This is a genomic window from Alteromonas sp. 5NW40-0090, assembly GCF_057552975.1.
Genome location: NZ_BAAJLT010000003.1, coordinates 57672 through 173014, shown reverse-complemented (window position 1 = coordinate 173014; position 115343 = coordinate 57672). Strand labels below are relative to the sequence as shown.

The window sequence follows — 115343 nt, the reverse complement described above, 5'->3', positions numbered from 1 at the left end:
ACTCTCTTAACGCGGCCCCAAACTCAGATTCCAGACCTTTAACCACAGTATCTACAGCTTGCTGAATTTCAGCTTCTTCCAAGGTTTTATCCGGATCTTGTAAATGAAGTGACAAAGCAAGGCTCTTATAGCCAGGCTCAATTCCCTTGCCTTTGTACTCATCGAACAAGTTTAGAGCAACTAGTTGATTTACGCCAATATTTTCTATGTAAGAAAGTACATTTCCTACACGCACTTCATCTTTAACCGTAATAGCAATATCACGGCGATTCGATGGGAAGCGCGATACTGGTACAGCTGACGGTAACTTGCGATCGGTAATGGCATCTACCACTAGTTCGAACACAAATACGCGGCCGTTAACACCAAGCAATTTAGTAAACTGCGGGTGTATAGCACCAATATAGCCAACTTCTTCATCATTAAGCAAAATTTTTGCCGTCATACCAGGGTGTAACGCACTATGCTGCCCTGTGACGAACTGGAACTCACCGGTTCTGCCTGTAAGTGCCAACAACGCCTCAACGTCTGCTTTCGCATCGAAGAAATCAACCGGGCTGTCGCCCAAGTCCCAATGTTCTTCATTACGACGCCCTGCTACTACACCACCAATTACTTGCTGTTGCAATACACCATTTGGCGCATCTTGTTGAGGAATAAAGCGTAATCCGGTTTCAAACATGCGAACACGTTGTTGCTGACGCTTCTGATTATAAGCAGTAGCACCTAGCAAACCCGGCCATAAACTTACACGCATTACCGACATATCAGATGAAATTGGGTGTGGTAGCACCATACCTTTTACGTCTGGGAATAATGCGTTTTGAATTTTAGGATCAACAAACGAATAAGTAATTGCTTCATTATAGCCTCGGCTTAAAAGCAACGACTTCATGGTGTTTAGAGGCAGCTTGGCTTCTTGCGAAGGTAGCATTGCCAACGTCGCTTTTGGTGCCACGTTTGGAATGTTGTTGTAGCCGTATACGCGCGCAATTTCTTCAATCAAATCTTCTTCAATTGAAATATCGAAACGATAGCTTGGCGCAACCGCTTCCCAGCCGGCTTCGGTTTGCGTTACCTCTAAACCAAGGCGGTTTAGCATTTCCGTTACTTTTGCATCGTCAATGCTAATGCCTAGAACGCGAAACAAACGTTCACGACGAAGCGTAACCGTAGCTTGCTTAGGTAGCTTGTCTTCTGCTACAGCTTCAACGACAGGGCCAGCTTCACCACCGCAAATTTCTAGTACTAGTGCAGTAGCGCGCTCCATGGCTTTACGCTGAAGCTGTGGGTCTACACCACGCTCATAGCGGTGCGACGCATCGGTATGCAAACCGTACTGACGGGCACGGCCCATAATGGCATCGCGGCTAAAGAACGCACTTTCAAGCAAAATATCTTGTGTTTCAGTAGTTACACCAGAGTGTAGGCCGCCGAAAATACCCGCCATTGCTAACGCTTTGTTGTCATCAGCAATAACTAACGTATTGCTTTGTAACTTAGCTTCGGTCTCATCAAGTAACGTAAGCTTTTCGCCATCGTTCGCCATACGCACGTTAATGTTGCCTTCAATGCTGGCAAGGTTAAACGCGTGCATTGGCTGGCCAAGCTCTAGCAATACAAAATTAGTCACGTCTACAATGGGGTCGATGCTGCGAATACCGCAACGACGTAGCTTTTCAACTAACCACAGTGGCGATGCAGCTTTAACGTTAACGCCCTTAACCACACGGCCCAGATAACGTGGGCATGCGTCGTCAGCGCTTAACGTAATTGATAATTTATCATCAATAGTTGCGTTTACCGCAGCTACTTCAGGCTCGCACACGTCAAGGTTATTAAGTACGCCAACTTCACGGGCAATACCGCGAATACCCAAACAGTCTGCGCGGTTTGGTGTTAGGTCTACTTCAATAGCGTTATCATCAAGACCAAGGTAATCGCGAATGTCTGCGCCAATAGGTGCGTCGGCTGGAAGCTCGATAATACCGTCGTGGTCGTCGCTAATACCTAGCTCAGAGAAGCTACATAGCATACCGAATGACGGCTCGCCGCGAAGCTTCGCTTTTTTAATTTTAAAGTCGCCAGGTAATACAGCGCCAACAACAGCAACTGCTACTTTAATGCCCTGACGGCAGTTAGGCGCACCACAAACGATATCAAGTAGCTCTTCGCCACCTACGTTTATTTTAGTTGCGCGCAGTTTGTCGGCGTTCGGGTGCTGACCGCACTCAACGACTTCACCTACTAGCACGCCTTTAAAATCGCCTGCTACTGGCTCAACACCGTCTACTTCTAGGCCAGCCATGCTCAACTGTTCAGACAGCTCATGTGCCGACAGCGACGGGTTAACCCACTCTCTTAACCATTTTTCACTGAATTTCATGTGTACTCTCTGCCTTAGTTGAACTGCTTAAGGAAACGAAGATCGTTTTCAAAGAACGCGCGCAAGTCGTTAACACCATAACGAAGCATAGTTAAGCGCTCTACGCCCATACCAAAGGCAAAACCTGTGTACTCTTCTGGGTCGATACCCACAGCTTTAAGTACATTTGGGTGCACCATGCCGCAGCCCAATACTTCAAGCCACTGACCGTTTTTACCCATAACGTCTACTTCAGCTGAAGGCTCAGTGAACGGGAAGTAAGACGGACGGAAGCGAATTTCTAGTGACTCTTCAAAGAAGTGATGTAGGAAGTCATGCAAAATACCTTTAAGGTCGGTAAAGCTAACGTTCTTATCAACCATCAAACCTTCCACTTGGTGGAACATTGGCGTGTGAGTTTGATCGTAGTCGTTACGATACACGCGCCCTGGCGAGATAATACGCAATGGTGGCTTTTCCGCTTCCATAGTACGAATTTGAACACCAGAGGTTTGCGTACGAAGCATCATGTCTGGGTTGAAATAAAAGGTATCGTGGTCGGCACGCGCTGGGTGATTCGCAGGAATGTTCAGTGCATCGAAGTTGTGAAAACCATCTTCAATTTCAGGGCCAGTCTTAACTGAAAAGCCAAGCTCGCCAAAGAAAGATTCAATACGCGCAATCGTGCGGCTTACCGGATGCAAGTTTCCTGGCTTTTCAGTGCGACCAGGCAAAGTTACATCAATAGCTTCTTCAGCTAGCTTTTTGTTTAGCTCTTCAGTGCGTAAAAACTCACCTTTTGCAGAGATAGCTTGCTGAATAACTTGCTTAGCTTGGTTAATCTTTTGGCCCGCGGCAGGACGTTCTTCGTTCGATAACTTTCCAAGCCCTTTAAGTAAGTCGGTAAGTTTACCTTTCTTACCCATGAATTCGACCCTAACTTGGTCTAATGTGGCTGCATCTTGTGCAGCGTCAATCTGGCTTTGTGCCTGATTGATAATAGCGTCAAGCTCCATGTTTTCCTCAATTTACATGATGACTGCATGGCCAAAGCATAGGAAGAATTATTCTGTGCGCTAAGGCTTGCCTGAAATAAAAGCGGTAGTTTACACGAGTGACTGACATTACCGCTACCCTATATAGCTGATAATGGCGAAAATTTAGAAAACAAAATGCCTTTAACAAACAAAGCAATAAAGATTTATATATTTTAGAATTCAAATTAGCTTGTGAACATCCCCGTAAATAACTAGACTTTTGATGTTGGTTTTCGAAGGCCTTCCGTGACACTCGTCGTATCTCAGCAGCTCTTATAGTAAGCGGTTCGAATCTAGGCTGCTTCTATTTATCATCATCCATACAAGAAAGGAATTTCAAATGAAAGTCCAAATTGTTTTTCTTACTCTATCGAAGCTTTTTTTTTCTCTTTCTGTGTTGGTGTTTCTGGCCTCTTGTAGCAGTTTTACGCAACAGGTCAACCATAGTAAAAGCGAACAAATGGGAGATAGGATCTTATCATCGATAAATACCGATTCTGACGTTAACGAATTACAACTAGCCGAAATTATTTCTAATGTCGCAGAATCAAATAGTACAAGTAAGCTTACAACTACTCAAATAGAAGCATCTATAGCATTGTTTAATGAAGGGCTTCTGTCTGCAGTTAGTAATGAAAACTTTGAACGTCTGTCACTATTAAATGGCGAAAATCAATCGGTAAAAAACCAAAAAGTTCAAACGTTATTCACCCTTTTTCCTGATCACGCTAAATCGATTGCGACTAATCTCACAAAATACGGCGTTTATGATGTAGATGAATTACTCGAGCTTGCTGTAATTAATAATTTGGACCCCTCCACTATTCTGCACGCAACCGCAGCTGGCGAAAATCCGGATATTATGAGGATTGGCTGGGGAGGCAGCGGCGCGTTTAGTAGTGTCGTTGAATATAACGGCGACATATACGCGTCATCCGACGTAACTGGTGTTTGGAGACACGAGCGCCCTCATTGGTACCCTGTTGTTAAAGGGCTTACTAATTACAATATCACAGGCCTTCTTGTTCACAACAATTCTCTCCTTGCTGCAACAAAAAAGCAGATACTAAAGCTCGGTGAGGATAATGTGTGGTCACCTGTAGGTTTAGCGTTAAATACATACCGAAATACGACGCTTCAACTGCATTCAACTTCAGCAAATGGTACTACTTGCTTTGCAGCACTTGAAGCAAGGCTCGGCTGTATAGATGAGCAAGGCAGTGTATCGAGGAAACATCTCTCGTTAAGCAAATTAAAAGGTGTTTACTTCAGTGAAGAAGATAACAACTACATCTATGGTTTTAACGATAATAAACTTTACAGAATAGATATGTTTGATGGTAGCCATACTCTTGAATATACGTTTCCCAAAAACATTTTGCGTATAGCAAAATTAAGTAACGACTCAGAGCCTTTAGTGTTCACTCAAAACGGCATCTACGAATTTGGCTCTTTTGCCAACGTCAATATAGAGCTAAATAATAAAAGCATTGTGAACGTTTTAATAGACTCGAGCCCAACTGGTAAGCACTTTGTAGCACTCGGAGGGCAGTGGAACGCTACTATTCATGAACTAACTGCAGAGCCTTCTGGTTTGTCCATAGGCTCGAAGGTTAATATTGTTTACGACAGGTCACTCCCCTACAGACAATGGCGGAAATCAATGACTAAACCAATTGGTATGCCGCACAATGTAAAAGGTAAAATATGGTTTGGCGATTATTGGGGAATATACGCGTATGATATCAATTCTAATCAGTTTTATGAGAAATCATATGATGCTAGCAATTTTGTAGGTACCGATATTCATATAGCCAACAATACTCTATATATAACCGCTATGGACAACGGCCTAGTATCAATGCCGTTAGATAGGCCGAATAAATTCACGCCCATTTTCCCACGAAAATCATCAGACTGGTTGTTAGCTGGCCATGCATGGTCTGTTGACAGTAACGCAGAAGGTGTTTTTGCCACACTTTCACCATGGAACCTGTCGCAAGACTATCTGCTATCGGCTGATTCAGAGAACAAGTTTCGAAATGTTCAAAAAATTGATGACTCAGAGTCAAGACAAGATACAACTACTTTTTGGGGACAAAGCTACTCAAGAAAGCTTGTGCTAGGCGATGATATTTTTGTATATAAGGACGGATCCGATAACGGCGGACTGTATAAATTAAATTACTCTTCAATTGATAGTGATAATGACATTCAAGAAAGTACTAGCCAAAAACTATTCTCTACAGAAAAAAATCGTGTTTATCGTGCATTCACGGAATATCAAAATTATTTGGTTTCTTTTCACATAGATGAACAAAAGAAACTTTATTTCCATGATATCAACACTGGAACATTGGTCAAAACAATTAATGCTCCAATTGGGTTGTGGGCTTTTGAACTGCAGGTTATAGAGGATACATTGCACTTACTGGGCTCAATGCGAGGAGCTGTAATCTATAGATTTGATGAAACCAATGAATCTTTTACTGAATTGGTTAAAATACCGTCTGCATCAGCCTTCATGACAATTAAAGAAGCTCCCGACCATTCAATCACACTAGCAGGTGCAATTGACTGGAGCGCTGAGCCAAATGGAAAACTACTACTAAAAAAACAAGATGAAGAAGACTGGATTGATATAACTTGCCTGCTATCAAACGAAAGCGGGGCAGTCGATATTGAGTTCACAGAAGGTGGTGAGTACGTATATATTCTTCAGCAGGTTAGTTCGGTAATTAGAATAGAGGTTTCAAAGCTACAGAGTTATCAAGGCTGCGCAAACTGACATATTTTAAAAGTTGAGTTTTGGTAGAAGAATAGTGTTTGAGCTTTGTGGCGAAAAACACCTTCCACTACAGTAAGTAGTTCGATTATGTTAAAAGATAATAGTAAGATATTCAGTACATGAATATCTGTGTAATGAGATGCTATCTAATGAAATGTATTGCCGAAAAAATTAGCCCTACACAAGCAGAAGAGCAAGCATTAAAAGCAGTAGGTCACGAGCTAAAAAACGATAGTGTTAGCGTGATTTCGTTTATTAATGCCCACGCCTATACAATGGCCAATAAAAACAGTAAGTTCAGAGATTGTTTACTAGACGCTAGCATACTGTTCAGAGATGGTATTGGCGCAAAAATACTATTAAAAAAATACGGCAAGCCCGTTGGCTATAACGCTAACGGTACCGATTTAATACCGTTAATCTTAGACCGTTTCAAAGGGAAGTCAGTATGTTTTATCGGAACAGAGTCTCCTTACATAGAGCAAGCTGCATCAATCTATAAATCAAACGGTCACAATGTTAAAGCTTTTATGGATGGCTTTCAAAGTAACGAAAAAATGTTTGAGTTTGTAGAGGCACATCAACCCGAAATATTAATACTGGGCATGGGTATGCCGAAGCAAGAGTACTTTTCAGCATTCCTACAGCACAACTATGAAAATCCATTGGTTGTAGTGAACGGCGGCGCCATATTTGATTTCATTGCAAACCGTTTTACGCGCGCCCCCTCTATTTTTAGAAAACTTAATTTGGAATGGCTTTATCGTTTAATGAATGAGCCAATTAGATTATTTAATAGATATGCTATAGGTATACCGAAGTTTTTCTGGATATTACGGAAAAATATGAAACAAGAAAGATTAGGTTGATATCAACCTAATCATTCATTGTCCCGCTTCGTTCTCACCCAGTTCTTCTCTCGGTTTGAAACAAAAGTGCGATAAACACTGAATTTGCCTAGCACAAAAGGAATCATGCCTTTTAGTTGTGCTGGTGGTAATATTTTTTTCCCATATTTAAACCATACACAGACAATTGCTAAAGCAAAAACAGAGATACACATCCCTATGACTGCAGACCAATAAAAACCGTCGAAAATTGCAGCGATAAACGAGACAACTAAAGTAAGAATTGTGAGTATTATCCACATAATAGTTGGGGGAATTGCTGCATCTAATGCCTGAAAAAACAACCTGAAGTTTAGCTTTTTCAGGCCTTGCAGCATCATACTTGGCATTTTCTTTACAACAGATAGATGGCCATGTTCCCAACGCTTTCGTTGGTTTTCGAGCCCTTCATTATTCTCAGGAAATTCACTCGTCACTAAAGCACGGGGAACAAAAGTCACTTCTTCCCCCCCTCGCACTATGTGCAAACCTAGCTCAAGGTCTTCAACAATACTAGAAGACGCTAAAGAGTATTTATTTAAGACTGTCTTTGGAAAAGCCATACCAGAACCTTGAAGATGGCAGCTGATTCCTAGCCTTTTTTGGCCTAATGGTCTCACCCAATTCTTTATCAGCCAAGTAAACTCACTGATATTGAGCTTTATGTTGTCTTTATTCGGCGATCTCATTAAATAAAGCGCCTGCGCTACGCAATTTTTCGTTTGTGACGCAGTTAGTAACGTATGTAGACTCCTTTCACCAAACAAGCAATCAGCATCCATAACAACAACGGTAGCAAACTCAACATCATTTTTTGTTAAGTAATCGACCCCGTATTGCAATGCATGACCCTTACCTACTAATTCTAAATTAGTACGTTCGATGCAGATAGCTCCAGCATCTCGACTAACAGCAGCCGTACTGTCTGAACAATTATCTGCGACAACCAATATCAAGTCGCCTTCTTTAACCTCTTTTCTTGCAGACATTATTGTCTTTGCAATACCTAACTCCTCATTATGTGCCGGAATTAGGACCACGCATGGCAGAGTATTGTTACTGTTGTTTACTTCAACCGAGTTACTGTTTCGAAGACCTAGAAATAGCTGTAAAGAAAGAAAGGCTGATACAAAAGCCACGATAAAGAAAACAATATCTAGTAGAATCATTTATTCTTTTGCTCCAACCAGCACAGCTAATTTTTCAGCTTCTGTCGTTATATTATGTTCTTTCTTCACCGCTTCGAAAGCTCTTTTTCGAACCGCATCTAACTTACCTTGACTCATTTTGGTAAACGCTACTAATGCGTCTTCGAGTGAAGCAACGGAACCAGGAAACACCAAAAAGCCTGTAACCTTATCGACTACAAGCTCTGGTATGCCTGCAATAGCCGTACTAATGACAGGCACACCTGTAGCCATAGCCTCCATAATAGCCACGGGTAAACCTTCGGCAAAACTAGGTAACAGCATTGCGTCACTTTTACTTAGTAACTCTTTAATTTCGATGCTATCAACCCAACCCGTTATGGTTACATTACCTTGCAGATTGTGCTGCTTAATGAAAGACTCTATTTCTACTCGCATTTCGCCATCACCCGCTAAAGTAAGGTGTGCCTTAAAGCCAGCGTTAATAAAGCGAGAAAATGCCTCTAATAACAGTAGTTGACCTTTTTGTTCGCATAAACGACCTATACATAAAAAACGGTATTCATCCCCTTCCCTTTTCGAGTTTAGAGTTTGCTCGTGAAAAAAGTTTTCTTCAAGACCACAATGGACAATGCCCACTTTCCGCCAATCATCATAATCAGCCCAGCGAAAAAGCTGCGATTTACAATAATTAGTTATCGCTATCACTTTACTAGCGTATTTTATTTTTTGATTTAGATTAAGTGTTAAAGGTTTGTCAAACTCTTCAGGCCCATGAACGGTAAAACTATAAGGTACGCCGCTAATGATGCTTGTGTACATAGCTACTTCGGCCGGATTGGTACCAAAGTGCGCGTGTATGTGGTCTACCTCACTTTCTCTGCAAACTTTCGCAACGTTGCAACTTTCCACCAAATAGATTAAGTGGATTAAAAAACTTTGCTTTGATGCGGAGTGCATTTTGAATAACACTTTTAAAGCTTTAAAAAAACCTTTTGGGTTTTCTGAAATTGCACTAAAAACGTGCTTCAATAATTCAAACTTGGGCTGTTGGAGTACATAATGAGTTTGCTTATACTCTGCGTAGTCAATTTCGCTCATGTCGTTCGGATCATCAGAACGCATAGCAACCCTTAAAACTTCTATACCATTCTCTTCATGCGACATTATTTCTCGTCTAATAAAGGTATGGCTTACTTTAGGGTACTGATTAATAAGATAAAGAATCTTCATTTAAGTAAAGTCCTTTTAACGACTTGAGCTACCTTTCTAAAATGGCCACCCATGAATATTTTATAAAGTTCGGAAATTCTGATATCGGTTTGAGGGTAACCACTATACATAGTAGCTAACAAATGTGACTCTTCAGAGCGAGTTAATGGCTGAAGCTTATTCATCAATCGATTGAATGCGAAACGAATCTTGTCGGCAGGTTTGCCAGTTATTCTCTCGCCTTCGTGGTTCTGAATTTGGATATAAGAACGAGAGTTTACATTCAAGATATCTCCGTATTGATTAGATAACCGCAACCAAGTATCCCAATCTTGTAATGCTGGCATCTGTTCATCAAAGCCTCCTACCGCTTTCAAATAAGAAGTTTTGGTGAACACTTGGTTACCAACTACATTACCTTTTCTCAACTTCTGGTAAGTAGCTACTTTGGTATCATAACACGCTACTGGACCACTTTTTCTATGCTCTACAACACTATCAAACAGGGCAGAAAATACTTTTTTATTTACTGTATATTCTTGCCATTTCTTAATAAATGTTTCTATTCGCCACGGTTCAAAGTAATCGTCGTCATCTAACCCAGATATAAATTCCCCTTTAGCCATCGAAATTGCTTTATTACGACCGTAACACGCTCCTTTTGACTTACCAGATGTGTTGAGGATTGCGGTTAATATACCTTGCTCATGCATTTCCATTAGGTATTCTTGACTGCCGTCTGTTGAGCCATCATCGGCTACTATTAAATGAATTGACAAGTGAGTTTGATTTAAGACTGATTCTATAGCTCTTTCAAGAAGCATTCGCCTATTGTAGGTTGTAATATAAACTGAAACTAACAAGCTTTATCCTTAATTCGAGTTTTGTAGCAAGCAGATTACTAATGAGAATGCTATCAGAATCTGAACCTGTCATTCCTTAATTTATGATAGCTTTCTTTCAATATCAAAAAGGTTTCTGGCTCGGCTTGCTGTTGCTGTATCACTGCGCCCTCTAATATTTTTCGTTAACTTTTCTAAACTTAGAAACACTTAACATGGCTAGCTTTCGATACTTTTAGAATACTATTTTAAATCATCAAGTTTAAGCTAAACTGACGCGAAGCAGATTTGTTTAGAGGCTACATCGCCCCCTGATGATCAAAGAACAGTCGATTGGTCATCCATACGACTTTTTAAAATTCTTTGTTGATTTGCGTTATGTAAGAACGGGGAGTGTAACACTAAAAAAGCCACTCAAAAGCGAGTGGCTTTTCAAAAGCTTGTAATCTTATCTTAACTTAGTGCTTCTTGAACCAAATACTAATGCGAAGGCCATAAGCATGAGAGAAAAAACACCCGGTTCACTCACCTCGACGAAACTTGCATCCGTAGTGGCGATATTGAATGACGACTGTGCGTTTGCACTTGAATTATCAAGATCATTGATGAAAACTAACTGACTAAATGTGCCCGTTAAGAATTTACCAACTTCAACAATAAAAGTCTCTGTGTTCCCAGCAACTTTGTATGTATTATAATCCTGCACACCAAACGTTTGCGATCCAGCAAATTGAAAATAACGATTAGCCCCTTCTATATAATCCTTTTGGTTATCAAACACTGTGTCGTTATCAAAACCAAATCCGTGTAACTCGCCCAATTGACTAGACGAAAAAGTAACCATTAAAATTGTGTCCGCATCTATATTATAAACACCTTCGAAAGCGACCCAGTTATTACCAAGCATATTTAGTGTTTTACCGTCGTTTTGCGCCTCAACGGTTCCCTTCAGAAACTGGTTGCTGTAATTAGTAAACGTGCCACTAAAATCTAATTCAATTATCGCCGCGTTTGCAGTGAAAGCGTATAAGGATAGCAGTACTGCTACAAATTTTTTCATAAGAACAACCTTTCAATATTATAGAATCATAGAATTTGTTAATCTACCTTCAAAAAATTAAGCAAGATATAAGCCAACTAAAATTGCCTTTACTATTCAATTAGTTAGAAAATCCTCGACACAAAAATGTAAAAGAAATTGACACTCGATTAGAGCTCACGTTAGTAGTCAGGTAGCGTAAGTTTATAATTCAATCCTTCGCATTGAGGTAAACTATTCTCACGAAAAGTTACTCATCTGACTAATTCAGTATTAAATCGAGCATATTCAGTACAACTAGCTCTTTTAAATGTTATGGATGCAGTCTCGACGAAAATACAATCTACGGAGTAAGAATGCTAGCGCAATTGCAGCTATAAATTGTAATAGAATGAAAGAAGCAACCCGTAGGAAAGTAATGTTATTATCAAACCAACTGGTAGCATAATATAAGCAACTGACAATCACTATTACTGTTAATATAGGGATAATCACTGAGATAAAGTAACTAGATAAAGATATTGGTAGCAGGCGTGAAACTAGAACCGGCTGAATAACTCCTCTAGAGATTACTAAAGCTATAACAGTTGCATACGCAGAGCCTATTATTCCAATGGCTAAAACCATCGGGTAAATTAAGATGATGACTAAACATATTTCAATTAAGCAAAGGCTCATAATACTATCGCCTTGATTTTTAGAAATCATTAATGGTGTGCATGGCCCCTGCGAGTTAGCGAGTAAAAAGCCTCCGGATAAAATTATTAAAACATCAAGAGTTCCTTCAGGAACTTCGCCGAGCCAAAGGTTTATAAACCAACTACTCAAAAAGTAAATGTTAATAAAAATGAGCGCAGCCATAGATGAAGACGCAAGCAGACTAATTCGAAAACTCTTTCTCAAAGCCTCACTATTGTTAGCGCTAAAAGTACTAAAATAAGGAGTCAACATTGTGATCAGCGCTGCAGAGAGTTGAACATAGATCTCAATAAGCCTCCCAGCGATTCTTAAAGGAACGACGGCAACTGCTCCAAGTACTAAACCACAAACAACTACAGCAGCATTATTTCTTAAGTAGTTATTTATATTTATAAACATAAACCTGCTACCTAACAATTTTATTTGATTCCATGACTCAGCAGAGCACGATGACAAACGAAAATCATTGAACAAACCAATTTTATGAGAAATTAACAACATAGCTGCTAACTGTAAAAATGAAGAGCAAGCAAACGCAATCCCAACGAAAAAAATTCCTAATCCGTAACCTAAACCAATTAAAATTCCGACGGAGCGTACGACAGAAACAACTACCTTTATCGAGTTTAAAACGCCAAGTTTAAACTTACCATTTAAGTAAGCCTGTGCGGCAACGCTTTGAAATGTAAAAACGAAATTTGCACCGATCAAAAAAACAAGTTCTGCTAAAGTAATATTTCCTTCGAATTTTGCAAAGTCAGGAAACAGACTGAATACAAAACTACTAATAGCCAGTATCAAAAAGAAAAAAACACCTATTAATAAAATTGCGAATAGAGCAGTAGAAAATTGAGCTGTATTTATTTCACTTTCTTTTAAAATTGGCGTCAATTTAGACACTATAGATCCTAACCCAAACTCAAAAAGCGTGATTTGAGTCATTACGGCAAAAACAAGCATCCACATCCCAAAATCATGTTCACCAAAATTAATATACATTTCACGGAAAACAAGCATTCCCAAAAAAATTTGGATCATTATATTTAGAATGTTATACGCTGCTCCATTAATAAGATTTCGTGTCATTTATACTCTCTTTTCTCTTTGAAATGATATTGTAGTACATCTAGTTAATTTTTGACCCTCTTTCGAAAATCTCAACAATAGCTTTAAAGCTTTATATAGCATTCCAAATGTTATTGCTTTTTTCCCGTAATAAGAATTTGTAGCGGAAAAGGAAGATAGCTAGAAAATGGTGCTAGTCTGTAAATAATATAAAACCAAAGAGGTGGCACTAAGAAAAAGAACACCAAATATTCTGGTGTGATTTTATCTGCGATTAAGATATTCCATACTCCCCAAAAAAACAAAAATGCTAGGCTATGAGACAAGTAGACTAAAAATGTAATATTTGCAATATTTGTTATCCGTTCGCGCCATATAGAAGACTTTGTTTTAAGCGCGAGAACATAAGAAATATCTATAAAGAGAAGACTCAACCCAGCTCGTTTAAACGTATCGTATAAAAAGAATTCTTCACCTAATATAGAAAACTCTACTGAAACCACTACACCAAGTGCTAATATATAAATTGCTCGAAAACAACTAGATATTTTCAGTTCTCCGACTTTATGTGCAACATAAATTCCTATTGTAAAAGCAACGAGTATTGTACTTCGCATGACTATAGGCTCAAAAGAGTAAAATGTATGAATTGCTAATACTATTAAAATTGCGTAAAAGCCAATTTTTCTAATTACAAATACAAGGCAGTAAGAAAGGAGAGAGCAAACAAAAAGGTCGCGTAAAAAAGCAAGACTTCCTGTTGCAGGTTTATTATTAACCGCTAAGAGCCCGTTAAAGAAAAAATCAAGTAAATCAAATGATGCAATGTACTCCATTCCCGGATAAGAAGAACCTTTGATATAGAACATGCCGGCGCTGAAGATAATCATCAATAGGTTCCAAAACACAAGAGGCAAAACGATACTTTTAAACCTAGTGAAGGCGATGGTACGCCAGCTTTTGTCTATTAACCCAAAGTATATTAAAAAACCACTTACATAACTCAGTGCTGTAACACTACTTCGGCCAAAAATATCGTAAAAAAAGATCTTAATTGGCTCAAAGAAATCCGGAATATATGCTTCTTTCATCCAAGGAGGTATGTGTACAATTATCATGAAATATATGCAAAGAACTCGAATATACTTTATTTGCAATGAAGTTGACTGGCTAAAAGCAAAATTCTTTATCAAGATTAATTCCTTATGAGTGAGCCTTTTTTACATTTTTTAATATCTATCTCATTCTATTCAAACTAATAAATGTAACTTGAAAAACCAAAATAATTTTTTTACGTTCTTTTTCTTAGCAAGTTTAACGACACTGTTCTTATCATTTTTTTTATAAATCCTACTAGATGAAAGGAAAATCCATTTAATGTCCTCATTCTAAATAAAAATTTCACATAAGTAATCAAACCTGACGTTTTGTTTTTTTCATATACTTGGTTACAATAACCAGTAGCGAATTTCTCTAAGTCTAACTGCATCAACCTCTTCACATTCTTTGAAAAAAATATCTTACTGTATTTATTTTCATACATTGTATTTTTCTTACATGAGAAATAGTGACTATAAAAGTATAACTCTTTGTCATCACTTAAATTTTCGCCATGATGGCGCTTCAAAGCAAGCGGTTCGGAAAGAACTGCAACGTCGGTAATACAACCAAGTCTCAAAATAAAGTCAAATTCTTCAGAATGTTTCATCAGGCTATCAAAACCGCCTATTAAGAGTGCGCTATGTCTATTAAACATCATCGTAGTTGCCGTACCTATAAAGTTCTCCCTCAACAAAATTGATTGAAACTCGGTTCCCTTTATCAAACGATCATGTGCTCTTTTCGCATTTATAGAACCATTATGTTTTTTACAAGAATCATCAATATTATCTACATAATAATTGCAACAAATTAAACCTAAATTTCCATCATGTTCTCGTGCAAAGTTTACTTTTGATTCAAGCATGGTAGACAGCCAGATATCGTCTACATCCAAGAATGCTACCCATTCATATGATGCGTTCGCTATTCCAACATTTCTAGCAGACGAAACACCATGATTAGCTTGGCTTATACTTTTAATCTCCACGCGGGATGATTCTTTGAGCCGCTCGATAATATCGCCACTGCTATCAATTGAACCGTCATTTACTATAACTATCTCTTTTGGAAGATAGGTTTGCTGATTGATTGATTCGACCGCGTCTTCTAAAAACTTCTCGCCGTTGTAGCAAGGAATTACAGCGCTAATTTCCATCAAAATTCTCCATATTTTTGATTGAGGACTTTGATAAACGAATTTCTTTCTCACCAAAACCTGTTTGCCAAAAATCTTTACCCGTTGCGTTACCAGTTATCTTATATACTTTAAAACCATATTTATTCGCAAAATTAGATGTTTTCTCGCTATATTCATAAATAATTTGTTTTTTGTTTAGTAACGCACCAATTATCATACAATGAAACCGTGTTGATATAAGCAGCTCTGATTCAGCTATTCTTTTTAAAATATTGTTTTCCTTGTAAGAATCAATTTTAACTTTATTACTATTGACCTTATTTTTTATTGATAGTGCTACTGGAATATCGTTAGAGTCTTCAAAACTCAGTAGATTTACTTGATAACCTTCATTAATAAATCTTTTTGATAAAGCAATTACCTCGTCTTCAAAATCAGTTTGTTTAACGCGTTGGTTTCCATCTTTTTCGACTTTGGTTACCGAAATTGATACTGCCCTATTTTCAGACTTTGTTCTATAGGAGGACATATCCATGGACATGACAACATCTGGTATTACTTCAACATTTTTTATGCCAAGCTCACTCAAGAGGTTTTCTGAATAGTTGTCTCTGACTTGCCAGAAATCTACAAATCCCGCCACATCACTTAGCTTTTTCATATATGCTTCTTTATCACTATACGGTCCTAAATTTGCACCAATTACAAAGTTTCTTCCACCAAATAGTTTGTTGCGTCTGAAAAGTTTTGTTTTCCAATCAAACCTTTTGAGGTTTACATCGTTGTCACCCATAAATAAACTTCCGCCGACAAGAGCAAAATCCGCTTTGAACTTCCATCGTGCTGCTTCTAATCTTCCATTTTTAATAAATTTAACTTGTTTTTCTACAAATTTAGGTTTTACCATCGGGCCATACATAAAATATTCATCATATTTTGTTTGATTAATTATCGAGGCAAACATTAAATCATCGCCTAAGTTAAAGTTATTATAACCAGCGACTATCAGTTTCTTGGACAAAATTAGATTCCTTCTAAATTATTAACTATTTGGGTAAACGATTTTTTCTGGCATGCCTAACCCAGATACTCTGCAATTTTGTTAAACCTACATTGAATATACGAAATGTAACGCCGGTTAAGCTAATCTTCTATAAATGGATATGTCGAAGAGTAAATCTTTAATTTCTCTTTGTAGATACTATTTTTGGGTCTTTGCGGCCGTTGGCTCAAAAACTCCTTCAACCTAGCTTTTCGACTATATGGTTCGATTGACTTTGGAACGGTGGACCTTTCTAACCATTCTACTTCTACTGTTTCCTTATTTTTATAACCTCTAATTTGCAGCCCTATACTGTTTATTTCCTCTTTATAATCACCTATCTCTATTGCGAGTGGGCTGTCTTGTATTAATACTAAATCTTTATCGTCTTTCATTTGTAGTAAAAGTATTAGACTTCGCAGCCCCCAAAGAGAACTAGCAGGTCCTGAGTATTCGTCCAAAAAGCGTAAGTCTTGCTTTAGATATCCTTGAGTAAGAACACCATTTGCTACACCTCCATTAGTAATAATAAACTTCCAAAGCTGGTCGAATATACGCTTTACTGTTCCGGCTTCCGCTGCATTATTGTTTAATAAGATCGAAGCAATTAAGGGAGAGGTTGCTGCAGTTCGATAACAATGACTTCGCCCGAATATAGGAAAACCTTTCAAAGTAAACAGCTTTTGATATGACTGACAAAATTTAAAATTTACATTTGAGATAAATTCGCTGTCATAGTTTTTATCAATTTCAGTTAACCAAAATAATGAATAGTGAAAACCCCAAGCGTTATAAAAGTCAAAGTTCTTTCCAACTCCGTCACTAAACCAACCATCCCCAACATAAAACGACTTAATTCTATCATAACTAGAGGAATCTAAGTCTTCACCTTCATTCAGCTTTGATAGAATTAATAAAATAGTTTGACGGAATAAATGCCAGTTATTATCAACAATTTTTTTCAAAGTACATTGTCGTAACCAATCAAATAAGTTTTGTTTCTGCAGTTTCGATAACCTTTCCATTACTCTATCGCGGGCTATCCACAACGCTAATGCGACATCCGCTCCCTCACAAATTAGCTGGCTATAGTCTTCTACTTTCCCCCAATAGCCCTTTGAGAGAGGATCTGTACCGTTGACTATCGCGCTGATAAACATGTCTTCAAGTGAGCGGCCTTTTTCTTTTTCAATGCTGGGGACATTGAAGTTCGGATTCATAAATACTGAAGCTATAAACGGCAAGAACCTCGTTGTGCCTTCAATAGCATCAATGTCTCTGTCGTTGTAACTAAAGGCCCCTTTAAAATAGGCTCGCGTGCAATCTAAACTTGTGCTTCGAACCCATGAGTCAACAAAATAAGTTATAAGGTGAACAACCCTATCTTCAAATGCTTGGTCCGAACAATACGTAGATTGTAGTTTGAGATCTTTATCTCGCGGAAAAGTTGGTATTCTAGATTTATATACTTGCGCATCGTAAAAGCGCTTGACAGACAACTTCAACCTAGCCACTGTCATAGTGCTTCCTTTAGTACATATGTTACAGTCAATTTTGTTCTATCCATCACTTAATCTTCTAATCATATCTGTCAACTCAGGAATAAAGACATTTACACCTTCATAAGATAAATGAACCTTATCTACGTAGTAACCTTTCTTATCTCCCATGTGTACGCACTTTTCGCTAGGGCAGAACGTTTGATATAGAGATAAATAACCATCCGATACTCCATTAAGCTCTTCTTTGAATTTACTATCCATCTCTTTTCTATTTTTTCGGTTCAGTTTTACAACTAGATCGTGACCAATAACTTCGGAAATCCCCTGTAAAATTGGAACGCTGGTCAGATAGTCCACTGGCGGCCCAATTACGATCACTTTACTCCCTAAAGCTTTAACTTTATTCACTTCTTCTACTAGGTGTTGCAAGTCTCCAGTTTCCCACATGGCAAAGTAAATAACGACTTCTGGTAAAGTTTCTTTTTGCCATATTTCAGACTCTACATACTCGTTCAAAAGCACGGCATTCTCACTCCATTTTTGCGGCCTTCCTGGTTTGTAGTTAACTCCACTTGCTTGCAAAAAATTAAAATCTGGCATCGCCTTGATCAATGAACTCGTAATATTTGCTGACAAGCTATCTCCAGTAACAAGGATGTTCGGGACTTCACTTTTCGAGGTAATACAGTCCGTGTAAGCTGCATCTATCCCTACTTTCTTTGACACAAAGAAGCACTCGTTCAAACGGTACAGCTCTGGTGTTCCTTTCATTGTTAAATAAGTAAATGCCCTAGGATTTTTCAACCAAAAATTGTTAACAGCAATGCTCCAAGCGAGCATTACAAACACGATTAAAACCGCAACGCTCGGCATTGTAAATGCCATAAAAACTGGAGATTTCTCTGATTTGTTTTTTCGAAAATAGTTTAACACTGGAAGCTCAACGAAATAGTAGAGCAAAGCCCCCCCGAAATAACTCGCTACAATTAACAGACCAGCCACTGACAAACTCTCAATCGATAAGAATATACCTGCCAAGCAAATCAGAGGCCAATGCACTAGGTACATTGAATAGGAAATATTCCCAATGTGAGTCATTAACCTTGTGCGCATTAATGAATTAACAAATGTGTCGGTACCTGTCGTTACCAGTAAACACATCGTGCCGATGACAGGTAATAGAGCCCCCGGTCCTGGGAAAATAAAGTTTTTGCTATAGAAAAATATAACGCCGACTAGTGAAATTAAACCAAACCAAGAGAGAAACTTTGCTTTATATTTTGCTCTGCATTGAAAGCCAGACCAAGCAATAAGCGCTCCTCCACTAAATTCCCAAGCGCGATACCATGGTAAATAAAAAGCCGCACTTTGATTAGCAAAGGTTGTAATAATGCTGGCTGTCAAAGATAAAATAAAGACAATACCTAATGTATAAACAGTTTTCTTTCTATAGAAATTAGAAGCTATTAGCAGAAGCGGGAAAAGCAAATAGAACTGTTCTTCCACTCCAAGCGACCATATATGGAGAAGAGGGTTAGAAATACCACTACTAAAATAATCTAGAGTAAAGTAGAAATAAATGTTAGCAACCCCGAATGTTGAAGCTACACTTGATTTCAAAAAGCTCTCGTCAACACTTGAGGGTAGAAAAGGTAAAAATACCAACGTGGTGATTAGAACTGTAGCTAACAAGGCAGGAAATATTCGCCATAACCTACGAACAAAAAAAGTTCTCATTGAGAAATTTTTAGTCAACATTTCTTTTTTGATAATTAGAGTTATCACGAATCCGGAAATTACAAAAAAGATATCTACACCAACAAAGCCGCCAGATAAAAAAGGAAATTGGACGTGAAATAAAATCACAGAAATTACTGCCAGAGCTCTTAACCCTTGTATCTCAGGAATAAAACCATTTTTTTTCAATTTCTTAAAACCTTCTGAGTTTAGCGTACCGACTTTGTCTATAAAGTGTTCTAAAATACTTTTAGCCCAAATTAAAATCTATCAGAAAACATACCTTCGTAATTGAATTAGAGTCAGTATGTTCATTTACTTTTTAGAAACTCAACTACTCCAATACTCTTCGTACTTTCAACTCCAAGAAGGCACAACCGGTGCCCAAAAAAAGCCATAAATACCAGCAATATGAAAGATAACCGAGCATATTGTCAGAATAACAAACCAACATGAATGCAGAGATAGCACCTATTAAAATACTTGTCCCTTTTGGGTCTTTTGAATAGGAGGAGAAAAACTTAATAATAATTCCAATCAGTATTATGAGGAAAGAGCAGAGACCTAAGAACCCCATATCGAACGTTACTTGGACATAAGCGTTGTGCGCATCAAAATCATGCTCACTTTCTAGTGGAAAAAACTGTAGAAAATAGTAAGAAAAAGTATCATAGCCATGTCCAAAAAACAGCCTGTTTTGTATAAACTCCCAGGATGATATCCACACGACTTTTCGCCATGCGTAGGAATTTAGTTTTTCTCCACCCGTTGCTGTTGTTTGGGAGTCAGTTGCTAAATCAGCAATTCTATCTTGAACAAAGGGAAGAAAAAGAGCCAGAACTCCTATAACACAAATCCAGACAACATATTTTCTTTCATATAGCGCTCCGTAAATAAAAAAGACAGCTAAAAATGCTATCCATGCACTCCGTGTCTTAGTAGCTATTAAACAAATGGCACTAACTGTAAGTAGAAAATAACATAGCCGTATGAATCTTTTCGAGAAAAATACTGCTTCTGACTTTATACAGTAAAAAGAAACCGTAGCTATTAGTACCAGATAGAATGCGTAAATATTTGGATGGCTAAAAGTTCCAGATAACCTGAAACCGTCTTTAAACATACTGGTTTCTGGTAATAAAAATTGAAAAGCAGAAACTATAAATGGTAAAAAGCTTGAGTAAATAATTACCTTCATAACAGCTTCCACATCATTTCTTGAACGAATGAATGAGTAAGCTAGAGCGAACAAGCAAAAATAAGTGATAACAGTAATGAAAGAGCGGGTAGAAGAAATGGGTACAGGTGAAATAACGATAGATATTAATCCTAGTACAAGAAACCCTCCCCAAAGCTTTAATGCACTCTCCGATATTTTGCCCTTGCTTTGTAGTAAACCACCGAAAAAAAGTACTATTAAGCAGAGATTTAATAACGCGCCTAAACTGATGCCTCCAAAGTTTGTAAGTTTCAATACAGGATCTAACGAAGCTCTAGTTAGTAGAAGCATGTAGATTATAGGTGAAAAAATATAAAGTGGGCTTTTACGAATTATCATTAGTTAGCACTGTTTGTAATAGTTCCATAGCAGCATTGATAAGCACCTCCATTTAAGCGGTTGCAAAATACAAGGAATGCGAGCGTGATGCAAAACTTTTCTGCAAGTTTCGAGCCGTAGTCGATTGCTGAGCTGCAGAAGTGTGCGTTTAAGAAGCTTCCATTCAATAGTTAACTTTTGTCCACTTTTCGAATGGGACTTACGTCCCGTGTTTAAACGGATGAGAAAAAATGTAACTAATTTTTTTTTTTCAATGCACTTCTTTTTCGTTATCAGTATTATTGACTCAGATAGCGAAGAAAAATCAAGTATTGCACACTTTTGAGGCATTTTTATTAAATTAACTTTGCGTAAGAATCGAGCACTTTCTTGTAAAAGAGGGCTTCTACTATCCCTTCTTTTCGTTTGCGCGCCATTTGCATTAGATCTATTCTGCAAACCGGAATTGGCTGCACAGCAAAGCACTGTATTCACTGAACAAATATACAACAGGATAAGCTCAGCTTACGGTCGTAAAGCTAGCGAAAACGTTGCTAAATGGCGACAATTGGTTAGTGAACTTCAAAGTGAAGACCTAGACGAAAAGCTATACGAAATAAATCGATTTTTTAACCGCTTTGATTTTGTAGACGACCTTGTTCACTGGCAACAAAAAGATTACTGGGCAACGCCAATTGAGTTTATTTCAACCGGTGCAGGCGACTGTGAAGACTATACCATAGCCAAATATTTCTCTTTGCTTGAGCTTGGTATTCCAGAACAACAGTTGCGACTAATGTATGTTACTGCGTTAGAATTGCGCCAACCTCACATGGTATTGGCGTATTATGAAACCCCAACCTCTGTTCCACTTGTTTTGGATAATATAAACAGGCGTATTTTGCCTGCCAATAAAAGAAGAGATTTGTCGCCTATTTATAGCTTTAACGGTAACGGACTGTGGGCTGCTAAAGCTATGGGCACTGGCCGCAAACTTAGGGGAAGCGGCCCAATGAAAATGTGGGACGATATGGTAGAGCGGCTAGACCGCGTTATGTACGGAGATAAACAAGAATAATGAGACTATCTACCCAATTAAGTTCAAGCTTACTCGTTTTTTTAATATTGGTTTTTGCTGGTTCTTTCATAATTAACGTTAAGCTAACCAGAGAATATGTAAACGAGCAGCTTGCTACCCACGCGCAAGATACCGCAACTTCATTAGGGCTTTCTGTTACGCCCTATTTGGGTGACGTAAACGGCCTGATTGTGGCCGAGACCATGGTAAATGCTATTTTCGACAGAGGGTTCTATCAGTATATTACCATTACTGACATGGAGGGGAACCTACTGATTGAAAGACGTAACCCAGATACTGTCGATACGGTTCCTACCTGGTTTACTGATATTGTAGAAGTTACTCCCCCCGTTGAAAAAACAGAATTAAATGATGGTTGGACGATGGCGGGTGAACTCGCGGTTCAAAGTCACCCAGGCCTTGCAAATGAAACTTTGTGGGAAAGCGTAAAGCAAAGTGCATTTATGTTCTTTGCTGCTTTTGTTTTTGCCTATATTGCGCTGCTTTTTATTATTACTGCAATTACAAAGCCGCTTCGCATTGTAGTAAACAAAATTGAAGATATTCAAAACCAAAAGTTTTCCCACATTAACTACAAACCGTTTACCAAAGAACTTTCTTTTATAACCCAGGCAGTAAACAGGCTTTCTACTTCTGTTGAAGTTATGTTTAAAGAACTAACACAAAAAGCCGAACAGTTCAGAATTCAAGCCTTTGAAGACAGCCTTACTGGTGTGCAAAACAGGAACGCTTTCACACGCCATATGAATGCGCTACTTAGTAAAACTGCCACCTCGGATGAAGGCTATGTAATTTTAATACGTCTTGCCCAACTAAACGCTATTAACATGACGTTAGGCGCGCAAGATGGCGATAATTATGTAACTGCGGTAGCTAAAGAGCTAAGGAACTTTACTTCTAGCATTCAGGAAACGGCGTTTCTGTTTAGGGTATCTGGCGCTGATTTTGTATTGGTGACAGAGTCGATGACTAAGCAAGATTGCGAAGCCCACATAAACGTACTCTGTAGTACCCTAGCACACTGCAACCCACTTAAAGATGGCAGTAAAGCAGTATGGATTGGTGCTGCGCAGTTTAATGATGAACAGTCTTTTTCTGAAATTATGGAAAATGCCGACAGCGCACTGATGGCTGCGACCAAACAACCTCACGGCTGGCAGTTCGCCTCTGAGCTTTCTCATATTCACAGTAACACTGCGTGGAAAGAGCGTTTAAACCAAATTTTAGATCAGCAATACGCCGATATACTTATTCAGCCTGTAATGAATGTTGAAAAAAACACACCCGCTTACTGCGAGGCGTTTGCGCGATTTAAAGACAAAGATACTGGCTCCCCTATCCCTATGTCACAATTAATTCCCGCATCTGAGCGTTTGAACTTAATTCCAGAGGTAGATAAGTTGGTGGTAAGCTTAGTGCTTAAAAAACTGGCAAAAGATAAAAGGAATGTTGCAATTAATATTGCAAATGCATCTTTAGCCAGTGGGTCGTTTAGGCAATGGCTGTTAGGTTTGCTGAACCAAAATGAAGCGCTGTGCACTTATTTGATCTTTGAATTAGAAGATTCAGCGTTAATTCACCACAAGAACGATGCAGTATCATTTTGTAAAGCATTAGTTAGTTTAGGCTGCAAGATTACAGTTGAACATTTTGGAGACAATCTTGCATCATTAGCCGGGTTGAGGGCTATTCAGCCTCATTTTGTAAAAATTTCCGGCAAACTTACGAAAGATGTTCACTCAGACAAAGATAGTCAGTTATTTGTAAGTAGTTTATTAAGCATTGCACGCGGGTTAAGCATTAGCATTATTGCTGAACTTGTCGAGAACGAAGCCGAGTCGATTGCACTATCGCAACTACATGTTTCGTATCAGCAGGGCTTTTACTTTGCCAAACCTTCGTTATGGCAGTATTAGTAAGCCTAAAATGAATAAGATGTATAACAAAAACGAGATCTTATACGTTTACTTGTTGTACAATAAAGCCATATGGTGTTAGCAAGAAGCTAACCCGACGTTTTTAATCTAAGGATAAGTTATGCGTAGCAACATTATTTTATCTGTGCTCTTTTGCGTGCTGATTGCTTTTTCAACGGTATCTTTTGCACAAGAAGGCGACGTACCCGGTTTGCAAGTTAGAAACCTACTAGTTTCTGAAATTGAAGAGGGTACAGCAGTTGAGCAAGCTGCAGAGGAAATAAGCCAAACCGTGCTCAATGAAGGTATGTTTTTTGATGCCGCAGGTTTGTCATACTTAAGCGAGAACCAAGCAGCTTATCAGTCGATGGTTGCTCTTCTAAATGACAATGCTACTGGGTTTGAAATTGCTATAGCAGGTTTTGGTGAATTGCCTGAGCAACCGGCGCAGGTCGTTACCATTGCCATTTTGATGTTCCCAGAAGACGCTAACGAAATCTACAATATAGCCCTTCAAATGCAGGTTATTAGCGAAGAAGACGCATTATTAGCGGTTATTAATGCTGGCGTCGATCCTAGCACGTTAACAGCAACTGCTGCAGGTGCTGCAGGCAATACGTTTTCTCCGCTAGGTGTAGGTACAGGTGCTGCAGGCGCAGGCGGTGGCGACACAACCATTTCAGCTAACTAGGTTGCTTTAATTTATATTTAAATTCTTCGTTAGTTAGTTGTAATTGCTTATGTTTAATTTTCAGAAAACCGAAAAGTTTCTTTTCGGTTTTCTTTTGTTTACCTTGTTTTGGCTGCCTTTGTCACTAGGTGCCAATCGCCCGTGGGCGTGGGCACTAATGCAAATGTCGTTTTTCTTCATTGGCGGCGTTTTATTACTCATTAACAACTCTTTACTTTCAAAGCTATACGCACAATACAAGGTGCTTGTTATTGTATGGATGGCATTCTTAGCCTGGCAGCTAGTTAATATAATCCCCCTTCCTTTTTCTTTAGTTGAAGCCCTTCGCCCTGAACGCGTTCACTTTATGATGAACGAAAATATTCAGTACGTGGAAGATATAAGGTCGCAGTGGCTTTCGCTAAGTTTTGATGTTGGGCAGAGCAACGTTACGTTTTTTAAATCGCTTGCCTATTGCTTCTTGTTTTTCATTGCACTTACGCTTATCAACACAGGTAAACGCCTTAGGTACACTTTGATAGTAATTAGCGCTGCTGGTGTGTTTCAAGCTATATATGGTGCATTGGAAGTATTGTCTGGCTTGAAGTACAGCTTAATTTTTAAACTGCCTGTTTCTCATATTGCCACGGGAAGCTTTGTTTATAAAAATCATTATGCCAATTTTCTATTACTTTGCTTGAGTGCCGCTATTGGTTACATGGTAGCTAGCTTGCGTGTTCGAAGCGGTTCAAGCCCAAGAGAACGATTACGTAGAATAGTGCGCTTTTGGTTAAGTAATAAAGTGCTGTTTCGTATTGGTATTATAATAATGGTTATAGCGCTGGTAATGTCCCGTTCTAGAATGGGCAATAGCGCGTTTTTTATCGCCATGACAATTACGGCTACATTAGGCTTAATTTACTTTAAGCCTCGCCAAAAAAGCTATGTGGTGCTGTTCATAAGCATGCTAGTTATAGATGTGCTTATTGTTAGTAGTCTTTTTGGTCTTAAACAGGTGCAGCAGCGCATTGAACAAACCAACTTAACGCAAGAAAGTCGTGATGAAGTGATAACCGATGCCCTGCCCCTTCTTACCCAATACGGGATCATAGGTACAGGCGGAGGCACCTTTTATACGGTATACCCTCAGGTACAAAGTGAATCTATTCAGCACTTTTACGATCATGCTCACAATGAATACCTTCAGTTTGCTATTGAGTTTGGCATAGTAGGCGCAGCCATTATAGCCGTGCTTGTATTGCTGTGCGCGAAAAGTGCCTTAAGCGCAATACGACACCGAAGACATCCGCTGCCAAGGGGAACAGCCTTTGCAACTGTTATGGCAGTTATAGGGATGGCATTACACAGTACGGTAGACTTTCCTCTACAAGCACCAGCAAATACCGCTATATTTATTATACTGTTAGCACTAGGTGCGTTAAGTCGCGATATCCCTATGGGGCGGCGAGATAGATAGCCACAATTAGTTTTATGACACAAGGGGACCTGTGTGGTACTAAAGATAAAGCGACCAATAAAAGAAGAGCCTAACGTTCAGCACATGCTAGAGCGTATGCCCAAAAATGTTGCAGACTCCTTTACCGACGACCAGTTGTTTCATTTAAATACAGCGCTTGCCGGGCGGCGCTGGGGTAGCCACAAGGTAGATGTAAGAGGCACTATTGGTTTACTGAGAAGCCGATATTATTTTGTTTTACTGGCAGGTCGAGACAAGCGCGACCTATCGCGTACCGAAAGCCGCATAGGCAAACTAGTTATGGCAGCGATTGTTGCTTTGTTCTTATGCGTATCTGTAGTACTAGGCTTAGTACTGCTATATATTTTAAAGAGCTGGCTGGGCATAAACCTTTTTGAAGGGTTTTCTTTAGGCCTTTGGGATTGGTTAAAAGAGAATACTTAAAAGTTCAGCTCTTAGTTTTGTGCACAGTTTAATAAGCCTGTGCTAACAGCAAAACTAGATGGTTCAAGCCAACGGCACGCGGATTCATTAAGATTATTTTCGCCCACAAGGCTCAATATTGATTTTCTACTCAATGGGTTTTTTATACCTAAATCTAAGTGATGCCTTAGTTGTTTTAGAATTTTAGCGTAATGTACTGACCTATTAACGTACATTGTAATACCGAACTCTGCTATGAATCTGTGCACTATGGCGTCTTGTGGCCCAACGCTAACAGCGTTATCTAAATATTGATAAAACTCGTCATCCAACTCGCCTAGTTTCCACTTTACAGAGGCTAAGCCTATCCACCCCCCACTCCAGTTAGGTCTTAGTTTTAAGCTTTTTCTATAGCTAAGCATCGCACTGTGAAGTTCATTAGGTCCATTATTCGCTTTGGTTGCTGCTTCTAAGTCACTCGCTAAGACCGTACTGAAATGTAACCATTCGAAAAGCTGTCCTTGCAATTGATAATAAAGCGCATTGTTTGGTGCTTTATCAATCACCTCTTCAATCTTTGTAAGAGCTATTTCAACGTCTTTTTCAGAAACTGAAGAAGGAGCGCTATTCCAACCATCCAAACTATTTTTAACGCTATAATAAGTGTTGCTAACAAAAAACTGATTTGCGCTTCCCAAAAAGCTAAATAAAGCTATGGAAGCAATTAAAAAAGTAAGCGCATGATGCCATTTAAGCTTTTCCTTCCAATGTGCGAACGTAATGTCAACTTGCATGCTTTTTCTCCCGCGCTGTTATTACACTAGGAGTTTCCAGAAAAGTTTTTTTTGCATACGTATAATCATAACTCGCGACTACTTCATAGGCAGCTTCCATATCATTGGGTCGTCTGACTAAATCGTGAGTGTCTGACGCCACTACATGAAATGCTCTTTTTTCTAACAACCTAAATGCAAACTCTTCTACTTTTTCACCAAAGCGACCAACAAAGGCTCCCGCAGTGGCTTGAAACAAGCAACCTTGTCTTTGCAGCCAATTAAATTTGTGATTTTCGGCAATTAATTCTCTATTGCGTTCCGGATGAGCAATAAGTGGTTGAATATTATTGCGCAGTAGCCATTTTATAAGTACATCAAGACCTTGTGGAATATGGCTATGGGGCATTTCAAGAAGTAGTACATTTTTGCCATCGAATTTACCTAGGAAAGGTAATTCACCTTTTTTGTGCCATATAGGAATAAGCTCATTAACGCGAACTTCAGCTGCGAATGAAAGAGAAAGAGGAATTGACTCCCTTTTAACGTGCTTACTAAAAGAGAGAAAGGCGGCTTCTATTGAGCTCAGAGAGTTGTCAAAATACCCCATATGTATATGAGGAGTGCATACCATATGGCTGATACCACAACTTACTGCCTGCTGAGCCATTTCAAGGGCAATGTCTAAAGTCCTGGCACCATCATCGATGCCAGGAAGAATGTGACTATGAAGATCTATCAATAATTTTTTTAGCTGCTTTTCTGACTGGTATATCCGTATTGGTCATAAAAGCCGGCGTACCTTTGTGCTACATCTGATTTGCGCAAGTTTACTTGATTCAGTACCACCCCATCAAGACGGTGGCCCACTTGCAGGAATCGCGATAAGCCATTATTGATTACTTTGTCACTTGTACTGTCAGCTCTAACAACGTAAATAACAGAGTCACAGGAGTTTGCTACGATCATAGAGTCGCTTACAGCCTGCGTAGGTGCCGTATCTACCACCACATACTTATACTCAGACTTAAGCTTAGTAATAAGCTCGTCAAACCCCTTGTCTGCTAATAGCTCCTGCGGGTTTGAAGGGATAGTTCCTGCAGAGAGAATATCAATATTTGATTCTTCATCTCGAACCAAACATTCCTCAAAACTATGCGACTTCAATACAAGATTCGCTACACCAGGTTGATAACTAGGAATATTAAACTGTTTGCCTATGCTTGGTCGACGTAAATCAGCATCAATTAATATAGTCTTATCTAGCTGACCCAAAGCAAAAGCTAAGTTAATAGATACTGTGGTCTTCCCCTCTTTGGGAACACTTGATGTAACCAAAATTGCCTGGTTTTCTTTTTCAATGTTCAACAAAGAAAGACTTGTTCGTAGCGTTCTAACCGCTTCGGCAAACTGATGTTTCTTACCATCAAAAAACGTACGAATAGGTAAGTCCGTCTTTTTCTTGTGGGCAAGCCAAGGGATTAACCCAAGCATACGCTGCCCTAACTTCTTTTCTACATCGTCTACAGACCGAATACCACTATTAAGCGTTTCCATAACAATGGCAAGCGCGATACCAAAACTTAAACTCAGCACGAAAGCTGCTGCAATAAATAGCTTTTTATTGGGTTTAGAAGGTGTATAGCTGGGTAACGCACTGTCGAGAACGCGCGCGTTGGCCGACTCTAGGCCACCAAGCTCATCAGTTTCTTTAAGTCGAGTAAAAAATGAATCGTAAAGCTGCTGGTTAATATCTACTTCTCGCTCTAAAGCCTTACGTTTATTATCCAGTTCAGCCAGTGACCTGAACGCAGCTTTAGACGTTTCAACTTCTTTTTGTAACTGCGCTACTTTTTGTTTCGATGATTCATACTGAGTTGTGATACTGCTTATTAAATCCGTAATTTGGGTATTTAGCGTATCCCTAATTGCTGTCAATTCGGCATTGGCCGCTATCATTTTAGGGTGCTTCGGACCATAGACCTTACTAAGCTCACTGACTCTTGTTAACGCTTTACCTTCGTCTCTTCTGACGTCCCTTACAGCAGGGTGATTCAAGACTTCAGGTATTCTGGCTACATCTTCAATAGCATTACTATCTTTAATCTGGTTAAAAATAACACTGTTTAACTTAAGCTCAACTTCCGCTTCAGAAAGCTGAATATTGAGTCTTTCTAATTCGTCTGACGCAAGCCCTACTACGCCATCAATATTTACAACCTGATTAGTTTCATAAAACCTAACTAAGTTACGCTCTGCTGCATCTAACTTAGTTTTCAAACCGTCAATACTATCGGTAAGAAATGAAGTCGCCTTCGCAGTCATATCTAATTTAGCTTGAAGATAGTTTTCGATATAAACTTCGGCAATGGTGTTTGCTATTAAAGCAGATAAAGAAGGCTCTTCAGTAGTTACTGATATCTCAACTAATTGGGTCCCCTGAATAGACTTTATGTCTGTAGCTTGTGTAAGAAGATATGTCGCTTTTCGCTTTAATTTTTCGATTCGCTGAACTTCGGTCAACTCTAGAGTTTCTTCTTGAGGAAGAAACGGAAAAAACTCTGTAATACTAACTAACAGAGAGCTTTCTGTTTCCTCGGGCATAAAATCAGAATTATTGAATAGCGATAGACTTTCTACTGTTTTTTCTGCAACTTGACGTGATTTAAGCACTTCTAATTGCGTAGCCATATAATCTTTGCTTTTTGTATCTATCCCATAAACTTCTTCAATAGACACTACATTGGCTTTCTCAGCTTCTATTAATAAAGTTGTAGAAGATGTGTAAAGAGGTGTCATCTTCATTACTAAGATAGTAACCAGCCCGGTAAAAGCGATGGCTAATAATATAATTCTTAAGCTATAGCGCTTTATAATTCCCAGATAATGCCCTAAATCAATGAGCTCGTTATTATCTGTATCTTCCGTAATTTTTACTGCCATTTAGTTAGCTCACAAAATAGTTATATTTTAAAAGAAACGCTGGTTTACAGTTACGATGTCACCCGGTTGGATCATATCTGTAACCGAGACACTAAATTCAAACTGTTGCCCATCTGTCTCGCGTACTATAGTAATTTTATCCCTATTAGCACGCTCCGTATAACCACCTGCCAATGCAGCAGCTTTGTTAACAGATAGCCCTGGCTGGTATGGATAACCGCCGGGGCGCTTTACTTCACCGTCTATAAAAAACGGGCGATACTCAACAATTGAAACGGAAACGGACGGGTTTACTAAGTAATCTCCTAATAAGCCTTCATAAATAAGGCTCTCAACTTCCGCTGCGGTCATGCCAACTAGCTTAAGTTCACCAAGGAAGGGGTAATTAATCGTGCCAACATCGGGCAAGCGGATTTCCATCGAAAGATCATCTTGCCCAAAGACGCTAATATTTATTCTGTCGCCAGAGCCAAGCTGGTATTGGCTCATACTCAAGTTCCCTTCTTGAGCCCAAGCACAAACATTCCAAAGTATGGCTAGAGTAAGAAAAGATATTTTTTTTATATTGCTTATCACAACGTAACCTCAGCTGACACACCGACCACACTTTGGTCGAAATTGATTGTTTCTCTGTTACTTTCTCTGTCTTCTATTGCGTAAAACAGTGAAAAGCTTAACCACCTTCTCGCTTTGTAATCCAAAGACGCTGCGTAAATAGATAGTTTGTCATCTCGATTGGTAATGTCTTCATCATCAACAATATATTCATTGTTTTCTCTAGCGTACCGCAAGCTACTACTTAAGCGTTCAAGCCATTGGTGAGTCCAAGATAGCCTGTAGTTTCTGCCACGAATTAAACTCCCCTCACCGTTGGTCTCATTAGTATCGGCGGAGGTAGTGAAATTTACGGTAGAGTACGTGAGTGGTTGCCACTCGATACCTACTTCCCAATCGGTTCCATAAAAATTATCCCGGTTGCTTGCCGCAAAATCTTTTTCTTTATACCCGATTTTTGCATAACCAGAAGTTGCTGCCGTATTTTCCCACGCAATACCAACCAAAAGACGGTTCTCATTACTCTCTAGAGAGTTTTCAAGCAAGTTGTTATCGTAACGTATAAATGAGCGCGTGAAATCGAACACTAATTCAGTAGAGGGGGCAATTTGATAATTGAACTCGGCCCCAATTCTATTGGTCGCCCTGTCTCTAATAAGGTACGCAAATTCATTACGGTCGTAATCTAAAGTGGTTCTGTCTGCTTTAAACACCACTTCACCAGCTGAACTTAAACTTCCGTATGTATATTCAGCGCCATAGTACACGCTTTTATAAGTATCAGGTGTAGTTAAATCACTCCCGCCGCCTAATGAGAACCCTGTACCTCTGTCCTCATGGCCGTCTTCGTATCTTAAGATTGCGTTGATTGCATGGCGACTGTTTAACTCGTAATCGGTAAGTGCTTCAACAAAATGATCAGTATAATCATCTGCGCTGCTTGAAAAGAAAGTGCCGCGTTCCAACCGATAACCAAATTGCACCGGGTTTCCGTCAACCTCTGTAGCTGCAATAATTTCAGGTGATAGAATTGAGCGCCAGCTATATATTTTTGCTTGCCCGTCGGTTGCACGAGCAACATTGTCTACGTAGCTCATGGAAGTGTTAAGAGAAGGTATAATGTCAAATTGCCCTGCTTCAATCCTTCCTTGTTGTTGAGCTGCTACAGAATTGGCAACACAAATAGCAACCATCGATAGCAATAGCTTGTTCTGATATTTCATTTCCTTTCCCTACTTTCACTTTGCTATTCAAAATAGCTTAGATGTTTTAACTGACCGTCGAAAACAGACGACTAGATCCAGATTAAGTACGTTTACAAATGTAAAGATACTGGCAAGAACAAGTTCTGTACTTACAAAAGATATGTGCACTCACTGCTCAAGAGTCTCCCGTTTGATTACGAAACAAGCTAAATTCGTGCCATTAGATAAGCACAATATAACATTAAATTATTTCAACTTTATTTTCTTAAAGTTGGATTATCTCTCCTACCTAATATTCGTGCTAATGATACCAATTTTAAAAAAACCATAAAGCTTATTTTGTAATAAAATTACAACAGAGATACAATATTATATAGTCGTAGTATTAACTTGGGAATTCTGAGGTAGCATTCCTAAATTAAATGTTAAACACTATATGTTCTATACTTTTCTTTACTGGGCACAGTCTTTGCTTAAAAGATTATGCCTAATGTTAGTTTGCAAAATTTTAGCTACTATCGATGGCACTGCTTGTTGAGGGTATATCTAGCAAACCTAACACTTTTTATCTTATCGATTTAGAGACTCTTCCAATGGACAATCAAGTAGAATCTAACAAAGCTTTAAAATCACATCCCGTTGATTCTAGCGCCAGTGACGGCCTTGTAGTGCGAAACAAAAGTGGTTTTTCAACGCTTTATCGACTAATCGACTTATCGTTAGTTACGCTTTTATATTATTCATGTGCAGCATATTTCGAATCTACTATTGACCCAACTAGTCTGATCCTTTTATTCGTCAACGTTATCTGTTTTCAGATATCCGCAGAAGGCGTAGAACTCTATCGCTCTTGGCGTGGGCATCGTACACCTGAAATGCTTAGAGCTGCTGCGATTACGTGGGCTCTTAGTATTCTAGGTACGTTAACGATAGGGTACTTCTTTGTTCAGAACATTAATACACCTCCCCTCATCGTCTTGGCTTGGTTTGCGACGTCATTTGTAGGCTTAATAGCTTGGCGGTTTGTAATGCGTAAATTTCTCTTCCATATCAGAAAAAGTGGAATGAACTCTCGGCGTTCAATTGTTATAGGTGCAACGCAGCTTGGTGCAAACGTAGCCCTTCAGATACAGCAGAATGAACACCTTGGGATTCGCTTTAACGGTTTATTTGATGATAGAGATACTAGTCGCCTTCCCCATGAAATGCAGAACAATGTTTTAGGAAATATTGAGCAAGCCATAGAAATGGCTAAACGAAATGAAGTTGATTACATATATATTGCACTGCCTATGAGCGCAGAAAACAGAATACGCTCAATTTTAGAGCAATGCAGCGATACAACTGCAAACGTTTATGTGGTACCAAACTTCTTTATGTATAATCTTTTGAATGCCCGCTGGCAAACGGTTGGCAACGTACAGGCGCTTAGTGTTTATGACACACCATTCCAAGGTGCTAGTGATATATTAAAACGTTTTGAAGATATTGTTTTAAGCTTGCTCATACTAATGCTGATATCTATACCCATGATTTGCATCGCTGCTGCAGTAAAGCTGACTTCGAAAGGCCCCGTAATTTTCAAACAAAAGCGTTACGGATTAGATGGTAAACAAATCACGGTTTACAAATTCCGTTCTATGACTACCCAAGATAATGGTGCAGTTGTAAAACAAGCAACCAAGAATGATGCGCGTTTAACTAAGATTGGTGGTTTCTTAAGAAGAACATCTTTAGATGAACTTCCACAGTTTATTAATGTTCTGCAAGGCCGTATGTCTATCGTTGGTCCTAGACCACACGCGGTTGCTCACAACGAGCAATATAGAAAGATAATCACAGGTTACATGTTACGCCATAAAGTGAAGCCTGGAATAACTGGTTGGGCCCAGGTTAATGGTTTACGTGGCGAAACCGAGACAGTTAACAAAATGGTTCAGCGTGTAGAATACGACCTAGATTATATTCACAGATGGTCGGTATGGTTTGATATCAAAATCGTATTCATGACGGTGTTTAACGGTTTCATTAATAAGAATGCCTACTAATAACGTTCAGTAAAGTTCAACAAAAGCGGCTGACTGCCGCTTTTTTTATGCCCGTAAATAAAATGATGCTCCACTCAGTGAAACTACGCAATTGTGATTTAACGTAGTAGCAATTTCACTATCGATGACGACATTCAGTTATGTATCGACCTTTATTTAATACAATTGAAGCCACAGTAACAGTTTGTCCATCCGAGATAAGAAAATCTCTTAACGGCTCTGGCGTCGCTTGTTGGAAAACCCGCTATAGGTAAGGTTAATTGTTGGATTATCGGTATGGATTGCTGCTATTTACTTTATTGCTATGGTTTTACATCTGGGGCTTATTCGAATCTTCCTTCATACAAGATCCTATATAGAATTTTTGCTATACTGCGCCGCTCCATTTCTTAACCTAAAAAGACACAACATTGCGCTTATTTATTTCCCTAATTCGTAACGCACTTGGCGGTGTTATCGCCTTACTTGATTTAATAACTCGTGGCACAAAACTTAAGCGATTACCACAAGAGCAACAGCAAGTCGAAAACGCCACACAAGAATTAACACTTTATCAATTTTTTGCATGCCCTTTTTGTATTAAAACACGCCGTGCTATGTATAAAATGAATTTGCCTATTCGCAAACTCAGCGTATCAAACGGGTCTCAGTATCGTGATGAATTGGCACAAGGCGGCGGAAAAGTACAAGCCCCTTGCCTACGCATTCAAACTGCTGAAAAGGATATATGGTTGTACGAGTCTTCAGAAATTATTAAGTATTTGCAGCAACGCTTTCAGTAAGTTATTTATATTAGTCGCTTAGAGGCGTACACAGTCAGCGACAAGGTAAGTACCATAAATAGAGTGATTTATCTAAACCCCAGAAACGAAAAAAGGCGAGCATCCTGCTCGCCTTTCTCCGAAAGAACTTAAACTTAATTAGTTAATAATTAAGCTAATGCGCCTTTAGCCGCTTCGACTAGTGCGCTGAAAGCTGCTTTGTCATGTACTGCGATGTCGGCAAGGATCTTACGATCGATTTCAACAGACGCTTTCTTCAAACCGTTAATGAAACGGCTGTATGACATACCATTTTGACGAGCAGCAGCGTTGATACGTGCAATCCATAGTTGACGGAATTGACGCTTGCGCTGACGACGGTCACGGTAAGCATATTGACCAGCTTTAGTTACAGCTTGTACCGCTACGCGATATACACGTGAACGTGCGCCGTAATAACCTTTTGCCTGCTTGAGGACTTTTTTGTGACGAGCACGTGCGATAGTGCCGCGTTTTACTCTAGCCATTAATCAGTCTCCTAAGTCTTATACGTAAGGCAACATGCGCTGAACCAATTTGGTATCAGAGTCATGAACCAGTTTTTTGCCACGAAGGTGACGTTTACGCTTAGAGCTCTTCTTAGTCAAAATGTGACGTAAGTGAGACTGTTTGCTTTTAAAGCGGCCAGAACCCGTTTTCTTGAAACGTTTGGCGGCACCGCTTACAGTTTTCATTTTAGGCATTGCTAAAACTCCGCATTGTTTAATATCGGTATTTTTCGTGTTGCAGTCACTTCATACCGGTTAATGTTTAGCAGCAAGGTGTTTAAGGGTGCAGATTCCTTAAAACTTTAGACCGTTACTACTTCTTATTTGGGGCTAGCACCATGATCATCTGACGGCCTTCCACACGACGTGGGAAAGACTCGCATGTAGCGATATCTTCTAAATCGGTTTTAACGCGATTTAGTAGATCGATACCGATGTCTTGGTGCGCCATTTCACGACCGCGGAAGCGGATCGTAACTTTGGCTTTATCACCACCTTCAAGAAAGCGACGCAGGTTGCGCAGTTTTACCTGGTAATCGCCTTCATCAGTGCCAGGGCGAAATTTAATCTCCTTGACCTGAATTTGCTTCTGTTTTTTCTTCTGCTCTTTCTGAGCTTTACTTTTTTCGAAGAGGAATTTGCCATAGTCCATAACTTTACAGACTGGCGGCTCGGCATTTGGACTGATTTCTACTAGATCTAGGCTCGCTTCTTCAGCGGCACGCGTAGCATCTGCTAGCGAAACCACACCAACCTGTTCACCGTCTTTGCCAATTAATCTTACTTCTCTGGCTTTAATCTCATCGTTAATGCGGGCTTTGTCGCCCTGAGCCTTGTTGTTAGCGCCTTTAATGTGCTATTCCTCCAAACATTTAATTCTTTTGTCTGCTTCTGGGGTGGTCGATTGACCTAAAGTAAAACCAAAAGCAGACACCTTACTTGTGCATTATACACAAATTGCTCAACTATTTAATTGTCTTTTCTACAACTTCTTGTTGAGCCATGGCAATAAAGTCTTCCAGGCTCATTTTGCCTAGGTCGTCGCCGCGACGAGAGCGCACTGCTACTTCGCCCGCTTCCATTTCTTTATCGCCCACAACGAGCATATATGGAATACGCTTTAATGTGTGCTCGCGGATTTTAAAGCCGATCTTCTCATTTCGCAAGTCAGACTTTGCTCTAAACCCTAAATCTTGCAGTTTTTTTACACAATTTGATGCGTAATCAGCTTGTTTGTCAGTAATGTTCATTACTACAACCTGCTGAGGTGCTAACCAAAGTGGGAAGAAACCTGCAAATTCTTCGGTTAAGATACCAATGAAGCGTTCTAGTGACCCCAAAATAGCGCGGTGAATCATAACCGGCACTTTGCGTTCGCCATCTTCTGCTACATAAGTAGAACCTAAGCGACCTGGCATTGAGAAATCCAACTGTACGGTTCCGCACTGCCATGCACGGTCTAAGCAATCGTGCAGCGTAAACTCAATTTTTGGTCCGTAGAACGCACCTTCTCCAGGCTGATAATCGAACTCAATATCGTTGGCTTTAAGTGCATCTGCAAGCGCAGCTTCTGATTTGTCCCAAATCTCGTCAGCACCTACGCGCTTTTCTGGGCGAGTAGACAGCTTAACTTTGATATTTTCGAAACCAAACGCAGCGTATGTCTCGTACACCATCTTAATACAGCCACTCACCTCTTCTAGGATCTGTTCTTCAGTACAGAAAATGTGAGCATCGTCTTGTGTAAAGCCACGAACACGCATTAAGCCGTGTAGTGCGCCCGATGGTTCGTTACGGTGACAGCAGCCAAACTCAGCCATACGAAGAGGCAGGTCGCGGTACGATTTCAAACCTTGGTTGAAAATTTGTACATGGCCTGGGCAGTTCATTGGCTTAACGGCATATTCACGCTTTTCAGATTCAGTAGTGAACATGTTTTCAGCGTACTTGTCCCAGTGACCTGACTTTTCCCAAAGCGAGCGGTCCATCATTAATGGGCCTTTTACTTCGTCGTAACCGTATTCGCGTAGTTTCTTACGAACGTAGCTTTCAAGTTCGGTATAAATTGACCAACCATCGTTGTGCCAAAACACCATGCCCGGCGCTTCTTCTTGCCAATGGAAAAGGTTTAGGGCTTTACCAATTTTACGGTGGTCACGCTTTTCAGCTTCTTCTAAGCGCTGTAAGTAAGACTTAAGCTGCTTTTTGTCTGCCCATGCAGTGCCGTAAATACGCTGAAGCATTTTGTTGTCGCTGTCGCCACGCCAGTAAGCACCTGCCACTTTCATTAGTTTGAAGTGATGACAGAACTTCATGTTTGGCACGTGAGGTCCACGACACATATCTGTGTATTCTTCATGGTGATAAAGTGCCGGGCGGTCATCCTTGCTGATGTTCTCATCAAGAATTTCCATTTTGTAGCTTTCACCGCGCGCTTCAAATGCGTCGCGTGCTTCTTGCCAGCTCACTTTATTCTTAACGACGTTGTAATTGGTTTTAGCCAGTTCAAGCATACGCTTTTCTAGTTTGGCTAAATCTTCCTGGGTTAGGCTTTCTTCCATATCAACGTCGTAATAGAAACCGTTGTCGATAACCGGGCCGATAGCCATTTTGGTGTTAGGCCAAAGTTGTTTGATAGCGTGGCCTAACAAGTGCGCGCAACTGTGACGAAGAATTTCTAAACCTTCATCGTCTTTTGCAGTGATTATTTGAAGTTGTGCGTCCGCGTCAATCATATCAACGGCGTCAACTAACTCACCGTTTACTTTTCCTGCAATGGTTGCTTTGGCTAAACCAGGGCCAATGTCGTTTGCAACATCTAGTACAGAAACAGCGTTATCGAAAGCGCGTTGGCTTCCATCAGGAAGGGTAATTACAGGCATTTTAATTCCTTTACAGTGGTGACGCCTACTCTGCGCCACATGCATATTTTTTGAAAAAAGTAATCGTGCTTCGTAGCAATTGATACTTGCTCGACTAACAGCACTCGAAACTTGCTTTACTAAAACACACGTTTACAACGAACAACTACTCATTATGCGCGTGATAAATAGACCTGCACTAAAGTAGGTCGTGACAAAGCAAGTGGTGGATTATAACCAGTGTATGGTCAACTTCAATATTGAAAAGCCTGAATTAGCGAATAAGTGAAACTTTGTTTTTCAATTGGCGAGATTTTGAAACAGGAATTTATGCATTTCACCCATTTTATCCCATACTTTAGTTTAGGCTAGTATGGGTGATTGAGCGATTACTATCACCACCAAACCGCCTTGGGCTGAAGCATTAAACCAAGCAGAGCGTGCAATATGTGGCATTTTATCAGCGAGCAGATTTCAGATGAGACCCAGCAATTTTTCAGCTGCCAGAAAGCCGATCGCGTCAGTGGAGGAGATACACACGACAGCTACATAATAAAAGATTCCACTCATCGCTACTTCGTTAAAACCCGAAAGTATGACGACACCCAGCAATTATCTCATGAAGCCGAGGGTATTAATGCCATAGCTAACACCCAAACCATATTAACACCGCGGGTCATCTGTCACGGCATTACTGCTAACGAAACGCCGAACATGGAATATTTGGTACTGTCTCACATTCGATTTATTGAGCCTGTGGTAAGTGACTATTTCACTTTAGGGCAGCAGCTTGCTGCGCTGCACGCAGTTAACGCCTACACCAGTTATGGCTGGCCGCATGACAATTACATAGGTGCCAGCGTGCAAACCAATGGTCGCATGGCGTCATGGGCTGATTTCTTTGCCGAAAAACGCATAGGCAGCATGCTAGAACGGTTAGCTTCAAATGGGCTATGGCCCAAAGAAAACGGCGATATAGATGGTATCGTTACGAAAGTGAGGCATCTTCTAAGTTTGCATCAGCCCCACCCTTCGCTATTGCACGGTGACTTATGGGCCGGCAATGCTGGCTTTAATAAAAAAGGGCCGGTGTTATTTGACCCTGCCGTGTATGTTGGTGACGCCGAAACCGACCTTGCCATGGCTGAATTGTTTGGCGGCTTTCCGCAAACCTTCTTTGAAGGCTACAACCAACACACGCCGATTGAAAAAAATTACCAATTAAGAAAACCAATTTACCAGCTTTACCATATTTTAAATCACGGGTTATTATTCGGCGCGCATTACATTGCGCAAGCCAGACAAGTAGTAGACGACATTTACAGCCCCTAATTTCTGAGTAGTGCCGCGCATAGGCCGCATAGGCAATGTATAGCGCTTTATACAAAGCGACATATGAACAAGCCTGTACTTTGTTGTCTGTTAACCAGTTTAAGTGTGAGTTACCGTAGAAAGCCTGCATTAGATAGCGCTTAACATGTGTAAGAACAGCATATAAACATATGAAGATTTAAAATAGAGAGTAGCTTTTATTATGACAAACTCAGGCCCTGTTGCGCTAATCACAGGGGCAGCAAAACGCATAGGCGCCGCCATGGCGTGTAAGCTTCATAGCGAAGGCTATCGCATTATCATTCATTATGGGCACTCTAAAGACGATGCTTTTGCACTAGCCGAAAAGCTAAATCGTCAGCGCGCAGATTCCGCTACCTGCCTGCAAGCAAACCTGTGTAACTCAGATGAAGTAACCTTGCTTGGTCAACAGGCTCTTCGCGTTTGGGGCCAGATTAATGTTTTAGTTAACAACGCGTCTAGTTTTTACCCTACGCCAGTGGGTGAAATTTCGGAAGACGATTGGAGCTCTTTAATAGGTAGCAACGTAAAAGGCCCGCTGTTTTTATCCCAAGCACTGGTGCCAGCGTTACAGGAAAGCAAGGGCTGCATTATTAATATGGTCGATATGCACATTGACCGCCCACTTCCCAAGCATAGCGTTTATTTAATTGCTAAATCGGGCCTTGCCTCGCTCACTCAATCTTTAGCGATAGACTTAGCGCCACATGTGCGCGTGAATGGTATAGCGCCAGGGGCAATACTGTGGCCAGAACGTGAAATGGATAGTGAAGAAAAAGACAAACTGTTGTCGAGTATTCCACTTGGCGAACTCGGTACACCTGAAGATATTGCCAATACCCTTTCATTTTTGACATCGGCTTCGTACATTACTGGGCAAATTATTTACGTTGATGGTGGGCGCGGCCTTTATACCGGAGCATCAGCGTGAAAGCTTATCGGGTAAACGCCCTTCATCTTAATGGGTTAAAACGTAATGCTCGCAAAATAAAAGGCATGGCCCGGGTTGGCATTATTAGTGTAGTGCTGTTGACCTTACTTGGCTGTTTTGGAGGCGGTACCGTTAAACAAAGCATTGAAGATTATGCAGCTCGGCTTTCTCGTGTGCTCGATGTTTCCTTACCCGACTCTTTCAATGAAAAAATCACTATACCGCTTCCCAAGCTTGCTGACTCGGCCACGCTTAAACACACTATTGAAGGGGTAAGCATTAATCTGCGAGAATTTTATGCTCTGCAAGATTGTGAGTTAGGTACTGTTGTGGCCGAGCGCAATACGTCGTTGGGCAAAAGCCAGCTGCCATCGCAAAGATTGGCATATGAAAGCAAGCTGCTTACGGCGCTAAAAAATTGTGAAGCAGCGCTTGCAAAAGATGGCAGCACCGACCAAAACAATGCGGCACTGGCCGCGACCATCGCGTCGTGGCGTAAGCAAAAGTCACAAGATTACAGCAAGACGTGGGCAAACCTTATCCAAGGAAGTCAGGAATTGCGCTTAGCACTTAATACCCCTGAACGCTTAATGTCGGTTGAAAATAACAAAGATGCCCTGTCGAGTGTTAATGCCCTGTATTACCTTGATAGCCTAAACAACAAAAACGAACGCCCTATAGACAGCAGCGAGTTAGAGCAGCAGCTTCAAATTATACGCTCAGCCCGATTACCGGCTACTGTTTGGCACACTCAACAAACCTTAACGCAAAACCTCTCGCTGCTTACAAGTATGCTTGCTAGTGAGCTTGATGCCGTAAATTGCCCAGAGGGACGTGCCAGCGACAAAGCTAAAATATTACGCAATGTGTTTTATTTGTTTTTTATTGAGCAAATACAGCCCGTAGGTAGTTTGGTGAATCAATACCACTATAAGCTAGCACCATTATGGGAAGACTGGCTTGCACAACCGTTGCTGCATAAAGAATTTAAACGCTATATCAAGCAACAAACACAAGACGGTTTTACCGAATACAGCAACGCCATGAAAGCGCATGTAAACCTATGGCAAAACTTTCTTGGTAGGTGCAACTTATCACCTGTAGCACCCGTTTAATTAAGCTAGAGCTTGCACTAAAGAATATTTTCACCAGCCTCTGGATCTCTCGACCTGCGGGCTTGCTCTCTAATTTCATGCGCTTCTGACGATACGTCATCTTGTGTTGACATGCGCTCTTCAGGGCTTTCGTCGTAAGCTGTGTTTTTAGGGTTACTACCGTGTTTTCGTTCGGCGCTTTGCGCTAACGCATCTTTTGGGTTAACCGAATAATCACCGGCGGCGCCATGGCCTAACGGGTTCTTAACCTTATTATTGCTTTCTATGCTGGGACTTTCGCTGCCTTTGGCCTGAGAACGTTCATGGTTTGCGGTGTCGACGTTGTCCTCATTAGCTGTTTCTCGGCCACCAGAGAACCCTGTAGACACGCTTCCCTTATCTTCTAGGCTTTCTTCTTTTCTTCTTTGCGAACCTGTCGCTTCATTTTGTTCAACACGAAGGTTCAGGCCCTCTGGGAATATAAGCTCTCTCGCGTCATCAGGCATACTAATGTTAGCGTCTAAGAATGCTTGGGTGACTTTACGCATTAGCACTGACGCCATTTTCAACACGCTGGTTTTCTCTACATCTACCCAAAAATAAACCTTAATGTTGTAAGTGGACGAGCCTAATTCATCTATCAGAATTTGCGGTTCAGGATCTTTTAAAACGTTGTCTTGGCTTGCTGTGATCTTTTGCGCCATTCGTTGTGCCTGCTGAATATCAGAATCATACCCTACGCCTATAATAAACTGTCCTCGCATAAGCGGGTTGGCCGTTAGGTTTTTAATTACCCCTTTGTAGATTGTGGCATTGGGTATTTGAATATGATTACCATCGAAGTCAACCAGTGTAGTGGCCCGTGCCGTGACTTTTTGAATAATTCCCGTGAAATCGTTAATTTGAACGATGTCACCAATTCTAAAGGGGCGTTGAATAGTAAGCAGTAAGCTTGATATAAAGTTTTCTGCAATATCGCGAAAAGCAAAGCCAAGAATAAGCCCTACCACGCCAGTACCGCTCACCACAGCGATAGCAAACCCGGTTAGCCCGGCCAAAAACAAAAAGAGATAAATGCCGAGCAGAATTAATACCAAGCTAACGCTTCGCTGTATGACCGAACGCAGCAGCGCAGAGGTGGTTGTACGTGTTAACGGTTTAACTATAACTTTTGCAATATGTGGCGCTAATAGAATAAACGCCACCATAATAACCAAACCTAAAGCCAAGCCAGGTAAACGATAAATAAAGCTATCCCAAAGCTGAGAGAGTAACGACTGAGCACTAGATAAACTACTTATTGCGCCACCTTCTTCGCTTTGTTGAAGCAAAGTTTGTATAAAGCATTCGCTTAAAGGTGTATCGGTTTGCGTAAAAGAAAGCCCTACTCGCTTGTTTAGAATACCGGGTAATAATATTTGCTGAGCACTGAACATCACCTCACTCCTTGGCGTTCATGTGTATTGATTTTTACTACAAATATCTACGACGCAATAACCAAATAAGATCCCAACCCAATGGTAAACAAAAAGCTTCCCCATAGGGCATGTTCGACAACTACAACCGGCGTAGAGTTGGTTTGCATATACCGGTAACCAAAAATGGCCCCGCCAATCCAAGAGACCACAACTGCTACCCAATTACCGTACACCAAGTGTGCTAGACCGAATAAAAAAGTGCTTAACGCCCATCTCGCGTATTTAGAAGGCAAGATTTGCTTGTAGCGATGAAAGAAATAGGTGCGAAAAATAATCTCTTGGGGGATCACCGAAACAATGGGGTAAATCAGCAAGGTCGCCACCCACATCCACGGCTGATTCATAGGCCAGTGAAGAAACAGTTCGGGTTTTAAAAAGTAAACCACCAGCGCCAGTAAACTTGCCCATGGCAAAAATAACTTAAGCGTACTTTTAAAATGTATTCGATAGTCTTCCCAATGCCACAATTTAAACCGTTTAAATTGTTTATCTGCTAACAAGACAGCTAAACAGCAAAGCCCCATCACCCCTAAGATGGGCATGAGATAATCTGCAAAATGCTTAATCCAGTAGAGAACAGCAAAAGGAACTGCTACAAATAGCAAGATCAATTCAGACCAAAGCTTTGCCACAACTCACCTCTTTCTCTAAGTTACGTCGCCCCTGCTTTATGACCTGCAAAAAGATTTACGCTTTCGAGACCCAAGTAAGGCCAACAACATAATTACCAACCGATGACACTTTTATGAACTTTTACGGTTAGTCTGTATGAAAGTGTAGTGCCAATTTGCAGGGTTTGAATTATTAATTAGGTGATACTTTAGCCCTATAAAACACGCTATTTGCGTAAGCTATTATAAGATTTAAACTTTTTATTTTCGAAGGCACTCAATAGTGCTTACTGTGCGCAGATTTAAGAAATAGATACGCTTAATGCAACGTGGCTTTACCTTTCACTTTGTCCGTATTTGAAGGAGGGAGACGGAAGATTTCACGTTGTGTTTGTATATCGCACAAAAGTCGTGAAATAATTGCGCAAGATGTATAAGGCGATACCAATGACAAAAAGTAGCCCTAGCGACGTTTTACAACAAATCGAAAAACACTATGCCTCGTTATCTCCTTCGGGCAAATCCATCGCGCATTACATACAGCAAAACCCCATTGCCGTGTTAAGTCAATCCACATCATTCATTGCTGAAAAAACAGGGACGTCAAAAGCGACCGTAAGTCGGTTCTTTCGTCAGCTTGGCTTTGATTCTCACCAACAAGCCAAAGAAGCTCTTGTGCAGTTACGTGAGCAAGGCGTACCTGTAATAAGCCCGTCAAGCGGCGTTTTACAACACGAAAGTGATAGTAAAAACCTGGCCAACACATTCGATGGCACATCGTCTGAAGCATTAAGTGATATAGCTAAATTGCTTGCCTCGGCGGGTCAAGTTACTTTGATTGGGTTTCGCAACGCTTATCCCATAGCCCTTCATTTTAGGCAGCAGCTTAAACAGATTAGAGCATCGGTTCGCGTACTCCCCCAGCCAGGTCAAACGCTCAGCGAAGATATTATCGACTTAACCGAAAATGACCTGGTGGTACTTTTTGGCTTTCGCCGTAGAACCCGCCAATTCAAGTTTGTTTTAAATAGTATCAAGCACTGTAAAACCGTACTTATTACCGACCCTACGGGCCAAGGTTACCGTAACGATGTCGACCACTTAGTTGTAACGCACATCGGCAGCGACTCGCCTTTTGATAGCTATGCTGCGCCTATGAGTCTAGTAGCATCACTGTGTAACCTGACCTATGAAGTATTGGGTAGCAAGGCTGCCGACCGTGTTGAGGCCATTACTGATGTCTACATTCAGATGGATGAACTAGAAAGCCCAAAACGTTAGCCCTTCCCATAGCACACTTTTTAAGCAATACTATGAGTAACTGATAGCAGATGATTGCTATTTTGCAAGCGAAAACGGAACTTTTTTACTCAAAGTCAGGTATAAGTCTAGATGACTTTAATTTTACTGCTTTGAGCGTGTTGTTGGAGTAGATATGGAAAAAACGCAAGTGGTTATGGAAGAGGCTAACGGTGTATTAGACTTTTGGTTTGGCGAATTATCGCCTGAACAATGGTTTACGGAAGATGCTGCACTAGATAAAACAATTACATCGCGATTTTCTTCGTTACACAAAGCAGCGACGCGTGGAGAACTCTGGCCTTGGCGTGCTACTGCATCAGGCAGACTAGCCGAAATTATCGTTCTCGATCAATTTTCACGAAACATCTATCGCAACCATCCTGACGCATTCAGTGCTGACAGTATCGCGCTAGTGCTTGCCCAAGAAGCGGTAAGCGTAGAGGCCGACAAAGTGCTAACACCGCAACAACTAGCCTTTCTTTACATGCCATTTATGCATAGTGAATCACTAGCTATTCACGATGTGGCAATGGAGCTGTTCTCACAAGAAGGATTAGAACGGGAATTTACGTTTGAAAAACGCCATCAACAGGTTATTGAAAGGTTTGGACGTTATCCACACCGAAATACAATCCTTGGGCGCGAGTCTACCTCTGCCGAAGTTGCTTTCCTAAAGAAGACACCTCAAGGTTTTTAACACTGCCTTGTCTTCACTGTTGAATCTGTTTTTATCATTCAGCCTTGACGCCAACTGCTGCCGCCCTTTTCGTTCAAGCGTACACTCTTTGGTTCACCATCTAGCAAACTTGGCAATTTGCTCCTTTAAATATTGCTTGACGTCATTGCACGGTTATTTTTTATCACTACAAAGTAACAATCGCTTCTCTTGACTTTTTAATGAAACAGTTGTTTCATGAAGTGAAGACGAATAAAGAATCAATAACTAATAAGTAACGCGCTGTGAGCTCTCCTTTTGTACTAAAGCCCTGTGATGCAAGGTTCACACAGGCAATTGAAAATATTAAAGTAAACTTTGATGCCATTTGTATCGGTGAAGGCAAGGCGTCTTCGTCAAATAGCATGGCAAGCCAAGAGGAAATCGAGGGTTCAACGGATGCGCGTAATGCCGCAAAGCCGCTTAGCGGGTTAAGCCTCGCGGTAAAAGATTTGTTTCATATTCAAGGTTTGCCAACCGCGGCGGGTAATCCTGATTGGTTAGCAACCCACCCGATACCAGAAAGTACAAATAGTTGCGTAGCACAAATACTGGGTGCAGGTGCCGCGTTCAAAGGTAAAACCATTACCGATGAACTGGCCTATAGCTTACATGGACAAAATAAGCATTACGGAGCGCTGGTAAACCCAGTGGCACCGGCCCATCTTCCGGGTGGCTCTTCGTCGGGCTCTGCGGTGGCGGTTAGCGCCCACCTTGCCGACATTGGCCTAGGCACCGATACGGGCGGGTCTATACGGGTACCGTCTAGCTACCAAGGGTTATGGGGACTTCGCACCACCCATGGGGCAGTCACGTGTGACAATATGGTAGCGCTTGCGCCTTCGTTTGATACCGTAGGTTGGATGACCCGTGATCTAGATACGCTAACTAAAGTTGCTAGCGTTTGCATAGATAGCGCTACGCAAAGCACAATATCAGAAGCACCAAAATTTGGTATAGCAGCACATTTGTTCGAACAAACAGCTCACAATTCGCTATGCAAAACCTGGCTTGCGGCGCTTGCCGAACACATCGACTGCGTTGAATTGTCAGAAGCACAGATAAATTTAAATACGTTAGAAACCGCCGCTACATTTCGCACCTTACAAGGCGGTGAAATTTGGCAGCAACATGGCGAATGGATTGAAGATACTCAACCCGATATCGCTGACGACATTATGTTGCGCTTGGATTGGTGTAAAACCATAACAACCCAAGATATACAACACGCTAAAGCGCAACAAACCGTGGTAATAAATCATTTAAATGCGCTATTTGAAAAAATAGATGTATTGGTTATTCCCACAACACCCGGTGTTGCACCTCGTTGCGATGCTGATGAAACGACTCTGGCAAATGATAGAAACGCTCTGCTTGCACTTACTGCCATAGCAGGGCTTGCGGGTTTACCCCAGCTTCATTTGCCGTTGTTTACCCTACACAACGCCCCGTGCGGATTATCGCTTGTGGGCAAAAAAGGCAACGATCTTGCACTTCTCGCGTTGGCAAAAAAGCTAACCACTCGCTAAACGTGCACAGTGTGCTGGCCTTATTTGAGTCACAGTTAAATCGCACTTAAATAGGGCATAAAGCGCATTATCGCATTCAAGTTGAAAGTAGAAAGCGGAAGTAAGACCTTAGCTTGCGTCAATTTACCTAGCTCTTGACTAGCTAAGGCTCAAGCTGACGGCGTGGTTGCTGAGATTTAGAAGGAAATAAATATGAGTGAAAAACCAAACATCGCGTTCACTGCCCCTCACTTTGCTGCATCGCAAGTGGGTTTAAACATACTAGAAAAAGGCGGTACTGCGATTGAAGCTATGGTGGCGGCAGCTGCCTCTATTGCTGTTGAATACCCGCACATGAACGGTATGGGTGGCGATGGGTTTTGGCTAATTAGTGAGCCGGGCAAAAAGCCCATTGGTATTGATGCATCTGGCGTAGCGGCAAAAGGTGCAACGCCATCTTTTTACGAAGGATGCGATGCCATCCCTAGCCGAGGTGGCAAGTCTGCGTTAACTATGGCCGGCGCCGTTGCTGGCTGGAAAGCTGCCCTTGAAATAAGCCATGAATGGCAAAATGGTATGCCGTTGAGCACATTGTTCGATACGGCGATAAGCCAAGCCAATTGGGGAATTGAAGTTACTCAAAGCTTAGTGGATGCCAGCAATAAAACCTTTGATGAATTAAGCTTGGATGAAAATTTTGCCCAGTTTTTGATTAAAGGTAAGGCCCTTAAAAAAGGCAAAATATTAAAGCTTACAAAGCTTTCAGAAACTTTAAAACACTTAGCAGAAAAAGGGCTGGATGATTTTTATCACGGTGAGTTAGCAGCAAAACTTTCTGAAGATTTAGAAGCAGCAGGCTCCCCCATTCGCCTTGAAGATTTCAACAACTATAAAGCAACAATTGTAGAGCCATTGTCAGTTTCTACCAGCAAGGGCAAGCTCTATAACCTGCCGGCCCCTACCCAAGGTGTCGCGTCGCTGATTATTTTGGCGCTGTATGACAGAGTTCAGCATTTAGGCAACACCGATGCCGACATGGTGCACTTACTTATTGAGTGTACGAAACAAGCCTTTATTGCCCGTAACGCAAACGTGACCGACCCTTCTCGCACGCCGGTGAGTTTACAAAGCCTGCTAAGCGATAACGTGCTTGACGAAATGGTGAAAAACATTTCGTTAGACAAAGCTCTGCCATGGCCTCATGAAGCCAAGCACGGCGATACCATTTGGATGGGCTGCTGCGATTCAGAAGGGCGCATGGTCAGCTACATACAATCGCTTTATTGGGAATTTGGTTCGGGAATAGTAAGCCCGCAAACGGGTATTGTTTGGAACAACCGAGGTACCTCGTTCTCGCTAGACCCGAAAAGTAATCAATATTTAGCGCCGGGGTTGAAACCATTCCACACATTAAACCCAGCGTTTGCAGAACTTATCGATGGTCGCCGCATGAGCTACGGAACCATGGGCGGTGAAGGTCAGCCCCAGACTCAGGCTGCGCTTTTCGCTCGACATATTTACCACGGACAGCCTATCGACAAAGCGATTTCTCTTGGCCGCTGGTTACTTGGTAGAACCTGGGGCGATCAAAGTCACAATTTAAAAGCAGAGCGAGACCTCGTTGAATATGTGGGCGAGAGCTTACTGGCAAGGGGCCACGATATGGTTACGGTAGACCCTTGCAACGAACTTATGGGTCACGCTGGGGCGATTATTCGCACCACAGAAGGCACCGTGAGCGGCGCAAGCGATCCTAGAAGTGATGGTAAAGCCTATTTAGGCCACCGCTAGTTTTTTACCGCAAAAGGTGACTTTGTAAACGCACAAATAAGGTGCGTTACCTAAGCTGCGTTTATTGGAATGGGTCTGCAAAGACGTATTTTAGTTAAACGCTTACAAAATCAAATAAACAACAATTGTTAAAGAGAAAGAAATCACATGCAGTTCTTAATGGATAACCTAACGGTTATATTATCGCTCGCAGGAACGGGCGTATTCGCTGGCATACTAGCAGGTATGCTTGGCGTAGGTGGCGGCATTGTTATAGTGCCGGTACTGTTTTTCTTGTTTCAAGCCCTTGGCGTATCGCCTGAAAGCGCCATGGTTATCGCCACGGCCACGTCATTGGCAACTATTGTCCCTACGTCTGTGAGCTCCATTCGCGCTCACCATAGTAAAGGAAATGTAGATTTTGCGCTGCTTAAAGCCTGGGCCGTGTTCATTTTAATTGGCGTGCTTGCAGGTAGCTATGCGGTAACCGTAGTTAATCCAACCTTCCTGACTTTACTATTTGGTGTTATCGCAACCTTGTCAGCGGTTAACATGCTTATTGGCAAAAAAGATGCGCTGTTTAAAGGGCTTCCTAGCCGTGCGGGTCAATCGGTTATGGCAACCTGTATAGGGCTGTTTAGCTCTATGGTGGGCATTGGCGGCGGCACGCTAACTGTACCTACCCTTACATTTTGTAACTACCCAGCACACAAAGCGGTAGGCACTGCTGCTGCGGTTGGCCTAATTATTTCGCTTCCAGCTGCACTTACTTTGCTATTTGTAGGTACTACACCTGCCGATGCCCCCTTTGCAACTTACGGCTACGTGAATTTACTAGGTTTTGCCTGCATTGTTCCGCTCACCGTGTTGTTTGCACCGGTCGGAGCAACCATTGCCAACAAGCTAGACGCAGGTTTACTCAAGAAAATCTTCGCTGTTGTTCTTATCATCACTGGCTTGCGCATGTTAGCGCAAGTGCTTATCTAGGAGCGCCCAAATGTCTAAAGAAGCGACTACAAGTACTTTCGCACCACTTTCTCCACCACCTCGCTTGCTAATGGGCCCGGGCCCAATTAACTGCTACCCACGTGTATTAAGTGCTATGTCTACCCAGTTAGTGGGCCAGTACGACCCGGTGATGACTGGCTATATGAATGAGGTAATGCAGCTGTACCGTGATGTTTTTAATACCAAGAACCAGCAAACTTTTCTGGTTGATGGCACATCACGAGCTGGCATTGAAGCCGTTTTGGTATCAGCTATAGAACCGGGCGACAAAGTGCTCGTACCTATATTTGGGCGTTTTGGTCACTTGCTTGCTGAAATCGCAGAGCGCGCCGACGCTGAAGTACACACCATAGAAGTTCCTTGGGGCGAAGTCTTTACCCCTGAACAAATTGAAGCCGCGGTAAAAGAAGTAAAACCTAAGCTGCTTGCCATTGTGCAAGGCGATACGTCTACCACCATGCTTCAACCGCTTGAGCATATTGGTGCTATTTGTGAAGCGCACGATGTTTTATTTTACTGTGACGCTACCGCGTCAATAGGCGGAAACCCGTTAGACGTAGACGCATGGAAGTTAGATGCGGTATCAGTTGGCCTGCAAAAGTGTTTAGGTGGCCCTTCGGGTAGCGCACCTATTACCCTGAGCGACAAATTTGTTAAAACCGTGCGAACTCGCCATCACGTTGAAGCCGGTATTCGCGATGCACATCACGAGGCCGCCCGCGGCCCTAAAATTCGCTCAAACTATTTCGACTTACCGATGATCATGGATTATTGGGGCGAAGAGCGGTTAAACCACCACACAGAAGCGGCCAGCATGCTTTATTGTGCTCGTGAATGCGCGCGCCTACATTTAGAAGAAGGCCAGCAAAACGTTATCGCACGTCATAAAGTGGCTGGCGACGCCATGCTAGCGGGTATTCAGGCTATGGGGCTAGAACCATTCGGTGACCTGAAACACAAAATGTACAACGTGGTAGGTGTTCATATTCCTGACGGTGTGCACGGCGAAGAAGTTCGCGAAACGCTACTGCTGCGCTTTAATATCGAAATCGGCACCAGCTTTGGGCCATTAAAAGGTAAGATTTGGCGCATTGGCACTATGGGCTACAACGCCAGAGAAGACGCTGTACTTCACACACTTCAATCGCTTGAAACCGTACTTCGCATGCAAGGCCTTGCGCTACCTGCGGGTAAAGGGGTAGATGCTGCGCTTAGCGTTTACGCCAAGGCCAAAGCGGCAGGAGCTGCGAATGAGTGAATTCGCAGCATTTGCTGAATTGGCAACGCAAGTTATGGCAAGGTGCGAAACATTAGGTACCTTAAGCCAGGACGCTTCTTGTCTAGACAGGCGGTATTTGACTGAGCAACACAAACTTGCCAATCAACTGACGTCTGGCTGGATGATTGAAGCGGGTATGACTACGTGGCAAGACGCCGTTGGTAATATCTGGGGTCGCTACACATCGAGCGTACCCAACGCGCCGCGACTAATTTTAGGCAGCCACCTCGATACGGTACCTAATGGCGGAAAGTACGACGGAATGCTTGGCGTGGTCGCGGCTATTTCTCTGGTGGCCATGTTCGATGGTACACAAACTAAGTTCCCTTTTCACATCGACATTGTCGGTTTTTGTGACGAGGAAGGCACGCGTTTCGGCACTACGCTTTTAGGAAGCCGCGCCTTAACGGGCAAGTGGCAAGAGCAATGGCGCCACTTAAAAGATGAAGATGGCGTTAGCCTAGAGCAAGCCATGGCAAACTTTGGGCTTAATTTCGATGCAGTAAACAGTGCAACTATTTCTCGCACTGACATTTTAGGCTACATAGAGCTTCATATTGAACAAGGCCCTGTTTTAGAGCAAGAAAACCTGCCTGTAGGGGTAGTAAGTGCCATTGCAGGCGCGAAACGCTTTAACTTTACGGTTGAAGGTATGGCGGGCCACGCCGGTACTGTGCCTATGTCTATGCGCCGCGACGCCCTTTGCGCTAGTGCAGAAATGCTACTTGCTGTAGAGAGAATTAGCTTACAGCGCCCGGGAGTGGTAGCTACCGTAGGGAAAATTGAGAACGCACCCAACGGCGTAAACGTCATTTCTGGGCGCACACGATTTTCCTTAGATATTCGAAGCGAAGATGACGATTTACGCGATTCCGTATTGGCAGAAATATTGCAAAAATTTGACGACATTGCGCAATCTAGACAAGTAGCCCTCACTCGTGAGCAAACGCACAGTGCGCCTGCAGTGCATTGCGATAGCCAGTTAAAAGACGCGCTAGTTCGTGGCGTTGAGGAAAGCGGTATTGCTCCTCGAATTCTTGCATCTGGTGCAGGACACGATGCCATGGCTATTGCAGATATTAGCCCTGTGGCCATGCTCTTCACTCGCTGTAAGGGCGGTATCAGCCATCACCCTGCAGAGTCTATAACCGGTGATGATGTGGCAGCCAGTTTGTCGGTGCTTTATAGAACGATCAGTGCGCTTAAGCACGCGTAATGTTCTTATCAGTAAAGTTTTAATTAAGGGTTAATAATGAAAATAACAAGGATTTACAACGATGAGGCGGGCAAAAGCCACTTTGGCGAAGTTGAAATAGCGCTAAAAGACGGCGGCCCAATTGGGATGCTGTCAGAAAAATTTGGTGCAGATAAAATTATCTTTCGCGAAACACCCGCAGATTATGATTTTAAATGGCACCCAGCCCCCGCGCGACAGCTACTTTTCATTTTAAAAGGACGCGCAGAATTTACCGTGTCTAACGGTGAGCGTCATGTATTTGGGGCGGGCGACGTGCTGTTGCTGGAAGATACCGAGGGTGAAGGTCACTGTTCACGGGCTATGTACAATGAAGTTCGCCACTCTATTTTTGTGACGCTAGATGAAGGGGTTACCTTTTAAATTGACCTCAACACACCTTTACAAAATGCGCTAATTTAGCGCATTTTTTTGTTTAGGCACCAAATTGGGGCTCAATCAGTGCTCTCTGCTTTCACCTCCATTCGCTAATTTTAAAAAACACATCAAAAACAATGCTTTAAAAGCGAAAAACAAAGCAGACTAATTGGTCAACATCTTGCAACCAACGAGCAACTGTCATCAAGAAAAATTGCTCATGTCTTCAAATCACAGCGAATTACTTTACGACTTACATGATAGCCCGGCATTTCTTCCCTCTCTTACCGCGGCATTCCAGCATTTATTAGCGAGCTTCGTTGGTGTTATAACCCCTACTCTTATTGTTACGTCAACGCTAGGCCTTACTGAATACACACCTTACCTTATTAGTATGGCGCTGTTTGTTAGCGGCCTTGGCACAGCAATTCAAACAAAACGTATAGGTCCAGTAGGCAGCGGCCTTGTCGCCATTCAAGGAACTAGCTTTGCTTTCATTAGTGCGTTGATTTTGGCGGGAAACCAAGTGAAGGCGAATGGCGGAACGCCAGAAGATATTTTAGCCCTATTGTTTGGACTCACCATGGCTGGGGCATTAGTTGAAGTGGTTTTCAGCCTTGTCGTAAATAAACTCAAGCGCATTATTACGCCTTTGACTACGGGTATAGTGATCACTGCGATAGGCCTTAGCTTGATAAACGTAGGTATGACCGACCTTGCCGGTGGCTTTCATGCCGCTGACTTTGCCAGTACTGAGAACTTAGCAGTTGGTCTTGGTGTATTACTGGTTATCGTATTCTTAAATGCGTCTACCAACCATTGGCTTCGCTTAAGCGCTATTTTTATTGGCATGGCTATAGGTGCAACGTATGTTGGTTTTACAAAAGGCCTTGATTTCTCTGGGCTCGCTTCACTTTCATTAGTGGCTATCCCTACCCCATTTGCGTTCGGCATTGCTTTTGACATTAATTTATTTTTGCCCATTGCGCTTATTTACTTGTTTAGCGCAATAGAAACGGCGGGAGATTTAACGGCAAACAGCCTTTTTTGCAAGCAACCTGTAAGCGGCCCCGTTTATTTTGCGCGGGTGAAGGGCGGTATTTTGGGTGACGGCGTCAACTCTTTACTTGCCGGCATGTTCAACACGTTTCCAAATACCACATTTGGCCAAAACAATGGCGTTATTCAGTTAACCGGTATTGCTAGCCGAAAAGTGGGCTTTTTTGTTGCTGCGCTATTTGTTCTTATCGGCTGTTTTCCTATTGTTGGCGGGGTGCTGCAGGCTATTCCTAAGCCGGTATTAGGCGGAGCGACTCTTGTTATGTTTGCTATGGTAGCAGTGGGCGGCTTAAAGCTTCTTGCCAGCTACGCACTTGATAGGCGCAGCAGTCTTGTAACTGCTTGTGCGCTTGGAATGGCAATAGGCGTAATGATGGTTCCCGAAGCCCTTGCTGAATTGCCAACGTGGCTAGAAAATATTCTTCTTTCCCCCGTTACATCTGCCGGCCTTACTGCCGTGATTTTAGAACTAACGCTGCCGGGTAAAAAACCGTCGAGTAAGGCAAAGAGTTCAGAGACAAAGTCACAGCTAAGCCCTGAAGAGATCTCCCTTATTTCTTCTACTAATGACGCAATCACTAGCCGTAAAAATAACAATGCTGACAATGTAAGACATTCTCCAAACATGCGTAGCGATAATGACAAAAACCTAGAAGCTGTATCACTGCCTCAACCCCTTAACACAATCTTAGGCATTAAAAGGCACGCTGATAGCACACCTACTCTTTATGGTGCAAAAGTTCGTTAAAAATCACACTGAAGGTGCAAGTGTTGTAAAGACATAGGGCATTTACATAAAAATAACAATATAAGAACAACATTATATTTTTTTATCCCTATAATTCAGCAACTTAAGCGCAGGTCAAAACTTGACCAACTGGACAAGTAGTTGGCATCTATCCTGCTAGCTCTCTTGCCAACGACAAGAACCATAAAAATAATTCGTTAAAAAGCCCAAAAAAAGGGCAACCAAAAATAATGAGGAAACCATGAAAAACACTACATTCAAATTATCTCCTCTGGCAAAAGCGTTTGCGATGACCACTGCGGTTGCGCTGTCGTCACAAGCTTTTGCTCAGGAAGAGACAGAGGTAAAAGAAAAAGACGTTGAGAAGATCCAAGTAACGGGTTCGCTTGGCAGTCTTCCAGGCCAAGACGTAGAATCTGTGTTTGGCTTTGGTAAGTCTATTCTTGAAACGCCACGTTCTGCATCAACTATATCTCAAGAGCAAATGGAGCGTTTTAACGTATCTGACATTGATGAATTGGTAGCGTTTGCACCGGGAACATTTACCCAGTCTTTCTTTGGTGTTGCGGGCTCTCTTGACGTACGTGGTACGCCTGGTGAAACCTATTTCCGTGGCGTTAAGCGTCTGGACAATCCTGGCAACTACCCGACACCAATTGGTGCTTCAAGTCGAATCGACATCGTCCGTGGCCCTGCATCGCCTATTTATGGTCCCTCTAAGATTGGTGGTTACCTAAACTTTAATCCTAAATCTGCCCGTGCTTCTGGCGGCCAGTATCTAGATGCGCCAACGGGTGCTTTGTCATACACCACTGGTTCATGGGATAAAAGCATTTTAACCGCAGAGGTTGGCGGCCCGACTAGCGTAGCTGGCAAAGAGATGGGCTACTACATCTACGGTGAACTAGAAAATTCAGACAGCTATTACGACAATACACAAACTGACCAAACGGTATTGCAAGCATCATTTAACATTGACGTTACTGACAATCTTCGCTTCGAATTTGGTGGTATGTATCACGACTATGATGGTAACCAAGTCGCAGGCTGGAACCGACTGACACAAGAATTGGTAGATGACGGTACTTATATTACTGGTACGGCACAGCCACTGGATACGGATGGCGATGGCCAAATTAGCCACGAAGAATATGGTGCAGTTAACATTGCCGGTGAAAGCTTCTTCTACGTTCCAGCGTCTACGTTTACAGATGACGAAGCAACAGCATTGATGCAATTACAAAATGTAGGCACAACAACCCTTAGTGGAAACCAAGTGTTGGTAGCGCCTGATGATCAGCTTGGCAACGAAGCCATTACGTTGTATTTCGATACCATCTACTACGCGGACAACTGGGAAATTCGCAACCAGTTTTTCTATGATGCTTACGACAACATCAACGAAAATGCTTACGGTTTCTCACAATTCCACGACAGCTGGGTTGTTGAAGACAAGCTAATTTTCGCAACCGAGTATGAAAATGACGGTTTGTTTGCACAGTTTCAATTCTCACCTTCTGTTCGTTATACCGATTTCGAACACGGCGATGATTTCACGTACGAATATTTCAACCGTCGCGATTTAACCATGCCTTCTTCGGCTCTTGATCGTCGTTTATTATCTACCCGCTCAGGTAAAAATTTCGATAACTATGACGTTGGTAACTACCTAGACCTAGGTGTTGCTGCAATGACAGATTTAACTTGGGATTGGGGTTTGAACCTAGTTTTAGGTCTGCGTTACGATACCATTGATATTGAAAGTACATCACGTACCGACCTTCTGTTAGGTGCTACAGGTGATGAAACGCCAGTTTATGCTGAAGAGACAGTAGACGGATGGTCATGGAATGCGAGCCTTTCATACGAATTCGAGTTTGGCCTAATTCCTTATGTAACCGCTGCAGAGCAAGCCACACTTGTTGCAGGTCAAGGTGCAGAAATTGGCGTTGGTCAACTTGGCGACGGCAGTGCGTTCGATACGTCTGAGCTTATCGAGTTTGGTATAAAGGGCTCGCTGTTAGAAGACACATTGTATTTCGCGCTTTCATCGTTTGAACAGGAACGTACCGATTTTAACGCGCAAAACACGGTAACGAACAACACCACAAACAACAAAGGCACTGAGTTTGAACTTCGCTGGGTAGTTAACGATAACTTGGTTGTATCTGCCGGTTACACTAATATTAAGGTGATCAACCTTACTGCTCTTGAAAATGGAAACCAGTTTGGTTTCTTAGGCGCTGAAGACCTGGTAAACCTTGAAGATCCTTCGTTGATCTTTGGTGGTAACGTTATTGGTCTTAACCTTATCGGCGAAGGCTTCAACAATACTGATGGACGTAAAGCGGGTATCCCAGAAAACATTTACACGCTAACCGCGACTTACGATTTTCAAAATGGATACGCTGCTAACGTAAGTGTGGTAGATGTTGAGGAAGTTGCATCAGGTTTCTCTGCGGCTGTAACGCTACCGTCTTACACGCTTGTAAATGCTGGCTTATCTTATCAGGCTGAAGACTGGTCATTTAACTTAACCGTTAAAAACCTAACCGATGAGCGCTATTTCCGCTCTAACTTCCCTGACCTATTCGGTAGCCAAATTGTGTTACCTGAATTACCGCGTCACTTTAATGCTAAAGTTACTTACTCATTCTAAGTATGCTTAGCGTGTGAATGGCATCACGCTTCCTATGGTTACTGGAAGCGCGTTACCATCATTCACTCAAATTACGTTTAATAAAGAGCTCAGTTTTTTAAATCTGGGCTTTTTTTTTAGGAGTATTTTATGTCTCTACCCCATTTCATTCGCCTCTTTTCACAGCAACCTCCATTGAGTACTGCTAAAAACAGCCGCAATTCAGCTTTTCGTAAACCCACTGTGTTGGCTGTTTTGATAGGCTTAGTAATAAGTGTTTTATCTACCCATGCTTACGCTAATGGCGAAGAAAAGCCGATGGAAGTAAAAGTGGTAGTAGTCAGTATGTTTGAAATTGGCGATGATGAAGGCGACGCGCCAGGCGAATTTCAGTTGTGGAAGGCACGTCAAAAGCTTATAACAAAATACCCGCTACCCCACGGCTTTCACGATGTGTATGCAAATACTGAAACGGGCATAATTGGCATAGTGACGGGTATGGGCACTGCGCGTGCTTCAGCAGCAATAATGGCGCTGGGCCTTGACCCTCGCTTTGATTTATCGAAAGCCTATTGGCTAGTAGCAGGCATCGCTGGTGTCGACCCTGCCGATAATACTATCGGAAGTGCTATTTGGACTGATTACGTTGTAGATGGTGACCTTGCACATCACATTGATGCAAGAGAAATTCCTTCACAGTGGCCAACAGGGTACTTTCCTCTTTTTACTCATGAACCATATGAAAACGCCGAGTTAGTTGACGTAAATAACAGCCCAAATGGAGAGGTTTACACGCTTAACCTACCATTGGCGAAATGGGCCTATTCTCTTACAAAAGATACCAAGCTTTTAAACAATGAAGCAATGGATACGCTAAGAGCAAAATATACTCTCTCACCTAATGCAAAAGCACTTCCTAATGTGTCTATGGGAGCACATCTATCTGCGTCTACTTTTTGGCACGGGGAAAAACTTAATACCTGGGCAAACGATTGGGTAGCTTACTGGACGCAAGGCAAGGGAAACTTCGTCACATCAGGCATGGAAGACTCAGCTACGCTTCAAAGTTTAACGTATTTAGATAATGCTGGGTTAGTAGACAAAGAGCGCTTGATGATACTAAGAACGGCGAGCAACTTTACTATGCAACCTCCATCGTTAGGCGCTGCACAAAATTTGAAATTAGAAAGCTCCGGAGATGGCTATGCAGCGATGGGCGCAGCAATTGAAGCTGCTTACAACGTTGGCGCTGGTGTTGTTAATGCTATTGTTGAAAATTGGGAGTCTGCAAAACACACTATTCCCGGTTCTGACTAACATTCAGAACGATTGATTTAAGTATACTATCTTAGTTGGAATTAACTAAGTTGGTATTAATCAAACTGCAAAATCTTGCTTATTATTAGTTCTGTTAGCGTTAACACGGGTGTTTAGTCACCTGACTTTGGGAGGCTATTCGGTGCTTTTAAATGCATTTCAAAGCACTGAACTCCCTCTAAGCCACTACAGATTTTGCATCTAGCGCTAACTTAAGCTGTGAAGTTACATCATTTTGTACAACAGGCTTTGCCAGAAAGTCTTGCATGCCCGCTTCGCTGCAACTGAATTTATCTTCAGCGGTGGTGTTAGCAGTAACCGCGATAATGCGCCCATGCTTAGGCATTAACGCTTCTTGCAGTATAATTTTCGTTGCGCTAACGCCATCAAGCACCGGCATAGCACAGTCCATGAAAATAATGTCGTATTTTTTGGCCCTCGCCATTTGTACCGCTACTTCGCCGTTTTCAGCTTCATCAGGTATGTAATTGAACTTTTCTAGCATAGACCCTAAAACCAGGCGGTTTATGTCATTGTCATCAACAACCAAAATATTTAACGGCACACTTAAAAGTTCAGAAGAAAGCGTTACCTCTCCATTAGACGTTTCGTTTAGTGTTGCCATTTCAACTGGAATGGCAATGTCAAAGCAGGTTCCTTTGCCTACCGTCGAGCGCACCTCAAGTTCACCATCCATTTTTTCAACAAGCTGGCTCACTATGGAAAGGCCTAATCCGTTTCCATTGAGTTCTTCACTAGCACTGTCGGTATCGTTTTGGAACGGCCGGAACACTCGCGATAGAATATCATTACTCATGCCAACCCCGGTGTCTTCGACTGAAGCCAGCAGAATAGGAACGTCGCCTTGATGTTTAAGCGTAACCTGTACTGAAATGTAGCCTTTTGCGGTGAACTTTACGGCATTCGACAGCAAGTTGGTTATTACCTGACTTATCCTTGCCGCGTCACTATGCACATAGGTCTTTTCATCAAAAGACAGCACAGCATAGAACCGTACGCCCTTTTCTGCACACTTTGTTTTGAACACATCGACAATGTCTTCGCATAAAGAGCGAACACAGAAATCACCATGTATTAACGTGAATTCACCGTTTATAATCGACGTGTAATCCAGTACATCGTTAATGAGTGATAACAAGCGGTCTGCACTGTGTAATGCAATGTCGGCTTTTCTAATTCGAACGTTATCTTTTGTTTCAAATTTTATGGCCTGAAGCATTCCGGTAATGCCGTTCAGCGGTGTTTTTAACTCGTGGCTTATGCGTGAAAGCAACATTCCACGCTCTCTGGATGCAGCTTCAGCTTCTTTACGTCGCTCATCCAACTCTAACCTAAGTTGAACCGATTTATTAACATTTTGACAGGTACCAAACAAGCGAACGCACTTACCATGCTTCATCTCTGCCATGCCATGGGTTTCTATCCATACCGAGTTTCCTTTTGCGGTTGTAAGCTCGAGAGTTGAGCTCCAAGGCTCCCCCGTCTCGGTGGTATGAGAAACAATGCGGCTTATTTCATCTCTATCGAACCCTTCTTTGTAGAAGTTAATGGCAGTTTCTAGCGAGGGCGTGTAACTGTCGTCTACTTCATGAATGATGCGAGTTTGAGATGACCAAGTTAGCTCATTGGTAATAAGGTCAACTTCCCATGTCCCTACGTTTGCAACACTTTGCAGTTTTTCGTAGAGCGTGTTTTGTTTTGTTTCAGCTTTCTCAACGTGAAATTTTTCTAAAATGACAGATAACCAATCGTCGAGTAATGTCACTTTATCTAAATTATTTGGCTGTTCGGGGCATGCGTTGATGAATACTAGGCAGACCTGCCCACCGTCGAGGTTGTGGACTTGGCCTCTTATGTACTTTTCCGCGTTGAAATAGGTACTAAACCACCGTTTAAATGCAGTCGAACACTTAGCACTGCTTACTGGGAAACAATTGTCTACCGGTGAGCAATTTGCGTAAGAAGGGATTGATTTAAAACTGGGTGGATAAGCTGATGATGCTTTTACAAGAATGTTGACGGTGTCCTGGTCAAGATGCAAAAGCAAGCCTTGAAAAATGCCTAAAGAGTCACAACCACGTTGCACTAACTGAGATAGCGATGCCTTTAACTGCGCTTCCAGCTTAACATTCAAACTCGATTGCTCGTCGAAATAAACCATTGTACTTTACCTAAGTCTCAAACTCGTAAAAGAAGAGTACTAACCCGTGCTTTCAAAAATATCGAAAATAATACGTAATCACTTTTGATGATAGCGTGGTATTAACGGTTTCGACATTAAACAATAGGATAGTTTAGGGGTGCTAAAGATAGGCTAATTTTTTAGTATTGCACGAACTAACCTTTGGCCCGATTTCTGCCTGACTCTTTTGCCTCAAATAAGGATACATCTGCATCTTCAATTAATGCTGAAATGTCATCTTTTACCACGTCTGCAGCCTTCCAGGCTGCAAACCCTGCGCTTATAGACACGCGATTTTCAATGCCTTTCCCATGAGGTATTTTTGCCTTGGCTACTTCATCTACAAGCTGATTTGCCACAAGTTTTGTACCTTTATGATCGACGTAAGGTAGAATAATTAGAAACTCTTCACCGCCAAACCGTATTACAGCGTCTTTAGGACGCTTAACGTTATCGGATACTATTTCAGCAACTTTCTGCAAGCATAAATCGCCTTCAAGATGGCCGTAAGTGTCGTTAAAAAGTTTAAAATAATCAATATCGATCATTATCGCACCTACGGTACCTTTATCTCTTGCCACCTGCTTTATTAATAGAGGGATCTCTTTCGTGAGGTACATGCGATTGTAAAGGCTGGTAAGTTGATCATGAAACGTCATCATTTCAAGATATTCGGTACGAAGCTTGTTCTGAAGGTGTGTCTTTACACGATGAATAAGCGTTGAGGCATTTACCGGCTTCATAACAAAGTCTGATGCCCCCACCTCCCAACATGCGTTTTCACTTTTGATGTCCATGGTTGAGGTTACAAAAATGACCGGTATGTCTTTGGTTTCTGGCGCCGATTTTAATGCTGCACACACTTCTAAACCGCTGATATCCGGCATGTTCATATCTAGTAAGACTAAATCGGGCAGCGCTTCGCCACAATGCGATATGGCGTCGCTTCCAGACTCTACGGTAGTGCATCGAAACTCACTTTCAAGTATCGACTGTAGCAGCAATCGGCTCATTGGTTCATCATCAACAATAAGCACATTACATTGTGAGTAGGGTTTAATTTCTTTTCTGTCCATTGCTTTCTAATACAAGTACGTCGCGCAACTGTTTTTCATTGTAATATAGAGATTTTTTTATATTTTTTAATATCTAACAGTCTAACACCTTAGGGATAGATGTATATTGAAAAGGTTAACTTTTGACGAGCTTTAGGTATTATAAATAACACCTAAGCCGAAAGACTGAAATGCACCAAAGCTGGCTGCTGCTTTACGTTAGACGACTTCTTCATTACTGATAAACTGAATAAAAAAGTCGTTCATCGCAACGGGGCGACACATAAAATACCCTTGTCCAAAGTGGCAACCAAGCGCTTTCAAGCTATTGAAATGTGACTGAGTCTCGATCCCTTCAGCAACTATAGTCAAATCCAAACTTAAGGCCAGGTGCACAATTGCAGTAACAATATCATGTGCCTGCTGTTCTTTATCCATATCAATAACAAATGAGCGGTCTATTTTTAGTACATGAAGTGGAAATTGACGTAGATAGGATAAACTTGAATAGCCAGTGCCAAAGTCATCAAGTGCAATGGTGACCCCCAGTGATGTTAATGCCATGAGGATATCGCGGGTTTGTTCAAAATCGTGCATCAACGCAGACTCTGTCACCTCTAACTCTAATGACGAAGCTTCAATCCCCGTTAAACGAATTATTTCTGCAACCTCATCTGCAAAACCAGGATTTGCAAGCTGTTTTGCCGCAACATTAACCGCTACTTTAACGTCTTGATGTTCGTTGTTACAGCGTGCAATGAACTCACAGCTTTTTTGAAGCACTTGTCTTCCGAGCTGATGAATTAACCCTGTTTCCTCTGCAAGAGGAATAAATTCGTCAGGCCCAATAACGTTGCCGTTTTCTTCGACTATTCTGACCAAACTTTCAGCTCCGGCAACCTCTTTGTTGTTGAAATCGTATTTAGGCTGAAGGTAAATAGCTAAACTGTTTTTTTCAATAGCTTGCCTAAGCTTTATTTCCATTTCAACACGATGATGCATGGCGTGCTGCAGGTCGTTCGAGAAAAAGCTAAATGTATCCTTCCCTTTTGATTTAGCGCGATACATTGCTGAATCAGCGTGACGCATCATTTCTTCTGCGTTAACGGCATCTTGCGGATACAGACTTATTCCTATGCTTAAACTCAGTTGATGGGACTTTCTATCTATTTCAATAGGCTCCCTAGCTGCCTGCAAACATGCCATGGCAATACTATCTGCACTGAATCCAGAACCGAGATCAGACAACAAACAAGCAAACTCGTCTCCGCCGACGCGGGCAAGGGTTGCATTTTGGCCGAGGGTATTAGAAAGTCGTTTTGCAATTATCGATATAACATAATCGCCAACCTGATGCCCCAAGCTATCGTTGAGGTATTTGAAGTTATCAATATCAATTAACAGTAAGGCAATGCTTTGTTTGCTTGTAAAGCTTCTTGCTATCGCTTGTACAACACGGTCGTGAAGCAGTACTCGATTGGGCAAACCGGTAAGTTGGTCATGATTGGTAAGGTGAGTCATTTTTACCGCCATCTCAACGGCTTCTGAAACATCTTGGAAGACCATCACAGCGCCGATAATGTCTCCCTCATCGTCTATAATCGGCGACGCACTATCTTCAACCCTAAAAACCTGTTTATGCCGGCTAACGAGCGTCGCATTATACGACATCGCCACGGGCCGCTTTACTTCAAGTGCGTAAAGCGCCGGGTTTAAAAGCGGTTCATGACTTGAAGCATCTCGCAAGTTCATTATTTCATCAATAGGCCTACCTATGGCATCTTCCACACAATAACCAGTTAGCCTTTGTGCCACGGGATTAATAAATGTTATATCTCCCGCTGCGTTAATCGAAATGACACCGTCAGCTATGGATTTCAACGTAATAGCAAGTTGTTTTTTTTCCGCCTCAAGCTCTTGGTTTACTTTTTTCAGTAAGGCTTTTTGAGATTGAAGCGTGAGATGATTTCTCACCCTCATTCGGCACATTTCCACATCGATAGGCTTTGAAATAAAATCTATCGCGCCAAGCGAAAGCGCAATGTGTTCGTTGTCTGAATCGCTATGAGAAGTAACGAATATTACAGGGATTGAAGCAGTATTTGGACATGCTTTAAGCTGTTTGCACACTTCGAACCCTGAGAGTACGGGCATACTGATGTCTAAAATGACTAAGTCAGGTTGTTGCACTTTGACTATCGAAAATGCGTTAACGCTTTGCGAAACCGTAACAACATCTGCTAAAGATTCTACTGCACTTTCTAGTAACAAGAGTGTTGTTGGTTCATCGTCAATGATGACTGCCTTTTGTGTCTCAGCATCCATGAGAAATACCACATAACTTAATAAGAACAATAAGTAGTATCGTCTGACATACTTTAAAAAAAATTAGCTTTTAGTCTACTTTGCCTAATTTAGGAATTATTTTACAGGTAACCATTTGACAGTAATGCTTTAAGTCACGCACAATTAATGTACATTTCAATATCATCTCGATTCCTTGGTAATAAAAATGGATACGTTAAATACTCAACATAGCGCTTTTGAAAAGCCACTTTGGAATAAGGAAGCTGCACTAAGCCGGCTAGGTGGTAACGAAGGTTTACTTAACCGTATCGTAGAAATGTTTTTGGCTCAAATTGCCGAGAAGCAACAGGCATTACAAAAAGCGGTTACTGAGCAAGATATTGAAGGCGTTCGTTTCACTAGCCACGCAATGAAAGGAGTTTCAGGAGACGTGGGCGCCGACGCTATTCGCGAAAAAGCATCATCTATTGAGAACAAGGCCAAGCGTGACGATTTGACTGAGATAGCGCTGGACATGCAAGAGCTAAACGGCTTAATAGAACGCACTATTACGGAGATGCAATCTTAATATTAAGCCACTTCGGCACTCTTGCCTGTGTCCGAGTATATAAATACCTTTAGTCGCTAAATAGCTATTTCGACTTGTTCGATTAAAGCCTTTTTTCTTTCCGCTGGTAAGAAGCTTGCTCTAAAACTGTTTGCGGCTAGCACGCGAATCGTACTCTCATCTATGTTTAGCGCAGTATGAAGCGCTTCAAAATTTTCATTCAAAAAACCGCCGAAATAAGTGGGATCGTCAGAGTTCACTGTCACCAATAATCCAGCATCAAGCAGCTGCACGATATTATGCTCTTTCATATCGTCTATCACGCATAGTTTCAAATTACTTAATGGGCATACGGTAAGTGGTATTTGTTTTTCCTTTAAATACGCCATAAGTGCTTGGTCTTCTTGGCAGCGAACACCATGGTCAATGCGGTCCACGTCAAGCAGTTCAATCGCTTCCCAAATATAGGACGCTGGCCCTTCCTCTCCCGCATGAGCAACAATTTTGAAACCTAGCGACCTCGCCTTTTTGAATACGCGCTCAAACTTAGAAGGCGGATGCCCTAACTCTGAACTATCAAGTCCTACCGCTTTAATGTGCGGATAATAAGGTTTTGCCGCTTCCAGTGTTTGATATGCTTCGCTTTCGGGTAAGTGACGTAGAAAGGACATGATCAAATAGCTACTTATGCCGTATTCATTTTCTGCCTTTTGTATAGCGCGCAAAAAGCCAGGCATGAACACATCAAAACCTATACCCCGCTCAGTATGGGTTTGAGGGTCAAACATAATTTCGGTATGTACGATATTTTCTTCAGCGCACCGAGTTAAGTATTCCCACATTAGTATGAAGAAGTCGTCTTCGTCTCTTAATACCCCGGCCCCTGCGTAATAGAGGTCAAGAAAGCTTTGTAAGTCTTTGAAATTATATGCGGCTTCAATCTCTTCCACGCTAGCATAAGGAAGTGATACACTGTGCTTTTCAGCTAGGCGCCACATGAGTTCAGGCGTTAAGCTACCTTCTATATGCAGATGCAGTTCGGCCTTTGGAATGTTTTTAATTATTGATGACAGCGACATGGCCCCTCACTTATTTTGCACCATAACAATGCAACAGCATTTAATTGGTGCGTAATAGTTTATCTTTAATGCTATCTGTAAACGAGTTCTATTGCTCATTTAGGTTTTGTTTGCGGTTTTTTTAACATCATCTATGTTGATTATTAACCGTTTGGCTGGCTTTGTGCCGCCTGGCTAGTGACCTTGAGTCACGCAATGATTGCTTTTTAAGCATTGCACTGAAAAGTAAGTTAGCACAAAACACACCAACAAGTTGACTAACTGGTCAGTTTTTTGCTTTCAAACGCACAAAATACTAAATGAAACACAAACAGAGAACTCTTGATGTCCAACAACGTAATTGAACGGCTATTTAAGCTGCAGGAACACGGAACTACAGTAAGAACTGAGATCATCGCAGGCCTTACTACGTTTGCGGCTATGTCTTATATCCTCGTGGTGAACCCTGGTATTCTAGGGCTAAGCGGGATGCCCGTTGAAGGGTTAATTACAGTGACGGCAATCGCAGCCTGTATTGGCACGCTCATGATGGCGCTAATGACCAACTACCCTATCGCACTTGCACCGGGAATGGGCTTAAACGCGTTTTTTGCTTTCACTATTTGCCTTGGCCGCGAAATTCCTTGGGAAGCAGCGCTTGGCATTGTTTTTTGGAACGGTATTCTCTTTTTAATTCTTTCACTTACTGGTGTTCGCACTAAAATCGCCGAATCTATACCACCGTCTCTTAAGATAGGCGTGCAATGTGGTATTGGCTTATTCATCGCGTTTATCGGTCTTAAAAATGCTGGGTTAATTGTCGATAACCCCGCAACTTTTGTCCAGCTTGGCGACCTTTCAGAGCCTGCAGTGATGCTTGCCTTTGTTGGTATTATTTTTACTATTGTCCTTATGGTTAAACGCGTTACCGGGGCTATATTAATTTCTATCGTTACCCTTACTTTAATCGGTGCGTTTATCCCTACCGAAAACGGAACGTTAACTGCCACGCCTTCTGCTGTTGTGGGAATGCCAGAGTCTATATCGAACACATTTTTGGCCATGGACTTTTGGTATCCTATCGACCATCTTGCCGAAACCTGGGATCTTATTTTTGCACTTATGTTTGTAAACATGTTCGATACCATAGGTACGTTAATCGGCGTTTCTCGCAAAGCTAACTTGCTAGACTCAAAAGGCAAGCTACCGAAAATTGGCCCGGCCATGACGGCGGATGCATCAGCAAGCATTGCTGGTGCATTCGTAGGAACTTCACCAGTAACTAGCTATGTGGAATCAGCTACGGGCGTATCAGCGGGAGGACGAACAGGGCTTACCGCCGTTGTGGTTTCTGTATGTTTCCTGTTGTCGCTTTTCCTTACGCCATTGATGAAAGTTATTCCGCTGATGGCTACTACTCCGGCATTACTAATGGTAGGTATTTTAATGATGGAGTCGATTCGCCAGGTTGATTTCGACGACTTAGGCGCCTTGGCCACAGCCTCTGTTGCGCTCATCGCTATGCCCCTAACGTTTAGCATAAGTGAAGGTATTGCCCTTGGTTTTATAACCTACGTGGGCATTAAGGTTGGTACAGGAAAATTTAAGGAAGTAACCCCGCTGACTTATGCATTGGCTATTGTTTTCTTGCTGAGATACCTATTAGATTTAAAATAATTTATCGGTGCGTCGGTGCAAAGTAGACACTTTTGCGCACAAAACCTTGGTTAAGATACAAAAAAGGTGGCTTTTAATGCCACCTTTCTTTTTAAATCAGCTATTTCAACGAACTAACCAGTTATTTTAAACCGTCATAAGTGAAAGTAACGGCTTTATCACCCATAAATACAATTTTTACGTGTTTGCTGTCTTCGTTACCCCACGTGCACGCCATGGCGCCCATAGTTTTGCCACAGTTATCAGCTGAACCAATGATTGCTTCAACTTCGTTCTGGGTCATTCCCATTTCTAACTTATCATAGTTTTCTTTCGTTAGCTTTGAGCATGCAGTGAGGGCGAGTGCCCCAAGAGCAATAATAGCTAGTTTTGTTTTCATGGTTTTGTCCTTTACTAAGCGAAGGCGGCTGTTCTCCATTTGGTTCACTTTACCCCTTAGCTTTACTTTAAATATTTTACAGGTACTGTAAACGCTACATACTCGCCTTGTCACTACCTTCTTTAGGATGAGTTTCCAACCAATGACGAGCAATTTGCTCTCTGGTGGCCAACCACACTTTGTCATGTGACTTTACATACTCAATAAAGCGCTTAAGTGCTGCGAGTCGAGCAGGCCTGCCCATAATGCGATTATGAAGACCGATAGAAAGCATTTTTGGCGCTTCTTCTCCTTCTTCATACAACACATCAAACGCATCTTTTAAGTAGGTAAAAAACTGTTCTCCACTGTTAAAACCTTGAGGCGTGGCAAAGCGCATATCATTGGTATCCAACGTGTACGGCACCATCAATAATGGCTTGCTGTAGTGACAGTCGTAATATGGCAAGTCGTCGGCATAAGAGTCGGCGCAATATAAAATATCATCGCGCTCCGCGATTAACTTCAATGTGTTAGGGCTGGTTCTCCCTGTGTACCAGCCAGCAGGTTTACTACCCGTTAACTGTTCGTGAAGAATAATCGCTTCATCTATTTGCTTACGCTCATCTTCCTCGCTCATATCTTGATAGTGCACCCAGCGCATGGCATGACTGGCTATTTCCCAACCTGACTCCATCATTGCTTTTACAGCGTCAGGATGGCGCTGCATTGCCATGGTAACGCCAAATACAGTTACAGGTATGTCGTACTTATTTAGCAAGCGGTGTAAACGCCAAAAACCTGCACGACTGCCGTATTCGTAAATAGACTCCATGCTAAGGTGACGGTCTTTATAGGCTTGTGCGCCTATAATTTCCGATAAAAATATTTCCGACGCCTCGTCACCATGAAGCACGCAGTTTTCGCCGCCTTCTTCGTAGTTCAAGACAAACTGAACAGCTATTTTTGCTTCATTTGGCCAATTAGCGTGCGGCACATGCTCACCGTACCCAATGAGATCGCGAGGATACACAGAATCTACCATGCTACACCTCGAAACTTTCTGGCAAAGACAGTCCACAACCGCCAAGCACAAGTTTAACCACTTGCTTTGTAGCGTCGTCAAAATCTGCTTTTGTCATTTTCTTACCGCGCAATCGGGTAATTTGCGCTGAAAAGTCAGCGTAATGCTGGGTGCTTGCCCAAATAGTGTAAAGCAAGTACTCACCTTCAACCGGGGGAAGTTTACCAGCTTTTATCCACGCTTCTATTACCGCAAGGCGCCCTTTCATCCAAAGCGCATGCTCTTCATCAAAGTAGCCACTTAGGTTTTGCGCACCGTTGATGATTTCCATAGCAAAAATCTTTGAAGCCATGGGGTGCGTTCGGGATACTTCCATTTTTTCAGCAATGTAATTAGCAAGCACCTCGGCGGGGTCATCCTCCACCGTTGCTTTGTCGAATCGGGAGTTCCACAATGAAAGGGTTTCTTCTAATACCGCGACATAGAGTTCTTGTTTAGTTTTGAAATAATACAAAACGTTGGTTTTAGGTAGTCCTGCTTCATCAGCAATTTTTTGAACTGCTGTGCCTTTGAAGCCAAATTGTGCAAAACACTTTTCAGCGGCTTGGAGTATTTTTCTTCTGTTCATAGCGCCAACGCCAGCGTCAGTGCTCTTTACCTTCATCATTATTATCTAAATTCCTTTGCAATCTACTTTGCAAGCGTACAGGCAGGATAAGTGCTGCATGCCTTTGTGATAGGTTAGCATTTATTGCCAACATGTTGCTATGCTCATGAAGCTGAGAGTTACCCACAGTCTGAGCTTCTCGCCGATGAAGTGGGCCATTCAAAAACATTAATTCTGCAATTACCTCAAAACCTAGCACGAATCTTGCCTTGTTCTTCTTATAATTAATGCATTGCTTAGTAAAAACGTTTGGAAAAGCGTTCTACTACTTTTCAAACTAATTTTGCACAAAATCATGGCCTTTCATAACTCGGCCATTTTTTATAAGCAATAAATTGACCAAATGGTCTACTTTTATGATAAAAATACAGCTATATTAATGAATACAAGAATGAATATAACAAGAAGGTGTGAGTATGATTCGCTTTCTAATAAATAACGATGTTGTTGAATTAAACGAAGCGCGAGCCGACCTCACCCTTCTGCAATTTATACGTGAACATCGTAAAAAAACAGGTACCAAAGAAGGCTGTGCAGCAGGAGACTGTGGCGCGTGCACCGTAGTGCTTGTAGAGCCAGCATCATCTGATAACGCGACGAAACTTAACTACCGTACAGTGAACAGCTGCATCACGCTTATGAGCGCTGTACACGGCAAACAGCTATTGTTCGTAGAACATTTAAGCGATGGTAAACACTTACACCCTGTGCAACAGGCATTGGTTGACTATCACGGTTCGCAGTGTGGCTTCTGCACACCAGGGTTTGTCATGTCGATGTTTGCTTTATACCACAGTAATACAAAACCAAACCGTGACGATGTGCTTCATGCTTTATCTGGCAACTTGTGCCGCTGCACTGGCTACCGCCCAATTATCGACGCTACGCTGGCAGTGTGCGAACAAACACCAGATGATCAGTTCACGGCACGCCAAGAAGCTACCCTTGCCACGTTATTATCGCTATCTGGTGAGAAGCCATCGGGTACAGGCAATATATACACGCCTACATCGCGAGAAGAGTTGAAAGCACTGATTAAGGCACATCCTGACGCACAACTGGTTGCTGGCAGTACCGATTTGAGTTTGCAGTTCACTCAACAGTTAAAAGATGTGCAAACGCTTATCAGCGTTTCTCATATCGATGCACTAAAACAATGCACCAAAAACGAGCATTCTCTTATTATTGGTGCAGCAGTTCCGCTCAACGATGCGGCGCCTCTTTTAATAAACGCATTTCCACAAGTCGCTGAACTGGTAACGCGCTTTGCGTCCCTGCCTATTCGCAATCAAGCAACGATTGGCGGAAACGTGGCTAACGCTTCGCCTATTGGTGATATGCCGCCGTTGTTACTCGCAGTGAATGCCATACTTCATTTAGACAACGGCGATAGTGTTCGTACAATCCCAATCAGCACATTTTTCAAAGGCTATCGCGAAACCACGTTGGCGAAAGATGAATGGATAAGCGCGATAGAAATACCCTTTTCAAACTCTAATCAGTCACTTGCCGCTTATAAAATTTCTAAGCGATTTGAAGATGATATATCGGCCGTATGCGCGGTATTTAATGTCACACTCGTCAACGGTAAGGTCGAAGCTATTACCAGTGGCTTTGGTGGTGTAGCTGCCGTTCCGTCAACCTGTGAAGCGTTGGAGAACGTTTTAAAAGGTAAGCAATTCGCTAGCAAAGAATGTTTAACGTTAGGTAAACAAATTTTATTTGATGCATTTTCACCTATTGACGACGTGCGCGCTACCGCTGAATACCGCAAGACAGTTTTAGCCAACCTATGGCATCGCTTCTGGTTAGAAAACCAAACAATAAACCATATTGAAACACGAGTGGTGCAACATGCGTAAGTTAATTGATGCTCCTAATCCTTTAGAAACGAACGAGAAACAAGGTGTTGTCCACGTATCCAAAAAGCATGAGAGCGCAACACGCCAAGTACAAGGCTCTGCGAACTACGTTGACGATGTCACTGAACCTCAGGGGACACTTTACGCAGCAGTAGGTGTAAGCCAATGTGCCAAAGGCACAATTGACTCGATTAATCTTGACGCTGTTCGCCAAAGCGAAGGCGTTGTAGATGTGGTTACGATTAACGACGTACCAGGTCATAAAGATATTGGCCCTGTGTTTAAAGGCGACCCATTGCTCGCTAATGGCGAAATCAGATTCTTCGGCCAGCCCGTATTTGCAGTACTTGCCACGTCAGTAACGCTTGCCCGACAAGCTGCACTTAAAGGCATAATAGAGGTGAGTGAAACCAAACCTATACTTACCGTAGACGCTGCCCACCAGCAGAAAACGTTTGTGCGCCCCCTACACCGGTTCGGCCAACATGCTGACCGCGTTGAAAGCACATTTGAAAAAGCGCCACACCAAGCACATGGTACGCTAAGTATTGGTGGACAGGAGCATATGTACTTAGAAGGGCAAGTGAGCCTTGCGATCCCTGATGAAGAAGATCGCATGAAAATCTACTCCTCTAGTCAGCATCCCAGTGAGGTGCAAAAACTCGTTGCCGAAGTGCTAGATGTAAAATTGAACCGTGTAATGGTAGACATGCGACGTATGGGCGGCGGCTTTGGCGGAAAAGAAACTCAAGCCGCGCAATGGGCTTGCATCGCAGCTTTACTGGCATCACGCAATCAATGTGCGGTTAAGCTTCGCTTACCGCGCTTCACCGATATGCACGTTACGGGTAAACGCCACCCGTTTGAAAACGAGTTTGGCGTGGCCTTCGACGAGACGGGTAAAATTGAAGCTACCCGCATGACCATTAATGGTATTTGTGGGCACTCGCCTGATCTATCTGACGCCATTGTTGATAGAGCCATGTTCCATGCTGATAACGGTTATTACTTAGGTGACAGCGACATTGTTGGTCACAGATTGCAAACCAATATGGTATCGCACACCGCTTATCGAGGTTTTGGCGGCCCGCAAGGTATGATTATGGCGGAAGCCATGATTGATAAAATTGCCCGTGCTATTGGCAGCGACCCCTTATCGGTAAGAAAGCGTAATTTATACGGCCCGACTACAGGTAGTTTTACCCCCTATGGAATGAAGGTAGAACATAACCTTCTGCCCGATATGATTGCAGAGCTTGAAGAATCCGCTCAGTATTGGCAGCGCCGTGAAGCGATTGCAGCGTTTAATCGCGAAAGCCCGGTAATTAAGAAAGGCTTGGCACTAACGCCCGTTAAATTTGGTATTTCGTTCACCGCAAAACACTTAAACCAAGCGGGCGCTTTGGTACACATATACACCGACGGCAGTATTCAAGTGAACCATGGTGGTACTGAAATGGGCCAAGGGCTTCATACCAAAATAGGTCAAATTGCGGCCAATGAGTTTGGCCTAGACCTAGATATGATTGAGGTCACTGCTACCCGCACTGACAAAGTACCTAATACCTCGCCTACAGCGGCATCAAGTGGTACTGACCTAAACGGGAAAGCCGTACAAAATGCGTGTATTACGTTAAAAACTCGTTTGGCTGAATGCTACGCTAAAAGCTTAGGGTTAGAAGATCGTGCTGGTGAAGTGCAGTTTATAAATCAGCATGTTGTACTAGACGATAACAGCATTGCCTTTGCTGAACTGGTTCAACACGCCTATTTTGCGCGCGTATCGCTGTCTTCAAGCGGTTTCTATAAAACCCCTAAGTTGCGGTACAACCGCGATACAGGCGAAGGCCGCCCGTTTTTCTATTTTGCCTACGGCGTTTCGATGAGCGAAGTGTCGGTAGATACGCTGACCGGCGAATACACGGTAGATAAAGTTAATGTTATTCACGATGTAGGCAACAGCCTTAACCCCGCTATTGATATTGGCCAAATAGAAGGCGGTTTTATTCAAGGTATGGGTTGGCTAACTACAGAAGACCTAAAGTGGAACGACGCGGGTAAGCTGATAAGTGAAAATATGGCAACTTATAAAATTCCTGCCATAGGTGATACGCCCAAGGAATTTAATGTGAAGCTTTTCGGTAGAAAGAATGCTGAAGACAGCATCTACCACTCAAAAGCCGTTGGTGAGCCACCGTTTATGCTAGCCATTTCTGTATGGTGTGCGTTGAAAGATGCCATTTCTAGCCTTTCTGGCTATACCGTTGACCCGCAGTTAGACACGCCAGCTACGCCAGAACGGGTGTTAAACGCGGTAGCTGCTATACAGCAATCGGATAGCCGAGGCGGTGCGCTATGACACCCGCGTCACCAACGTCATTTCGCGCCCCCCAATCATTTCGCGCAACGAACTGGCATGAAGCAATAGCCGAATGCCAAGCGCGCAACGAAGGCTATGTGCTGGTGACTGTGGTAGGCACTGCAGGCTCTACGCCTCGTGAACCGGGCAGTAAAATGGTAGTCACCGCTTCGCACAGCATCGATACCATTGGCGGCGGACACCTTGAGTTTGACGCTATTGCCCGCGCCCGAGAGTTTCTTGCTAAGGGCGAAAAATGTACTCAGCTTCACAGCTACCCGTTAAGCAGTTCTCTAGGGCAGTGCTGTGGCGGTGCGGTAAAGGTACTTTTTGACGTGTGTAACGTTCATCAGCAGCACATTGCCATCTTTGGCGCAGGTCATGTTGCAAAAGCACTGGTGCCTATTTTGGCTCAATTACCCGTGCGAATTTCGTGGATAGACAGTCGCGATGATTTGTTTCCATTCTCATTGCCATCCAACGTGCAAAAAGTGGTGGAAGAAGCGCCAGAGAGCGAGGTTAGACACCTTGATGAGGACAGTTGGCTAATTATACTTACCCACGACCATCAATTGGACTATCGCATTACAGAGCAGGCATTAAAGCTGCCTTCCCTACCCTTTGTTGGGTTAATAGGTTCAGAAACAAAGGCAAAGCGCTTTGTTACCAAGCTGACTCAGCGCGGGTTTGACGACAACGCGCTGGCAAGGCTATCTACGCCTATAGGTAATCGAGATATTCCTGGTAAGCAACCTATTGAAGTTGCCGTCTCTATATCTGCGCAAATTATTGAACGTCTTCATGCAAAAGAAGCAATGGCAGGCAACAGTAACAAAGACAGTGAGAAGCCGAATAAAGCGTTTCTCAGAGAAAAGGACACTATCAGTGACACTTAATGAACTAAATACGCTAAGCGCTGAAGAAGCGTCGGCTTGGTTTGAACAATGCTGCGCGGCAAAAACCTGGATTTACCAAATGGTAGAAGCACGCCCGTATAGCGACAAAGATACACTTGTTAATCAAGCAAAGAACGCGTGGGCTAAGTGCAGTAATGACGACTACCTCGAAGCTTTTACGGCACACCCAATGATTGGCGACGTTGATTCGTTGCGCAAAAAGTTTGCAAACACCAAGGCCATTGCTGCGGGTGAGCAGTCGGGTACAGCCAGCGCGTCCGAGGCCGTTTTACATCAGTTAAAAGAAGCCAATCAGGCATATTTAGACAAGCACGGGTTTATTTTTATTATCTGCGCCACCGGGCTTTCTGCGCAAGCCATGCTAGAAGCATTGCAAGCAAGGCTGCCGAATACGACGCAGCAAGAGATTTCAAATGCTGCCGCGCAGCAAATAAAGATAACCCTTTTACGTATTAATAAAGCACTAGATTAGTGCTCTGCGTTATAGAAAAGTCAAAACGCTTACGCTATATGCGGCAGTAATACGAATTGAAAATTATTTAAGGATTACAGTATGAATACCCTTTCAAGCCACGTACTTGACACCACTTTGGGTAAACCAGCACAAGGTATTGCGCTTACCCTCACGCTACCGAACGGAAGTACTCTTTCTGGTGAAACAGACAGTGATGGCCGATTTAAAAACTGGGGCGTTGAAGACGGTTTTGCCGCGGGCGTTTATACCCTGCGCTTTCACTGCAAGCCTTACCTTGAAGAAACGCATGGCAATAGTTTCTACCCACACATTGATATTACATTTGAACTTGATGAGAATGGCGGTCATTATCATGTGCCACTTCTTATCTCTCCATTCGGTTTCAGCAGCTACAGGGGCAGCTAACAAACATGCAGCTTTTTCGTGCAAGCATTGCGCACTTTCCTAAACAAACCACACAGTTCGATAATGACATCGCTATTTTTAAAGACGGTGGTTTGTTATTAGATAACAAAGAAATAAAAGACATTGGACCGTTTAACAACATTGCTGAACGTTACCCTGCCGCCAATGTAACTGACTTAACGGGTAAGTGGATTTTACCCGGATTGATTGACAGCCACTTACACTATCCGCAAACACAGAGCATCGCGCATTATGGAGAGCAACTGCTTAGCTGGCTTGAGAACTATACATTTCCTACGGAAATGCAGTTTGCGGATAGTGAACATGGTGAAACGATTGCGAAAGTATTCTTGAATCAGCTGCTAAAGAACGGCACCACAACAGGCTTTGTTTTTACAACCGTTCACAAAAGCAGTAGCCAAGCACTATTTAGTGCCGCCAGCGAGATTGATATGGCGATTGTAGCAGGCAAAGTATGTATGGACAGGAATTGCCCTAGCGCACTCAATGACTGCCCGGCCACAGCACAGGCTGACAGCGCAGCATTAATTGAGACTTGGCACAACAAAGGCCGTAACCGCTACGCCCTAACCCCTCGTTTTGCACCTACTAGTACAGAAGCACAACTTGCTGCATTAGGTGAACTTGCCAAGCAGTATCCCGACGTTTTCATTCAAACACATTTGTCTGAAAATTTGGACGAAATCGCTTGGGTGAAAAGTTTATTCCCTAACGCTGACGGCTACTTGGATGTCTACGACACATATAACCTTGTGCGAGAACGCGCGGTGTTTGGTCATGGTATTCACCTTACGCCTAATGAGTGGGCTCGCCTTGGAGAAAGCGGCGCTACCGTTGCGTTTTGCCCTACGTCCAACTTGTTTTTAGGCAGTGGCCTTTTTGATATGACCGCAGCGCGTGCTAACAAGGTACATGTCGCCATGGCTACAGATGTTGGTGCCGGCACTACGTTCAATATGTTTAAAACATACGGCGATGCTTATAAGGTCAGTCAGTTACGCAACGAGCCAATTAGCCCATTAGAAGGGTTTTATCTTATGACCCAGGGCGCGGCCGTGGCCCATGCGCTTGACCACGAAATTGGCAATTTAAACCCAGGCTCTACCGCTGACTTCATCGTTGTTGAGCCAAGGTTTGACGAATTAACACAGTTGAGAATAAAAGAAGATGCCGACTTCGACGATGTGTTTTTCGCTTTAAGTATTTTAGGTGACGACCGCGCGATCGACCAAACGTGGATTAGTGGCGCCTGTCGCTATCGTAAAGAACATAATTAATAACAAGCTGCTGAAGGGCCTTTAGGGCCCTAAAAAAGGAGAGCAATAATGCCGTGGCTCGATTGGATAAGTTTATTTGTACGCTGGTTTCACGTTGTGGCCGGTGTTGCGTGGATTGGCGCGTCGTTTTACTTCATTTGGTTAGACAACAATTTACGAACGCCACCTAAATGGAAACAGGACAAAGGTATTAAAGGCGATTTGTGGGCTATTCACGGCGGGGGTTTCTATGAAGTTGCCAAATACGCTTATGGTCCCGAAAAAATGCCTGAAACCCTGCACTGGTTTAAATGGGAAGCGTACACGACTTGGCTGTCAGGATTCGCCTTATTAATCATTGTTTATTACTTTGGCGCTAGCGCTTATCTCATCGACCCTTCGGTTAACGCCATGTCGCCCGCAATGGCAATATCTTTAGGACTTGGGTTAATCTTTGGTGGGCTAGCCTTATATGAGTTTGCCTGCCGTAGTCCATTAGCCAAATACCCTCTTGCGTTTGGCATTGGCTTGGTCGCTCTTGTTTGTGCTGTTTGTTATTTGTCTACCCATTGGTTTAGCGGTCGCGGTGCTTATATTCATGTGGGCGCGCTTATCGGTTCTATCATGGCGGGAAATGTCTTTTTCAATATTATGCCGAACCAGCGCAAAATGGTGGCGGCGGTGGCTGAAAAGAAAGAGATCGACCCAGCATGGGGCGCAAGCGCAAAACTGCGTTCTGTGCATAATAACTATTTCACACTGCCCTTGCTGTTTATCATGATTTCAAATCACTACCCCATGACATATCAGCACCCGCAAAATTGGCTTGTACTTATCGCCATTATGGCTGCTGCGGCTTGGATACGCCATTTCTTTAACTTACGTCATGTGGGTACCACTACGCCAAGTATTTTAGTATCAGGCGCCGTTGCCATGCTTGCCATCGCGCTGTGGGTATCTTGGCCGCAAGCCTCGTCAATGCAACCGTTGAGTCATGATGATACGCTGGCTTCTTCATCCATGAACTCGGAGTCAGCGAAGCAATCTGCACCAAGAGCCCCCTTAAATTCTTCTAACGGTATAGAAAAAGAAAAAGCATCAATAATTAGTAGTGAACGCGTCGCTGGCTTGATTACCACTCACTGTGTAAGCTGCCACTCGCGCAAGCCCACCGACGATATATTTAAAGTTGCCCCCATGGGCGTAGTATTAGATTCATGGGAAGATATTGAAAGGTTTGCGCCTCAAGTGGTTCGAAGAACCACCGTAACTAAAGACATGCCATTTTTAAATAAAACAAAAATGACAGAAGAAGAAAGGCAAGTCATATCTCGCTGGTTTGTCCAGAAAAGTCAATAACATTTACTTGTGTGTGTAGCTCGGTGATACGCGAAAACAACCGTGCTACACTGCATTAGTTCTTATATTATTTACTTCTATGTTCTGAGCCGTCGATGATTGAACTTGCCCTTGTTGCTTTTTTTCGTACATTACCTCATCAGCTCTGTCTAACCACTCTTGCACAGAATTGATCCCCTCATTCCACTGCACCCAGCCAACGCTGAAGTCGATAGAGACAAGGTTACTACCATCGACTTCAACTTCAAATTTTTCGCGCTTAATTCTGTCAAAAAAAGCAGCCGTTTCGTTTTCATCTGTACCGTAAAGCATAATTACAAACTCATCGCCACCGATACGGCCAAACCTATCGCTTTCACGTAAAAGCCCGCTCATGCTGTTGGAAAACTCGACCAATGCTTTGTCACCTATTTTGTGGCCATATTTGTCGTTAATTTCTTTAAATTTGTTTAGGTCAATATAGACAAGAGTAGAAGTTTGTTGACCCCTGGCCATGCGAGAGATTTCATCATTTAACTGGCTAAAGATTTCTCTTCTATTGGCGAGCCCAGTAAGCGAGTCGGTTTTCGATAAATGCTCTAACTTAGTAACCGCACTCATCAGCGCTTGCTGCTGTGTTTTCTCTTTTGTTATATCGTCTGCTGTACCTAGGATAAGCGAATGCATTTCTAGGTCGTCATAAATCAAGCTTCCACGGTCATGCAGGTATTTCACCTCGCCTTTTGCATCATAAATACGATATTGGATGTCCCAATTTTTTAAAGGGCGCTGACTGAACTGTTTTAGTACCCGCGCTTTATCATCTTCATGGACATGGTCAATAAAACCAGTGGGGTTACAGTAGAGTTCATATTCATTGCGACCAAAAATGTTTTCATATCCGTTATTCACATATTTCAGCTGCGATAAATCAGGGGTCGCTACCCAAATGAAAGTTCTGTCAGAGAATGCACTAACAATTTTACTGAACAGGGCATCGACTTGAAATAATTCCGCTTGAATACGCTTTTTCTCGTCAATATCCTCTACAACTGAAATAAAATAGTCTGGATTGCCCCGTTCGTCTCTGACAAGTGAAACCGTAAGCTTAGCCCAAACCTCCTCGCCATCACTTCTAAGGTAACGCTTTTCTATTGAGTAGTCGTCAATGTCACCTTTCAACAGACGCGCCAGATGGTCGAGATCTTCATCCAAATAATCTGGCGCCGTTAATTCTTGAAACGTGAGTTGTGTAAGGTCTTCATTTGAGTACCCTAAAAAATCACACAGGCGTTTATTAACGCGAATGAAGCTGCCATCCACACTGACGTGAGCAAGCCCCACTGGACAAAAGTGAAAGGTTTTTTCAAACATAGGGCACTGCCCCGCTAAATAGTTGCATTCCTTCGCCTCAACAAAATGGTTCTTAACCCACAACAAGCTCAATATATACTTTGGTATAAGCAAGTATAGATTAGAATTATTTATTAGCTAATGAATATAACTAAGAAAAAGGCTTAGATAATCTTCTGCAACGCTAGCATAATCAAGGCTCAACACATTGAATGGAACGGTGGGCGCCTTACCCGAAAAAAATGGCAAATTAGCGTTAAACGCTAAAACAAGTTTGCTAATTGATTTATGTTAAACGCTTTATCATCAGGAGACAGTTGTGATCGAATTTTCAGTCGTTATCTTTGCTAAGCCTCATCAAGAGGAGGCGCTCTTAGATGCACTCACTCCTTTAGTCAAAGCAAGTCGTATTGAGCAAGGCGCAATAATGTATGACCTTCATTCATGCGAAGACGGCGTATTTGTTATAACCGAGAAATGGGAATCTCAAGCAGCGCTTGATGCTCATGAAGCGACGCCGCATTTTAAAGGCTTTCAAGATAAAGCAGGAGCGCTTGTTGAGAAGGTTGTAAGATTGCCGCTAGTGAAAATAGGATAACTATGATTAAGCGGTAGTTTTAAAACGGTGAACAGCAATGCTCACCGTTTTCGTAATCTCTTAATTATTTCGCAATTTGCACGTAACGTCTTAGTCATTCGTATGGTTTTCAGACCAGACTCTTAGCTGTTCAAGAATATCTAGCGCTGAGCGCCCAAACTCAGTGAGACTATAAGCAACCGCAATTGGACGAGAGTCGATAACGTTGCGAATGACCATGCCGTTGTTTTCTAGCTCTTTAAGACGCTGATCAACCATCTTCCGGCTGGCACCGCCGAGCATTCTGCATAAATCATTAAACCTAACAGGTTCGTCTTTCAAATGATAAATAATAGAGCCTGTCCACTTACCACCTATCAAGCGCATGCCACGCTCAATCGCGCAAGGCTCGGTGCACGTATTTAAAACGGTTTTTCTACCCTTAGCGTCTGTTTTTATTTCACTTTCCATCAAATTCCCTAAAAAAACCACCTAGTTACTAAAAGTATACTAATTGCTTGTTTGAACAAGGTAACTAAAATAGACCACATAAGCAAGTTTACCTTTAATTTCACCCTTAGCTAATTAGTCTAATGTTAATGTAAAAGGTTCACTGTAGGCCTCTTTGGAGTGTAAGCCATGAAAGATATTCATTTATACACCGCAAGCACAATGAATGGATGGAAGCCCGTTATCTTTTTAGAAGAGGCAGGTGTAGATTACGACTTAACTCACATTGACTTCGCCTCTCGGCAGCAAAAGTCGCCTGAATATATAGCCATCAATCCCAATGGCCGCATCCCAACTATCATCGATAAATCTAACAACAACTTCGTGGTTTTCGAGTCCGGCGCCATACTTTGGTATCTAGCGAAAAAGTATCAAAAGTTCATTCCGCCAAACAACGATAAGGAATCAGAAGTTCTGCAGTGGCTAATGTTTCAAATGGGAGGGATCGGGCCAATGATGGGACAGGCCATGTTCTTTCAGCGGATTGCGCCCAAACAGAGTGAGCACAACTCCTACGCCATTGATAGATACGTGTCAGAAAGTCGGCGCCTTTTAGAAGTGCTAAACACAAGGCTTGAAGGTCGAAGTTATTTAGTGAACGACGAGTTCACTATTGCTGACATGGCAACCTACCCTTGGGCCAGAGCCTATCATTGGGCAAAAGTAGATGTTTCGGGTCTGGAAAACCTTAAAGCATGGTTTAAGCGCATTGATCAGCGCGAAGCAACTCAGCGCGCACTAACTATTCCGGAACCTTTTGAGGCTTTCTTTGGCAGAGGGGATTCAGAACAACAAGCTAAGCAAGAGAAAGCTAACGCTGACAGATTTTAATAATACTAATTAAAACAGGCAAAACAGACCGTTCAAACCAAGTGAAGCGCCTTGGCGAGAGCATATTAAACATTAACTTCACGGTGACACAAACCATGATTGAATTTACATTAAATGGAAAAAAAGTGCAGACAGATGCTGCATCAGATACGCCTCTCGTTTGGGTGATACGCGATGAGTTTGGATTAAAAGGTACCAAGTTTGGGTGCGGTGTTGCCATGTGTGGCGCATGCACGGTACATATTGACGGCAACGCTGTTCGCTCTTGCTCATATCCTGTTTCGTTAGCTAAAGGCAAGAACGTAAACACTATCGAAAGCCTCAACAATGAGCATCCGCTGCAATCTGCTTGGGTAGAAGAGCAGGTTCCTCAGTGTGGCTATTGTCAGTCTGGTCAAATCATGCAAGCAGCGACCTTACTAGACAGAAACCCAAATCCGAGCGACCAAGATATCGTTAACCACATGAGCGCAAATTATTGCCGCTGTATGGCTTATGCGCGCATAAAAAAAGCGATCAAGCGCGCCGCAACGTCTTCAGTTCAATACTTTGACCCAAACGCTTCATCAGAAGGTGAAAACGCATGAGCATGAAAAACATCTCTCAAGAAAAGAAAGACATGATCAACTTATCTCGCCGTTCTTTCATGGTGGGGTCAATGAAAACGTCTTTATTCATGGCATTTGGTGCTGCCGCTATTCCATCTCTGTTATCAGCGAAAGAAAGTATTGAAACTAAACAGTTTTCACCAAATATCTGGTTTGAAATGGATACAGATGGCAACGTCATCGTCAACATAGCCAAAGCGGAAATGGGTCAGCATATTGGTACGCCAATCGCTAGAATTTTAGCTGATGAGCTTGAGTGCGACTGGGATAAAGTGTCTATAGTGCACGTTGATACAGACCCAAAGTGGGGCTACATGGTAACAGGCGGCTCTTGGTCAATTTTCCATACCTACAAGCCTATGTCTCAGGCAGGCGCCGCTGGCCGCATTGTGTTAATTGATGCAGGTGCGAAACTACTTGGCGTGCCCGCCAATAGTTGCAAGGCAGAAAAAGGCTTTGTTATCTCGGGTAACAAAAAAATTAGCTACGGCGATATTGTAGCGAACGGCAACGTCGACAAAACATTCAGTGCAGATGAGCTCGCGGAACTGCCAATTAAACCGGGTAAAAAACGCCACCTCATTGGTGTTAACGCAGACTACAAAGCACTCGACATCCCGCCTAAAACTAACGGTACTGCAGTATACGGCATTGATGTGGAAGTGGAAAACATGCTTTATGCACGCCCCATTCTGCCTCCGACTCGTTATGGCAGCGCAGTAACGAATGTGGACGACAGTAAAGCTAAGAGCTTACCGGGATACAAAGGTTGTAAAGTGCTCACCGATCCGAGCGGTACTATCGAAGGTTGGGTTACTGTATTGGCTACAGACTACCCCACAGCGATTAAAGCCGTTGATATGGTGAAAGTCAGCTATAACGCCGGTAAAACCGCTAATGTTTCTGAAGCTGATATACAAAAAGAAGGCGAAAGAATTGTACGTGATCGCAAGGAAGGCACCGTTTTTGTCGATGAAGGAAATATAGAGCTGGCGCAATCAAAAGCGGCACAAACTATTGAGGCTTTATATACCACCGCAACTGCCAATCATTTCCAGCTAGAACCACTTAACGCTATTGCTGAATTTAAAGGTGGTAAATGGCATATTCATACTGGTAACCAGTGGCAGAGCCTAACACTCCCTAATGTAGCTAAGGCCGCAGAAGTGCCAGAAAGTGATGTGATCCTTCACCAATATTATCTTGGCGGTGGTTTTGGTCGACGCCTTTATGGAGATTGGATTGTTCCAGCTTTGCTTACAGCTAAAGCTGCTGGCCAGCCAGTCAAATTGGTGTTCATGCGCCCGGATGATACATTGTTTGATCAACCCCGCTCTGCATCTACCTCGCTGTTTAATGCGTCGTTTGATGAAAATAATCAGTTTTTAGGCATGGAGCATGCGCTTGCGGCAGGCTGGCCAACACTAAAAATGGCACCAGGATTTCTAGCACCAGGAGTAAGCGGCGAAGGAAAAGTCGATATGTTCTCGGCATCTGGCGCCGACCATTGGTACACCATGTCTCACCATCGCGCCCGTGCGGTTAACAATAAGGTAGCACAAGATACATTTACGCCAGGTTGGCTGCGTTCGGTAGGTCAAGGTTGGATTGTATGGGGCTTAGAATCATTTATTGACGAAGTGGCAATGAAAGCGAACAAAGACCCCGTCGACTTCAGACTTGCTATGTTAGACGGAAAAGGAAAACAAGGGGGCAAAGCGCCAGAAAGTGTCGGCGGTGCCACTCGACTTGCCAATACTCTTGAGATTCTTAAGAAAAAGACGGCGAATGTTAAACTTGGTGCTGATGAAGGCATTGGCTATAGCGTAAGTGCAGGTCAAGAACGCACTATGCCAGCTTGGCTCGCGACTGCAGCTCATGTTCACGTTAACAAGGGCACAGGAAAGATAACGGTTAAGAAGCTATGGGTTGTTTCTGATGCTGGTATTGTTATTCATCCAGATGGCGCAATAGCGCAGCTTGAGGGTTCATTGCTGTGGGGATTGAGCTTGGCACTGTTTGAACATAACGAAGTGAAAAACGGTCAGGTTTCAAAAACAAACTTACACACCTACCTTCCTCTACGTATGAACGATGTTCCAGAAATGGATATTGAACTTGTTGAAAGTGAGGAGTTTCCAGTAGGACTGGGTGAACCAGGCGTTATTGGTGTCGCGCCGGCTATCGGCAATGCCGTGTACCAAGCCATTGGTGTACGGCTACGCCATTTGCCCATGCTTGCTCAACACGTTACCGCAGCATTAAAAGCATGAGGGCAGTATGATGAGAATGATATCTGCTTTAGGGGTAAGCGCCCTATTCGCACTTATGCTTATCGGGTGTAGCTTACATGAAAATGACGATAGCCATCATGAAAGTTTAACTGCTAACGCTTCACAAGTGGCTAACTCAACACCTGCTCCAGGGACACATGCACAGTTCGCTAAGGCAATGTCGGTTTGGATTAACGGCGGCGCACCTTGCCCGACAGAAAGTTAAGTTAAAAAAGTCTTTGCCCGAAATTGAACAGCCCGCGTTTTAAGCGGGCTGTTCAACGAAAGAAGTAGGCACAACTTGTTTAGGCGATATTAGAAATGGTAGTGAGCACTCAATACAAACGATTCTGAACCAGGGTTCGTGTCCCCTAGCCCACCGTTAGAAATGTGGCCAATTTCAGCTTCTAGCGAAAATGATTCAGAAAAATTGTAGAGTCCGGAAAGTGATGAATAGAATTCAATGGTGTCGCCTAAATTTTCAGATTCATCAACAATGCCCGCGTGAAAGGCAACGCGTACTGAAAAGTCATTGTATTTGTAAACGTCTTTTGCCAACCCCGCAGCGAAATAGTGTTGGCCTTGATCTGCGTTTACTAAGAGGACTGTTGGTCGAAATCCGTAAAATGATTCGAGCGGTTTGTGAACATAAGCCACATGCAATGCGTATCGGTCTGCATCATCAAACAGATTCCAAACCGCAGCTCCAACTTTGAGTTCACTACCTTGAGGCAGAGCATGGGTGGAAAGCGATGCAAAAGGTGAAAGTAACGATAATGCAAGTGCGAGTGTTTTTACTGATGTTTTCATGGTTATACTGTTCTAAGCAAAGTTTGAAAGTTTCGCTTTTTCTGACGCTTTTTTTGCGTCATTTTCAAAGCTATTTTGTTTGAGAGTTTATAATGGTAATCAGGTAACTTTTTTCAACCTAGTGCTTATTGACCACCTTATAACTTTGAGGAAAAACACATTCTTATTTGCTCTAAACGTACATATTGAATTAATGAATAAATTTAGGTTTTTTGACCATAGCTGTATTTTGCACATCAAAAATCAACGGCTCCTTATAGCTCAATGAGAGCTGGCTGTAACACTGAGTAGAAATGCATGACTGACGAGAACATTATTGAAAGCACTGTAGAGCGCACCAAGAAAAGTAAGAAAGTATTGGTTCTTTTTGCCCACCCCGCGCAAACCCGCTCGGAAGTGAACGTGCCTCTTTTTCACGAAGCAAAAATAAATAAGCACGTTACCGCCGTTGATTTGTATGCAGAATATCCAGATTTTAATATTGATATTGAACGAGAGCAGCAGCGTTTAATCGACCACGATGTTATTGTTTTTCTGTTTCCGCTGTACTGGTATTCCACACCGTCAATCTTAAAAGAATGGCAAGATTTAGTATTGGAATATGGATTCGCCTACGGTCATGAAGGTACTGCACTTAAAGATAAATTGTTTCTTTGTGCATTAAGTGCAGGTGGCAAAGAGGAAGCCTATCAAACTGACGGTTTCAATCACTACACCATCAGGCAACTGCTTCAGCCTTTAGAGCAAATGGCCCAAATCACAAATATGACCTACATTGCTCCATTTGCAATATTCGGCTCGCGTACCGCCCAAGAAGAGCATCGCATTATTGAACACAGAAGTAAGTGGGTAACTTTACTGAACAAGCTAACCACCAACACTCTCGATTTAGAAAAAGCAAAGCACATCGAGAATCTGGCAGACCTTTGTACATCTCAAGGAGATTAATGTGACTGGCTATTTTCTATATGCATTTATCTATCTGGTCGCCGCCGTAATTGCAGTGCCCATTGCAAAGCGCCTTGGTTTAGGGTCTGTATTAGGCTATTTAATAGCAGGGCTAGTGATTGGCCCCATATTCGGCCTTGTTGGTGACGAAACTGTCGCAATTCAGCATTTTGCTGAATTTGGTGTAGTCATGATGCTGTTTTTAGTTGGGCTAGAGTTAGAGCCTCGTTCGCTTTGGGCCATGAAGTCTAAACTTATGGGCTTAGGCGGCCTGCAGTTAGCACTAACCACAGCACTTATCACTGGCGTAGCCATATTGCTTGATCAGCCTTTTAGCATTGCCCTTACAATAGGCCTTATATTCGCCCTTTCTTCAACCGCTATTGTTTTACAAACGTTGCAAGAAAAAGGGCTGCAAAAAACAGAAGGTGGTAAAGGCGCCTTTTCCGTTTTGTTGTTTCAGGATATCGCGGTTATTCCCATGCTTGCGCTTATACCCCTCCTTGCCATACCCGAGCTGGTCGAAGCAGGAAATGCACATGGCGGCGATACAGGATCGCACGATAGTCTAAACCTTGTTGAAGGGCTTGCCCCTTGGGCTTCAGGTCTCGTGATCATTAGCTCAATTGCCTTTTTAACCATCGGAGGACACTACTTAAGCCGCCCATTGTTCAAGTTTGTTGCCGCTTCTGGTTTACGAGAAATATTCACAGCCACAGCACTCATGCTAATTATCGGCATTGCCGCGTTAATGGGGCTTGTGGGGCTTTCTCCGGCCCTTGGCGCGTTTTTAGCAGGCGTAGTTCTAGCCAATAGTGAATTCAGGCATGAACTTGAAGCCAATATCGAGCCGTTTAAAGGCTTATTGTTAGGTCTCTTTTTTATAACGGTAGGCGCTGGCATTAACTTTTCAGTGCTTAGTGAGAAGCCGGTTTTGATAGCAGGGCTAACTGTCGCAGTTATGCTTGTGAAAGCCATTGTGCTGTTTGTCATCGCCTTAATTTTCAAAATAAAAGGCACTAACAAATGGCTGTTCACACTAAGCCTTGCCCAGGCGGGTGAATTTGGCTTTGTACTGTTAAGTTTTGCCTCGCAGAACTATGTGCTGCCCAACGACATTATTTCTGTACTTTCTCTTGTAGTGGCTATCTCTATGTTCTTAACGCCAGGGCTTTTCATTCTTTTCGACAAAGCCATCATTCCGCGCTATAAAAATGCAAAACCACAGCGTGATGAAGATGTTATCGACGAAAAAGGCACTGTAGTCATTGCTGGTATAGGTCGTTTCGGGCAAATTATTAATCGGCTGTTAGCAGCCAATGACGTTAAAACCGTTGTGCTTGATATTCGCTCAGAGCAGATAGACCTTATCCGACGGATTGGCACCAAAGCCTATTTTGGCGATGCATCCAAACCAGACATTTTGCATACCGCTGGCGCCCATGATGCTGCTTTGTTGGTTATTGCCATCGACGATAGGGAAACTGCCGCAGAAATGGTGAAATACGCAAAGCACGCGCTTCCTAATACCAAAGTGCTTGCCCGTGCCTTTGACCGTGGTCATGGCTATCGCTTGCGCCAGTTGGGCGCGGACTTTGTCGTATCTGAGACCTACCACAGTGCCCTTGAAATGGGTGCAGAAGCATTGCGCTCGCTAAATATTCACCCCTTTCACGTTGAGCGACAAAAAATGGCCTATAAAAATATTGAGACGCAACAAAACGACGTGCTTTATCACGCGTGGGTGGATGACGCTAGTGGCGAACGCGTTGATAACAATTACCTTAAGCTCTTTATAGAACTAGAGTCGCTAATCGAAAATGCCCTAAAAGCAGATTTACACGACAAACATTCAAAGATGCGTGGTTGGACTCCGCCGCCTAAAGGCTATGCTGAAAGCCTTGCGCCCGATGAAAACCCAAATAGAAAGCCAGATAGAAACAATACTTGATCGTGCCGGACTGAATGCTTTTTCTATGGGGATTCATATTTCGTATAGATAAATCGGTATAAAGCTAATGGTTAGCGCTTGTAAATAAGAATAAAAATCTGATCGAAAACGACAAATAGCGCTATAACCTGTAAGAAGATTCAACGAAGCGTCAATTGACTTTTGACCACATTTTTGCCGGTGTGGGTGCGCGCGTTACTAAATTACCCCATTATGAAAGTACAAATGGGAAAAAGTGGTCTATTTAAATGGAGAGTTACCATGTTGTCTGAAAAAAACCTCTTTCACAGCTTAGCCCTGCGCACTGTGGTTGCTATTGCTTCACTCGCTGGATTAAGCGCCTGTGAAGACGCACCTACTCCACCTAAAGCTGTATCATCAACACCGGTAACGCTTTACGAAGTTCAGCATTCAGACGAGACCATCGCGAAATTCCCAGGACAAGTGGAAGCGGCTGAATATTCAAATCTTTCGTTTCGCATTGGCGGCAAACTGCAAGAGCTCAAAGTAAAAGCAGGCGAAGAAGTTAAAGAGAACCAGCTTATTGCACGACTTGACGACAGAGACGCAAAAGCACAACTCGCCACTGCCCAGTCTCAATTTGATGTTTCCTCTGCCATGTTTGAACGTATGGAAGCCTCGGTAGAAAAAGGCGCAGTAAGCCGCTCTACGTTTGATGAGGCGAAAGCAAATTATTTAGCTGCTAAAGCTAGCCTCACAAACGCGCAGGACCAGCTAAGTTATACCGAGCTTCGCGCACCATTTGCAGGGCTTATTGCATCCGTTCCTGTTGAAAATTACCAAGTCATTGTACCGCAGCAAACCATCGCGGAGCTTCATATGCCAGGAGCTATCGACGTAACGTTTCAGCTACCAGAGCAAAAAATGCGTATGATTGATCGTTCTCGGGCCCGCGAAAATCGTACATCGGAAATGGCGTGGGTCACTTTTTCTGGCATGCCAGAAAAACGCTACGCTGCCATGTACAAAGACCACGAGAGCACCACGCGACAAGGCGAGCTAAGCTATGAGGTAACAATTACTCTGCCCGAACCAGACGATATCAATGTTCTAGCGGGCATGAGCGCCACCGTATTACTTGATATGTCGAAGTTGATTGAGTCTGATGCAAAGCTTTGGCTAGTGCCCTTTGGTGCGGTAGTGACTTACAATGCTGAGCCAGAGAAAGCCATTGTGTGGCGCTTCAGACCTGACAGAGACAATGCTAAAAAAGGCACAGTCGAAGCAGTAGAAGTGATGATAACACGCGGTATTTCTAACGGCCTGCTGGTAGAGGGCCCGCTAAACGACGATGATAGAATTGTTGCAGCAGGTGCTCATCTCGTAAAAGAAGGCCAAGTGGTTACTGAGTGGACGAAAGAAGGAGGACTGTAAATTATGGTCGAGTATTTCTTTCGTCAAAAAGTAATAAGCTGGATGGTTGCCATCATTTTAGGTGTTGGCGGCATTGTGACTTTTCTTGGCTTAGGTCAGCTAGAGTTTCCCGAATTCACTATTAGAAATGCTCTGGTTATTACTCAATACCCAGGGGCAACGCCTGAGCAAGTTGAAGAGGAAGTTACGCTGCAGCTTGAAAAAGCGATTCAGCGTATACCTAATGTAAAACGTGTAAGTTCCGTAAACATGCTGGGCTTATCGCAAATTACGGTAGAGCTTAAGAGTAGTGTTCAGGCTAAAGACCTAGAGCAATACTGGGACAACCTACGACGTAAAGTGGGTGACGCACAAGCATCGCTACCCCCTGGTACCAGCACCTCTATTGTGAATGATGACTTTGGTGACGTTTTTGGGCTGCTGCTTACTCTTAAAAGTGAAGACTATTCCCTTAAGCAAATGGAAGATTTTGCTGATTTAATGCAGCGAGAAATTCAGCTTGTTGAAGGTGTTAAGAAAGTATCTATCGCCGGCACGGTAAGTGAACAAATTATTGTGTCTTTAGATCACGATAAAATGAAAGCCCTTAATGTGTCTGCAGAATCCATTGCTGGCTTGTTAACTGCACAAAATGTTGTGGGTAACGCAGGGTCGATTAAAGTTCAGGGCAAGCGCCTGTCCATACAACCCACTGGCGAATTTGATAACCTAGAGGCGTTAGGTCAGGTGGTAATTGGCTCACCTGCAAGCGGCCTTATTCGCTTAACAGATATCGCGACGATTGAGCGCAAGCTTAACGATACCCCTTCAATCCTTTATCACAGTTCTGGCACTCCCGCTCTTTCTATTGGCGTGTCGTTCGCATCGGCGGTAAATGTGGTTGATGTAGGTAAGCGACTTAATACAAAAATTGCCGAGCTGGAGCAGCGTATGCCCCTTGGCATGAGCCTCAACACCGTTTACAACCAGCCTACCGTGGTCGACGATTCTGTCACCGGGTTCTTGATTAACCTAGCTGAAGCCGTGGCCATCGTTATTTTCGTACTCCTGCTTTTCATGGGCTGGCGCAGTGGCGTTCTGATGGGGCTCATTCTTGTACTTACCATTCTTGGCACGTTTATATTGATGTCGGTAAAAGGCATTGAGCTACAAAAAATATCACTAGGAGCCCTTATCATTGCTCTTGGTATGTTGGTCGACAACGCTATCGTGGTAACCGAAGGCATGTTGATTGGGGTTAGAAAAGGGCAAACCAAGCTTCAGGCAGCAAAAGACGTGGTGTCGCAAAACGGTTTACCGCTGCTTGGCGCGACTGTAATTGCCATAACCGCTTTTGCGCCAATTGGCCTTTCGCCAGATGCCACAGGTGAATTCGTCGGCTCCCTCTTCTGGGTACTGTGCTTTTCGCTTTTCTTAAGTTGGATCACCGCGCTTACCATTACCCCCTTCTTTTTCGACTTACTGTTTAAAACAGAAAAAGAGCGCGGCAATAGTAATGAAGACGACGACCCATACAAGGGCATTATTTTTACGGTTTACAAACGTGTGCTAACTGCAGCTATCAATCATCGTTACGTGACAATTGTACTAGTACTTGTTGCATTAGTAGGCAGTATGGCGTCAGGGAAATTCGTAAAAAATGCGTTTTTCCCAGATTCATCCACACCACTGTTTTTCGTCGATTTGTGGCTGCCTGAAGGAAGCGACATCTTAACCACCGAGCAGTCTATTCGCCGCTTAGAAGACAGTGTGCTAGGCATGGAGAATATTGCCAACGTTACAAGCGTTATTGGCGGTGGAGCACAGCGCCTTACCCTCACCTATGCGCCAGAAGACAGATACGCCAGTTATGGCCAGCTTATTGTTGAAACTAACACGGTTGAGTCTCGTGATGCTCGTATGCGAGAAATAATCGAACTAGTGCGAGAAGACTTCCCTAATGTGCAATACAAGGTAAAAGCACTTCAAGTAGGCCCTTCTGCAAAAGCGGCAATTGAAGCAAGAATCTACGGGCCAGAGCCTGACGTTTTGCGTGAGATAAGCAGCGACATTGAAGCGATATTTCAAGCAGAGAAAACCATGGACAGCGTGCGACTGTCGTGGAGCAACAAAGTCCCATTTGTTGAACCTGTGTTTCTGGAAGAACAAGCCAGACGTATCGGTGTAACGCGAGATGCTGTTCACACTGCGTTTTTACTTAACAATGAGGGTGAAACTGTTGGCCTTTATCGAGAAGGCAGCGATTTAATTCCTATCGTAATGCGCAACGATCCAAACCAGCGCTATGACATTGACAACCTTGCCTCTCTCAACGTATGGAGCCAAGAGCAAGGTAAATACATAAGCATGGCTGACGTTGTTAGCAATGTGGATGTATCGCTAGATAACCCTATCATCAAACGCCGTAATCGGGTGCGTATGCTGGCGGTTTATGCTGAGCCCATGCCCTTGTCAGGCGAGACGGCAGCGAGCGTGCAAGCGAAAGTTCGCCCTCTTGTAGAAGAACTTAAACTGCCTGATGGCTATCGCATTGAATGGGGCGGCGAATACGAAACCTCAACCGACGCGCAAAGCGCCCTCTTCGCCAGCATGCCTATTGGTATATTGGGAATGTTTATTATCACCGTATTGCTGTTTGGCAAGCTTCGCCAAGCTTTAGCCATATGGGGCATAATACCGCTTACTACCATCGGCATTATTGGAGGCTTGGTATTAGTTGGCGCACCTTTTACTTTTATGGCGCTGCTGGGCAGCTTAAGTCTTATCGGTATGGTGCTTAAAAACGGTATTGTATTGATGGAAGAAATAAACGTACAGGCAAAAGGTAACAGCGGCGCGTTTGAAGCGGTTGTTACCGCATCAGTATCTCGTGTACGACCGGTTTCAATGGCAGCCATCACTACCATATTAGGTATGATCCCGCTGTTTTCTGACGCGTTCTTCGCATCAATGGCGGTCGTCATTGTATTTGGTCTGACCGTCGCCACCGTGCTTACACTACTCATATTGCCTGTTCTGCACTGTACGTTCCACGGCATTAAGTCTGAATAGAAAATAATTGACGCAAATTCAACTAGCTAGATGTTTATTGAAAAAGGTGAGCGCTAAAGCGACGTTAAACTAAGGTGTGAAGTAATATAGTTAACAGCCAGCATAAGACGCTGATTCTTATGCTGGCTGCATACTATCGCTTAGCTGCAACCTATCCTTCCAAACAAAAACTACACCCGCCAGTTTACTTTTAACTAAATTGGTTTATCATCAGTAAACTACACTGTGCAGTATACTTTCAATTTAAGGTGAGAGCATGCCTGTTTTTAATCGCACACGCTTTCTCGATGGAGTTTTATTTATGACATCTTTCTGTGGTTCTTCAAACCCCCTTGCTGCAAGCGCGTCGCAACCTCAAAAATTCACTAATACTCATATTGAATATAAAACGACGTGGCGAGACATGTGGAAAGTCACCAAAGCGTATTTTCGTGACAATAGAGATGCTGCAACGCCAACGTTTGACATACCCGTGTCGGCACTTACACCACAAATGCTTGACGCAGTTGCAGAAGACAGCGTGATAAAGTTGGGCCACTCTACTACGCTATTGAAACTTGCCGATCGTTATATATTGTTCGATCCGGTTTTTAGTGAGCGTGCTTCCCCCGTACAATGGATGGGACCCAAGCGTTTCCACCAAACGCCAATTTCACTGGAAGACTTGCCTAAATTAGGTGCCGTTATCATAAGTCACGACCATTACGATCATTTAGATAAGGGCAGTATTGAAATACTAAAAAACAAGGTCGACGTGTTTATTACACCGCTAAAAGTAGGCAATCATTTACGCGACTGGGGTGTGGATGCAAATAAAGTTGTTGAGCTAAATTGGTGGCAAAGTACAAAAGTGAGCGACATTGAAATAGTGGCCACACCGTCTCAGCATTTCTCAGGGCGGGGTTTATTTGATAGAGACGAAACCCTTTGGGCAAGTTGGGTTATCAAATCTGCGAATACCAACATCTTTTAGAGCGGTGACTCGGGCTATTTTGACGGATTTAAAGCCATTGGTGAAAAGTATGGTCCGTTTGATTTATCTATGATTGAAACCGGCGCGTACAACGAACTATGGTCTGACATTCACATGCTGCCTGAAGAGAGCTTGCAAGCCCACATTGATATCCAAGCTAGTGTCATGATGCCCGTGCACAACAGTACCTTTGATTTAGCACTACATAATTGGAATGAGCCTTTAATAAAAATCACAGACCTTGCTGGTGCTAAGGGTGTTCCCACCAGTATTCCTATTTTTGGTGAAATAGTACCTGTTAAGAGTGCAGGAGAAGCACCTAATAAAACCTGGTGGTTAGATAACAGATAAAGCGTAAAGGTAATATAAAGACTTCATTACCTCTCGCTTAACTTTATGTTTTGCTATACATTTGTGATTATATTGTGTAAGTGGCACTCATTTATTTTGTAAGCTACATTTAAAATACACTGCGCTTCCGTCGAATAGCGGTGAGTAGAGTAACGCTACGAAGCTTAAATATCACCAAATTATTTAAATGGTTACATGTTATTGCTTACAACCATTTGAGAAAACATAAATTCCTCAGTTAAAGGAGATAACTGCTAGTAATGAAGCTATCGAGTCGAACGAATCTGGGCCTTGTCACCCTATTGTTTTTAGCATTTACTGCATTATCTGTCGCCGAATTACGTGAACTACAAGCACATACTTCTAGGGCGGTAACGCTACAGGCCGAGAAGAGCGCTGAAATTCTTAAAGACAGCATTAATCAGGTAAGTTCCCCTCCTCTTCAAACAGATCAATTAATACTGAATGCTTTACTAGAAAGTGCCGTTGCACAACCTTACATATCAGCCGCTGCTTTTATCGACGCAGATGGCAACGAAATAGCGCAACGGGAAAGGCCCTTGAAGAGTACCGTGCCTTCATGGTTTTCTCTCATTGACCCGAGTGCTAACTATACCAAGCGTGTGTCTTTAGGCCCTAGCGGGAGCAACCTTGTTTTAACATCGAGTAAGCAAGAAACCGCAGCTAGGTTTACGTCTGCGCTAGTAAAAAATATCGCTGCTTTTGTCGTGATAGCAGCGCTTCTTTCTTTTTTCGTGACGATAATGAATCGAAAGGCTAAACGGCCTATTTACGATACTGTAAAGAAACTCAATGAAATTGGTAGCCATAATTTCACGTCTCCTGAGGTTACTGTATCCAGTAACGATTTTAGACCGCTAACCGAAGCCGCTAACTCCCTAGCAAGCACGCTTTCTTCTAAATTTGATGAGCTTAAGCGACAGTCAGAACTCTTTAAAAAAGAAGCCAGTAAAGATCCTCTCACAACACTGGCAAATAGAGGCGCTTTCGAGCGCCACATGCGTGCTTTACTCAATGAAAACGCGCCTTGCCAAGAAAAAGAACTCATTATTGTGCGGCTGGCCCAATTAGGCAGCATCAACACAAAATTAGGAATGGTGCCTGGTGATAATTACATAAAAGCGGTAGCAAACGTGCTGCTTGAGGAAGCCAAAAATAACAACAACATTCGTTTTGTGTTTCGATTATCGGGTGGAGATTTGGCGCTAATCTGCGAAGCCATGGAACACGCTACCAGAGAAATGATGCTTGGTAACATTACTCAGCAGTGTGCGACTGTTTCGCCACTGCGAGATGGTACAAGAGCTATTTTTATAGGTATTACGCGGTTTGTTGGAACGATGTCCATGCAGCAAATTATGGAAAGTGTGGATAGCGCCCTCATCGCGGCAATGAAAACCCAGAACGGCTGGCAGTTGGCGTCTGACATATCAAAAGTGCACAGCAATTCTCAATGGCGTGAACGGCTGAACTATATTGTCTCTCAGCAGTACGCTGACATTATGATTCAGCCCGTGATGGACACAGAACAAAACGTTCCCGCTTATTACGAAACATCAGGTCGATTTAAAGACAAAGACACGAATGATGTTATTCCAATGGCACAACTCATCCCGGCTTCTGAACGGCTTGACCTCATCCCGCAGGTAGACAAGTTAGTTACTCATATCGTTCTAAAGAAGCTAGAAGTTACCTCACAACAAGTTGCGGTCAACCTTAGCATAGCGTCAATTGCCAATGCTGAATTTAGAGACTGGTTAGTTAAAGAAATCGCGAAACGTAGACAGTTAAGCAATAGACTACTTTTTGAGATAGAAGACGCAGCATTAATTCAACATAGAGAGGCAGCGGAATCGCTTTGTCGTCAATTAATTCACCTTGGTAGTCGCGTTACCATTGAACGTTTTGGTGACAATTTCGCGTCACTTTCCGGCCTTCGCGCAATACAACCACAGTTTGTAAAACTTTCTGGTCGGTTGACTCAGGGCATTCACACGAATGAAGACAACAAGCTGTTTGTTTCGAGTCTTGTCAGTATAGCGAAAGGTTTGAACATAAAAGTCATTGCTGAAATGGTAGAAAACGAAGCGGAGTCAGTAGCGTTAATCAAGTTAGGCGTCGCTCATCAGCAAGGCTATTATTTCGCAAAGCCCGCGCTGTGGAACGTGTATTAATAGGCCATGGGTTGGGTAATTGGCAAACGTTTATCACGCATTAATATCGGATTCCTAAGCTAAATGTCAGAGTAAATACTAAGAGACGTGACTTTTATACTTACTTGCTTTGTTCTACGTACAGGGTCTCTATGGCGTCTGCGCTTATTGGCCGCGAGAATAGATAGCCTTGAACAAACTCTACGTTTAGTGATTTGCAATAGTCAGACTGACTCTCTGTTTCCACCCCTTCCACGACAATCTTCAAATTTAATTTATGGCCTACGTTAACAATGGCCTCCATTAATGCACTATCAAAATCATTTTCTGGTGCGCCATCAAGAAAAGAACGGTCGATTTTTAAATGCGAGACCGGAAAATGCTTTAAATAGCTCAGCGAAGAGTAGCCTGTACCGAAATCGTCAATGGAGATTTCCATTCCGAGATCTCTTTGTGCTTTCAGACCGTCTAGAATGATGCTGTCTGATTTAATAAGCACGTTCTCGGTAAGCTCTAACCCTATATCTTCCGGTGATAAAGCATACTCCTCTCGATATGCAGTCAGGCTATCAAAATATGAGCTTTTCTCTAACTCTTTACCCGACACATTTATATCGATTCGAATTTCAATACCCTTTTCCTTCCATGCCTGGGCCTGCTGACATGCTTTTTTTAATACCCGATTTCCTAAATCGCCAATAAGCTCACCGCGTTCAGCGATAGGTATGAAAACATCGGGCGTCACTGCCTTTGTTTTATCTTCAGGACACCATCTAAGCAAAGCTTCACAGGAAGCAAATTTGCCAGTTTTCACATCGATCTGGGGTTGGAATAAAAGTTCGAATTCATCATTTCTCAGCGATTCACGCAAATTAGCTGCAATCCGTCTTTGTTCGCGAAGTCGATGACTTAACGTATTAGTAAAAAAGTGGTATCGATTACGGCCTTCGGCTTTCGCCTGGTACATTGCAGCGTCAGCATGCTTTAAAAGGTCGTCAATAACATCACCGTCACGAGGATACATACTGATCCCTATACTAGAAGTAATGTGAACATTTTCAGTACTCAACGCAAAGCTATCTATAAAGCAGGCAGACAACGTTTTTGCGATTTCCTCACATCTATCTTCGCAGGTGACTTCATTGGCTAAATAAACGAACTCATCACCACCAAACCGAGCAAGTACGCCATTAGCGCTATCAATACAGCCTGACAAGCGCTTAGCAACCGATTTAAGTAGTTCATCACCCCAAGTATGCCCTAAGGTATCGTTAACCTCTTTAAACATGTCGAGGTCGATAAAAAATAGCCCAAAACCTGAGTTAGATGATTTTGCATTATCGATGACGGAGGTTAAGCATTGTTCTAATGCGCGCCTATTCGGTAGATTTGTGAGTAGGTCAGTTGACGCCATTCGCTCCAGTTCTTGACGTATCTCGTGCTGTTCGGTTAAGTCAATATCAACGCAGTACATCTCTGGCGAATCAGTACCTTGTTTTAACATCACATGAGAAGAAAAAACGTGAACAGGTTGCCCCCCTTTTTTCTTCAACACTAATTCATCTGAAGGGATAGGTTCGTCAAATTCAATCCAGCGCTGATGGAATTTAACAACGTCATCTCTCATAAAGTTAGGAATTATGAGGTCTTCAAGCTTTTGGCCAAGTGCCTCGCTCTCGCTATAGCCATAAATATCTGTACTTGATTTATTCCAATAGATCACGTTTCGGTGCTTGTCGTATCCTTGGACCGATACTTTTGGTAACGCGCTAATAAGCTCTAGGAACCGCCTTTCGGCAGCACCATGTTGTGCAAACAACAGGGGCTCTTGGTATCTCTTTAAGCTCATTGCACTCCCGTAACTCCTATTTAAGTACTTAGCGTTCGATAAAAATTATCAGCACTATTTCAGTGTAGTCTAAAACCGGCAGTTGGATGGTCTTATAAGAGGTTATACTCGATACCGGTTTAAAATTTAGGCAGCTTATATAAAGCATACCGCGCAAATAACGGAAATAGGATTCTACAAAAGGTGAAATTTGATTGGATGTAGATGGTGCTTGATGAGTATCAGAGCGTTCTTGAATTCACCCTATAAAATAATATAACCGAAGCCTATAAATAAATCTCTTAGACTAACTAACTTGAGTTGATTGCTATTGAGAGCCACGTGCATTTAAAAAATACATGAGTCAGCTAGACTGCCTTCATTATTTTTAAGTTAAGGAAAACAAAGAGAGAAAGAATGGAATCAGTAAATATTGTTCTGTCTTCAACCTTGTATGATATGAAGTTTGCAATAAGTGCTATTCACTCAGAAACTCTCCTCTGAGTGTTAATGTCCACTTGAGTGAAATTGGAGCACTTTTATTATCCCGATTAGTAATTTTCTTTCTAATTGGATAAAAAAATAAGAGAATAAATGCGAAGCAGAATGCAGCCTTAAACGGCATACTGCTAAAAAGTCAGTTGACTACGTCAGGAGGTGCTTTGACTACTCAGCAAATTTAGACCGCAATTCTCGAGCGATATCGAGGTCAATATCTGTTTCTTTGCTCACCAGCCAGTTAATACGCTCCATGCAACGAGGAAAGTTGCTGTTTTGCTTAACGGTACTTCCCGATGTATCAATCAGGTGATTGAGTAAACGCAGCACGTTATCAAAAGCTTCAATGGTTATTAATCCAGTTTGTTCATGGTAGTTAATCAACCGGATAATCGTCACAGGTAAGCTAAATTGGTACATTTCATCTAACCAGGGTTTCATAGTACCAGGTCGGCTAAGGTTCAGCACATTGATATTGATGCGCTTATGAATATCATTTTTATTTTGCGACAAGTGCACAATAATGTGCGTATTACAAACAGCTACAAGGCTCAGCATGTTTGGGTGAGTGACGCGCGATTTTACATATTTAGCGAATTTAAAATGCCAATTCCACAGTGTTTTTTCCTCACCGAGCTCTGGCGCATTTATAGACGACCACCAGGCCAAATGAGTGAATGAGAATCGAAAATAACTCTCTACTAATTGCCTGGGATCAGCTTGCTGAGTATGCATTTCATTATTCATCGCTTCGATGAAGCGTCGCAGCTCTATTAACGAGTATAACCCCTTCAACGATAGTTCACGGTTAGGTTTGATTGCCGTTAGAGTTTTCCCCCTAATTCGTTCGGAAGGAGCCGAGTAATTACTAATCAGCATCAAGGTGCCATTATCAGCTTTATTATCTAACAGAACGTTAAGCAATTTCAGGGCAACATCAAGCGGCTCTTTTATTACAACTTTAACCCATCGAAAAAGCTCAATATTGGCAAATCCTAGCAAAACAGAAACGAGCCACTTTTTAGCAAGTAAGTTACTCCCTTGCGCTGCTGTGTTTAGAATGAACACAAATTTAGCATCAAAAATAAATGTCAGTCGATACCAATTGGTCTCTATTGCCTCTGAAAATAACTTGTTACGCAAGGGCACACCAAACTGTTTTATTAACTCATGGCGGCGCGAGTCATTGGTTTGCAAACACAACAACCAAAGATAGACCGCTGTATTATCTAACGAATAATCGTCTTTTGAAGTCCGGTTAAATGCTGTAGCTTTGATGTTTTGTAATTCTTCACCGAGAATTTCAGTGTTTGAGCTTGTCCATGCCGCCGAGGCAAACAGCTTCAGCAAGCGATCTAAAAAGCTTTGGTTATATTTAAGCCGCTCATTTTTCAAAACATACCAAACCAGGCTTTTTATACTTTGTATGGAGTTCTCTTTAAGCTCCCAACTTTCGCCATAATTAGTATTTTCTACATCAACATACAATGCAATGTCACAAGTCTTGTTATTAAGGTAACTCTTTATAATCTGGTTTAAACATAAAGCATGGCCATCATCCGCACCTATTTTTAACCAGCCGAAGGCAGTTTTTGTGTCATATGGACAATTATCGGTATTTGTCGCTTCCCAGTAAACCGCAATGGCACTGTCATGATAACCAAGCTCAATGTTCTCAGTATGTTCCCGAAAAGCAACTTCTCTGCTTTGAATTACTCCACTGTCTTTAAATTCTGAATCCAGGTGAAACTCGGCGAGTAAATATCTGGCACGACAGCATCCCATAGATTCTGCCTTAGCCAACATTTCCAGGCCGAGATCGATGTTCTGCTGAAAGTGTCTATTTTGGGCTTCGCCGGTTAGAAAGCACTCCCCAAAATAGCGAAGCGTCGGTATATAATTACTCTCATGAAGTTTGGTGAATTGCTCCAGGGCCTGTTCTGACATGCCAGATGGCCAGGTATGATATGCCAGGTAACCAAATTGTTGTGCACTGTTTAATTCAGAAAACTTTTCGCCCAACGCTTGGATAATTTTATCGTAGGGGTTTTCAACTGCCACATTGTACTTTTGTTTTAAAAAAGCCGTCGGGCATTGGGTATTTTCAATTTCTGAATCAAACAAATAACTAAGCGGAAAGACTGCTTCGTGACATCTGTTTTCATAAGCTTGTAGAAATAACCCGCACGCTTTTTCTTCGTTGATACCTAAATTGGTATCTCCATAGTGATAAAGTTCTCCCAACACGTACATAGCTTCCTTGCAGCCTCGTCCCGCAGCCGCTTGTAAATAGTCAATTGCTTTTTGGCTGTCGATCTTAATACCAAAACGGCCCGATAAATAAAACAGCGCAAGGTGGACATGCTCCATATCCGATTTAACAATTTTATCTTCTAATGCGGCTTTATAGGCACGCGCCTCATCAGTTGGCCAAGGCAGACGAAACTTGTGATAAATATCTTCGGGTGACTCAGCAGCAGGTAATTGAGATTGAGCTTCTCTCGACTGACCATTCTGCTTAAAGTATTTTTTCCTCTCCAATTTGAGGATTGCATCGCTAATATCGCGATAAAAGTCTTCGGGTAAAGGTTCAGTAAACCTGAAAGCCTGATAATCAGAAAGTTTCGGTTCATTCGGTACATAAGGCTTGCAGCGCTCAAACACCTCTTCCATATCCATACCGACAATAACAGGAATAAGCGTGCAATGTTTCGAATTGATAGCCCAGTTAAGTTCTTCAATAATAAAATTACGATTGAAATCATGCCCTTGTTCGATGCGCTCAACGTAATCGCGTGTAAACAGAGCCACCACGTACGTCGCCTCTTTTATCGAGGATTCTAGTTGAGGTGAAAATTCACCGGGTAATAATTCCGAAGTATCTATAAATACTTTAAGACCAAGCCGTTGTAAGTGGGCTGCTATATCGCTTGCTATCTTACTGTCGTTACCCTTGCGGTAACTTACAAAACAGTCGAACTTCACTACAGTTTCATTCCAGAAGTTAACATTGCTGGTACCCGGTACCAAACAAATTTACCTGCGCGTCAGCCCTTGCAGACATATTATGTCTGTTCATAAAGTGACGTCGTTCCATGTTGGGAACTAAGATTGCTTTACTCTTTGTGTAATTGCAACCGTTCAGGATAAATTGTGGAAACTTCACACGCAGCCAAATTTTTATAATTTCTTTGATTAATTGAATCACTTTCTATGTATCAGCACTTACCAACGCCCTTCTCCTGCCCCTGCCGGAATCAATAAATAATTGAAAAGATTAGTTTAAAAGTACACTATAAACGTGAGTGCAGATTTACACCACCAAAGGCTACTTGAATAAAATGGATTTATCACACCTCTTCGAACGCATTTTTCATGCCCGCCCCGTTGTCTGTCAAGGCACCACGCTAAACGAGGATATTATTCCGCACGACGACGTGTTACTTCCGTTTCTAATGGTCTATCTGGATGCGGTAACAGTGGGCACCAAACTGGAAAATACGCTTTGTGAATTTGAAGCCTATAAACACAGCGACTCACTTCTGTATCTGAAAGTGCGTAATGAAAAAATCCTTGACTACGATCTGGCTGAAAGTGTGATAAAGCATCTGAAGGGGTACCTGGGATTATCTGCTCCGAACGCAGATGAAATCGATATCCTGCCGTTGGTTACTTCGTTCAGAAACTGTCTCGTTAGTGTTAACGAGAATGAAATCATCAATAGAACCCATCAAATCTACAAGCTTGTAAGTAGCGATTTTAAGCTAAAAGTGGAACAATCCTTCGCAGAGCGAGCAATTAAGGAGCAACAAGAACGAATGGTGCCCCCTGAGTTTAGTGTCGATGATTTTGAAAATCTCTTTGATGAGTCAGACAGTTCCTCCCCCTCAACACCACCTTCTTCACCACCTTTAAACCTCAAAGAGGTTTATACAAACGTTGGCGGTATCACGAAGCGTTTTTTTGATGAAATATCAGTGGTGGTATGCGGTCAGTATCTGCAGGCGCAGCCTGGCAGAGATATCAACGACGTGTCTGTTAAACACCTTCCAAAAGCAGAGGTAAGTACCTTATTTGCTGCCACTATAAATATTCCCGAGGTGCTGTTAGAGCTGGCAGAGTATTTTCACTGCCAACCAAGCCAAGTAATAATGCCTGACGAAGTCTATTCAAAACGTACTTACCTGTTAGAAAACGCGGTTACCCGAAGCTTTTCTGTAAACGATGTGAGTAAAACCTGGTACAGCATTGCGTCATCTTACGCCCTATATCTAAACTTTACTGACGAAGCGCAACAATGTGTTAATCAGATATCTGTATTAAAAGGTATTCTAGGCTCTGAGTTTGTTGCCAAACTTATGCGCCTTAACTTGCCATTTATTAATCAATTAAAACAACTCAATCAAAGTAAAAACACCATAGCCAAAGCCGTCAAAATATCCCAGGCGCTCAATAGGGAGCTAAACGAAAAAATTATTGGCCAAGTTAAAGCAGTTAATCACCTGAGCAATGGTTATCTGTCTTCGAGTTTGGATTCGCCTGATGGTCCAAGGCTCATTTATACCTTCGCTGGCCCGTCTGGTGTTGGTAAGACCTATCTGGGATCGTCTTTTTGTGAACTGCTTAATCAACATGAACAGTCTGGCTATGCATTTACAGAGTTTAACATGGAGCAATATTCGCACGAAAAAGATGCCATGAAACTCTTTGGTACCGGTGTGCAATATACCGATGCCAGTCTTGGTACGCTCACCAGTAAAGTCAGGGCATGCCCCCGTCATATTTTGCTATTTGATGAAATAGAAAAAGCTCATAATACGGTAATTCAAACTTTACTAGGTATGTTAGATAAAGGCATTGCCCAGGATCAGACCAGTCAGGAACTCATAAGCTTTAAACAATGCATAGTGATTTTCACATCGAACCTAGGACAAGATGTATTAGCCAAAAATAGACAGGATCATGCCCTAAATGTTTTCGACGTATTGCGGCAGACCGCTAACCCGTCATCCGGTACCAAGCTATCTTTTGAATTTATAAATCGACTTGCTAAAGGCTATTCAGTGCTCTTTTCACCATTAAGAGCAAATCACTATTTACACATTGCCGATCAAGCCGTTAAACAATCGGCCAGAACCAATCACAATGTCACGTTTAATTGGCCTATGCGGTTTTCGTCATTTTTAGTCAGAGCCTTGGCGCCGGAGATATCAGCAAGACAGCTCGGTACCATATTGTCAAAAATTAAGGCTGATATCTTAACTAAATCAGCAGATTTAATTGATGAACAGTCTGAAACTATTGAATTAATCATCGCTGTTAATGAAAACGCCACGCAGGCAGAAGCAAGGCAAATGCTGCTGTTTGATAATGACAAGCGGCTACACGATGCTCTAAACGTGATTGATACTGCGGTGAATATTAATCACGTATCTACCCTAGAGTCTTTGCCTGAGCAAATGCAACAACAGCGGCCGGATGCTTTGCTAATTGACACAGAGTCTGTGTCTCAGTCGCAAACGTCATTGAGTGAAATCATTGAGAAAATAAGAGAGCAAAACAGCAGTATTCCTATTTTTACCTATCAACTTTCCCAGTCAGAGAATGCACTACAAACCGATAATACTTGTGTAGATGTTCTGGAGCATTTTTCTATTGCACTTAACGATGTAGAGCAAAGATTCTCTGTGTTAGTGGGTAAAGTAAATCATTATCTAACCGTTGAAAAAACGATTCAGAGAATGTTGTCCCGAAACGAGGCGCTCGATTACACGTTATCAGTGGAAAAGCGTGATAACAAGCTCGTCGCCACCTTTGACAACCTGCATTATAAGCAACTAATTCAGTCCAAAGATCTTCAGGAATCATCGCTCTTTCAGCAGAGCCTTCCAAGCGCCACACTTGATGACGTGATTGGACTTGAGCGAGCCAAGATGAGATTAACAGAGGTCATAGGCTGGCTGAAGAACCCCGAAAAGCTATCAAACTTTGGCATCAGGATCCCTACCGGTTTTTTATATGCAGGCCCTCCGGGCACGGGGAAAACACTTTTGGCAAAAGCTGTGGCAGGCGAATGCAAATTGCCGTTTTTCAGTGCATCTGCTGCAGAGCTTTCATCACCGCATTCATCAGGAACCACCGAAAATATCAAATCGGTGTTTGCAGTTGCCAGAAAATACGCGCCATCGATTTTATTTATTGATGAAATTGACGCTATCGCAGGTGAGCGCACGGCAAACAATGATGGGGCAAGCCGGGATCGCAATTTAACTGTTAATGCGCTGCTAACAGAAATGGATGGATTTAATACCCAGCAAGAACCGGTGTTTGTTATGGCGGCGACAAACCACCCTCACCTGCTTGACGACGCATTGACTAGGCCCGGGCGATTTGATGAGATTATTTATTGTGACTTACCGAATAGAAAAGCCAGGCAGGTTTTCTTTGAGCGTTTCGCTAATAAGCATAGCCTGAGCTGGCCAATTGAAACTGTGGAGCAATTGACCAATATTTCGCAGGGGATGTCGGCAGCACAAATTGATCAAGTGTTGAGAGAGTCAATTTATCAGGCCGTAGGCAACAATGAACCCCTCTCTACCGCACATGTAAAAGACACGATTGTGCGTATTGTATATGGTTCACCATCAGACAATATTACATTAAGCACAGAAGAAAAACGCAGAACCGCATATCACGAAGCAGCGCATTTACTCACTCACAAGCTATTATTTCCTACTCACCCGGTTGACTTTGTTACCATCGAGCCCCGCAATCAAGCATTGGGTTTTGTAGCCACACGTAGCCCTGATGAATACGAAAGTTTATCTAAACAGAAAGTTCACGACCAACTTCAGGTTTTGTTAGCAGGAAAAGTGGCGGAATCTATTTGTGCTTGCGATCAAAACCAGGTAAGCACAGGAGCGTCTAACGACATTGAGAAGGCTACTAGGCTGGCTATGCATGCCATTTTCGAGGGTGGACTTGAAGCGTCAGTTGGCCCAGTAAATGTAGGCATGTTAACCAAATACAAAGAGTCAGAGCTTCTAGCTAAGGCGCAAAACGCCGTAAAGACCTGGCTAGCAGACGCAGAAAAAAACGTCACTGCTTTACTACATGATAACTTAGAAAAACTTGAGCTGGTTGCTCTGACATTGATTGAAAAAGAATCACTTCTTAAAGATGAAATTGATACACTTTTTGTGTGAACTTTGCATTTCTGGAACTGTGTCATTTTGGAGTAAAACTAGATTCACTAATGGGTAAGAGGCTACAAACTCAAACGCATTTTTTAGCTACTTGCATCGAAAGAGAGTTCAACCACCAGTTTGCTGCATTATATAAACCACCTATGTTAATTGTTTAGGAGGAGGCGCGTAGACCGCTCTATGGGGATATGACGTCAAAAGCAATACAGAGTTATTGTTCAGAATCAGAACTACGCACTTCACTCCTTATCTTAGTGCAAAGTATTCTGTCTCTAATAAAAGACTTATCATTCGGTGAAGAACAATAATTAAGCTGAGTGAAATTGATGCGTTGCTATTGATGAATTTTTTAGTTGATAAATCAGATCTTTATTTTCATTTATTGCGAAAGCATATTTTAAGCCGGCTTTAACAGCTACATTGATGGAGCGCTCGTTACCTCGAGAAATAACAGCAAATACACGCAGTGATTTAAAATTTTTAGAGAACCAATCAACCACTATCTTACACGAATCGACTGCATACCCTTTACCCCAGTAAGCAGGATGAAGAACGTAACCAAGCTCCGCGTCTCCACATTCTTTTGTTACGTTTTCTCGCTTCAAATTACTTATACCTACAGCACCAACAATTGAGCCATTTTTATTATTCTCAATAAGCCAGTACCCGTACCCGAAGGTCACCCAAGAACCTTGAAACATTAGTAAATGACGCCAGACCTCTTCTGGAGTTTTTGTTTTGCCACCAGTATATTTAGTTACCAGCTTATTCCCCCAAATAGAACAGCATTCTTCGAAATCTGAGAGGTAATGCGTTCTAAGAGTAACCCGTTCAGATACGAGAGTTGGAATGATGGCGTCAGAAATGTTTTGTTTGTAAATCATCTAGTTTGCATCTTGAGGGTTATGAGTTATATTTCGTCGTTTCATCTACTCGACCATATTATATTTACAATTGATTCTTTTTGTTTTTCTGAACAGAATAAACCTACTTTTCTCAGACCAATAGAGCTGTGAAAAGTTTCAGACGCTATATTTCTAATCGGACTGAAGGCGGTAGCCGTAAAAAGGGTGTATCCTTCAAAATCCGATAGCACCCGTTCGTATAGCATTGTTGCTAAGCCTTGTCTTTTATAATTAGAGGTTACAGCGACTTTTGCAACCCAATATACTTTTGTTAAATCTATATCTTTGTCATCAAACAACACCATTGACTCACTGTGAAAGAGACTTTCCAATATTTTGTGCATTGGCGGTACGACCAAGACATAAGCGATTACGCTACTATTATCCTTTATAAGTCTTAAATAACCGTTTTCATACAATTCGAAGTAGGTATCAACCGAAGTGCCAGGAATAAAAAATCCGTCTTTTCCATTAGAAAATTTATTAAGTTGAAATGATTTCTCGATTTCGAAACACTCATTAACATCATTTTTGTTAGGTCTATCAATTTTCATATATACTCCTCGCTACTTTTTGAAGCACCATTTCTATCGACTCTCCTGCATTTCCATAAGTAAAGTGTTCACCGATCGAAGTAAAACCGAAAGAAGAGTAAAAGGACTCAGATGAAACACGTGAATAACACCATATAGTCTTAAAAAGGTTGTTATCAATCAAATCTTTCAACGCAAATTTCAAGAGAGCTTTTCCAACCCCAATTCCACGATACTGTTCTTCTACTGCCATAGCTCTCAAGCGCCAAGCAGATTGCTGCTGCCATTGAGTATCAATAAACGAGACGCAAGCGATACAACTATCTTGGTAAAACACGGCATAGTGACGTGAGAGTTCATCTTTATCTTCCTCAAACTGCACTTCCTCAATTGGATGCCCTCGCCTCAGAGCTTCGTGCCTCAGATTAATTATCTCAAACACTTCTGTCCTGCAAATTTTGGCTTTTGATAAAACTTGAGGTATGAGGTCCTGATTTTTCGTTAAGTCCTCAGTCAAAATTCCGTCCCTTCTATATTATATAACTCAGAAAATATACTGTTGTGGTCTTTACCTCTCAATATCCCCGTGATTCTTGTCAATGTTTTTAAATAGTCTTTATCTGACATCATCAATTTCACTACCTCATTTCGTTTAATTATATTTTCATTCATGTCAGACCACGCGTAACGTATCAAGGAACTGAGGTGGGAAACTAAAATCTTATCTGAAAGTATTGATTCTTCTAGAAATAAAAAAACTGGTTTTACATATTGGTTAGGGTTGTTCAGCAAAATACTGTGATTAAATTTATAATTAAAGCTGTAATGAGGAAAACCAATAATTGTTCTCACCGACGAGTCATTAGATGATAAGGCAGCTGTTACCTCCTCTGGCTTAGCCTCGCTAGCCATGGAACTGCCTGATAATTTGCTGTTTTTACGTAAATCGTTAAAGATAAAAAGCTCAGATGACGGCGTGTCCATCATAAGTAAATATTCACCATTAGCCTCTTTTTTTACATTACTAGCATTAGATAATATTCCGTGGGTCATTTTAGGCATTATGAAAGATGAGCTAAACGAACCTGACTTTTCCTGTAATAACAGACCAGTAGTAGCGATCGTTAACGAAAACCCATCTACTTTATAGTCAAAAGAAGAATTAAGTGCATTTTTTACTATTTCAACTGAGTGGGCATATTCATATTCGAAACTAACATTCGCGTTAAGAATATCTCTTAAATAATAGAATATTGCTAGTGTTCCAGCATGTGCGGGAGAAACAACAAAATGTAACTTTCTTCTTCTCAAGTATTTAATTGCTTCTTGAATATTTTTACCAAACCTAAAATTTTCTTTGATATTTTTCTCGTAATCACATAGTAAATGTGTACTCCCCATACCTATCAACGTTCTAAAGGAATGGTCTTCTACTACATGTTGAATTTCATTTACATGGCTGGATTTAGCGAATACGTCTGTAGAGTTTAGCATGGACGTAATCTCAGCTTGGTATACCTTTTCAAGCCACTGTCTATTTTCCTCTGAATCAAATGGAATAGGCCAGCCTGCAACAGTTGACCCAGGTTTTACTTTATCAATATTTATTTCATTAAAGAAACTGGCACTAACCTTTTTGATCAAATCGACAAAATCGACATAAGCAACTGTATGGTCGAGCTCCAGAGCCGCTCTAAACTCTAAAACCCTTTCATAATCATTGGTATTAGTTTTTGTGTGAGCTGTATTTTTAAATAAAAAAACCAGACTATTTTTATTACTAGTTCTAGCTTGCTCATACTCCAAGTTTGTAATGGAGAGTGACTTTGGATTATTGTGTGAAGGTATGAACCCATAACGCCACCCTACAAGCAAAATAAAAAGATCGCAGCTTCTTACGTCACTTAGGCACTTTTCAACAGGTGTCCTCGTGTCAGAGACATAATCTTCCATACACAATACATGATAACCAATCATCCGAAGCCATTCGATGACCTCAATGCGGCTCTGTTTTAAATCTTCTTGTGTAGATGAAACATATACTTTCACATGCAACCTAATTAATTCGCCTAAGTTAAAAAAGACACCGACTTTCAAGCTATTAGATAATAAACCCAGCAACTAGTACCTACAGTGTCACTGAAGAAGCATTTGACATTATGATCCCTGTAGATGTTATACCATGTTCAACCAAAAGCCTCCTCTGCACAAGTAACTATTCGCTTCTCTTTAAGACTAGGCGATATAGTTTGTCCTTAAGAATCCGTGAAATGAAATGTCTGTTCATAGTCTGCTTCTGTACCTTTTCCGTTAATTAATGTCGATTAAAAAATCTACAGGAATTTATACATGACTTTGTTTGTGAGATTACGCTCAAATTACCCCGGCTCCGACTCCTTAACTTCATAAATCTCTAGCCATTCAGCAACTTCTCTTGCACTAACATCACTGAGCTTATACAGCCCAACGTCCAATGCATCTGTTGACCTTGTTATGTCTAGATTCTTGTCGGAACGAAGACGTAAAAAATACTCTTTCATACTGTTAAAAAACGCCAGCATCGTTAATGATCGCTGTGAAGATATGTCAAACTCTGCATGATTTCTAACTGCGAATAAAAAAGAAGCGAGTATAGGAAACAGGATAGTTAAAAGTGTTGTTAACTTAGATGGGTAGTACCAAAATGACGTTTCAGGAACTTTGCCGTTCGTATATAAAAATATAAATACTGATTTAAAAACTAAGAAAACTGCTGTTAAGTAAAAGAGCCAATGTGTCCAACTAGAAAGCCTTTCTCCTAGCTGCTTCATCTTTGCAGCATTGTTAATGTGGTAATTACTTTGACCTTTTAGCCACTTATTTTGTAAAAACGCGATTGCGCTCTCTCTGTAATTAGTATCGGCCATCGGACACTGCCGAAAGCCTATATATCGGGTAACAGCTTCCGCATGAATACAGACCCATTGTCCACCCGAGTGACCATGTCCCAGTACTTCACGATGCATAAACTCATCACTACTTCTTGTATCTAAGAATGAAAAACATCGCCCCAGCGCAGATAAAAAGATATTGGGTCTAATAGCTTCTGCGAGACACCTACTTTGTAACCACAAGTGATGATTATGGGCATCGTACCTATATAGTAAGTAAATACTTATCAGTGCTATAGCTTTGAGCCCTACGGATGTATACAAAACTGCCGTATAATCTTTAAAAATTGCTCCTACCGCTGCACTTACAAGCGCCAATGCCGCAAGAGTGTAAATAAGGAAAAATGTACTTCTATGAATTGCAGCATACCGAACAGCTAATGAGTCCGCGACCTGAAAATGTGAAAAATAAGCATCAGGACTAACGGTTGTTTCAGTCTCTTCAACTTTGTTAAAAGTGCTATTTTTTATGTATTCTGATTTAATTTGGGAAACACGCTTTGCATCGAAAAAAAGCTGTTTAAACCAATTAAAGGAATGTGAACCCCTCAGTTTATCGAAAGCTGAAAATTTAGCATTGATAGGGCCACTGTAGTCATAGTCTGGTAAACACCTTCCGTCGAAGTCTAGAAATTTTGTACCTTTTTGTAACGCTTCTGCACTGCGAAGAATCGCATCTTCGCGTTTTGAAGCGTCCGACGAGACATATTCCGCATCTAATCGAAATATATCCGTAAAGAGCACCAGTCTGCTGAGTAAGGTCTTAATTGATGTTTGGCTTGTGGCTTCTACTGCTTCTTCACGTCCAAAGCGAGTCGATTGTAAGATTTGACAACTTTGTTGTCCGCTAGGATCTATTTGAATTACTGGCTTTCGAGCGTCAAGTGCCAATTGCACACTGCTTCGTGTGCCGGCCTTATGTTTATTATTTTTGTTAGAGATAGAATTGCCATCATAAACTGCGATGATCAAGTCACAATTTTCAACCAAAACTTTACTACAGCGAAAATACGCTGCATCTCTGCTATCGTCATTCGTATAGTCACCGTCTAATTCGACCAAGCGCGGAACTGACTGACTAACAACATTATCAATTAGTTGGTCAAACTCTTGGGCCTCAGTTAAAGCTGGATTGGTAGTGCTACTATTATGCTCAAAATCATTTCGATATTGGCTTTTTGAAAAAGGCAAAATTGCAGCATGTTCTATCTTAGTAATCTTGAGAAGTTTTTTAGCGAAACCAGCACCCATTCCGAGACGATCAGCCCCAACTGCGAGTGAACTAGTAAGCCTTATTATGGGAAGGGAGTTTTCACGACAATCGTATAATTCACTCGCAATCCGGTGATATTGTCGTTCGGTTTCACTTCCTTTTGTTTCATTTGAAGAAACATAGTTATGAAGGACAAAAGCGATTTGCTCGATTACCTGTTCGAGTTGCTTAGAGCAATAGCTTTCTTGAGCTTTGGTAAATTTCCTTGGACCTACTATTCCAACCCTGAGTGCTATAGGTACTTTGGGATATTCTAACGTTTTTCTGTAAGTCTCAAGTCTTTCGCTACATAGGGTTTCGGTCACTGCAACTACCTTACAACTTTCTTAGAAGTCATTTTTTTGAGCATCACTGGGATATGCAAAATTGCATCTCGATCCTTTTGCTTTTCAGATTCTTCAAGTAGATGCCATGGTTTCAAGCTAGGTGATAAACGCTTTACCGCATCTTTTTCACCTTCTGTGAATCGCCAACCACTCAGAAACTTTTCAGCCATCCATCTTAGATGTTCGGTCTGAGCCAAAATTTCTACATTTTCTCTAGAAAGTGCACTCTGCATTTCCCCTGGTTCAGGATTCGCTTTACCAGTTACCAGCCTACATTTCGTACTTATGTGATCGGCTTGATTGCGGTTTGCATCTTTAAGAGTTTCAGGTAGGTCATCCCAACTTACGAGCGAAGAATTGTCCTTAATCGTAAATCCTGCGGCGGTCTGTTCAGCGACATATTGTTCGTGGATGTTTCTTGCAAGCAAATCGTGCTCTTCGCCAAAGATATTTCTAAAGCTATTGGTGGTAGTATGTGTTTTCGCAAAATGAACTCCTTTTTCGTCAGCAAACTCTGAAGCTAGCCAACTAAAAGTTTCGTTATTTTCAGTTTCGGTCACCACAACGGGAGAAGACACAGACATGTCTAGGAAACTCTGTAAGGCCATTAAGGCTTTGTCAGATTCGTGCATAGAGATATAAGAGCAATTTAAATGACTTGCAGAGAGATGCTCATTAAACTCTTCTATGCTTGGCTCTTTTAAATAGACTTGCTTAATATTCAGATATTCTAACTTTTCTTCGTTTAACAAAAATGTATTCAGCTCGTTGCCTTCATCAGCAATTTTATTTATCGCTAATACTGTAATTTGCAAAGTCGTATTGGCGCCATAAATACCAATTTCAACTAACCTTTGAACCAACGATTCGATAAGTGGAGTGTCACCGACGATAGCTATATTGACATGAGATCTTGTAGCGATATCACTTATCAAACAATCGGGCCCAAATTCATTTAAGAGCCATCTTGCCGTTACTCTGTAACTATTGATAATTTTGGTGCTGAAGTTCGGGCGATTCACTGAAAATAATGGCCGATTATAAAGAGCTCTAACCAGTGACTGATTGTTGATCTTGCACACAGTATTGATAATAGACATTCGCTTTTGGCATGCGGCGTTATGTATCACTTCAAGATTTGTTGTGTCAGAGTCGGTAGAAGCGAATAAATAACTTGCTTGCTTTGTGTTTATCTTTTCTAAAACAACAGGGTCAGATGGATTGGCTGCAACAAAATATATTTTCTGCTTATTCAAGAGCCCAAGGTATTCACTATTTTCGTTAGAATCAACAACAACAGTTTTTATACCATGCTTTACCATTGAGCATGCTAGCTCAAAACTACCTTTATTTAGTCCAACGATGACGCAATGCTTTTTGAGCTTTTTAATTTGAATAGTAGTAACACTATTTTTCGCGAGTACTAATATCGTTTTTATCAGCGTGTAGCTTAATGTAGCTGGTGCCAACCAGCGCGCTAATTCCAGTGACCACGGTAGCTGGTCTTTGGCAGCGAATTGCATGAGAAAAAGGTTGATAGCGTGATAAATCGAATCAAGTAAAGTTGCGCTTTGTTTAGAGGTTTCAAAATATTGGTCGTAACCATGAACTCCCAATATGAAGGCAAAAACACCGACAATTATAAGACTGTATCTTTCATATGGCGAAAAGAAACTCGGTGTTACATGCTCGCTCAATTGAAACTCCCTTTACCTGATTACGATCATATTAAACAACAATGAATTTAGTTGCTTACGTTACATCAAAAAGTGCCGCATCACCATTGTTACGATATTGTCTAATCCTAAACCAATTAAATCATCACGCCAATAGGTTATCTTTTTGCTCATTAGCATTAGGCTATTTATATCGCTTCAGTTGTTTACATACGAAGGAAAACTAGCACCCAGGTGAAGAATGCTAGCCAAAACCTCCTATTCAATATTCTTTAAAAATAAATTCAAAAATTAACACACTGTTATGGAATTTAACTGAAAGGAGTAATTCCATGACATCTCATGTATCTAATAATAAGCAAGTTGAAGTACAAGGCCAGGTCTACGATAGCTTGTCTGCAGCAGCCAGAGCCTTTAGATTAAATAGCGATAAAGTGCTCGAGCGAGTCCGCTGCGGATGGAACATCTATGAAGCGCTTGAAATTGTAGAGCGAAAGCTGCCAACAATGAACTATCAAGACCGTATAGAACAATTTGCGGCTCAAGAGAAAATTAAAGCAGGTAGCGTAGGAAAGCGTTTATCGTTGAGACGCAGACGCATTAGAGAGTGGCTTAATTTGCCGAGTCACTCCCCCTACTCGACATAGCAATGCCTTAATCGTCACAGATTCAGAAGGGCGAACATTTGGCAGCTTAAAAGAAGCTTCTGCTGAAAAAGGCATGCATCGCTCAACATTAAAAAACGGCTGCTTAAAGCTCGTAAAAGTGAAGAAATACGCCTTTGAATCTGAAATGTCTAATTCCGCAGAATCCCTTTTACTTCTGTGCGCTCATCCACATTTACAGTTAAAAGACGACTTATTCTCTTCTGATGGCTACTACATACTTTTAGATAATCAAGTGCGCCTGCATTTATTCTTCAGAAATACTGGAGATAATGAATATATTGCATTTGCATCGATTGATGGGGTCACGTTGTTTAATGTTAACTGCGCGACAAACGGTTACGGCATATTTTCAAACAGCATGTTATTTCGTAACGCCACTTCACTAAAACCCCATGAAAAAACAGCATTGCACAATTTAATGCGTGGTTGTGCGAAGCAGAATTGGGAAATGTTCTTGGGTGACTTTGTTAAATACAAAATGCCGTAACAGGAAATCTCTATGGCTTTTTAACTGCAAATAACAAGGAAGTGAAATCTAGATTTGGTCACGAATTGTGACCACTCGTGACCATCCTGACAGTATTCATCTGTTTTCAGAAGAAAAAACGAAAAGAAACAGAAATTCCGAAAAAACTGCTCAAAACCGATTAGTTCAATGCTGACAATGAGTTAGGAAACTCAAATATTTTTAAAATGACGCTAGAGAAAACTTTTGGAAGAAAAATAGATGGTGCGTCTACCCTGATTCGAACAGGGGACCTCTACCATGTCAAGGTAGCGCTCTAACCAACTGAGCTATAGACGCATATAGAATTTTGTTGCACCTGATAGGTGGGCGAATGCCAAGCAACGGCGCGTATAATACTTAGCACGAGCCTTGCCTGCAAGGAAAACTTATCAAATGACGATTCAAGTGACTAATTTGACAGCAATTAGCCACTTTCTTCGACAATTGCGATTAACTTAAATCATTTTAAATGGAAGCGGCTTGATAGCGTCCACTAAGGATCCGTCGTTAACAGCACGCATAAAATATTCACCCAACCTGTCGGTTTCTTTCAATACTGTTTGCCAATACTTGATGCGCGTTTTTGCATCGAGTACTTCAAAATCTTTCCTATCGGGGATTTTGCTATAAGGCAAATTAGCAACAAACGATGCCGAAGGCACAAGCATTACAACGTTATCGTAGCTTGAACGATGAGGCACTCTGCCCTTCAAGCCCTTGTCGAACCACCCTGGAATGGGTTTGTCATAAAAATGAGGGTATAACACTAAGCCATCATCTGGTCCGAAGGACAAATCGAAATGGTAGTCAATAATACC

Annotated in this window: 89 protein-coding genes, 1 tRNA gene and 1 pseudogene (2 of these 91 cut by a window edge); 46 read left to right on the top strand and 45 right to left on the bottom strand. The window is 42.2% G+C overall.

The window, feature by feature from the left end:
- Together pheT and pheS are read right to left on the bottom strand one after the other, a co-directional pair.
- On the bottom strand, positions 1–2386 hold the 5' portion of the coding sequence (pheT, locus tag AC27KT_RS04790; protein ID WP_487127850.1) for a phenylalanine--tRNA ligase subunit beta. The gene continues 2 nt to the left of window position 1, outside the view; only the first 2386 of its 2388 coding nucleotides appear in the window; it begins with the start codon at positions 2384–2386; its stop codon straddles the left edge of the window (only 1 of its three bases is visible, at position 1).
- Between the two features lie 14 nt (positions 2387–2400).
- Entirely contained in the window at positions 2401–3381 is a 981-nt protein-coding gene (gene pheS, locus AC27KT_RS04785) for a phenylalanine--tRNA ligase subunit alpha (protein WP_015066912.1), read from the bottom strand.
- Positions 3382–3742: 361 nt separating this feature from the next.
- On the opposite strand from pheS, the gene AC27KT_RS04780 reads away from it, so the two are divergent.
- Together AC27KT_RS04780 and AC27KT_RS04775 are read left to right on the top strand one after the other, a co-directional pair.
- Positions 3743–6190 (top strand): hypothetical protein, encoded by a 2448-nt coding sequence (locus tag AC27KT_RS04780; protein WP_487127847.1) that lies wholly within the window; start codon positions 3743–3745, stop codon positions 6188–6190.
- A 149-nt stretch (positions 6191–6339) separates the two neighbouring features.
- A complete protein-coding gene (locus AC27KT_RS04775; RefSeq protein WP_487127845.1) occupies positions 6340–7059 on the top strand; it encodes a WecB/TagA/CpsF family glycosyltransferase in 720 nt (239 codons plus the stop codon).
- Between the two features lie 11 nt (positions 7060–7070).
- On the opposite strand, the gene AC27KT_RS04770 is transcribed toward AC27KT_RS04775, so the two are convergent.
- From AC27KT_RS04770 to AC27KT_RS04720, 11 genes are all read right to left on the bottom strand, one after another.
- On the bottom strand, positions 7071–8246 hold the full coding sequence (locus tag AC27KT_RS04770) for a glycosyltransferase family 2 protein (RefSeq protein WP_487127843.1): 1176 nt from the start codon (positions 8244–8246) through the stop codon (positions 7071–7073).
- Positions 8247–9458, bottom strand: coding sequence for a glycosyltransferase family 4 protein (locus tag AC27KT_RS04765; RefSeq protein ID WP_487127841.1), 1212 nt, complete (start codon positions 9456–9458; stop codon positions 8247–8249).
- Positions 9455–10300, bottom strand: a complete 846-nt coding sequence (locus AC27KT_RS04760) for a glycosyltransferase (protein WP_487127839.1) — start codon at positions 10298–10300, stop codon at positions 9455–9457. Before AC27KT_RS04760 ends, AC27KT_RS04765 begins: the two co-directional genes overlap by 4 nt.
- A 427-nt stretch (positions 10301–10727) precedes the next feature.
- Positions 10728–11339, bottom strand: coding sequence for a hypothetical protein (locus AC27KT_RS04755; RefSeq protein ID WP_487127837.1), 612 nt, complete (start codon positions 11337–11339; stop codon positions 10728–10730).
- Between the two features lie 285 nt (positions 11340–11624).
- Positions 11625–13103, bottom strand: a complete 1479-nt coding sequence (locus tag AC27KT_RS04750) for an oligosaccharide flippase family protein (RefSeq protein ID WP_487127835.1) — start codon at positions 13101–13103, stop codon at positions 11625–11627.
- A gap of 110 nt (positions 13104–13213) precedes the next feature.
- Positions 13214–14275 (bottom strand): acyltransferase family protein, encoded by a 1062-nt coding sequence (locus AC27KT_RS04745; RefSeq protein ID WP_487127833.1) that lies wholly within the window; start codon positions 14273–14275, stop codon positions 13214–13216.
- A gap of 98 nt (positions 14276–14373) precedes the next feature.
- A complete protein-coding gene (locus AC27KT_RS04740; RefSeq protein ID WP_487127831.1) occupies positions 14374–15339 on the bottom strand; it encodes a glycosyltransferase family 2 protein in 966 nt (321 codons plus the stop codon).
- Positions 15329–16342: a polysaccharide pyruvyl transferase family protein gene (locus AC27KT_RS04735; protein ID WP_487127829.1), complete on the bottom strand. Its 1014-nt coding sequence runs from the start codon at positions 16340–16342 to the stop codon at positions 15329–15331. The genes AC27KT_RS04740 and AC27KT_RS04735 overlap by 11 nt, the downstream gene beginning before the upstream one ends.
- A gap of 122 nt (positions 16343–16464) precedes the next feature.
- Positions 16465–17883 (bottom strand): DUF2264 domain-containing protein, encoded by a 1419-nt coding sequence (locus AC27KT_RS04730; RefSeq protein ID WP_487127827.1) that lies wholly within the window; start codon positions 17881–17883, stop codon positions 16465–16467.
- 39 nt (positions 17884–17922) lie between these two features.
- Positions 17923–19791 (bottom strand): acyltransferase family protein, encoded by a 1869-nt coding sequence (locus AC27KT_RS04725; protein ID WP_487127825.1) that lies wholly within the window; start codon positions 19789–19791, stop codon positions 17923–17925.
- A gap of 145 nt (positions 19792–19936) precedes the next feature.
- The gene (locus AC27KT_RS04720) at positions 19937–21160 is read right to left on the bottom strand and encodes an O-antigen ligase family protein (protein ID WP_487127823.1); all 1224 of its coding nucleotides are present in this window, start codon (positions 21158–21160) and stop codon (positions 19937–19939) included.
- 445 nt (positions 21161–21605) lie between these two features.
- Here AC27KT_RS04720 and AC27KT_RS04715 point away from each other — a divergent pair, with 445 nt between their 5' ends.
- The 5 genes from AC27KT_RS04715 (at position 21606) to AC27KT_RS04695 (ending at position 26745) form a co-directional block, all read left to right on the top strand.
- Entirely contained in the window at positions 21606–22217 is a 612-nt protein-coding gene (locus tag AC27KT_RS04715; RefSeq protein ID WP_487127821.1) for a transglutaminase-like cysteine peptidase, read from the top strand.
- On the top strand, positions 22217–24154 hold the full coding sequence (locus tag AC27KT_RS04710) for a bifunctional diguanylate cyclase/phosphodiesterase (protein ID WP_487127819.1): 1938 nt from the start codon (positions 22217–22219) through the stop codon (positions 24152–24154). Before AC27KT_RS04715 ends, AC27KT_RS04710 begins: the two co-directional genes overlap by 1 nt.
- A 121-nt stretch (positions 24155–24275) precedes the next feature.
- Entirely contained in the window at positions 24276–24845 is a 570-nt protein-coding gene (locus AC27KT_RS04705; protein WP_487127817.1) for a hypothetical protein, read from the top strand.
- A 49-nt stretch (positions 24846–24894) separates the two neighbouring features.
- Positions 24895–26301, top strand: a complete 1407-nt coding sequence (locus AC27KT_RS04700; protein ID WP_487127815.1) for an O-antigen ligase family protein — start codon at positions 24895–24897, stop codon at positions 26299–26301.
- A gap of 33 nt (positions 26302–26334) precedes the next feature.
- Positions 26335–26745 carry a 3-phosphoshikimate 1-carboxyvinyltransferase gene (locus AC27KT_RS04695; RefSeq protein ID WP_487127813.1) on the top strand — a complete coding sequence of 137 codons (411 nt, stop codon included), beginning with the start codon at positions 26335–26337 and terminating at the stop codon, positions 26743–26745.
- 11 nt (positions 26746–26756) lie between these two features.
- On the opposite strand, the gene AC27KT_RS04690 is transcribed toward AC27KT_RS04695, so the two are convergent.
- Genes AC27KT_RS04690 through AC27KT_RS04670 form a run of 5 tightly spaced genes read right to left on the bottom strand, consistent with a single transcriptional unit; the run spans position 26757 to position 32218 of the window.
- On the bottom strand, positions 26757–27518 hold the full coding sequence (locus tag AC27KT_RS04690; protein ID WP_487127811.1) for a VpsP family polysaccharide biosynthesis protein: 762 nt from the start codon (positions 27516–27518) through the stop codon (positions 26757–26759).
- Complete coding sequence (locus AC27KT_RS04685; protein ID WP_487127809.1) at positions 27508–28239, bottom strand: tyrosine-protein phosphatase; 732 nt, start codon at positions 28237–28239, stop codon at positions 27508–27510. Before AC27KT_RS04685 ends, AC27KT_RS04690 begins: the two co-directional genes overlap by 11 nt.
- Before the next feature lie 8 nt (positions 28240–28247).
- On the bottom strand, positions 28248–30440 hold the full coding sequence (locus AC27KT_RS04680; protein ID WP_487127807.1) for a GumC family protein: 2193 nt from the start codon (positions 30438–30440) through the stop codon (positions 28248–28250).
- A gap of 27 nt (positions 30441–30467) precedes the next feature.
- Complete coding sequence (locus AC27KT_RS04675) at positions 30468–31004, bottom strand: polysaccharide biosynthesis/export family protein (protein ID WP_487128151.1); 537 nt, start codon at positions 31002–31004, stop codon at positions 30468–30470.
- Between the two features lie 8 nt (positions 31005–31012).
- A complete protein-coding gene (locus AC27KT_RS04670; RefSeq protein ID WP_487127805.1) occupies positions 31013–32218 on the bottom strand; it encodes an outer membrane beta-barrel protein in 1206 nt (401 codons plus the stop codon).
- Positions 32219–32793: 575 nt separating this feature from the next.
- Between AC27KT_RS04670 and AC27KT_RS04665 the strand changes: the two genes are divergently transcribed.
- Positions 32794–34248, top strand: coding sequence for an undecaprenyl-phosphate glucose phosphotransferase (locus AC27KT_RS04665; RefSeq protein WP_487127803.1), 1455 nt, complete (start codon positions 32794–32796; stop codon positions 34246–34248).
- Between the two features lie 410 nt (positions 34249–34658).
- Positions 34659–35030 (top strand): glutathione S-transferase N-terminal domain-containing protein, encoded by a 372-nt coding sequence (locus AC27KT_RS04660; RefSeq protein ID WP_487127801.1) that lies wholly within the window; start codon positions 34659–34661, stop codon positions 35028–35030.
- 149 nt (positions 35031–35179) lie between these two features.
- Here the strand turns inward: AC27KT_RS04660 and rplT are convergent, their stop codons facing one another.
- From rplT to thrS, 4 genes are all read right to left on the bottom strand, one after another.
- Positions 35180–35536 (bottom strand): 50S ribosomal protein L20, encoded by a 357-nt coding sequence (gene rplT / locus AC27KT_RS04655; protein WP_012518092.1) that lies wholly within the window; start codon positions 35534–35536, stop codon positions 35180–35182.
- A gap of 18 nt (positions 35537–35554) precedes the next feature.
- Entirely contained in the window at positions 35555–35752 is a 198-nt protein-coding gene (gene rpmI, locus AC27KT_RS04650) for a 50S ribosomal protein L35 (protein WP_012518091.1), read from the bottom strand.
- A gap of 118 nt (positions 35753–35870) precedes the next feature.
- Positions 35871–36410: a translation initiation factor IF-3 gene (gene infC, locus AC27KT_RS04645; protein WP_171338159.1), complete on the bottom strand. Its 540-nt coding sequence runs from the start codon at positions 36408–36410 to the stop codon at positions 35871–35873.
- Positions 36411–36522: 112 nt separating this feature from the next.
- Positions 36523–38439: a threonine--tRNA ligase gene (gene thrS, locus AC27KT_RS04640; RefSeq protein ID WP_487127799.1), complete on the bottom strand. Its 1917-nt coding sequence runs from the start codon at positions 38437–38439 to the stop codon at positions 36523–36525.
- Between the two features lie 426 nt (positions 38440–38865).
- On the opposite strand from thrS, the gene AC27KT_RS04635 reads away from it, so the two are divergent.
- The 3 genes from AC27KT_RS04635 to AC27KT_RS04625 all read left to right on the top strand — a co-directional run bounded on the left by AC27KT_RS04635 (position 38866) and on the right by AC27KT_RS04625 (position 41817).
- On the top strand, positions 38866–39750 hold the full coding sequence (locus AC27KT_RS04635; protein ID WP_487127797.1) for a fructosamine kinase family protein: 885 nt from the start codon (positions 38866–38868) through the stop codon (positions 39748–39750).
- A 202-nt stretch (positions 39751–39952) separates the two neighbouring features.
- A complete protein-coding gene (locus tag AC27KT_RS04630; protein ID WP_487127795.1) occupies positions 39953–40702 on the top strand; it encodes a pteridine reductase in 750 nt (249 codons plus the stop codon).
- A gap of 65 nt (positions 40703–40767) precedes the next feature.
- Positions 40768–41817, top strand: a complete 1050-nt coding sequence (locus tag AC27KT_RS04625; protein WP_487128148.1) for a DUF3080 family protein — start codon at positions 40768–40770, stop codon at positions 41815–41817.
- A gap of 17 nt (positions 41818–41834) precedes the next feature.
- Here AC27KT_RS04625 and AC27KT_RS04620 read toward each other — a convergent pair whose 3' ends face one another.
- Positions 41835–43232, bottom strand: coding sequence for a mechanosensitive ion channel family protein (locus tag AC27KT_RS04620; protein ID WP_487127793.1), 1398 nt, complete (start codon positions 43230–43232; stop codon positions 41835–41837).
- 47 nt (positions 43233–43279) lie between these two features.
- Positions 43280–43906, bottom strand: a complete 627-nt coding sequence (locus AC27KT_RS04615) for a CPBP family intramembrane glutamic endopeptidase (protein ID WP_487127791.1) — start codon at positions 43904–43906, stop codon at positions 43280–43282.
- Between the two features lie 426 nt (positions 43907–44332).
- On the opposite strand from AC27KT_RS04615, the gene AC27KT_RS04610 reads away from it, so the two are divergent.
- From AC27KT_RS04610 to AC27KT_RS04560, 11 genes are all read left to right on the top strand, one after another.
- Positions 44333–45166 (top strand): MurR/RpiR family transcriptional regulator, encoded by an 834-nt coding sequence (locus AC27KT_RS04610; RefSeq protein WP_487127789.1) that lies wholly within the window; start codon positions 44333–44335, stop codon positions 45164–45166.
- A 154-nt stretch (positions 45167–45320) separates the two neighbouring features.
- Positions 45321–45884 (top strand): DUF924 family protein, encoded by a 564-nt coding sequence (locus AC27KT_RS04605; protein ID WP_487127787.1) that lies wholly within the window; start codon positions 45321–45323, stop codon positions 45882–45884.
- Positions 45885–46147: 263 nt separating this feature from the next.
- A complete protein-coding gene (locus tag AC27KT_RS04600) occupies positions 46148–47431 on the top strand; it encodes an amidase (RefSeq protein WP_487127785.1) in 1284 nt (427 codons plus the stop codon).
- Between the two features lie 192 nt (positions 47432–47623).
- Positions 47624–49201, top strand: coding sequence for a gamma-glutamyltransferase family protein (locus AC27KT_RS04595; RefSeq protein WP_487127783.1), 1578 nt, complete (start codon positions 47624–47626; stop codon positions 49199–49201).
- A gap of 147 nt (positions 49202–49348) precedes the next feature.
- The gene (locus AC27KT_RS04590; protein ID WP_487127781.1) at positions 49349–50167 is read left to right on the top strand and encodes a sulfite exporter TauE/SafE family protein; all 819 of its coding nucleotides are present in this window, start codon (positions 49349–49351) and stop codon (positions 50165–50167) included.
- A gap of 10 nt (positions 50168–50177) precedes the next feature.
- Positions 50178–51446, top strand: a complete 1269-nt coding sequence (locus AC27KT_RS04585; RefSeq protein ID WP_487127779.1) for a pyridoxal-phosphate-dependent aminotransferase family protein — start codon at positions 50178–50180, stop codon at positions 51444–51446.
- The gene (locus tag AC27KT_RS04580) at positions 51439–52683 is read left to right on the top strand and encodes an allantoate amidohydrolase (protein ID WP_487127777.1); all 1245 of its coding nucleotides are present in this window, start codon (positions 51439–51441) and stop codon (positions 52681–52683) included. Before AC27KT_RS04585 ends, AC27KT_RS04580 begins: the two co-directional genes overlap by 8 nt.
- 36 nt (positions 52684–52719) lie before the next feature.
- Positions 52720–53085, top strand: a complete 366-nt coding sequence (locus tag AC27KT_RS04575) for an AraC family ligand binding domain-containing protein (RefSeq protein ID WP_071814460.1) — start codon at positions 52720–52722, stop codon at positions 53083–53085.
- 214 nt (positions 53086–53299) lie between these two features.
- The gene (locus AC27KT_RS04570; protein ID WP_487127775.1) at positions 53300–54886 is read left to right on the top strand and encodes a uracil-xanthine permease family protein; all 1587 of its coding nucleotides are present in this window, start codon (positions 53300–53302) and stop codon (positions 54884–54886) included.
- Between the two features lie 241 nt (positions 54887–55127).
- On the top strand, positions 55128–57545 hold the full coding sequence (locus tag AC27KT_RS04565; RefSeq protein WP_487127773.1) for a TonB-dependent siderophore receptor: 2418 nt from the start codon (positions 55128–55130) through the stop codon (positions 57543–57545).
- A gap of 129 nt (positions 57546–57674) precedes the next feature.
- Positions 57675–58841, top strand: a complete 1167-nt coding sequence (locus AC27KT_RS04560) for a purine nucleoside permease (RefSeq protein WP_487127771.1) — start codon at positions 57675–57677, stop codon at positions 58839–58841.
- A gap of 178 nt (positions 58842–59019) precedes the next feature.
- Here the strand turns inward: AC27KT_RS04560 and AC27KT_RS04555 are convergent, their stop codons facing one another.
- The 3 genes from AC27KT_RS04555 to AC27KT_RS04545 form a co-directional block, all read right to left on the bottom strand.
- Positions 59020–61023: an ATP-binding protein gene (locus tag AC27KT_RS04555; RefSeq protein WP_487127769.1), complete on the bottom strand. Its 2004-nt coding sequence runs from the start codon at positions 61021–61023 to the stop codon at positions 59020–59022.
- A 176-nt stretch (positions 61024–61199) separates the two neighbouring features.
- Entirely contained in the window at positions 61200–62120 is a 921-nt protein-coding gene (locus tag AC27KT_RS04550) for a diguanylate cyclase (RefSeq protein ID WP_487127767.1), read from the bottom strand.
- 198 nt (positions 62121–62318) lie between these two features.
- The gene (locus tag AC27KT_RS04545; protein WP_487127765.1) at positions 62319–64424 is read right to left on the bottom strand and encodes a two-component system response regulator; all 2106 of its coding nucleotides are present in this window, start codon (positions 64422–64424) and stop codon (positions 62319–62321) included.
- A gap of 187 nt (positions 64425–64611) precedes the next feature.
- Between AC27KT_RS04545 and AC27KT_RS04540 the strand changes: the two genes are divergently transcribed.
- Entirely contained in the window at positions 64612–64974 is a 363-nt protein-coding gene (locus AC27KT_RS04540) for an Hpt domain-containing protein (protein WP_487127763.1), read from the top strand.
- Between the two features lie 56 nt (positions 64975–65030).
- On the opposite strand, the gene AC27KT_RS04535 is transcribed toward AC27KT_RS04540, so the two are convergent.
- On the bottom strand, positions 65031–66032 hold the full coding sequence (locus AC27KT_RS04535) for an adenosine deaminase (protein ID WP_487127761.1): 1002 nt from the start codon (positions 66030–66032) through the stop codon (positions 65031–65033).
- 324 nt (positions 66033–66356) lie between these two features.
- Here AC27KT_RS04535 and AC27KT_RS04530 point away from each other — a divergent pair, with 324 nt between their 5' ends.
- Positions 66357–67688, top strand: a complete 1332-nt coding sequence (locus tag AC27KT_RS04530; protein WP_487127759.1) for an NCS2 family permease — start codon at positions 66357–66359, stop codon at positions 67686–67688.
- A gap of 121 nt (positions 67689–67809) precedes the next feature.
- Here AC27KT_RS04530 and AC27KT_RS04525 read toward each other — a convergent pair whose 3' ends face one another.
- From AC27KT_RS04525 to AC27KT_RS04510, 4 genes are all read right to left on the bottom strand, one after another.
- Positions 67810–68067: a DUF3862 domain-containing protein gene (locus tag AC27KT_RS04525; RefSeq protein WP_487127757.1), complete on the bottom strand. Its 258-nt coding sequence runs from the start codon at positions 68065–68067 to the stop codon at positions 67810–67812.
- A 94-nt stretch (positions 68068–68161) separates the two neighbouring features.
- The gene (puuE, locus tag AC27KT_RS04520; protein ID WP_487127755.1) at positions 68162–69091 is read right to left on the bottom strand and encodes an allantoinase PuuE; all 930 of its coding nucleotides are present in this window, start codon (positions 69089–69091) and stop codon (positions 68162–68164) included.
- A 1-nt stretch (position 69092) separates the two neighbouring features.
- Entirely contained in the window at positions 69093–69737 is a 645-nt protein-coding gene (locus AC27KT_RS04515) for a TetR family transcriptional regulator C-terminal domain-containing protein (RefSeq protein WP_487127753.1), read from the bottom strand.
- Positions 69715–69936, bottom strand: a complete 222-nt coding sequence (locus tag AC27KT_RS04510) for a hypothetical protein (RefSeq protein ID WP_487127751.1) — start codon at positions 69934–69936, stop codon at positions 69715–69717. The genes AC27KT_RS04515 and AC27KT_RS04510 overlap by 23 nt, the downstream gene beginning before the upstream one ends.
- Before the next feature lie 217 nt (positions 69937–70153).
- On the opposite strand from AC27KT_RS04510, the gene xdhA reads away from it, so the two are divergent.
- The 7 genes from xdhA (at position 70154) to AC27KT_RS04475 (ending at position 78391) form a co-directional block, all read left to right on the top strand.
- A complete protein-coding gene (gene xdhA, locus AC27KT_RS04505; protein ID WP_487127749.1) occupies positions 70154–71599 on the top strand; it encodes a xanthine dehydrogenase small subunit in 1446 nt (481 codons plus the stop codon).
- A complete protein-coding gene (gene xdhB / locus AC27KT_RS04500; protein ID WP_487127747.1) occupies positions 71592–73958 on the top strand; it encodes a xanthine dehydrogenase molybdopterin binding subunit in 2367 nt (788 codons plus the stop codon). Before xdhA ends, xdhB begins: the two co-directional genes overlap by 8 nt.
- Positions 73955–74854 (top strand): xanthine dehydrogenase accessory protein XdhC, encoded by a 900-nt coding sequence (gene xdhC, locus AC27KT_RS04495; protein ID WP_487127745.1) that lies wholly within the window; start codon positions 73955–73957, stop codon positions 74852–74854. Before xdhB ends, xdhC begins: the two co-directional genes overlap by 4 nt.
- Positions 74844–75347 (top strand): 2-oxo-4-hydroxy-4-carboxy-5-ureidoimidazoline decarboxylase, encoded by a 504-nt coding sequence (uraD, locus tag AC27KT_RS04490; protein WP_487127743.1) that lies wholly within the window; start codon positions 74844–74846, stop codon positions 75345–75347. The genes xdhC and uraD overlap by 11 nt, the downstream gene beginning before the upstream one ends.
- A gap of 81 nt (positions 75348–75428) precedes the next feature.
- Positions 75429–75755: a hydroxyisourate hydrolase gene (gene uraH / locus AC27KT_RS04485; RefSeq protein WP_487127741.1), complete on the top strand. Its 327-nt coding sequence runs from the start codon at positions 75429–75431 to the stop codon at positions 75753–75755.
- Between the two features lie 5 nt (positions 75756–75760).
- Positions 75761–77053 carry a guanine deaminase gene (guaD, locus tag AC27KT_RS04480; protein ID WP_487127739.1) on the top strand — a complete coding sequence of 431 codons (1293 nt, stop codon included), beginning with the start codon at positions 75761–75763 and terminating at the stop codon, positions 77051–77053.
- A gap of 48 nt (positions 77054–77101) precedes the next feature.
- A complete protein-coding gene (locus tag AC27KT_RS04475) occupies positions 77102–78391 on the top strand; it encodes a urate hydroxylase PuuD (RefSeq protein ID WP_487127737.1) in 1290 nt (429 codons plus the stop codon).
- Between the two features lie 45 nt (positions 78392–78436).
- Here AC27KT_RS04475 and AC27KT_RS04470 read toward each other — a convergent pair whose 3' ends face one another.
- Positions 78437–79744: a diguanylate cyclase gene (locus tag AC27KT_RS04470; RefSeq protein WP_487127735.1), complete on the bottom strand. Its 1308-nt coding sequence runs from the start codon at positions 79742–79744 to the stop codon at positions 78437–78439.
- Between the two features lie 298 nt (positions 79745–80042).
- On the opposite strand from AC27KT_RS04470, the gene AC27KT_RS04465 reads away from it, so the two are divergent.
- Positions 80043–80321, top strand: a complete 279-nt coding sequence (locus AC27KT_RS04465; RefSeq protein WP_136781164.1) for a putative quinol monooxygenase — start codon at positions 80043–80045, stop codon at positions 80319–80321.
- Positions 80322–80411: 90 nt separating this feature from the next.
- Here AC27KT_RS04465 and AC27KT_RS04460 read toward each other — a convergent pair whose 3' ends face one another.
- The gene (locus tag AC27KT_RS04460; protein WP_014949063.1) at positions 80412–80771 is read right to left on the bottom strand and encodes a winged helix-turn-helix transcriptional regulator; all 360 of its coding nucleotides are present in this window, start codon (positions 80769–80771) and stop codon (positions 80412–80414) included.
- 168 nt (positions 80772–80939) lie between these two features.
- Here AC27KT_RS04460 and AC27KT_RS04455 point away from each other — a divergent pair, with 168 nt between their 5' ends.
- From AC27KT_RS04455 to AC27KT_RS04440, 4 genes are all read left to right on the top strand, one after another.
- Entirely contained in the window at positions 80940–81641 is a 702-nt protein-coding gene (locus AC27KT_RS04455; protein WP_487127733.1) for a glutathione S-transferase family protein, read from the top strand.
- Between the two features lie 95 nt (positions 81642–81736).
- Positions 81737–82228, top strand: coding sequence for a (2Fe-2S)-binding protein (locus tag AC27KT_RS04450; RefSeq protein ID WP_487127731.1), 492 nt, complete (start codon positions 81737–81739; stop codon positions 82226–82228).
- Positions 82225–84522 carry a xanthine dehydrogenase family protein molybdopterin-binding subunit gene (locus AC27KT_RS04445; RefSeq protein ID WP_487127729.1) on the top strand — a complete coding sequence of 766 codons (2298 nt, stop codon included), beginning with the start codon at positions 82225–82227 and terminating at the stop codon, positions 84520–84522. Before AC27KT_RS04450 ends, AC27KT_RS04445 begins: the two co-directional genes overlap by 4 nt.
- Before the next feature lie 7 nt (positions 84523–84529).
- Entirely contained in the window at positions 84530–84748 is a 219-nt protein-coding gene (locus tag AC27KT_RS04440; RefSeq protein ID WP_487127727.1) for a hypothetical protein, read from the top strand.
- 89 nt (positions 84749–84837) lie between these two features.
- Here AC27KT_RS04440 and AC27KT_RS04435 read toward each other — a convergent pair whose 3' ends face one another.
- Positions 84838–85332 carry an acyloxyacyl hydrolase gene (locus AC27KT_RS04435; protein ID WP_487127725.1) on the bottom strand — a complete coding sequence of 165 codons (495 nt, stop codon included), beginning with the start codon at positions 85330–85332 and terminating at the stop codon, positions 84838–84840.
- A 297-nt stretch (positions 85333–85629) separates the two neighbouring features.
- Between AC27KT_RS04435 and AC27KT_RS04430 the strand changes: the two genes are divergently transcribed.
- The 6 genes and pseudogenes from AC27KT_RS04430 (at position 85630) to AC27KT_RS04405 (ending at position 96196) form a co-directional block, all read left to right on the top strand.
- The gene (locus AC27KT_RS04430) at positions 85630–86280 is read left to right on the top strand and encodes an NAD(P)H-dependent oxidoreductase (protein WP_487127723.1); all 651 of its coding nucleotides are present in this window, start codon (positions 85630–85632) and stop codon (positions 86278–86280) included.
- A gap of 1 nt (position 86281) precedes the next feature.
- The gene (locus AC27KT_RS04425) at positions 86282–88231 is read left to right on the top strand and encodes a monovalent cation:proton antiporter-2 (CPA2) family protein (RefSeq protein ID WP_487127721.1); all 1950 of its coding nucleotides are present in this window, start codon (positions 86282–86284) and stop codon (positions 88229–88231) included.
- Positions 88232–88492: 261 nt separating this feature from the next.
- The gene (locus tag AC27KT_RS04420) at positions 88493–89626 is read left to right on the top strand and encodes an efflux RND transporter periplasmic adaptor subunit (RefSeq protein ID WP_487127719.1); all 1134 of its coding nucleotides are present in this window, start codon (positions 88493–88495) and stop codon (positions 89624–89626) included.
- 3 nt (positions 89627–89629) lie between these two features.
- Entirely contained in the window at positions 89630–92677 is a 3048-nt protein-coding gene (locus AC27KT_RS04415; protein ID WP_487127717.1) for an efflux RND transporter permease subunit, read from the top strand.
- A gap of 256 nt (positions 92678–92933) precedes the next feature.
- Positions 92934–94001, top strand: a pseudogene (locus AC27KT_RS04410) (MBL fold metallo-hydrolase).
- Between the two features lie 260 nt (positions 94002–94261).
- Entirely contained in the window at positions 94262–96196 is a 1935-nt protein-coding gene (locus AC27KT_RS04405; RefSeq protein WP_487127715.1) for an EAL domain-containing protein, read from the top strand.
- A 100-nt stretch (positions 96197–96296) separates the two neighbouring features.
- On the opposite strand, the gene AC27KT_RS04400 is transcribed toward AC27KT_RS04405, so the two are convergent.
- Positions 96297–98024: a sensor domain-containing protein gene (locus tag AC27KT_RS04400; RefSeq protein ID WP_487127713.1), complete on the bottom strand. Its 1728-nt coding sequence runs from the start codon at positions 98022–98024 to the stop codon at positions 96297–96299.
- A 645-nt stretch (positions 98025–98669) separates the two neighbouring features.
- On the bottom strand, positions 98670–101486 hold the full coding sequence (locus tag AC27KT_RS04395) for a TIR domain-containing protein (protein WP_487127711.1): 2817 nt from the start codon (positions 101484–101486) through the stop codon (positions 98670–98672).
- A gap of 356 nt (positions 101487–101842) precedes the next feature.
- On the opposite strand from AC27KT_RS04395, the gene AC27KT_RS04390 reads away from it, so the two are divergent.
- Positions 101843–105706, top strand: coding sequence for an AAA family ATPase (locus AC27KT_RS04390; RefSeq protein WP_487127709.1), 3864 nt, complete (start codon positions 101843–101845; stop codon positions 105704–105706).
- 308 nt (positions 105707–106014) lie between these two features.
- Here the strand turns inward: AC27KT_RS04390 and AC27KT_RS04385 are convergent, their stop codons facing one another.
- The 6 genes from AC27KT_RS04385 to AC27KT_RS04360 form a co-directional block, all read right to left on the bottom strand.
- A complete protein-coding gene (locus tag AC27KT_RS04385; protein WP_487127707.1) occupies positions 106015–106590 on the bottom strand; it encodes a GNAT family N-acetyltransferase in 576 nt (191 codons plus the stop codon).
- 41 nt (positions 106591–106631) lie between these two features.
- Positions 106632–107165: a GNAT family N-acetyltransferase gene (locus tag AC27KT_RS04380; RefSeq protein ID WP_487127705.1), complete on the bottom strand. Its 534-nt coding sequence runs from the start codon at positions 107163–107165 to the stop codon at positions 106632–106634.
- The gene (locus AC27KT_RS04375) at positions 107155–107661 is read right to left on the bottom strand and encodes a GNAT family N-acetyltransferase (RefSeq protein ID WP_487127703.1); all 507 of its coding nucleotides are present in this window, start codon (positions 107659–107661) and stop codon (positions 107155–107157) included. Before AC27KT_RS04375 ends, AC27KT_RS04380 begins: the two co-directional genes overlap by 11 nt.
- The gene (locus AC27KT_RS04370) at positions 107658–109265 is read right to left on the bottom strand and encodes a DUF4062 domain-containing protein (protein ID WP_487127701.1); all 1608 of its coding nucleotides are present in this window, start codon (positions 109263–109265) and stop codon (positions 107658–107660) included. Before AC27KT_RS04370 ends, AC27KT_RS04375 begins: the two co-directional genes overlap by 4 nt.
- A 257-nt stretch (positions 109266–109522) precedes the next feature.
- Positions 109523–111652 carry a hypothetical protein gene (locus AC27KT_RS04365; protein ID WP_487127699.1) on the bottom strand — a complete coding sequence of 710 codons (2130 nt, stop codon included), beginning with the start codon at positions 111650–111652 and terminating at the stop codon, positions 109523–109525.
- A 5-nt stretch (positions 111653–111657) separates the two neighbouring features.
- On the bottom strand, positions 111658–113370 hold the full coding sequence (locus AC27KT_RS04360; RefSeq protein WP_487127697.1) for an NAD-binding protein: 1713 nt from the start codon (positions 113368–113370) through the stop codon (positions 111658–111660).
- A 311-nt stretch (positions 113371–113681) separates the two neighbouring features.
- Between AC27KT_RS04360 and AC27KT_RS04355 the strand changes: the two genes are divergently transcribed.
- Both AC27KT_RS04355 and AC27KT_RS04350 read left to right on the top strand, forming a co-directional pair.
- Positions 113682–113996 carry a hypothetical protein gene (locus AC27KT_RS04355; protein WP_487127695.1) on the top strand — a complete coding sequence of 105 codons (315 nt, stop codon included), beginning with the start codon at positions 113682–113684 and terminating at the stop codon, positions 113994–113996.
- A 118-nt stretch (positions 113997–114114) separates the two neighbouring features.
- Positions 114115–114504 carry a hypothetical protein gene (locus AC27KT_RS04350; RefSeq protein WP_487127693.1) on the top strand — a complete coding sequence of 130 codons (390 nt, stop codon included), beginning with the start codon at positions 114115–114117 and terminating at the stop codon, positions 114502–114504.
- A 241-nt stretch (positions 114505–114745) separates the two neighbouring features.
- On the opposite strand, the gene AC27KT_RS04345 is transcribed toward AC27KT_RS04350, so the two are convergent.
- Together AC27KT_RS04345 and AC27KT_RS04340 are read right to left on the bottom strand one after the other, a co-directional pair.
- Positions 114746–114822, bottom strand: a tRNA-Val gene (locus AC27KT_RS04345).
- 158 nt (positions 114823–114980) lie between these two features.
- Positions 114981–115343: the 3' portion of a patatin-like phospholipase family protein gene (locus AC27KT_RS04340; protein WP_487127691.1), read on the bottom strand. 714 nt of this gene lie beyond the right edge of the window; the window shows 363 of its 1077 coding nt (coding positions 715–1077); its start codon lies beyond the right edge, outside the window; its stop codon occupies positions 114981–114983.

Coding starts and splice junctions, on each gene's coding strand:
- pheS (WP_015066912.1), bottom strand. CDS start 3,381: ATGGAGCTTGACGCTATTATCAATCAGGCACAAAGCCAGATTGACGCT.
- AC27KT_RS04780 (WP_487127847.1), top strand. CDS start 3,743: ATGAAAGTCCAAATTGTTTTTCTTACTCTATCGAAGCTTTTTTTTTCT.
- AC27KT_RS04775 (WP_487127845.1), top strand. CDS start 6,340: ATGAAATGTATTGCCGAAAAAATTAGCCCTACACAAGCAGAAGAGCAA.
- AC27KT_RS04770 (WP_487127843.1), bottom strand. CDS start 8,246: ATGATTCTACTAGATATTGTTTTCTTTATCGTGGCTTTTGTATCAGCC.
- AC27KT_RS04765 (WP_487127841.1), bottom strand. CDS start 9,458: ATGAAGATTCTTTATCTTATTAATCAGTACCCTAAAGTAAGCCATACC.
- AC27KT_RS04755 (WP_487127837.1), bottom strand. CDS start 11,339: ATGAAAAAATTTGTAGCAGTACTGCTATCCTTATACGCTTTCACTGCA.
- AC27KT_RS04750 (WP_487127835.1), bottom strand. CDS start 13,103: ATGACACGAAATCTTATTAATGGAGCAGCGTATAACATTCTAAATATA.
- AC27KT_RS04740 (WP_487127831.1), bottom strand. CDS start 15,339: ATGGAAATTAGCGCTGTAATTCCTTGCTACAACGGCGAGAAGTTTTTA.
- AC27KT_RS04730 (WP_487127827.1), bottom strand. CDS start 17,883: ATGACAGTGGCTAGGTTGAAGTTGTCTGTCAAGCGCTTTTACGATGCG.
- AC27KT_RS04720 (WP_487127823.1), bottom strand. CDS start 21,160: ATGATAATTCGTAAAAGCCCACTTTATATTTTTTCACCTATAATCTAC.
- AC27KT_RS04710 (WP_487127819.1), top strand. CDS start 22,217: ATGAGACTATCTACCCAATTAAGTTCAAGCTTACTCGTTTTTTTAATA.
- AC27KT_RS04705 (WP_487127817.1), top strand. CDS start 24,276: ATGCGTAGCAACATTATTTTATCTGTGCTCTTTTGCGTGCTGATTGCT.
- AC27KT_RS04700 (WP_487127815.1), top strand. CDS start 24,895: ATGTTTAATTTTCAGAAAACCGAAAAGTTTCTTTTCGGTTTTCTTTTG.
- AC27KT_RS04690 (WP_487127811.1), bottom strand. CDS start 27,518: ATGCAAGTTGACATTACGTTCGCACATTGGAAGGAAAAGCTTAAATGG.
- AC27KT_RS04680 (WP_487127807.1), bottom strand. CDS start 30,440: ATGGCAGTAAAAATTACGGAAGATACAGATAATAACGAGCTCATTGAT.
- AC27KT_RS04670 (WP_487127805.1), bottom strand. CDS start 32,218: ATGAAATATCAGAACAAGCTATTGCTATCGATGGTTGCTATTTGTGTT.
- AC27KT_RS04665 (WP_487127803.1), top strand. CDS start 32,794: ATGGACAATCAAGTAGAATCTAACAAAGCTTTAAAATCACATCCCGTT.
- rplT (WP_012518092.1), bottom strand. CDS start 35,536: ATGGCTAGAGTAAAACGCGGCACTATCGCACGTGCTCGTCACAAAAAA.
- rpmI (WP_012518091.1), bottom strand. CDS start 35,752: ATGCCTAAAATGAAAACTGTAAGCGGTGCCGCCAAACGTTTCAAGAAA.
- thrS (WP_487127799.1), bottom strand. CDS start 38,439: ATGCCTGTAATTACCCTTCCTGATGGAAGCCAACGCGCTTTCGATAAC.
- AC27KT_RS04635 (WP_487127797.1), top strand. CDS start 38,866: ATGTGGCATTTTATCAGCGAGCAGATTTCAGATGAGACCCAGCAATTT.
- AC27KT_RS04630 (WP_487127795.1), top strand. CDS start 39,953: ATGACAAACTCAGGCCCTGTTGCGCTAATCACAGGGGCAGCAAAACGC.
- AC27KT_RS04625 (WP_487128148.1), top strand. CDS start 40,768: ATGGCCCGGGTTGGCATTATTAGTGTAGTGCTGTTGACCTTACTTGGC.
- AC27KT_RS04620 (WP_487127793.1), bottom strand. CDS start 43,232: ATGTTCAGTGCTCAGCAAATATTATTACCCGGTATTCTAAACAAGCGA.
- AC27KT_RS04610 (WP_487127789.1), top strand. CDS start 44,333: ATGACAAAAAGTAGCCCTAGCGACGTTTTACAACAAATCGAAAAACAC.
- AC27KT_RS04605 (WP_487127787.1), top strand. CDS start 45,321: ATGGAAAAAACGCAAGTGGTTATGGAAGAGGCTAACGGTGTATTAGAC.
- AC27KT_RS04595 (WP_487127783.1), top strand. CDS start 47,624: ATGAGTGAAAAACCAAACATCGCGTTCACTGCCCCTCACTTTGCTGCA.
- AC27KT_RS04590 (WP_487127781.1), top strand. CDS start 49,349: ATGCAGTTCTTAATGGATAACCTAACGGTTATATTATCGCTCGCAGGA.
- AC27KT_RS04585 (WP_487127779.1), top strand. CDS start 50,178: ATGTCTAAAGAAGCGACTACAAGTACTTTCGCACCACTTTCTCCACCA.
- AC27KT_RS04580 (WP_487127777.1), top strand. CDS start 51,439: ATGAGTGAATTCGCAGCATTTGCTGAATTGGCAACGCAAGTTATGGCA.
- AC27KT_RS04575 (WP_071814460.1), top strand. CDS start 52,720: ATGAAAATAACAAGGATTTACAACGATGAGGCGGGCAAAAGCCACTTT.
- AC27KT_RS04570 (WP_487127775.1), top strand. CDS start 53,300: ATGTCTTCAAATCACAGCGAATTACTTTACGACTTACATGATAGCCCG.
- AC27KT_RS04565 (WP_487127773.1), top strand. CDS start 55,128: ATGAAAAACACTACATTCAAATTATCTCCTCTGGCAAAAGCGTTTGCG.
- AC27KT_RS04560 (WP_487127771.1), top strand. CDS start 57,675: ATGTCTCTACCCCATTTCATTCGCCTCTTTTCACAGCAACCTCCATTG.
- AC27KT_RS04555 (WP_487127769.1), bottom strand. CDS start 61,023: ATGGTTTATTTCGACGAGCAATCGAGTTTGAATGTTAAGCTGGAAGCG.
- AC27KT_RS04550 (WP_487127767.1), bottom strand. CDS start 62,120: ATGGACAGAAAAGAAATTAAACCCTACTCACAATGTAATGTGCTTATT.
- AC27KT_RS04545 (WP_487127765.1), bottom strand. CDS start 64,424: ATGGATGCTGAGACACAAAAGGCAGTCATCATTGACGATGAACCAACA.
- AC27KT_RS04540 (WP_487127763.1), top strand. CDS start 64,612: ATGGATACGTTAAATACTCAACATAGCGCTTTTGAAAAGCCACTTTGG.
- AC27KT_RS04535 (WP_487127761.1), bottom strand. CDS start 66,032: ATGTCGCTGTCATCAATAATTAAAAACATTCCAAAGGCCGAACTGCAT.
- AC27KT_RS04530 (WP_487127759.1), top strand. CDS start 66,357: ATGTCCAACAACGTAATTGAACGGCTATTTAAGCTGCAGGAACACGGA.
- AC27KT_RS04525 (WP_487127757.1), bottom strand. CDS start 68,067: ATGAAAACAAAACTAGCTATTATTGCTCTTGGGGCACTCGCCCTCACT.
- puuE (WP_487127755.1), bottom strand. CDS start 69,091: ATGGTAGATTCTGTGTATCCTCGCGATCTCATTGGGTACGGTGAGCAT.
- AC27KT_RS04515 (WP_487127753.1), bottom strand. CDS start 69,737: ATGATGAAGGTAAAGAGCACTGACGCTGGCGTTGGCGCTATGAACAGA.
- xdhA (WP_487127749.1), top strand. CDS start 70,154: ATGATTCGCTTTCTAATAAATAACGATGTTGTTGAATTAAACGAAGCG.
- xdhB (WP_487127747.1), top strand. CDS start 71,592: ATGCGTAAGTTAATTGATGCTCCTAATCCTTTAGAAACGAACGAGAAA.
- xdhC (WP_487127745.1), top strand. CDS start 73,955: ATGACACCCGCGTCACCAACGTCATTTCGCGCCCCCCAATCATTTCGC.
- uraH (WP_487127741.1), top strand. CDS start 75,429: ATGAATACCCTTTCAAGCCACGTACTTGACACCACTTTGGGTAAACCA.
- guaD (WP_487127739.1), top strand. CDS start 75,761: ATGCAGCTTTTTCGTGCAAGCATTGCGCACTTTCCTAAACAAACCACA.
- AC27KT_RS04475 (WP_487127737.1), top strand. CDS start 77,102: ATGCCGTGGCTCGATTGGATAAGTTTATTTGTACGCTGGTTTCACGTT.
- AC27KT_RS04470 (WP_487127735.1), bottom strand. CDS start 79,744: ATGTTTGAAAAAACCTTTCACTTTTGTCCAGTGGGGCTTGCTCACGTC.
- AC27KT_RS04460 (WP_014949063.1), bottom strand. CDS start 80,771: ATGGAAAGTGAAATAAAAACAGACGCTAAGGGTAGAAAAACCGTTTTA.
- AC27KT_RS04455 (WP_487127733.1), top strand. CDS start 80,940: ATGAAAGATATTCATTTATACACCGCAAGCACAATGAATGGATGGAAG.
- AC27KT_RS04450 (WP_487127731.1), top strand. CDS start 81,737: ATGATTGAATTTACATTAAATGGAAAAAAAGTGCAGACAGATGCTGCA.
- AC27KT_RS04445 (WP_487127729.1), top strand. CDS start 82,225: ATGAGCATGAAAAACATCTCTCAAGAAAAGAAAGACATGATCAACTTA.
- AC27KT_RS04440 (WP_487127727.1), top strand. CDS start 84,530: ATGATGAGAATGATATCTGCTTTAGGGGTAAGCGCCCTATTCGCACTT.
- AC27KT_RS04435 (WP_487127725.1), bottom strand. CDS start 85,332: ATGAAAACATCAGTAAAAACACTCGCACTTGCATTATCGTTACTTTCA.
- AC27KT_RS04430 (WP_487127723.1), top strand. CDS start 85,630: ATGACTGACGAGAACATTATTGAAAGCACTGTAGAGCGCACCAAGAAA.
- AC27KT_RS04420 (WP_487127719.1), top strand. CDS start 88,493: ATGTTGTCTGAAAAAAACCTCTTTCACAGCTTAGCCCTGCGCACTGTG.
- AC27KT_RS04415 (WP_487127717.1), top strand. CDS start 89,630: ATGGTCGAGTATTTCTTTCGTCAAAAAGTAATAAGCTGGATGGTTGCC.
- AC27KT_RS04405 (WP_487127715.1), top strand. CDS start 94,262: ATGAAGCTATCGAGTCGAACGAATCTGGGCCTTGTCACCCTATTGTTT.
- AC27KT_RS04400 (WP_487127713.1), bottom strand. CDS start 98,024: ATGAGCTTAAAGAGATACCAAGAGCCCCTGTTGTTTGCACAACATGGT.
- AC27KT_RS04390 (WP_487127709.1), top strand. CDS start 101,843: ATGGATTTATCACACCTCTTCGAACGCATTTTTCATGCCCGCCCCGTT.
- AC27KT_RS04385 (WP_487127707.1), bottom strand. CDS start 106,590: ATGATTTACAAACAAAACATTTCTGACGCCATCATTCCAACTCTCGTA.
- AC27KT_RS04380 (WP_487127705.1), bottom strand. CDS start 107,165: ATGAAAATTGATAGACCTAACAAAAATGATGTTAATGAGTGTTTCGAA.
- AC27KT_RS04355 (WP_487127695.1), top strand. CDS start 113,682: ATGACATCTCATGTATCTAATAATAAGCAAGTTGAAGTACAAGGCCAG.